The sequence below is a fragment of the Chloracidobacterium sp. genome, assembly GCA_016720705.1.
Lineage (GTDB): Bacteria > Acidobacteriota > Blastocatellia > Pyrinomonadales > Pyrinomonadaceae > OLB17.
Window position 1 is genome coordinate 576,716 of sequence record JADKKB010000007.1, and the last position, 115,343, is coordinate 692,058.

A 115,343-nucleotide genomic window follows, 5' to 3' on the forward strand; every position below is an offset into this window, starting at 1 on the left:
GCTCCGGCCGAGATGATCTTTCGTCCATCGATCTCGCGAACGAGTTCGGGCAGAAAAGGATCGATCATCTGATGTTCGTCGGCCATCCGGCGTAGCCAAATATCTGATTTGATGGTCATAATTTCAAATTGTAAAGGGTGCTGAACCTCCACAGTTTAGCACCCTTTACCCTCTAAATTCGAATACCGGCGATCTAATGGTCCATCAATTTCATCGTTCCGTCCCCAACGGTAAACTTGATCGGTATTCCGCCGTTCCCCGCCTTCGCAACAATCGACTTTTCGGTAAATTCGCCCTTTCGCACGCGTGGCTTGAGACCCGGAAAGAGATTCTCGATCTTGCCGGTCCTAAGGATCACAGCATCGATCTCGGCACTTATCGAGCTCGGCAAATGAACGGTCAGGTCGCCCTTTACCATCTGAAAATCAACCGAGCGACCGCGCCAACCGTTTGACGGAATCGTCAGATCGGCGGTTCCGGTGCCGATGGTCACAGTCGTGGTGCCGCCTTTGAGTTCGATCTTGGCGTTAGAATCGAGAAAATTTATTCTTAATGCTCCGTCGATCCCTGAGATGTTGAGATCGCCCTTGCCGCCGTCGATCTCGAGGTCGGAATAGCGAGGTACCGAGAGCGTATAATTGACTTGATAGGGCAAGTCCAATAGATTTTTGGGGAATTTTTTCCAAAGCTTTTTGTCTCCGACACGGTTCTGCGTTCCCACAGTGATCACGCCAAAGCGGCCCGTGCTTTCCTGCGTGATAAAATCCGTGACCGAGGCGAGCCTTGCCATATCCGCTTCGTTCATTGCCTGTACTTCGATCTCAGCCGTGATCTCGATCTCATTCTTTGACGAACCGACGATCGTTATCGATCCGTTTGGAGCACCGGCGATCGCGATCGTTCCGCCGGCACCGAAATCAAGCTTATCGGTCTTTGTCGTCGTCTTTTTGAGCAACTGCGGAGTCTGTGCGTGGACCGCTACGGCTAATGCGGACACGACTAGCAACAATGCAGCAAGCGTTTTTGATTTTGGCATTATATCTCCAGTGGAATATGGACAGAAGCTTGTCAGATAGTACCTGCAACACGGCTCGCGGGTCAATATCTATCGACGGATGAACCGGATCCCGCCCTGCTGATTGGTTACGGAAAGTGTGGCCGCACCCGAGCCGAAACGGCCTGCGACACGCCGGCCATCGCTCAGAAAGCTGATATTGCCGCCTGAAAAATCGCCCATCGAGATATTTCGCGTCGAGGGAGCCGTTGCAACAAATCTGAAATTCGAATTGGCCGGAATGCGAAGATTGATACTGCCCCGCATTGATGAAAAGCGATAATTACCGCCATCCTGGATCTCACCGTCAAAAAAGATATCGCCTGTGAGGTTTTCGGCCGAGACTGTATTGGCCCCGATATTGGTCAGTGTAATATCGCCCTCGCTCGAGATCTTGGCACGCACAAAACCGCTGCTGACGCTGCTGACATTTAAGTTACCGATACGGGTTTCGATATCGACCTGGGCGTAATACGGGACGCGGATCGTGAAATTGACGTTGCCCACCTCGGGCCGGCCCTGATTGTCTTTAACCAGGTTGACGACGATCGTTCCGCTCAGATTTTGCGGGACGATGTTTGCGGCCGGAGCCTCTAGTGTCGCCGAAATATTGATGTCGGAGCGATTCCACCCTTCGACCGTGACAGTCCCCGAGCGATTCATTAGCTGGAGCCTGACATTTTGTCCGGCCGGATATGTTTTGGAAAATTTCTTTTGCGCCGATGCCTGCCCCGTAAGCACAAAGAAAAAAACTACGCTCATCGAGAGAAGAATCGTAGTTTTTACCGCCTCGGCGGCTCTGATCGATATTTTTGATCCAGAGAACATCACCTAAAACTAAAGATCTGCAAAATCCCTTAGCAGACTCATCTTATCCGACATTACTGCGTCCAGCATTTCGACCGAAAGTTCATCTTCCGGATCTTGCTTCAATATCTGCATATACTGTGCAACTGACTCGTCGATCACTTTGAGGTTACGGTCAAATGCATCACGTGTCACGCGGTCCCATTGGACTCGACGAGCCTGCACCCGATCATTCCAATACGAGATCGCCGCCTGTTGCTCCTGGATCCGCCGTTCGCGTGACCGCTGCGGAGTATCCATCAGGCCGACCTTCGCCAGGACCTTTTCAAATGTTGACATCGTAGCGGCCGAGCGGGTCGTAAAATCGTCGCCCGACGGCTGTAAGTAATTGCGAATGCCGACCACCGTCAAAAGCGAACTTATGATCGCGATCCCAAGCACGGCTGACGCTAGTTGCGGCAGCGAGAGACGCCAAAATCGCCCCTTTGGCGGCTCGGGTTGTGTAGCCGTCGGAGGTTTGATCTCGCTCTCGATCGTGTTGCTGATCCGACACCACATCGCCTTGGCGTTTGAAGGCATTATGTCGTCTGACGTTTCCGCGGTGCAGGTAAAAAGGATGGCCGAGAGGTCTTCACAAACGACTGCGCAGTCGTTGCAAACGGCCAAATGCTCACGAACAAGTCCCGCCTGACTCTCGTCAAGCTCGTTGTCCAGAAAGGCACTCAGCAACTCTTTACAAACTTCGCAATTCACGTGTTATTGTTCGACTGCGGTTCAACCGCTCTTGTTTCGCCGCACAGGCAACAGAAATCCAAATCCCGCAAGTCCTGTTTAATAGATTATCCAACCACCCGATAAGTTGCCTTTTGCAACGAATATTTTCGCTCTAAACACCTTATTTTCCAGCCTATTGACACAAAAAACACGAACAAAAGATCATCTTGTTCGTGTTCCCATTGAATAGTGATTATTTAATCCTTCTGCTTGATCAGCAAACCCCGAAGTTTGAGTCTTGCCTTATGCAGTTGCGACTTGGATGTGCCGACCGAAATTCCCATGATCCGGCCAACCTCTTCGTGTTCAAATCCCTCGATATCGTGCAGAATAAAAACGCGTCGGTAACCGTTCGGAAGTTCGGCGATCGCGTTTTTTAGAGCGATCCGGTCCACTACCTGCATCTTGTTCGGGTTGGCGGATCCGGTGACTGTCTGTTCCGGCATCTCGCCGTCATCCGAGGTCCTTTCGTTCTTTACGCTGCGACGGCGAAAGTGCATCAGCACCTGATTGACTGTAAGACGATGGAGCCAAGTCGAAAACGCCGAATCACCGCGAAAACTGCCGATCTTGCGGAAAAGCTGGATAAAAACATCCTGCGTCAGATCCTCGGCCTCGGTCTGGTTGCTCGTCATCCGCAAGCAAAGGCTGTACGTACGCCGATGGTATTTTTGATAGAGCAACTCGAATGCGGCAATGTTGCCCGCCGTCGCCAAGCGGCAAAGTTCGATATCCGGCGTGTCCGCATCAAAATACGCGGTCTCGCTCACGGCCAATGCCGGAGCAATGGCTTGAGGATGTAGCGCCCCCTCAAACCCAAAGGCGAGTTCTTGTTCGATCGCCGCCGAGGCTATTTCCATAGTCGCACCTAAAAGATCGCTGCCAGATTGTAAAACTTCTTCTTGGGCTATGATGACCGACCTCCAACCACAGGTTGCTTACACTGCCAAAAAGTTTATAGATAAAATTGCAAAAGGTAAAGCAAAATTCTGCAGACATCGCATCGCCGATGCCCTGCCTAGTCGTCGTATTTTTGTGAAAGTGCCTCGAGAAACCGTTTGATCACAAGTGCTTCATTGTGTTCTTGGTCTCGCGCCGCATAGATCAATGTGAGCGGCCCTTCGCTGGCTCGCTTCAGAAGTATGTCTATCAGATCGCCCTTCTCTTCTAATTCCGTAAGATAGCTCTTTCGAAAGGCATCCCATTTTTCGGGTTCGTGACCGAACCATTTACGGAGTTCCGTGCTTGGGCCGATCTCCTTTAACCACAGATCGACGTGAGCTTTCTCCTTTGTAAGTCCGCGCGGCCACAAGCGATCGACGAGGATGCGGCTACCGTCATCGTCTGCCGGCGTTTCGTAAACCCTTTTGATCTTGATCTGCATATCCCCCAATTGCGGCTATCAAGCTGTGATCACGCTGAGAGACCTTAATTTATAAACACAATGATCGAGGCAGTGCGGCGGCAACACTCCCAATCTTGTACCTATCGGTAGCTCGTGTCAATAAAATCGATCGGTGATGTATATAAGGATCAGGACGGTCGCAAGCTGTTCTGTCCCGGGGGAATGGCCACAAAAAAAGAGCCGCACAAATAAGGCAGCTCTCGATATATGTTGTGGTCAACCTTTTAGCAGGTCGGACAACTTTTGAAAATGGCGGAGCCGACGGGACTCGAACCCGCGACCTCCAACGTGACAGGGCAGTGATCGACTTGTTAAAAGGGGGTTAACTATGCCTGTTTTCAGGCACTTAGCAAAACCAAGCAACTAGGTTTCGACTTAGTTGCTTTATTTATGCGGAGTGTTTTAGGTACGTTTTGAGGTACATTTTTCGCCTCCCTAAGGTGCACCAGCCGCCTCCTTCCGAAAGTCACATATGAGTATTTCGATCTGCCGAACGTCATTCCCAGCGAAGAACTTACGGCCGAGTTGCTGCGTAAAGGCTAACCCGTCTTCGACGCAGTCGCATCGAACGGCACCGGGGTATTTGACACACTGGAGGCGGTGGCGAAACAGGTATTGACCACGCTGCGAAAAGGATAACCGCCATATGATTCGGACCCATACAGGGAGCCCGGTGGCTCCCTTTTTTGAAGCTGCCCGTCTTGACTTCCTACTGGTCCACCCCTACAATACCCGTGATCCACCATAGGTTAATTCAAGCAACGGAGTTATCTGACTCATGAGGATTAGACATTTCGCACTATCTTTGGCGTTTTTGGCCGTTTTCTCGGCCAGCGTCATTTCACAGAACTTTGCGTACCTGAAGATCGAGGACAGTCAAAAGACCCCAGTCGCACTTATTGCCGGGGATCGCGACGACGGTCGCCTCTATCATCTGGAACTTAAGGACCGCGACAACGGCAAGTGGATGTTCGAACCTGCGGGCGATGGATACTACTACATAATCGACGTTCGTCACGGCAAAGCCATCTCAGCGGGTGACGCGGACGACGGGAAAATTTACCATCTCGTCCCTGAGGGGCGGGATAATGCTAAGTGGAAGCTCGTAGAAAAGGGTGACAATAAGTTCCAGCTCATTGATAAGAAATGGGGCAAGGCTTTGATCGCCGGGGATGATCCGTCCGACATCAACATCTACCATCAAGTGCCGGGCCTTCGTAGCAACGCGATATGGAATCTCACGATCATTGATGGCCTCGGCACCCGACCCGCCCCCAAAGAGTTGGTTATCAAGGAGAAATTTCTCAGTATCAAATACGACGTTAACGAGAAGGTAAAGGACAATAACTCCCGCGGAACAACGAGTACCCTCTCCGCGAAATATACCAACAATACGAGTGTCGCCCAGTCCCAGACCCTTTCCGAGCAGGCGCAGTACACTGAGTCGGAAGCGTGGGAGAGCACTGAGGAAATTGCAACCGAGGTATGGGCCAAAGTTGAGGCAGAGGTCGGTTGGAAAGGTAGCGGTGTTAACGCCTCGGTTTCAGTTGAAACCGGTTTTAAAACTACGATCACCAATCAGAAGAAAAAGTCGAATTCAGCGACTTACCAGTCCACTGTCGGCTTTACCACCAACACTACTATTCCCCCGGGGAAGACTACGGTCTGCAGTCAGCTCGTCACACGGGAAAAGGCCAGTATCCCGTACGAGGTCACTGTGCTTCGCACCTTTGGTGACGGATCGACGCTGACCAAAACGGTGCTGGGGACGTGGAATGGCACGACCTTCTCTCGAAGCGAGGTCACCTGTACCGAAAGTGGGGCCGGCGGGAAGGATAAAGACGATTAACCAAAGCGCGCCGACCGTCGTCAAGGCCGAACAAACAAAAAGAGCTGAGGAAACTCAGCTCTTTTTGTTTATCTATGTTAAGTAAGTGGCGGAGCCGACGGGACTCGAACCCGCGACCTCCAACGTGACAGGCTGGCGTTCTAACCAACTGAACTACGACTCCGCATGTTGAATGATTGGTGGGCACGAAGGGACTCGAACCCCTAACTTCCTCCTTGTAAGGGAGGCTGTCTACCAATTGACGTACATGCCCGCGAAACTTATCAAAACTTGTTAATGCACGTGTGCCCAACTATTTTGTCAAAAGATCAAAGCTCAATTTCAGCAATTGAGCGAACCGTTATATTACGAAAGCACGTTGATAGTGTCAAGTTAGCTTCTTGCATCGAAAGCGCCGAGCATCTATGCAGCGTAGTAACCCGTCGTTGATCGATATTTGAATTGGCAAATCCAACGGTTTGGATATATCTTTTTGTTGGAACTTTTGCGATTTCGCACTCGTAACCATTCATTGACAGAGCTGAGTTTCGTGCTTTGTGGCGGATGGTGAATGCGATCGTTCTCGGGAGATCAAAGCGTTGGAAGCATTAAAGGCTGCGGCCGAAATTAATGGTGCGGAACTCGTAAGGCGTGCACGCTCCGGTGACGGAACGGCCTGGGAGGAGGTTGTCACCGCGTATACGCGGCGGATATTTAATCTCGCGTACCGGTTTACTTCGAGCCCTGACGCTGCCGAGGATCTGACGCAAGAGGTCTTTATACGCATCTATCGGACCCTGGATCAATACGATGCGAAGCAGGGCGACCTCTCTAATTGGCTGATGCGGCTTGCTCGCAATTTGATAATCGACGATTACCGCCACCGGCAGCGTAATCCTCAAAACTCGATGGCGGACGCGGTGGACGACCACACATACCACCTTCGAGCGGTAGGAACCTCGGCTCAGAAAGAGATCGAGCGTAAGGAACTGGCCGGACAGGTGCAGGAGGGCATCGACAAACTCCCCGAGGATCTTCGGACGTGCGTCATACTCCGCGACATCGAAGAACTCAGTTATCAGGAGATAGTCGATGTTTTGAAAATACCGGAAGGAACGGTCAAGTCCAGAATTAACCGCGGACGGATCGAACTGGCCAAGATATTGAGACGGATGAGGGTTGTTACAATTTAGGTATTTAGATTATGAGCAAAAGGCAGGCCGAACAACGTCATATGAACAAGGAATAGAGATCACCGAGGGGTTTTAGTTTATGAATATCGAGAAGCAAAATACGGTCAATTGCTCGCAGTTTGAGGAGTTTTTGACAGATTACCTGGACAAGGCGCTTGACGCTACGCTCCAGCGATCGGTCGCCGAACACGCTCTCGCGTGCCCGCTTTGCCATTCGCTACTCAATGACGTCCGCGAATCGCTCGACGTGTGTCACGCCATCACTGCCCCCAAAATGTCTATGACCCGGCTTGAGGCTCGCGTACTTTCGATGACGATGCCGGAAACGGCTATGGCGTGCGACGACTTTGAAGGATATCTAACCGACTATCTCGACGGATTTTTACCTGCGGCCGTTTTCCACCGATGGGAAAGGCACGCGACCCTCTGTAATTCGTGTGAGGATCTGCCCGGAATGGTGGTGCGATCTATTGCCGCACTCTATACATACAAATCAGACGAATTAGCAGTTCCGGCGGGCCTCCACGCACGCATTTTGCGATCGACTATCGGTACGGCACAAGCGGCAGAGGTCAAAGCGGCTTGGGGATCACAACTGGTCGAGTGGGTACGCGGCTTTAGCTTTCCGCTCCCGATCCCGCAATTTGCATCGGTCGCGATGATCCTGCTTTTTGCATTTGTGTTCTTTAGCCAGTCCGTGTCGGCCGACGGTACGTTCACGAGCGTCTACCAGAAGAGCGTCGAACTCGCCGAGGAAACGTACAAGCAAAGCTCCGACGCCTGGAAAGGCGGCAAAGACGCGGGCATTATGACAAAACCGGAACCGGTGACCGGCACAACGTATGTCGACAATGAGGAAAAGAAATAATGAATTGTGCCTATCACACACAAAACGGAGCGGTCGTTAATTGCAACGGGTGCGGCAAACCGCTTTGCTCCGCGTGTGATCATCGCATAAAGGGGTTTCCCTTTTGCCAGGACTGCATCGTAATGGGTGTCGACCTGCTCAGGCAGCACAATCAGTCAAACCACGCTCCATTTGTCAAAAAGCGGACTTCGCCGGTCGCGGCAACGCTTTTGTCAGCTATTTGCCCGGGCCTTGGGGCGGCGTACAATGGCCAATCGACCAAGGCTTTGGTTTATTTTGCGGTATTTGTCGGATTATTCCAGATGGCTATTCTGACCAGTGCCCCGCTCTTCGTTTTCGGCTTTATGGGAATGTGGCTGTTTGCCGCACTAGACTCGTGGCGGACGGCGCAAATGATCAGATCGGGTGTGACGCCCGATAATGCCGAAGATATTTTGGTGCGTCGATTTTCCGGCAATCCAAAGCTCTGGGGCATCGTCCTGACCATCTTGGGTGTGGCATTCGTATTTCAGCGATTTTTTAACCTAGGCTTTTTGATGCGCGGCATCTTGCCTCTGCTCTTGATAGGCCTCGGGTTTTATATCCTACGGGATGTTATATTTAAGCCTAAGGCGGATGACATCAGGTTCACGGGCCCGCAGACGTCAGGAGGGACAACGAGCTTTGCCCTGAGTCCGCCGGATTTCAGCCCTCAGGCAGAGTATGACCGTGATTCCGACTTTGGCACACGTTCGCGTTTTGGCAGCTGGCAGGATCGCTAGTACTTTAATTTTCGGTCGTAAGGAGTAGTAAATAATATGCCGGTTTGGATGAAAGCAGCTTCGGTCGGTGGGAGTATATTGGTCGTGATCGCCCTTGTGATCGCCTTGCTCAAGGCACTGATCGGATTCGTCGGATTTATCTCTTTGGCGATCAAGATCGTGATCGTTCTCGTCTTTATTGCCGTCATCGGCGGCGTCGGATTCCTGGCGTTCAAGGCCTGGAGCGACAAGCGGCAGTAGCCGTAAGTCGCGAGATTATAATCCTTTCACGACATTTGGCTCCGTCCGGAGCACGCCGCCAAGCTTGCTATTGGCGGCGTTTTATGTTCTCATAGCAATTCCAATTATAATTGTTGGAAACGTTATTGTTCTCATTCCCACAATAGCGAGAGTTTACTTCCCTGATTTTTTAACTCTTGTTTTTAGGTTTCGCGTTAGTCGCTCGCGGCTGAACCTGCGTGATTCCGCGTATCGAAATACTAGGTTTTCGGTGCGAGATCATCATAAGGAGCTTTAAGGCACGATGCAGAAAAACGACAAGTACTATACTTTTCTTTTATCACAAAATAAGAAAGACCGCATTTATATTCGTAAAGTTGAGATTTCAAAGCAGTTATTACATTTTGGATCAGTTGGAATATTTCTTTTTATCGGACTATCGGTTCTCGGATTAGGCGTCACAGGCATTGTTCGCAACTCGGTGTTGGCAAAGTCACTTGACAAGGTGCCCGTCGCAGCACAAATGACGGACATCAAACAGACCACCCCCGACGACAAAAACATCGACTATTCCCGCCCTTCACAATACGACAATTTAGCTTTGAACAGTGGCGGCCCCGAGCAGGCTGAAAACGGTGATCCCGAAGATGCCGCGATCGAAACCCAACTCCGCGACATCACATCAAAGATCAATGCCGCTTATTTGCCGACAATGTGGGCACATCTGGGCAAGATCAACAATGAGTTCGGGTTTAGGCGGAATCCCTTCGGTGGACGCTCATATGAGTTTCACGCCGGAATGGATATCGATGGCGAACGCGGCGATCTAGTCGTAGCACCGGCAAACGGCACGGTGATCAAGGCGTCCTGGTCCGGCGGTTATGGCAATATGATCGAGATCGAACACGCTCCCGGTCTTTCGACCCGCTACGGCCATTTGTCAAAGCTTGAGGTCAATGAGGGTGACACGGTCACACGCGGCCAACTTATTGCTCTAGTCGGGTCGACCGGTCGCTCGACCGGTCCGCATCTGCACTACGAACTGCGGCTTAACGACAAACCGATCAACCCGAGGCACTTTTTGCCTCAGGAACCGACCGAGATAAAATAGCTCGGTGCATAGTCAGAGCATTTTTGTATTATTGAAGCGGATCGTTTGAAGCGTTCCGCTTTTTTATTGGTTGGCGTTCGATTTCAAAAGCCGATATAATCGTTCGATCAGTTCATATTTATCACAAATCTCAAGGATCGGTATTTAACAAAATGAAAAGAAACAGATTGATTACATCGTTACTAGCAATAGCGATCGTGTTTTCGACGATGTCGACGGCATTTGCATTTGATGAGGGTATGTTTATGCCGGATCAGATCGCAACACTGCCGCTCAAAAAGCTTGGTCTTAAGATCAAGCCGACGGATATTTACAATCCTGCCGGCGGCGGGCTTACAGACGCGGTGATCCGACTGAGCATCGGCTGTAGTGCTGAGTTCGTTTCCCCTCAAGGCCTTATTCTCACTAATCATCATTGCGGATTTGATGCCTTAGTATCGGCTTCGACACCGGAAAAAGATCTCGTTGAGACGGGATTTAGGACCGATGGACGGTCCGGTGAGATCCCGGCCAAGGGCTATTCGATATTCGTCACGCAGCGCAGCGAGGATGTGACCGCAAAGGTAAAGGCAGGTACCGACGGACTTAGCGGCGATGCACTCGCCACAGCCACCAAGAAGAACCTCGATGCTCTTCAAGTGGCTGAACAGGCTAAGGCACCGGCCGGCTCGATCGTTCGCATCCAGATGTTGAACAGCGGCTATTTTTACTATCTGATCCAGACCCAGCAGGTCAAGGATGTTCGTGTCGTATACGCTCCGCCCCGCAATATCGGTATTTTTGGCGGCGATCCGGACAACTTTGAATGGACCCGACATACCGGTGACTTCACATTTCTTCGAGCCTATACGGCACCGGACGGTTCGTCGGCCGAATATTCGGCTAACAACGTGCCGATGAAAACGAAGAAGTTTCTTGCACTGAGCATTGGCGGACTAAAGGACAACGACTTTGTTTTCGTGCTCGGCTACCCGGGATCAACTACACGTTACCGCGAGAGCCAGTCGATCGAGTATGCTCGTGATGCTAACTTCCCTTTTCTCGAAAAATGGCTCAACGCACTTAGCACATCGCTACGCCAGATCGGAGCCACTGACGAAGAGAAGCGGATCGCTTTTCAATCCGACATCGCTAGCTTTGATAACTCGCGAAAGGCTTTCGGTGGCGGCTACTTGCGATTGCGTAAATCTGGTGTCGTTCAGGCACGTCAGGCAGAAGAGGCTCGGCTCGCGACTTGGATCGCGGCAAATCCGGATCGGCAGAAAAAATACGGCTCGGTCTTAGCTGACATCAAGGCCCTTTCAGCCGACTCAAATGCCGCGATGATGCGTGATGCAATTATGAGGCGCTTCCCCGATCCAAATTCAATGAACGTCTTCGTTCAGATCGTGTCGGCTGCCGCGACCGTAAAGGCGGGCCGCAAGCTCACCGCCGAGCAGAAGACCGTAAAATTGGCTGAGATCAATGAAGCACTGAAGGATCGCGAACCGGCACACGAACGCGAGATGCTCAAGTTCTTTTTCAAGTCGTTCGACGGACTGCCAACCGGTCAGAGATTTGCCGCCGCAGATACGCAGTTTGGCAATAAGACCGGAAAAGCCCGACGCGAGGCCGAAGCTGCATTTGCCGCCGAAATCGCCGACAGCAGTTATGATGCCAATATGATCCTCGGCCTTTACTCATTGACGTGGAGCGAGTTGCAGGCTCAGCATCCTTTCGCTACTGGAGTTGTGGACGAGCGAACGGCACTTGCCGCCCGTTCTGCCAAATTCGCCGCTAGTATTGATCCGCTTCGCTTGGAATATATGCAAGCGATGATCGAGATGAAAGGAATGACGGCCTATCCGGATGCTAATTCGACGCTTCGCTTCTCGTATGGCAACGTCAAGGGTTATGCCTCACGCGAGGCAGAATATCGTTCGCCGTTTACTACGATGAAGGGAATGTTTGAGAAGGAGACCGGCGAAAACCCGTTCGACGTTCCGCAGAAACTGAAGGACCTCAACGCAGCCAAGGATTTCGGCCGTTGGGGCAGCGGCGATACGGTTGCCGTGAATTTCATTTCGACCACTGATATCATCGGCGGAAACAGCGGCAGCCCGATCCTCAATGGTAACGGCGAACAAGTCGGCATTTGCTTCGACGGAAACTTCGAAGGCCTTGGCAATGATTTCTACTACGATCCGGCGGTCAACCGCACGATCTCGGTGGACATCCGCTACGTCCTGTTCGTTGTCGAAAAATTTGGCGGAGCCGGATGGATGCTGGATGAAATGAACATCGTCGGAGGCAAGAAATAAGCAAGTCTTAGTTCAGACCCTGCTTACTCTACATCGGTGTAATTCTCAACAAATGAGAATTGCACCGATTTTTTGTGCTTGACGATAAATCTAGGTTGGTAAGTCATTATCCGTATGTGAAGTTAGACAGCACTTGTTAGCCTTCACCGACGTTTTGTGATATTTCGTGAATTAGAAGTTTCGACCGGGTTCGAAAGTGTAAAGGATCGTTCCGAGTTCGTCACGGACGCCTACGTCGTCCACGCTTCGCACGTCGTCGGCATATGACGTCGCCAACATCGTGATCTCAAAGCCCGACCTCACACCCGGACGCGCGGCAGGGACAAAGATCCGACGACCCCAAACCAGCAGTCTCTCGCCCTTTTCGCCGGTTCCACTGCCTTGAAATCGCACTTCATATGCGTTCCATCCACCATTCACCAGCGTGTTGCCTTCCGACACCATCTGGTAATTTGGGATCAATTTCGTGAGAGTCTCGTTGGTCTCTTTAACTAGTCTTGGGAATTTGTCCGCATCTTCCTTGATCGTCCCATTACTCGCATAATAACTGATCAGCATCTGCTCCTTGAGCTTCCCATCAGGAGTATTATTCGAGATGTCCAAAAACTTGCCTCGCGTCTTGCCGTCGATACTTGCCTGCGGTCCTGCAGCCTTCCAACTCTTTGGATAAAACAGCGAAAATCCGACAAAATTACGTGCGAGATCCCCCTTGAGGCTCTGTTTAGAATTTTGGAAAAATTCGGTATTCGGCGGTTGTGCGACTGAGCGAACAGGTGGCGGCACTTCGATATCCTCAGCTTGCTGTTCCGGAGTCTGCGGCGTTATCACAGGCGCGTTCGCCGGATTTGCCGCTTCTTGATCGGTGGGGACCCGATATTCGGGTTCGACTTGGCGAACAAGTACGTAATACCAGATGCCGGCGGCGATAAGTAATATAGTTAACGCCCCTGCGACCGCGACCCAAGTCCAGTTCGGGTCGGGACGAGCCGGAGGCTCAGGCGACCTTCGGGTCCACGCCAGACTATCCACATCTTGAACTTTTTCCGTTGAAGCGGTTGCCGGTATTGATATCCGGTTCGAACCGGGAACGATCGCACCTTCTTTTGTTCTATCCGGTTGCTCGTCCAAGACGGTAATATGCTCGTCGGCTATCAGCGTTGGTGGAGTCGCCGCCAAAGCCGCAGAAAGGGCATCGCCGAAATCACGAGCAGTCGAGTATCGTCCAAGCGGATCTTTCGAGAGAGCTTTCTCGATCACATCGTCAACATCTGTCGAGATATCGTATCTGATATCTGTGGGAAGGATCTCGAGATCGGCTTTCAGTGAACGTAAGAACTCGCGTTCCGTATTTCCGTTAAACGGCAATTTGCCGGTTAAAAGTTGATATGCGACTACTCCGAGCGCGTAGATATCACTGGCGACGGTTGGAATTCGCCCGTCGAGCGTTTCCGGTGATTTGTAATAGATATTATCGGAATTACAGTCACCTGAAGACACGCCAAAATCAGCGATCTTAACCAATTCGGTTTCGTTTTCTGCCAGCGTTACTAAAATGTTGTCGGGCCGTATGTCACGATGCAAGATGCCTTCACGATGAACCTCACCCAGGGCTTCGCCGGCCTGCCGAATGATCTTAGCAACGCGAACTGCCGAAAGCGGTCCGTGAATTTCCAAAATATCGAGTGCGGTCAATGCATCACTATGCTCGCTGATCAGAAAGTTCGTGCCGTTTGAGAACTGGCCCGAGTCGATCAGCCGCAATACATTCGGATGGTTGATATGTGATAGCGAAACGCGTTCCTCGGCAAAGATGCTCTCCGTCATCTCATCGATCTCTTCGTCCGCAAGTATCCGTACGACCACTTGTCGGCCGTTGACGAGACCATCGTCAGCCAAATAGGCAAAGCCGGTATCGTCCTCGCGCAACAATTCCGTCACTCGATATCTGCCCTTTACTATCCGACCGACAAAATCGATAGGCTCGTCCGGATCAAAGTCAGAAGACTTGATCGAGGGATGCTCGCGGTCGCCGTCATCATCTACCTCGATATGGCCTGCCGGAATGTCTGCCGGATCGACCTTGCGTGGCAGAGGTGATGGGATCGGTGCGGGTTCGTCATCGGCGGCCGCGGTAAATTGTGGAATAACCTCAACTTCGACCTGCGGGTCACTCGCCGATTCGTCTGTATTCCACAGCAAAACGTCCTCCTCTTCTGTTTCAAAAAACAGTTCGGACATCAATTCGTCATTGATCTTTTCATCCTCTTCGCTGATGGCGATCTCGATCGGCAACGGCGCCGCCGTCCCGCTTTCAGAATTGGACAAAACTCCTGAAAAAACCATCTTTCGAGCGCCCCTTGCAACCTCACTACCGGCGGCACTCAAGCGCTCACCGTCGATGTCGCAAAATCGCTGCGAACCGTCAGGGTATTTAATTCCACATTTTGGACAGTGCATTTATAATTTCAGTTCAGCTCAGCCGCATACCGCGATATTTACTTCGCAAATGACACTCGGATATTTGGCTAACTTCCAAATACAGTCAATCGGCGACAGTTTTCAATAAAAGCCGAATCGAGCAACCGCGATCTTCACGGCCGTTTGATCAATTAATTAGTTCTTACTCTTGGCTCGCTCGATCTTGGCTGAAATAGTGGTCAGGTCCGGATTGAGCTCCTTTGCTTTTTGATATACCCGCACTGCCGGCACGCGACTGCCGTTCTTCAGATACTCGTCGCCGAGTGCCTCAAAAAGCCTTGCGAGGCCGAATCTATCGAAACCTTCGGCATATCGGCCCGCATTCAACAAAGACGCTTCGGCCTTTTCCAACTTGTGGACTCGAATATAAAGTTCGCTAAGCTCGCTCAGTCCGCTTACGCCGCCAACAGTTACTTCAGTGGCCTTTTTCAAAATGACCTCCGCATCGGCAAATGCTCCTGTGGTCATTAGAGCCCGCCCGAGAAAAAGCAATGCCGCAGGATTCTTTGGCTCTAGAGCCAGAGCCTTCTTCAGCAAAGCGATCGAATCCGAAAAACGCTGGACGGACTGCAGCGTCTGTGCAACTGACACCATCGACGCCGGATCACCGGCCTTCCTCACAGCCGTATCAAAAGCAGACGCTGAATCATTTACCCTACCCTGACGGCGGAGCAGACGGCCAAGATCTGCATAGGCCGGTGCGAATTCGGGGGATGTCTCGATCGCTTGACGGAAAGATCGTTCAGTCTCCAAATCCACCAATCCGCGAAGTTCACGAGCGACCCCCAACATATTGAGGGCGACCGCATTACGCGGTTGGATCACCAAAGCCGCTCGTGCAAATTTCTCAGCTTCTTCGTAACGACTCAAAATATCCGGAGCAGACACGGGTTGGGTCAGCACATAGCTTAGAGCAATGTTGGTGATCGCGATTTTAGGGTCGATCTGGAGAGCCGTTCGAAATGCCGTTTCGGCTGCACCCCATCTCAATTGATCTGCGTAAATAGTGCCTAGCCCGTAATGGCCGCGATAGTCGCCCGGTCGTGTCGCTATAGCTCGCCGAAAGGCCGCCTCCGCCCGGGCATAGTCCCGATCATTGTGTGCCCGATCGCCATCCGCGATCAGAGCGGTAAAAACATTTTCGTTAGATGGGTCGATCGTGGTTTTCGGCGATACCCCGACCGTCGAAGACTTGGTCTGAGGCACGTCCTTTCCCGTACGAACTGCGGGAACTGCCGTTCGATTCACGGCGTTGGCTGACTTAGAGGCTTTCTTGGAAGCTTTCTTTGAACTAACTTTTGGTTTGACCGATGATTTCTTAGTAGTTACAGGCTTTTCTGAAGCCTTGCCGCCAAAGAGTTTGTTACTGCTGCCCAAGTCCTGAGCCGTGGAATTATATCCGTAAGCGGAGATCGTGACGATTAAAATTGTTAGCTGAAATACCTTTCCCATAAAAACCTCAGGAACGCGGCATTTCACTCAACTCGTACGAGGCGAAATCCAAGTTCCTTATCGCGTTTGCTCACATCAACGTCTGCACGGAATGTCGACGTGATGCCAAATTCACCGGACGATTTATTAAGTCCCGCTCCGCCGCGAATCATATTTCGCGGTTCTGCCGTTTCCTTTATCTCGCCCTTGCTGCCGGGATACAAACTGACCGGCGTCCCGGTCCATTCAAATACGTTTCCGATCAGATCCACCACGCCCCAATCGTTTGGGCAGGATCGTGAGCCCACCGGTTTTGGTTCGGTATTGGGCTGATCGAGAACGGCACATTCCGGCTTGAAAACCTCTCCCCACGGATAGATATCGTCCTTCGGACCATTTCGTGCCGCAAATTCCCACTCAGCCTCAGTCGGCAATCTGTAGGTATTCCCGTCGTTCTTTGATCGCCAAGCGGCAAATGCCTTAACATCAGCGATATTTACAAACCGCACCGGCCACGTCTCTTGACCCGCGATCGGTTTGTCATTGACCCAATCTGCCGGTGTCGGCCGATAACCGGTTGTCGAAACAAACGCAAAATACTCATTATTGCTGACTTCCGTCTTATCCATCCAGAAGTCTTTCACCGTCACCGGATGCTCAGGCCTTTCCTCGTTACGGCCATCGTTTCGGCCCATCTTAAAGGTTCCGCCCGGAATCAGCGCCATCTCAACTTTTGGCACCGCGACCGGCGAGTTTCCCGGAACCGGAGACGGAGTATTGGTCTTCGTATTGGAAACAACCCTACCCGAGCCGCTGAAAACGCCTAGATAATATGCAACGCCCAATCCTGCAAGTCCGATTACAATCAGACTTAATATTCCCGCAATTCCCAAAATAATCGGCGAGAAGAGTGATTTTTTGGGGGCAATAGCTTTAGATCCCTCGATGATCGGCGCTGTGTTGTGATGTTCTTGCACCATCGTCGATTGCATCACCGAAACGGCTGGAGTCGAGGGCCGGTAATGGATCGTATCTGCCTCAGTGTTGGCCGTTGACACAGGCAGCACCGTATCCGTCGGTCGAGGTATCGCAAACGGGTCGGGCATATTGCCTCGCAGTTCCGCAACGATCTCCACCGGCTTACCGTCGCACACGACATCGCCCACCCAATCCTGAAAACCGTCCTTGCTGACTCGGAGTAGGTGATTACCGCTCTGGATGCCATCAAGCAGCAGCAATCCGCTATCAGTGGTCTGACCAACGGAAATGTTGTCGACAAAAACTTTTGAGATCGCCGGTTTTGTTCGGATCCGCAATGAGGAAACCGGCAGAGTCTGCGAGGCGGTGGAATGGATCGACGCCTGGTCGGGATACACGGCACCACGCAACTCCTCGACCAGAGCTTCGACTGACTCCGTTCGTTTCGCCGGATCTTTTTCAAGAGTATGAAAAACGACTCGCTCGAGCTCGGGCGAAACGGAAATTCCAAGATCGGCAAAATGAGGTGGTGGGTCACTTATGTGCTTTTTCATTATCGCAGGGATCGACGAGCCCTTAAACGGCACATCACCTGCGAGCATCTGATAGAGCATTACTCCGAGGCTGTAAATATCGGCCCGTGAGTCCGGGTCTTCATCTGCCCATTGTTCCGGGGCCATATAATATGGCGAACCCATCAGACCTGTCGTCTGCGCTTGGATAAATGAACCTAACAATTCGCCTGATTTTATTTTTGCCAAGCCAAAATCAAGTATCTTGACCGCCTGCGAGAGACTCGGCTTGTCGCTGCAGATCATCACGTTGAGAGGCTTGAGATCACGATGGACGATTCCCTGATGATGGGCCGCACCGACGCCCGCACAGATCGGCATCATCAGATCGAGAGCTCGTTCCGGTTCCAGTATCTTTTCTCGGGCGAGGAGGTCGTGCAGCGATTCACCCTCGACGTACTCCATTACCAGAAACGGCAACGATCCATTGACCACGCCGTAATCGGTAACCGCCACGACGTTTGTGTGTCGGATCGCCGCTGCCGCAAGCGCCTCTTGTCGAAAGCGTGTGACGAGTTCCGGGTCGTTACCGACGAGGTCCGGCAAAATGATCTTGATCGCGAGAAGCGTCTTCAGGTATGCGTGCCGGGCCTTATAAACAACGCCCATTCCTCCCTGGCCTAGCCGGAGTTCAAGGTGATACTTGCCCTCGAGCACAGGTTCGCCCGCGATCGTATGCACAGTCGGCATACCGTCCTTAGGACAGGTGACCACTTCGTCGGAAAAGCAATGTTTACAGAGTTGACACTCTTTCATCGTTAAATTTAGATGCGAAAACCGGTCTGGCGGTTTTCGTCGTTTCTACATAGGAAATACGCGAAAAGTGACATTTTCGTTCGGTATGGAAAGATTCTAGATACTTTACCCACCGCAAGCAAGGAAAAATGGTGATTACGGCCTATCCTTTTACGACAATATTTACCAGACGGTTAGGGACAACGATCACTTTTACGACGTCCTTGCCGTCCGTAAACTCGCGAACTTTCTCATCAGCTAACGCCATCCGCTCGAGTTCTTCGTTCGCCGTCGCCGGCGAAGCCATCACTCGTGAACGTAATTTACCATTGACCTGAACGGGTATTTCGATCTCATCCGCCTTTGCCAATTCGGGCTGATAATCAGGAAAACGAGCCCCGTTGTTCAAAATTCCGTCTTCATTGCCGACAATTACTGAATAAAGCTCTTCTGATGTGTGCGGAGCAAATGGCGTCAGCATCAGCACCAGTGCCGATAGAGCCTCGCGTACCGCAAACCGTTCATCTTTGGATGCGGCCGCCGGTTCAACACCGATATCTCCGATCGCGTTCGAGAGTTCCATTAACGCAGCGACAGGCGTATTGAATTGAAGACTCTCAAAACTATCAGAAACTCGTTTTACCGTCTGATGAGTCTTCTGCCGTAGTTTTTTGGCGGCAGTGGATGATCCGTTCGGATCGGCCGTTTCGCCGATCGCGTCTCGCCACCTGTAAACCGAGCGCCATACTCGTTGTATAAACCTGACGGCACCTTCGATGCCCGATTCATTCCAGACGAGTTCATTGTCGATCGGAGCGGCAAACATTACAAACAGCCTCGAGGCGTCCGCACCGTATATTTCGACCATTTCGTCGGGATCGACACCGTTGCCCTTCGATTTGGACATCCGCTCGATAGCGTATTTCAGCGGCTCGCCATCTGCCGATACTGCTCCGGTAATTTTCCCTTTCACATCGCGACTGACGGCTACTTTCGTCGGCGGATGATATATCCGTTTACCTGTTTGGTCGTCAAAGAATGTTTCGCCTACGACCATCCCTTGCGTCAAAAGCCGCTTGAAGGGTTCGTTGAACTTCACGAGGCCCAGATCACGCATCACTTTTGACCAAAATCTTGCATAGATCAAATGCATAACTGCGTGGTCATCTCCGCCGATATATTGATCGACCGGTGTCCAATACGCCGCCGCCCCAGGGTCAAATGGCATTGAGTCGTTCGTCGGGTCCGTGTATCTGAAAAAATACCAGGACGAATCTACAAACGTATCCATCGTGTCCGTTTCGCGTACTGCCGGACCATTGCACTTTGGACAATTCGTTTCATAAAACTCCGGCACCTTTGCCAACGGCGATTCACCCGTACCGGTGATCGGCGCACTCTCCGGCAATCGAACCGGCAGATTTTCATATTTTTCAGCCACCACGCCGCAAGCATCGCAGTATATTATCGGGATCGGCGAGCCCCAGAAGCGTTGCCGTGAGATTCCCCAATCACGCAAACGATATGTCGTCGCCGGCTCACCAAACCCCTGTTTGACAGCCCACGCAGTCATACCCTTCATCGCCTCCTCGCTTGATTTGCCGTTCCAATAATCGGAATGAACCAATACGCCGTATTCCGTGAGCGGACGCTCGAGTGCCAGAGCCTGCATTGTATGGTGCTCGTGAGCCATATTTGGCTCGGAGATCACCTGGCGTATCGGTAGCCCGAATTTTTTGGCAAAATCAAAATCGCGCTCATCGTGGGCCGGCACGCTCATCACAGCACCCGTGCCGTACTCCATCATCACGTAATTCCCTACCCAGACCGGCAAGGCCTCGCCGCTGAAAGGATTGAGAACCTTTAGGCCCGTATCGATTCCATCTTTTTCAATCTCGACCTCGCGATCTTTTGGTTTGAGATTTGCGGCGACGATCCGATCGATCTCGGTGCGCACGCTTGTCACAAATGTGGCCCGGTGAGCCTCGATTATCGGATGCTCGGCGGCCACCACCACGGCATTTACTCCGTAGATCGTGTCGATACGCGTAGTAAACACGCGGATCGATCCCGGCGCACCAATTGGAACACGATTTAAGGCTCCCGTCGCGACCCGCACCTTAAACTCGACAAACGCTCCCTCTGATCGACCGATCCAGTCCCGCTGACGCTTGAGAACGTGCTGGGGCCATCCCGCTTCGATCTCAGCCATATCATCCAGAAGTTGGTCAGTATATGCCGTGGTCTTAAGGAACCACTGTTCGAGATCCTTTTTGGTGACCTGGTTGCCGCATCGCCAACACAATCCGCCGCTCGCCTGCTCATTAGAGAGTGTCGCCTGATCGGTCTCGCACCAATTCACCTGCGTAAGACGTTTGTAAGCCAGGCCTTTTTCGTACATTTTGAGAAAGAACCACTGGTCAAACTTGTAGTATTCAGGCCGGTGGGCGTACATCTGCCGTTCCCAATCGTAACTAAGGCCAAGGCGCTCAAGTTGGCCCCGCATTACTTCAATGTTGTCTTCGGTCCAGTCCCTCGGGTTAACACCACGCTTAACTGCTGCATCCTCCGCCGGTTGGCCAAATGAATCCCATCCGATCGGGTGCATCACGTTAAACCCGCGAAGTCGCTTGTACCACGCAAGTGCATCGCCCGCCGAGTAATTGCGGACGTGGCCCATATGCAGGTTTCCTGACGGATAAGGAAGCATTTCGAGAGCGTAGAATTTGGGTCGATCGCTGTTAAGTTCGGCTCGAAACGTATGGTCGCCGGCCCATTTACGCTGCCATTTTTGCTCGATCTTTTTCGCGAAATATTTTTCGTCCATAAAAGTGATTTGTTCGATGGTGTCGTCGCCGCCCCGACGATGAATCCACTATTTTAGCGAATAAATCAAGGTCTATCCACCAATCGGGACTGCAATCTGAGCTCTCTGCTGTGAAATGTTAAACCGTTGCGTCATAAACAGATCTGACGAGCGGCTATCCAATGGCGAGACGGAAAGCGAAAAACGACATACGCTCAATTGTAGTCCAGACCGCGTTTCGATGTCGACTTTTTTTCTTGGAATAGGCCAAAAGGCGTGATATTCTCGTTACTGCATTGAGACTCTCGGAGCTCTGATCGACGAAAGATTTGATGATATATAAAACCGTTCCGCAGACAGTCAGGATTTGACACACTTTGTGCTCGGCTGGACCGTCTGCTCCAAAAGTTGGGAGACAGAAAGATGGCTAGCCGAAGCAATACGAGCACTCCACGCCGCAAATTGACAGTAAGGTCGGATAACTCACCTAAGGAGGCCGCTAGGTCAACGCGTTCCACTGATCTGGTTGCCGGTGTGCACGAAGATATCCTGGTTTCGCTTACGAATGCCTACGAGAACAAACGTGCTCGGCAGGTGACCGAATGGGAATTGATCGGGCAACGATCAATGCGGCAAGTAGTGTGATCACCATAAGCCGATCAACAAAGTCGATCAGACCGGCGTCCTGCGCCGTTCGCTTTCGCCTGTTTATCATCTTTTTATTCATAATAATTCCTTACCCGATATACTCCCAGAGCATTGAACAACTGTCGGACCAGATCGCTACAGGCAGTTCCGAGCAGAAACGGAACGGCTTGGCTCAGTTGCGGAATATACAGTCGGCACCGGCATCGCGGGTCGCTGCTCAGGCATTGAAGGATCCCGACGAATTAGTTAGATCAACCGCGATCGGTGCGGTTATTTATCTTCCGATCTCAGAAGCGACCACGATGATCGTCCCGCTTTTATCGGACAAAGCGGAGTTTGTACGCCGCGAGGCCGCCTATGCTCTGGGCGAGTTAAGCTCAGTTGATGCCGTCGATCCGCTGAGTTTGCTTGTCCGAAAAGATAGAGCACCGATCGTCCGCGCCGCTGCGGCCGCGGCACTGGGCAGGATCGGCAGCGAATCAGGTTTAGAAACATTGATGGCGGTAATGCAACGCCGGCCTAGCCCAAAGGACGCATTTCTTCGACGCGCCGCCGCTCGCTCGCTCGGGCAAATTGCAGAAAGATCGCGCTTCGGAATTGTTTTGGACAATCTTACGACAAATACCCCCGCCGACTTTCTTCCGGAGAAATACAAGCAAATTGTGGCAACGCCGGACACGCCCAAAGCGTCTCCTATATACCGCGGAGTTCTTGATATTCTGCTGAAAGCTTCGGCGAACGGTAAGGAAACAGACGACACGCGACGTGAAATTGCATTTGCGTTGGGCTCGATCGGAGATGCGGCAGCGATCCCGTTTCTTAGGTCAAATATAGGCAGCACTGACATCTACCTAGGCGAGATATGCCGCGAAGCCTTGCTCAAGATCGCTCCGCAAAAGTAGCTTCTTTTCACATACAGTAATTTTTGCTCTAATTATATATATGCAAGCGAGCGTCAGTAACAGGGTTGTTAACAGCGATCTACGGGCTAGGTACATCGAGGTTCGAACCCGAACCGAAGAACTATGTGAGCCGCTCGAGACCGAAGATTACATTCCGCAACCGATCGTCGACGTGTCACCGGCCAAGTGGAATATTGCCCATACTACTTGGTTTTTTGAGGAAATGATCCTCCGGAAATTTGTTGATAATTATCGGCCTTTTGATAATCACTTCGGATTTCTGTTTAACAGTTATTACAACACGGTCGGCGAACGCACCGCTCGCGACCATCGCGGAGCACTTAGCCGTCCGACTGTTGCTCGAGTATTCGCATATCGTCGCGATGTAGACGAGGCAATGGCAAAGTTGCTATCGGGTGATGTTAGCAACGAACTGCAACAACTGGTCACACTCGGCCTGAATCACGAGCAGCAGCATCAAGAACTGCTCCTGACTGATCTGAAATACACCTTCAGCGTCAATCCAATTATGCCGGCCTACCGCGACGGAATGGCTATTGAGGACGAAATTGAATCCGGTTCAGATACTTTCATCGAACTTAATAGTGGTATCTACGAGATCGGCTACGCCGGAGACGGATTCGCTTTTGACAACGAATTATCGCGGCACAAGGTGTTTCTAAATGATTACTCGATATCCGATCGGCTTGTAACAAATGCGGAGTTTGTTGAGTTTATAGAAGCCGGTGCGTACGGTGACCATCGATTATGGCACGCGGAGGGTTGGGATTGGGTCGTCAAGAACTCCATCACAGCTCCGCTATATTGGTATCAGCGGGCGGACGGTTGGCATCATTTCACCTTGGGAGGCTCAAGGCCAATAGCACTTGACGCTCCCGTTTGCCACATTTCGTTCTACGAAGCATCGGCATTTGCCGAATGGAAGGGCTGCCGTTTGCCGACCGAGTTTGAGTGGGAGGCCGCAAGCGACAGATTCGTGTGGGGAAAGCGTTGGGAATGGACAAACTCCGCCTACTTGCCCTATCCCGGTTATTCGAAAGCAACGGGAGCAGTGGGTGAGTACAATGGTAAATTTATGATCAACCAAATGGTTTTGCGTGGTGCGTCGATCGTCACCCCCGAAGGTCATAGCCGAAATAGCTACCGCAACTTTTTCCATCCGCATCTGCGATGGCAGTTTAGCGGTATTCGTCTGGCAAAATAATATTTTGGCCGGCAGCAGGGACCTAATTTATTAAACAGTTCACTCAAAGTATTACAGACAACGCTATTTTTGCTTAGGTTTTATTTCAACGTCCAACATTGATGCGATCCTCACCAACACCTGAATTATCGAACTTCGCCGCCGACGTGCTCGCCGGCCTTTCTTCGTCACCAAAATCGCTTACGTCAAAATACTTTTACGACGACCGGGGCTCATTGCTTTTTCAGGAGATAATGAAGCTGCCTGAGTATTATCTGACAAATTGTGAGATCGAGATCTTTACCGACCAGTCGAACGGCATTTACGATGAGTTTGTGGATGGCGGCTACCCGATTGATCTGATCGAGCTTGGTGCCGGTGATGGAACAAAAACCGAGATATTGATCGAGAGCTTCCTTCAAAAAAAGCAAGATATCACATACTCACCGATCGACATTTCGCGAGAAGCGATCGGGGCGATAACGACTAGGTTCCGTTCGCGGTTCCCGCAACTGGCAATGCATCCCCGCGTCGGTGATTACTTTTCGATCCTTGAGTCACTTCGCGACAGTGGCGGGCGGCGAAAAGTCGTGCTTTTTCTGGGATCTAACATCGGCAACTTCAGCCGTGACGAGTCGATCAGATTTTTCCGCGATCTTAATCGTGTATTGAATCGCAACGACCTTTTATTCATCGGATTTGACCTTCAGAAAGATCCGAATGTTATCGTGAGTGCCTACGATGACTCCGCGGGCATTACAGCGGAGTTCAACTTAAATCTGCTTGACCGCATCAATCGTGAGTTGGGCGGCAAATTTGATACTGATAAATTTGCTCACTACGCCAATTATCACCCGATAGAGGGTTCTGCTCGTTCGTACCTGATCAGCCTTGAAAAACAAACGGTCGAGATCGCAGCACTCGGCCGAGCTTTCGAGTTTGAACAGTGGGAAGCGGTCTTTATGGAGATCTCTCAGAAATACAATCTCCGAATGATAGACGATCTCGCAACCGAGAGCGGGTTTGCGGTCAAACGTAATTTCTTTGACAGCCGCAATTACTATTGCGACTCGCTTTGGCAAATGCGATGAACTTCACCATCCTCCGATATGAATCGATCGGGTCGACCAATTCCGAAGCCGCCGAGCAAGCCCATCGCGGGGCAGACGAGGGCTTGTGCATCATCGCCGAACGCCAGACGGCGGGCCGCGGGCGTCACGGCCGAACGTGGGTCTCCGAGGCCGGTTCCGGGCTATACTTCAGCGTCGTCCTGAGGCCGAAATTACCGCCCGCATCGATCCCGCTCATTACACTAATGACCGGCGTTGCGGTGTTCGACACATTGCTCGAATTCGGCATTAAGCCCGACATCAAATGGGTTAACGACCTACTCGTTAATGACTTAAAGATCAGCGGGATCTTAGCGGAAACCGTTGAAACGGCCATAGGCCTTGCGGTCGTGGTCGGGATCGGCATAAACCTCACTTCACGAAATTTCCCCGATGAGATCGCCGGATCAGCAACTTCAGTCGAGGAGATCGCCGGCAAGCGCATCCTGCCCGATGAGATGGCGGAGGCCCTAACCCGATATTTACGATATTTTTATGACATTTTAGCCTCACAAAGTGGTCCCGGCGAGATCATCTCTCAGTGGCGGCGGCGCTCGACATATTACTCCGGAAAACCCGTTCGCGTTATTTGCTCAAACGAAACTGTTGAGGGCGAGACTGCGGGACTCGAAGAAAACGGAGCACTCCGTGTGAAAACATCTGACGGCTCGGTTAGAATCATTCAGAGCGGTGACGTGACGCGGCTTCGGGCCGCTGATCAACGGCCCTGACTTTTCCGGCAGAGTACCAGATGAAACGCAGACTAGCAGAGATACATCCGATCGTTTACAAGACTCGTATAAGGCAAAAGCGTCTTTTCCGGCGTTTGGCCGACCTGCCGTTATCCGGGCGATTTGCATCGGAGATCATTACGGAGGAGTTAAAGTTTAGCTGTAAAAAGCATCAGTCGCTTCTACGACGCCGTTTGGGCAACTCCGACCCGGAATTACAAGAGAATAAGGTTGAAAATCTGAAGATCGCGTGTCCGACGATCGACGGCATCTTGATCAAACCGGGGCAAACATTTTCGTTTTGGCGGCGATTAGGCGAGGCCACGGCCGAAAAAGGCTATCACGAGGGAATGCAACTTTCCCGCGGCGAAGTGATACGAGGTGTCGGCGGTGGCCTTTGCCAGTTGGCAAATCTGCTGTATTGGATGGCTCTGCATACACCGCTTGAGGTAGTCGAGCGGCACCACCACAGCTTTGACCCATTTCCGGATGAAAATCGGGTGCTACCTTTCGGAAGTGGTGCTGGCGTTTTTTTTAACTACATCGACCTGCGTTTTTTCAATCCGACCGATCTTACTTTTCAGATCCGCGTTTGGCTCACCGACGACCATTTGAAAGGTGCGATATTTGCCGACCGCGAGCCACAATACTCATATCACGTTTTTGAAAAGAGTCACCGTTTTTCCAAAGAAGATGGAAAAAACTATCGTGAGAATGAGATATGGCGCGAGCTGATCGATCGCCGTACCGGAAACCGAGTGGCCGAGGAGATGATCGTCAAAAACCACGCCGAAGTTAAATACGAATTGAACTTTGATGCCGGAGAGTGTAGTTTGTAGTAACAGTCTTATGAGCGACGAATTTGAACTACAAGGCGATTTTGATTTTGATGACGACTTCGACGAAGAACTCGCAGAGTTTGACGATTTCGAAGACGATTTCGAAGAAGTGTCGGTCCGCACCGCGGTAATGCAAAAGAACGATATGATCGCCCTGCTTTGCATCAAAACGGCTCAAGCCGGTGCCGCGATCTGTCGGGTCGACCCTCGCGAAGACCGTCCGGCGGTTCAGATCTACGACGATGCAAGTGCGGCCGTCGAGTGGTTTACACGTAGCCTCCGCACGAGCCGAAAAAATGGCTGGAACGTCATTTATGACGGCCTGCCGCTACAAGGTTAGGTCGTTTAACCGTTGATGCCGTGCTCGTCGCTCCTCTGGGTTCGGCCCGTAAAGCTCACACGGCAATTTCCGTCAAGGGCAATTCAACTCTCTGAATTTCCATATGCTGCTCGCGGTCGACATCGGTAATACTTTCACAAAATTTGGCATTTTCGACGATGGTCGACTAACGTCCAAATTGTCTATCCCGACCATTCGTACCGCCACCTCCGAAGCTCTATTTACAGTCTTAAGCCCGCGATTACCCCGAAATATCAGTGCGGCGATCATATGTTCGGTCGTGCCGGATGCCGACGCTGCGATGATCGGTTTTTTGGGTAGTGAATATTCCGTAACCCCGATCTCGGTCAAAAACGATCTGGACTTTGGTTTGACGATAAACTACACCCCTCTGGAGGCGGCAGGCTCCGACCGCTTGGTGAATGCGTTTTCAGCGGTTGAAAACTACACAGAGCCTTGCATCATCTGTAGTTTCGGCACTGCTCTGACCATTGACGCTGTTGACGGCAATCGTAATTTGCTTGGCGGGATCATCGCACCCGGGATGAAAACTATGGCAAACGCCCTACACTTGGGGACCGCTCGTTTGCCCGAGATCGACGTCAAACAAACGGAACGCGTGATCCAAACCACAACGGAAGGAGCTATCAGCTCGGGGATTTTTTACGGCTACCTCGCTCTCGCGGAAGGCTTGATCGGTCGAATAAAGACAGAGGTCGGCGACAACGCAAAGGTCATCGCCACCGGCGGAAATGCAGATATCATTGCGTCACAACTCGACGTGATCGATGTCGTCGATGGCGACTTGTTGCTCGATGGCTTGCAGTTGCTCTACACCCGATGGGTCAAGACCGCGTAAAACCGCCGATCACCTCGTCGAACCGGAACACTTTCGAGTTACTTCACATTACTTTCCGAGGTTATTTATAGGTAACCAGGAATTTTGGCTTTCTGCGAGCCTTAGTCGCTTGCTCAAAGGCATATGCTAATTTGATCAACGTCCCCTCGGAGAATGGACGGCCGAATAACGAAATTCCGACCGGTAATTCCTTCACAAATCCCGCGGGCACAGTTATATTTGGGTATCCCGCCACAGCAGGCAGAGTCGAACTACTTACGTCCTCGCCAAAACAATCTCCGTTTACTGTATCGATCATCCAGGACGGTGAGTTTGCCGGTGCAAATATCGCGTCCAATCGGTTCGCATCCATTACCTTATCAATGCCCTCAATGCGAGCATATTTGCGGCAGGTCTCAAGAGCGTCCAGATAAGCTTTGTCTGTAAGTGCACCTACTTTCGCCGCCTTTTCCATTATATTTTGATCAAAATAGGGCATTTCCCGCGCTCGATTCTCGTTGTTAAATCGGATCAGATCTTCCATCGTTTTGTGCCGGGAACCCCGTTCGCGAAGGTACTTTTGAAGGCCGTCCTTAAACTCATACAGCAGGACTGTAAACTCAGCCTCACCGATCTTCCCCGCGTCCGAAAATTTAACGTCGATGAGCGTCGCCCCCGCCTTTTTTATAGTTTCGAGTGCGGCGTCGGCGATCGCGTCGACATCTGACCGTTTGCCCCATAGATCGCGAACGACCCCGATACGGGCACCGCGTAGTCCGTCGGCTTTCAGAAACACCGTATAGTCGACCATTTCACGCTTTCCCTGCATCGCCGGGTCGGACGGGTCGATCGCACTGATCACCGTCAGCACCGCCGCCGCGTCGGCGACGCTTCTTGTCATCGGTCCGGCGGTATCTTGCGAAATGGCGATGGGAATGATCCCGCTGCGAGAAACCAGGCCGATCGTTGGCTTGAGGCCGACGATCCCGCAGATCGCCGACGGACAAACTATCGAACCGTCCGTCTCAGTGCCGATCGCGACGGCCGCCAAATTACCCGCGACCGCCGCCGCCGAACCGGACGATGATCCGCACGGATTGCGATCCAGAACATACGGGTTGCGAGTCTGTCCGCCACGTCCTGACCAACCGCTGATCGACGGATTGGAGCGAAAGTTTGCCCATTCGCTGAGGTTTGTCTTGCCTAGGATGATCGCTCCGGCGGCACGAAGTTGGGCCACGATCGACGCATCTTTGACAGGTGTTGGAGCATCCGTTAGCGCGAGGCTTCCGGCCGTGGTTTTCATCTTGTCGGCAGTGTCAATATTATCCTTGAGTAATACCGGGATGCCGTGAAGCGGACCTAGAACGCTCTTTTTCAGTCTTGCCCTATCGCTCTTTCTGGCATTGGCGATCGCATCGGGGTCCAGTTCGATGATCGAATTGATCTTAGAGTCGATCGCCTTGATCCTGGCCAAGTACCATTTCGTTATCGATTCAGACGTAATCTTGCCGCTTTGCATCGCCGATTGCAGTTCAGCGACCGTTGCTTCTTCGATCGGAATCTCGACCGGCAAGGCTTCAGCGTTCAGATTATTAACGTTAGCCGCAAATATGCTGATGCCGCCAATTGCGGAAATACCTAAGAATTCACGTCGTTTCATTTTCACCTTCTCCATTGTTCATTATTCAGACACTTTCCTTAGATTTGCCTGCGCCTGTGCAAAATTGGGATTTATTGATAGTGCTTTTTGAAAAAGGGCCGCAGCTTCCTGTTTCTGCCCTCGATCGGCCAAAATTAGTCCAAGTGTGTTGTAAGACTCAGCGGAATTTGGGTACTTGCGAATTGTGTCCTCAAGTTCGCGTACACCCTCGGCCGTCCGCCCTTGCATGTGCATTGAAAGTCCGAGATTTCGGTGAGCATCAACGTTGTCCGGAACCGCATCGATCACTTTCCGAAAGAATTCCGCGGAACGATCATAGCGTTTTTGTTTCATCGCGGCCGCACCAAGACTAAAATACGCTTCTTGAAGCCGGGCATTGTCAAAGAATCCACCGCTGTCTGCCTCGACAGCTTTTTTTAACGCTACAGCTGCAGCGTCTAGGTCGCCAAGACTGGCCGAGACGGAAGCTAGATTGGTCAATGCGAATACATAATCGGGCTTGATCTCAACCGCCTGTTGAAACGCAGTCCGAGCTTCATCCAGTTTGTTCTGCTTCATCCGCACAGTCCCAAGATTGTTATACGCGTCCGGTATCGAGTTGTCATCGGCAATCGCCGCCTGACATTGGATCACTGCTTCATCAAGTCGATTCTTCTTTTCAAGATAATTGCAGTAATTGTTCTTGATCAGGTAATTCTTTGGTGTCACGGACAAAGTTCGCAAGTAGATCGTCTCGCTATTACGCCAATATGAGACCTGAATGAATGCCATGACCGAAAGTACGGTTAAGATAATGCCGACAACAAACGCCGCGACTCGTCTATCGATCCGAACCTTTTCAAAAAGCTCGTTTCCAAGCCAAACCAAAATGATCAAGAGTCCAATGTGAGGAATGTAAGTGTACCTATCGGCAAATGCTTGGCGGCCGACCTGTAAAATACCAATTACCGGAACGAGTGTGCCGATAAACCAGAACCAACCGACAAATAAGTATGTTCGGGATCGAAACTGATGAATAGTAACTGCTGTGATCGCAATTAACAGGATCGCACAACTCACGACAGTTAATACACCCAAATTACTTTCAAACGGATACCACACCGCAAGTCCGGTCGGATTGAACATCATTCCTATATACCGAACGTATGACACGATCGCATTTTCGAATCGATCCGACATCGGAATGATAGTAGTCGACTGGATTGCGCCTGAACTTCTCTGGGCAATTATCGTAATAATTGCCGAAGCACTTGATAATGCAAAGAACGGCAATTTCTCTCGGACCAACGGCCAAAGGGTCGCGGGTGCGATTCTCTTAAGCCGGCCCAACGGCCAAAGATCGAGCAACATAAAGACAAACGGAAGCGTCACGACCATCGGCTTGGCTGCAAGTCCCGCAACGAATAGAGCGAGCGAGACCATATACGTTCGACGGTCTTTGGTGTTGCTGACCCAACGAATGTAAAAGAAAGTTGAAAGCAGCCAGAAAAGTGTTGAGAGAACATCCTTTCTTTCGGAAATCCAGGCAACCGACTCAACGTGAACCGGATGAACCGCAAATATCGCGGCAACCAAAGCACTTCGCCAAAAGGCCCCTGTCAATCGCTTCAGAAGTGCAAATATGAGCAGGCTGTTAGCAGTGTGAAGCAGGACGTTCGCGATGTGGTGACCGCCCGCATTCGAGCCGAATATCGTCGCGTCAAGCTGATGTGAGATCCATGTCAGTGGATGCCAGTTCGACGAATGGAATGCGGTGAGAGCCCAACCCAGACCCTTCAGGCCGATTCCGTTCAGCACAAACGGGTTTTCGTAAACATACGCGTCATCGTCAAGATTGATGAAATCCGCAAAGATCGTTCGAAAGTAGATAACGAGGCAGGCTAATGCGATAACGCCCGCGACAAAGAGGAACCGCTTGTTCGATGTCATCCCCGTCACAGCTGAATCGACCTTAGTTTCCGTAATAGTATCGATGTTCTGACGACTGATTTTCGAGTTTTTCTTTGCCATCCGACTCGTTCAAATATTACTTTTTGTTACCGACTTTTATAAGATTTTCTTGAGCGTCCACAAAGTCCGGGCGTAGATTCAAAGCTGTTTGAAAAGCGACAAGCTCTTCATCCTACTTCCCGGATCCGCGATAGCTTGTCCCGAGCATACTCCATGCGGCCGCATTACTTTGATTTTGCTGAAGTATTTTCTGTAATTCGATTACAGCATTCTGAAACTGCGCGGACGTAATCAATTCCTCCGCAAATTTCAAACGCAGTTTTATATTACCGGGCTGCAGATAAATTAGACGCTTCATGTTTTCAATCGCTTTCAATTGATTTCCCGCCTTCAGGTAAGCATCGACCAGACTGCTCAACACAGAACTAAACAACGCTGGGTCAGTGTTTCCGCCGCTCATCAATACCGCCTTTTCCAGATTAGATTCGCCCTCTTCCGGCAGGCCCTGCAGGATCTGTGATTGTCCCAAATTCGCGTAGACGAGAGCGTAACCGGCAAAGGTCAGAACGAAAAGTTCCTTATTTTTGGAAACAAAATTACGCATTGCGTTGTTCATTTTGATAGGCGTTCCTTACCATTAGAGATTTGCTCTGGCTCCACTTCGGAGTAATACTCGGAGCGACCAAAACACTGCATTTCGGCAAACATCCGCGACTTCGTCAAGCCCATTTTATGAAAACGAAACTTGAACGAGGTTGCCAAGACGCCAAGCCCATACCTCACGCTTCGTGAAAAATTAATCGAAGAAGCCTCAGAAAAATATCGGGTCGGGCACGACATCTCGCCAACTCTAAAGCCGCAATAGATAACCTGTGCGAGCATTTGATTATCAAACACAAAATCATCTGAATTAGTCTCTATTGGCAGAGATTCGATCACCTCGCGGCGAAACGCGCGAAAACCGGTGTGGTATTCCGAAAGCTTGTAGCTCATCAGAATATTCTGCACGGAGGTCAGGAGACGATTGGCTATGAACTTATAAAGCGGCATCCCGCCCTCGAGGGCCCCCTTTCCGAGAATTCTGGAGCCTATTACTACATCGTATTCGCCGTATGCGATCATCGATGCCATTGGCACTATCAGTTGGGGCGAATATTGATAATCCGGGTGCAGCATCACAACAATGTCCGCGTTATGCATTAACGCTTCGGCGTAGCAGGTCTTCTGATTGCGGCCATAACCGAAATTGGCGTCATGCTGAAAAACCGTAAGCCCTAGTTTGCTGGCGATCTTTACGGTGTCATCCGAACTGGCGTCATCTACGAGCAAGATCTCGTCGACGACGCCGCGAGGTATTTCGGACACGGTCTTCGCCAGCGTTTTCGCGGCGTTGTACGCGGGCATCACGACGATGATCTTCCTACCGTTTAGCATTGATTATCTGAATAGATCGAATGCCGCAAATTATATCAAATGAGGTGGTTTTTTGGTCACCACGAAACGCGCTCAGACCTAAACTCCGTTATAATTGCTAGAATGGACGTTGCCCGGCAAAACATTTCCCCACCAAAATTGATCGCGTCGCTTCGCCGATACGACCTTTTGCCGGCGATCGTCTTTATACCGACCCGCAGAGGTTGCGATGAGGCGGCATCAGAAATATCGCTCGACAGATCACAGCCGCAAGAGCCGGAAAAGCAGGCTGAGCGGCAATTGATGTTTGACCGTTATGCCGAGGCAAGTCCGGAGATCCGCGGCCACAAGCACCGAAAGATCCTCGTCCATTCCGGCGTCGCCGCCCATCACGCGGGACACATTCCGGCTTGGAAACTCCTGGTCGAAAAGATGATGTCAGCCGGACTGTTGAATGCGATCTTTGCAACGTCAACGGTTGCGGCCGGGGTTGATTTCCCGGCTCGGGCGGTCGTGATGAGTAACGCCGATGCTCGCGGTAATAACGGTTGGCGACCGCTAACAGCCAGCGAACTCCAGCAAATGACGGGTCGTGCCGGACGTCGCGGCCGTGACAACGTCGGCTTTGTCGTCCTTGCTCCCGGCCAGTTTCAGAATTTGCGAAAGATCGCCGAATTGCTTAAGGCAAAACCGGACCCGCTCGAGAGCCAGTTTCGCGCCACCTACACCAGTCTGCTGAACCTGCTCGATGCATTTGGAAATTTCGCACAGGTCAAGGACATTGCTTCCAAGAGCTTTGCTTTTCGCGGAACGGGCACCTCGCCCGATCTGGCTGAAAGGATCTGGCGGCCATTTGAACGCCGGGCGCAGGTACTTGATCATTACGGATACCTTGATTTTGAGGGTGAAAAAGTGACACCGAGTGGCAAATGGCTCGCAGATCTCCGCGTGGATCGGCCGCTCCTTATCGGTGAGGCGTTTCGTAGAGGAATGCTTGACGAACTCAAGCCGTCGGAAATTGCCGGACTCGTCGCATCGATCGCGGCCGACGCGGATCGGGACTTTGGAGCCGGTCGGGTCTCGGGCAGTCTGGCGTACGCATTGGGCAATTTTGAGGATGTGGTCTACGACATTTCAGGGGTCGAATGGAAGCATCACATCGAACCCGTCGAAGAGCTAAACTACTCAGCCGCAGCCGCAGCCGAACGATGGGCCAAAGAAATGTCCTGGGATGAACTAACATCGCGGACCAAAGCCGAAGAAGGAGATCTGGTCCGACTGCTCTCGCGTACCGGCGAAGCTCTACGACAGATCGCCGGACTCTCCGCAGCCAACTCCGTAGCCGCCGCCACCGCCCGCGAAGCCGCTGAGATCGTTCTCCGCGAACCGATTCGCTGACCCGCGAAGTTGCTGTTATCAGGATCATAGTTTCACAATAAATGTTGATTTGCTAAAATTTAGGGTATTAGGAGTTTGGCTGGAGCAAGATCACGCTCGAGATCGTCTTATATGGAAGTTTTATTGGCAAATGAATACGGATTCTGTTTCGGTGTCGAACGTGCTGTCGAGATGGTCGAGGAGGCTATACACGACGGAGAGACCGTGCGTGCACTCGGCCCGCTGATCCACAATGAACAGGAGATGCAGCGACTCGCTCACGAGGGCGTGCTCACCATCAGTGAACCGATCCAGATCCAGAGAAATGAGACCGCAGTCATACGAGCTCACGGCGTAACCCCCGAGGTGCAGCGGGCTCTTGAGGAAAAAGCGGCTAAGGTCGTGGACGCGACCTGCCCCTTTGTAACCCGTGTCCAGAAACTCGCAGCACGCGCCGCCGCCGAAGATCGCCACGTTGTCATCATCGGCAGTCCCGACCATCCCGAGATGATCGGCGTTAGGGGTTATGCACCCGATCACGCATTTATTATTCGTGATGAGACCGAGATCGACCAACTGCCCCAATTACGGCGTCCGTTGGTAGTTTCGCAAACAACTATTAAGTCCAAAACGTTTTTTGAGGCCGCCGAAGCCATAAGGACTAAGACGGTCGATGAAGTTCAGATCATTAACACCATCTGTTCGGCGACGCGTGATCGCCAGGATGCGGCCCGTGCTCTCGCCGGTATGGTCGATGCCTTTTACATTATCGGCGGACGCCACTCTTCGAATAGCGTAAAGCTGCTCGCGGTTTGCAAAGAGCAGTGTGACCGGAGCTTTCTAATTGAAACCGAGGCCGAGATCGATCCGGATGACCTGCTTGGCGTCGAGCGCGTCGGCGTTACGGCCGGAGCGTCAACCCCAAAATGGCTGATCGACAAGATCGTAGAGCACCTCAAAAGCATTGGGAAGAATCTTGATGCGACTCTCGCCCCATAGCCGAAGTAGAAGCTATTTTGATGGCTGTTATGTAAAGGCTTTCTGAAACCGTCAAACGTTTGTCAGAAGGCCTTTGAATCTCACGTAACTTTCTTACCGCGTATGTTTTGTCTGCCTTGACGCGGTTCATTTGCTTGACTAATATTGTCTTGATTTTGAAAAGCGAGGTGAGCCTTGCCGGCACCGACGATGAGTCAGCAGGACGAGGTCTTCCACGAATAAAACTTCGACGGACCTGAATTCAATTGACGACACCATGTCAGTGGCTTCATATCGCTGTTGCTTTTCTTCCTTATGCCGAACGATAGTGCGATAACCCCTCAGAATTTCAAGCTTCTTCTGGAATGGCTGGATCCGGATGAGGAAGTTGCCGTCCATCGCTACGAGCAGATCCGCCTTCGCCTTATCAATATCTTGCAGTTCCGAGGGTGCACAGATGCAGAGTCACTGGCTAACGAAAGTATCGACCGCGTCACGGCAAAAATGCCGAAGATCGTGGGAAATTATATCGGTGACCCCACACTCTACTTTTACGGCGTTGCGAAATTGGTATTGTTGGAGTGGCGTCGCAAACAATCAAGACAAACGCTACCGATGCCGCCGCCCGCCCGTGTTGATGCTGAGAGCTTGGAAACAGATCACGATTGCTTGAACAGTTGTCTTGCCAATATCCCGAAGCAGAATCGAGAACTGCTCATCGCGTATTACAGTTATGAAAGCAGTTCGGCAAAGGCAAAGCATCGGGTAGAGCTTGCTCAGAAGATCGGCATTTCACAAAGTGCACTTCATATTCGGGCATTTCGGATCAGACGGGTTGTCGGAGAATGTATTAAGAATTGTCTAGGTCGCTAAGCCGCGTTTGAAAGGAATATCGATTAAACAACATATAGAATATAGAGAACAGTTTTATGGCCATTGACCTCGAAATTAGAGACTACCTGCTCGGTGACGTATCGGATCCGGAGCAGTTAGGCACGATCGAAGAACGGTATCTGACCGATGACGATTTTGCTGAGTCCGTTTCGTTGGCCGAGGATCAGATAATCGAACAATATCTCGACGACGAGTTAACTGACCAACAGCGCCATTCATTTGAGACACATTTCCTAACGACGGATCACCGCCGACATCAACTTCGTACTATCACCGGATTGCTCTCCGCAGCACGCGCCAGGGCCACGCCGGATGCGGTATCCGAGAATCAGGTCACGAAGGCTCGATTCCCATTTCAAACACTATTTTCAAATCCGTTGATCGGTTACGGTTTTGCGATCATTCTTATAGCGTCGAGTGTATACGGTTTTTGGCGGCTTGTGATCTATCGTTCAAACGTCGATGTCGGCTTAGCCCAACTCCGGGAGGCTTATGCCGGCGAGCGCCCGATCGAGGCTCGTATCAGTGGATTTCAATATTCGCCGTGGCGCACGACGCGAGGCAATGGCGGTGACGTAGATCCCGCCGCTCGTGACCGTGCCGAAAAATTATTGACGCTTGCCGCAGGCGAAACTGACGACACCGCATCACAGGCGGCACTCGGCAAATTCCTATTGACCCAACGAAAGTTTGAACAGGCTAATGAGCTATTTGCTCGGGCAGCAAAGTCCGCACCGAAAGACGCGCGGATCCACTCCGACTGGGGTGCGTCACTGCTTGAACTTGCCCGAATTGACCGCTCATCAGGCGACCGCTCAAAAAGCGCCGAAAATTTTGACGCCGCCCTATCCCACCTCGAGACCGCGATCGCAATAATGCCCTCGATGCTCGAAGCGAGATTCAACCGCGCTCTCTGCTTGCAGGAAATGTTACTCAACGAACAAGCCAAGGCCGCATGGCTTGAATACTTGTCATTCGATGATTCATCACGTTGGGCCGAAGAGGCGAGGCAACACCTTGAGAAGCTGAACACATTAAGTGCTACCGAGACACCGGCCGACGACATTCTGGCCGGTTTTCTGCGTTCGGCGGCCGACGGTGACGACGAAAAGGCATTTACAATATTGGCCGGCAATCGTGAGCTGATCTCCAGGAAATACATCCCACAGCTTTTGGCGATGACGTTTATTACGTCGCCTGAGGACAAGCGTCCGGCGATCTTAAATGCACTCGACCTTGCCGGACGCCTCGAATCAGAGCGGATCGGTGATAAGTTTGCCGCGGAGATCGCGGCCTTTTATCGCAAGCTCGACCCGCGGTCATTTAATGACCTCCGCGATGCTCAGGCCTCGGTTCTGAAAGGCTATGCCCTGTGTATCGCCGGAGACTACAAGCTCGCCCTTGCCGAATTTGCGAATGCTCGCCGGATCTTCGAAAAAAACGGCGACATCTGGGAAGGCAATCTAAGTAAGTATTTCGAAGGCTACTGTCAGATCAATTTGGGCGAAGTACAAACAGGCCTTGATACCGTGGACAAGGTCGTTGAATTTGCCCGAACGGCCAACTACCGATGGCTCGAAATGACAGCGTTGTATTGGCTGGCCGGTGCTCAACGAAATCTGCGGCAACACTCAATATCCAAACTTATCTACCGACGGGCATTTTCATTGGCCGAGCAGATCGGTGACCGATACGGAATGCAGCGTAATCTGCTGGAGTCGGCCGGCGACAGCTCATTCTTGGGACAACATAATTTAGCAATTGATGGGCTCGTCAGGGCGTTTGAGATCTCGAATTCGGGCTATTCCAGTTCCCGTCAGCGTTGCCGCCTGAGTCTGGGTGGCTCTGATGTATATCTCGCGGCCGGACTCACGACATCTGCCCGAAACGCGGCCGAAGACGCTCTAATACTCGCCAAAAGCGTCAATGATCCAATGTTGACGGTAATTTCACGAAATAAAGCTGGAACTGCGTACCTCAACGGCGGCGACCCAGCCACGGCAAAACAATATTTCGATACAGCACTTTCTGAGTCCCGAGCGTTCGCTGACGAAGTGTCGCGAAATAAAATGACGGCACTCTCATACCTCCAAATGGCCCGACTCGAGCGCTCTGGCGGCGATTTGCAAGGCTCGACCGATCTATATCGACAAGCAGATACCCTATATGACGACTTGGCGATGCCGTATTACCAATACGTGGCCGAAAAGGGTGTCCTGAGCGGCCTCAAAGAACTCGGCGACAACGCCGAACTCGACCGTTTACTGCCGCTGACGATCAAACTGACCGAGGACTACCAGGACAAGATCTCCGAAGAGTCCGAGCGAGCGTCGTTTCTCGACGACGGTATTACTATCTACGACCTCGCACTCGAGCGTGAATTTGAAAAAGGCGAACTCGGTAAGGCTTTTACCTTCAGTGAGTCATCGGCATCCCGAACCTTGTATCGACGGCTTGCTGCAAAAAACGATGTCGCCCCGCGGCCTCTTACGATCGACGAGATCCGTGACAAAATGCCCGCCGATACTCAAATTCTAAAATTTTCGGTACTGATGGATCGTACCCTTGTCTGGTTGATCTCAAAGCGTGACGTATCCGTGACGCCGATCAATATCGCGTCGTCCTCACTTCGCGACAAGGTGGGGCGATACTATGCCGCACTTAAGAGTCCTGATGCCGACCTCACGCTCGTAAATTCACTCTCGCGTGAGCTATTTGACCTTTTGATCCGGCCCGTAAGCGACAAACTGGACCGCGCACTCGACATCGCGGTCGTGCCAAACAAATTCTTGTTCTATCTGCCGTTTGCTTCCCTGTTAAACGAACGAAACGAACCTTTGATCGCATCGCATACGCTCGTGTATTCGCCGAGTGCGTCGGTATTTATCCTGTGTTCGCTCAGCGCGACTGGGTCGCCGAAGACGAGCGAGACGATCCTCGCCATCGGAGATCCGGCGTTTGATCGCTCGACGTTTCCCGAACTCACGGTGCTGCCCGCGGCGGCGGACGAAGCACTGAATATCCGCGGACAATACGGGTCCGGAGATGTTCTGACAGGTTCGAGTGCCGTCAAACCGGATGTATTAAAATTGATCGGCCAGGCAGATGTACTGCATTTTGCCGGCCATTACGTAGTCGTCGACCGCGAGCCCGAGTCATCATTCTTACTGCTTGCCAAACAAGACAACTCGTCCGCCGCTAATATTCTCACCAATGCCGAACTGGCCGGCCAGGATCTCGGCGGGCTTCGCCTCGTGGTGCTGTCGGCGTGCCGGACCGGTCTCGATAAATATTTTGACGGCGAAGGAATGGTCGGCATTTCGCGCACATTTCTCGCCGCCGGCGTTCCGGTAGTGATCGCAAGCCAGTGGACGGTCGATTCGGATGCGACGTCGATATTGATGAAGAGCTTTCATAAAGATCGGCGTTCCGGCGGGATGAAGTCCGCTGACGCACTTCGTCAAGCCCAACTTAGTCTTGCCGCGTCAAATGGCGGCAAGTATTCGTCACCTTATTATTGGGCTGCATTTTCAGTAATTGGCGGCGATTCCAAATACTAGTCGCTACCGTGCCCGAGCACATTGACACCTCTTCGTAAGGCTTCCTATTATTAAGTACATCACCGTGACTCGCGTAAAGATTCCTTTAACATTCGCCTCGATCCGCACCGCTCACGCCGAGCGTAGCAATGAGATCACCGCCAAATTGGCGGAGTTTTCGGCCATTGGTGAGTTCGGCAGCGACGAAGATCTGTGGGCCGAGATGGTCTTCTGTTTTTTTACGGGAGGTTGCTCTGCTCGAATGGGAATTCGGTCGCTCGCGGCGGTCCGCCATCTGCTGATGACCGGCGAACAGCCCGAACTCGCTGACGCCCTGGTCGGATCGCACCGCTATCCGAATGCTCGCTCGAAATACATCGTCGCATCGCGATCGTTTCTGCAAGAGCATTGCCAAATGCGTCTGCGGTCTAAGCTACAGAGTTTCGACCAGCCGCTCGAAAGACGCGATTGGCTCGTTCGCGAAAAGGGCATCAAGGGCCTCGGGTACAAGGAGGCGAGCCATTTCTTACGAAATATAGGCTATCGCGGCTATGCCATTCTCGATAAGCACGTTCTCAACAGCCTTTTCGAACTGAAAATAATTGATGACCCTAAGCCACCAAATACGCGTTCGAAGTATCTAATGGTCGAAGAAAAGCTAAAACAGATCACGCTCGAACTGGGCATCGATTTTGATGAACTCGACCTTGTACTCTGGTCAATGAAAACCGGCGTCATCTTAAAATGATACGTTCGAGCATCGACGGCCGAAGTAACGCCCCGATTAACGCCCTATGAATTGCGACGCCAGACGACCTAAACGATCCCGCACAGCGGTTCGATTGACTCGCGCTTTCGGGCTGCTGATGCTGGTACTGACCGTTTCCGGCATTTCGATCCGTGCGGCGGCCCAATCGACCGATACCGGGCCGAATGAGGTCCGCAAGCTGATACGAAAGGCCGTAAAACTCACCCGCGGTGAGTCGCTGGTCGCCGCCGAATCCATCTTGCGGCAAGTCCTCGTCCTCAATCCTGCCAATTCAGCGGCTAAGGTCGAACTCGCGTTTCTACTCACTAAACGCAGACGCTTGACCGAGGCATATAATCTAGCGTTTCCGGTTGCCGAGGCGGAACCGGCCAATGCCAGAGCATTTGCCGTGCTCGGCAATATTTTGCTGATCGGCGGCCGATTTAGGGAAGCTCGAGCTCTCTTTTTTAACGCCATTCGTCTCGATCGGAGGCAACATTTGGCTTGGGCGGGATACGGTATGATCGACTTTTACGAAAATCGTATTAGCGAGAGTCTTGCCAACCTTAACGAGGCGACATACCAGGCACCCGACGAACCTGACCATCTGTTTGCCCTTGCTCAGGTATCGTCTCGAGCCGAACGATATACCGAGGCCGCCGATGCTTTTCGACATTTCCTAAATGTTTCGTCGATCAACGATAAGGATAGACGGGCGCGGATAGTCAGCCTGATCGAATTTCTACGTTTTCTCTCAGAGCGATCCAGTCTGTACCGCAGCGTCGGCAGCGACTCCACAGATGTCGGGTTTGAACTCGATGGCAATCGCCCGGTACTCGAGGTTCGGGTCAATGATCTGGCCCGGCCACTCAGATTCGTGCTCGACACCGGTTCGGGTATTACCGTGATCTCCGACAAAACTGCGGCTCTACTCAAGATAAAGCCCATCACCCGCGGCGGCCACGCCAAAGGCATCGGCGGCGACGGTAAGTTTGAGGTCGTCTACGGCTTTTTGCAAAAACTGGATATCGGCGACATCGCGATGCGGAACGTCCCAGTCTATATCCGGCCGTTTCATAACGCAAATCAAACCGTCGATGGCTATCTCGGCCTGTCACTGGTCTCTAAATTCCTGACGACCGTCGATTACGGCACCAAGCGATTTATCTTGTCAAAGCGGGATGACGACCGGCGTGACTTCCTCGATGGCAACGAGCTCTCGCTGCCGCTTCGTCTGACCTCAAGCGGTTTCCTTAGTGGCGAGGTTATGGTCGAGGGCATTGAATCACCGCTCAATTTTATAATCGATACGGGTGCCAGCGTATCCGTGATCTCTGACCAGGTCGCCAACAATCAAAGCATCGTTCCATTTGCTAACGACGAAAAACTTCGCGTGATCGGAGCCGCCGGTGTGACCGAAGACGTTCAAAGCTTTATGCTGCCCAAGGTCACATTCGGACCTCATTCGCGAAAACAGATTGCCGCTATCGCCCTCGACCTTGATATCATTAATGAGGCTTCGGGATTTGAACAAGCCGGCATACTTGGCGGTAATTTTCTCAAAAACTACCGTATGACCTTTGATTTTCGTAATTCAAAGGTAATCTTAAGATCGATCATCCCCGACAATTAGCCGCTCTTTCTGCAATGAAGATCAGCCTCTATCTCGAAACCTCGGTGCCTGGAGCGTATCTCGACAACGGTGATCCGTTTCGCCGCGATCTGACCATTCGTTGGTGGGAGCACGAGCTCTCCGAATATCAGGTTTACAGTTCCCTTCTGGTCCAACGGGAGTTCGAACGCATTGCCGAACCGCATCGCTCCGGTTATCTCAGCCTGATCCGCCCACTCGAGCAACTCGAGATCGCTGAGGAGGTCGCGATATTGGCCGAGGGCTATATCGAACGAGGGATTTTTCATCGAAAGTTCATCGCCGATGCCCTCCACGTCGCCCTCGCATCCTTTCACAAGGTGGACTATCTGGTGACCTGGAATTTCGGCCACATCGCCAACGTCCGCAAACAAGCCCGCCTTCGTCTATTCAACACCTCTGCCGGATTCTTCTCACCGGTCATCGTCACCCCGGAATTTCTCGTCCACACACTATGATCGACCTCGTATGTTGATAACTTGAACCTGGAATTGTATTGACTATATTGACTAGAACGACCGCAGTCTCTGAGTGTCTGATGGTACGACCAGCCATTTTCGAGTAGTCGGAAATGAGCCGATCAGGTTTCATGTAGCCAGCCGCTCCACGGAAGCTGTGCACGAATAGATGATGGCATTCGCTAATTACAGCGGTGCGAGATTGAAAAGAATCTAACTAAAAACGGAGGCGCCGGTTGTTCTCTTTTGTCACCCGATCAAACGCACCAACCGCATCCCAAAGATGCCATAATACCCGTGCGCTTGACTTCAAGGGTTACTTCATAGATGACCCCTTTCTCTTTTTTCGATCTTGACTAGTATTTTTTCCCTTCACCCCTTCACACCATCGCGGACGTAGAAAGTGTTACCGCATCGCAAACATATCCAACTGTGTTGCCATTTCATTAGAGCGACTTTATACGCGGCCGCCACCTTGGTTTTCTGGCTATCATTATATTTCCGCGCCAAAACCACGAAAGTAACGGCAGCCACAAGTCCGATGAACATACCCACCAGCCACGAAGTTAGGTCCCAATTCTCCCGACCTAAAACCCAAGCCAAAAGCAAAGACAGTGGACTGCCAACGAAGTTAAAAATAAAGATCGCTATAAATATAAACGCGATCCCGGAACCGACATCGCTATCTTCGTTTGGCGGTTCCGTTTGTTTTGCAAGGCCGGATTTTGTCTTTTGGTATCCGCCGCCAACGCCCAGATTGCCGTGGGTTGTGCCAACGCCTATAACGAGTCCCGAACTAGAGCCCGATTTGTGAGCCATGTCGAAGGACTGCGTGTCGTCTGAGGAGCATTTGGGGCAATTAGTAGATTGCATAAAATCTTATTTTTTTGGAAAGATGTTTGTTTTTGCCTTGCTGTTATGAAACAGAATGGAAATTGAGAATTAGGCTAAAGTCTGGTAGGTTGGTCTTAGTTTAACTGATGCTCAACTGTGGAATAGGCACGACTTAATGTTGTTCGCTGTGGAGATTCGATTTACTCCACTTGAGAAGCATTAAACTACTCCTAGTATAAGATTAAATAGTCTTAGTTGCAAGCATTTTCTACTAACGGCCTATGGCCATCGGAGGATCACTCTGATGGGTCGGGCTTCGCTCGAAAAACCAGCCAAACTCGCTGAAAAGCTCACAGAGATTCGGCATCGCAGGGAAATTGGGGTCACAATTGCGATATTGCGATTCTCTGTTCGGATTCATACTTCTCGATCGTGTGAGCGAAGCTGATTGCCGTGTCGATGCAGTGATACGGTGCAGGATTTCGATACTAGGATCTTTCATTAAACTTCTCCGGACATTGACCTTCTACTTCGATGCGATTGAGCGAAAGCGTGATGTCTTTTGGCCCGTACGCCGTCCGTGGGATTTGGCGAGGCGGCGACAGCGTCATTTTGTACCTGTTGCCGGTCGGTGTCAATCGATTTGTTCGCGGTGGGAAATGTCACTCATTTTTCTTAGATTCAAGTGATAAGTGCAACAAAATGGTTGTTAGGGACCTCGTTGGGTGTTCGGAAGCCGAGGCACTTACGAGGACGGTTATTAAGACGTTGGTTGACGAGAGTGATGTGGTCGTCTGAGAGTAAAGAGAAATCGGTTTTTTGGGGATGTACTGCCTGACAAGGCCATTTGTGTTTTCATTAGTGCCTCTTTGCCAGGAGGAGTACGGATCGGCGAAGAAGAAGTCGGCATCCAGACGCCGGGCGATGGATTCGTGGCGGCGAAACTCGAAACCGTTATCGGAAGTGATCGTCAAGACCTTGTCCTTTAGCGGCATGAGCATCTGACACGCGGCCTCGGCCAAGGTGTCGGGCGATCTGTCGGCAAGCTTCTGCAGTAGGCAGAAACGGGATCGTCTCTCGACGAGCGAGATGATCGACCCGCTTTGCCGCCGGCCGATGATGGTATCGGCTTCCCAGTCGCCGAACCGCGACCGTGTCTCGACGATCTCGGGTCGCGTCGCGATCGGCCGCCGTGTGTCCCAACCCCCGCGTTTGTAATACTTATGGTTCCGCTTGCGGTATTTGTGGTACCGCCTCAGGCAAGTGTAGAGATCTCCGCCTTCCCGTTTGTTTTGATAGACATAAAGATAGATAGTTTCGTGGCTCACCGACGGCAATCCTTCCAGCTTGAGCCGCCTCTGTATCTGCTCCGGCGCCCACTCGGTCCTCAGCAGCTTCTCGACCCTCGCCCACGTCGCCTCGTCGATCCGGTGCTTCCTCTTCCGCTGATGTCTCTCTCTCGTCATCATTATCGACGACGGTGCCCGATAACCTCGATGTGTGCTGTTTCGCCTGATCTCGCGCGTGATCGTTGACTTGTCAACCTTCAACTCTCTCGCGATATCGCTCTTCTTCATTCCGGTTCCTAGAGCAGCCCATATCTGGTATCTTTGCTCCTGGGTAAGTTGTCGATAGCTCATCTGATGCTCCTTTTGATTGCAGTTAAAAGATGCGTCAAATCTACTTCAACTTACCCTTCTCCCGCTAATTTCAAAAGTTGCACTTATTATATGAATTCAAGTCGATGAGTGTTGCATCTATGCGACGTTACTGTATCGTTGCAATTTCTGATATAATATAATTTAACCAGTCAACGGATCTTTGAAAACTAAAGACTGATGAAACAAACACAGTAGTTACGGCATTCCTGAGCACATTTTGTAAAAAAGCCTGAGGGGAAGAAAATTAATTAGGGACACTTTGCGAGGTTAACTTATTTATTCAGAGCATTTAGCCTGTCCCAAATTCGGCAAAACGTAAAATTAATTAGGGACACTTTTCGCCCGTAACGCACAGCAAACGCACAGCTTAGCGTCACAGAACGCGTAACCCGACTGTTTCAAATTAAATTGAACTAATTTGGGACACTCAGTAGCGGAAATTTGATGTCGAAAAAAGGAAGTGCGGTTTGAGTTCGGGAAACTCAAACCGCTAATTATCAGATAGGCTTTGCTGTAGGCCACGCGGAGATGTAGGCAAAAGGCAGTTTATTTATAGGCTGGCAATTGTGCTGACGAACAAACTTCTCCGCAGAGTTCAATTCGTCGGCACCGAACTTTTTGCCTTCGGGACTAGCCCGAGGCGGCGGGCCTCGCGTTCGATCACGCGGGCGTCGCTCTTAAGACTGTGTATCTCCTCTTGGAGCTGTAAATTTTCATCTGTGATGCTCTGTATCTTGGTAGAAAGCTGATCAAACTCGGTCCTCTCGCTCGTCATAGCCGAAAAAGCCCTGTAATTGACCGTCAAACACAGCATCACCGAGATCGAGATAACGATCGCAAACTGTAGCCAAATCCGATCCTTCGGAGTTTGTCGCAATTCGGTAGTTCTGTTTGGCTTTCTCATTTTCGATTTCGTCTCACTTACAGTTTTTGCGATCAATTCATCAAATAGTCACGACCAAGTTTGAGCAATTGCTCGAGGTCATCGGCCGATTCGCTTTCGGCATAGATCCTGACCATCGGTTCGGTCCCGGAGGGGCGCATCAACATCCAGGCGTTGTTTTCGAATAGAAATTTGACACCGTCTATCCTGTTTATCCTTTCAATTCGCCTGCCGGCGATCTCGACGGGTTCTTGAGCTAACTTTTCTTTCAGCTTTTCAGCGATGTCGGGCGTCAATTTGACCCCGATGCGGCCCGATTCGAGCCGACCGACCCGGCGATAAATATCCTCAAGCTGCTCGCCGAGACTTGCACCGCGTGCGGCGACCGCCTCGGCGGCCAAAAGACAGGCTAAGATGCCGTCTTTTTCCGGATAATGTCCCCGGATCGACAGTCCGGCCGACTCCTCGCCGCCGAGGATGATCTCGTCTTTATTTATCAATTCGCCGATGTACTTAAATCCGACCGGCGTTTCGTAGAGTTCTATTCCACGCTCTTTGGCAATACGATCGACCAGATGCGATGTCGCTACGCTGCGTGCTACGCCTTGTTTCCAGCCGCGACTCTCCGCCAGATAGTCTGCCAAAAGAGCGACAAGCTGGTTGGGCTCAATGAATGTGCCGTCCGCATCGATCACGCCAAATCTGTCGCCGTCACCGTCGGTCGCAAGACCTAAAGTCGCCCCCCTTCGAAGTAACTGCGTGACGGAGTTCGTCAAGGTGTTCGCTGCCGGGCTCCGGTGCCTGGCCACCAAAGGTCACGTCACGCCAATCGTGTATGGTCTCGACGTCGAGCCCGCAATTTTTAAGTGCCGTATTTAAGTATCCACGGCCGGTGCCCCATAGCGGGTCATACACGAATCGCCCTTTGGCCGCAGCAATGACGTCAAATCTTATTTTGGTCGCCAGATCATCTAAATATGCCTGCCGCGGGTCAAACGTCTCGATCGAACCGCCGGCGGCATCAGGCGTGGAAACCTTGGCATCGATTCCGGCTTCGATCTGCCCGGTGACCTCCGGCAATGCCGGAGCACCGTCACTGGTCGAAAACTTGATTCCCTGATATTCCGGCGGATTATGCGATGCCGTAAAGTTGATTCCGCCGGCCGCCCTTTGCGACCTGATCGCGTGCGATATCGTCGGCGTCGGCGTCGGCCCGGTGCATAAATGCACCTTAAATCCTTTGGCAACCGCGATCTCCGCGGCGACGTTGGAAAATGCCTCGCCCATAAATCGCGAATCGTGGCCGATGATAAGAGTCCGGTCGAGATCGGGCCTTGTTGTCAAATAACTGCAGATCGCTTCGGAAACGAGCCTCACATTGTCGAATGTGAACTCCTTAGCGATCACTGCTCGCCAACCCGATGTACCGAAACGAATGGACATAACCAAAGATCGAATGAATTACAGAACTACATTTCTCGGCATCGCCGATTCGGCCTCGACCGCGACGTGCGGTCTAATATATAAATGCGTAAATGGCTTGAACCCAATATCCCTTGAAGTGTTTGAAAATTTAACACAGTACGTTAAGCGTGTAAAGCGCTTAGTTTCCCGATATATTATGAATCATTACAATAAGTTACGGATATATACTTAATGTGTGACATCACCAATGCGCTTAAATACGAACATTATATGAACATTTACTTTAATGCAAGTCTAACGTGCCTTATTAAGGTTGTTTTGATCTAAACCGCTTGGATCGAGGCCCACACAAAGTCGCCCGTAAAGCGCCGGATTAAACGAAGGCTTTTACCGGCAGGACGTATAATGCTTATGTTTCGAGGGCGAAGTATGACCATTACCTATTATGTGTCATTTCGCATCGCCTTGATCGTATCACTCACCGATGTATCGAACTGACACAGTATCGTGATTTAGGTCAGCTCGTTCTTGTATATGTAAGTGCTTGTAAACACTGATGTTATACCCCGTGCCGCTAAAACGATAGTTTGGCACGTATTTTGCAATCACACACGCGATACAAGTTGTTGCTCGTCGAATCGTGTCTTGCTTGATTCAGACAGAGCACAGTTTAGATAAGAGCATTCTTAGTGGAGAAATATATACATGAGACCTGTAAAGCATTTTGAAAAGGGCTTGACCTACGTAGCAAAGGGCGTTTTTAACGCCGTTAAGTCTGTAAACCAGTTTAAGCCGAATCCGTCTTTTACACCGAAGTGGTCAGACAAGCCGTTGCTTAAGTCCTGGCAGAAGACAAAGCCGACGCTCGGTTTTCCTCGCCAGACGGACAGTCTGTGTCCGAACTGTGTCATTGAGGCGCGCGAGGACATTCTTGCCGGAAAGCAGGATGTATCGCTTTTGGTCAATGAAAAGGTCGGTGAGATCAAGGCTCAGATCATTGAACGCGATGGGCAGGTCTGGATGATCAAGGATTGTCCGACCCACGGCCATTTCGAAGATATGATGGCCATCGACTCCAAGTTTCTGCAGCACATCGAATCGCTCTTCCCGGGCCGCGACATCGACGCCCACAATGACGAGAATCTGCACAATCACGGCACATCGTCGGTCAAGTACGGCCGCGGAGCCGTTTTGACGGTCGATCTGACCAATCGTTGCAATATGATGTGCGATCCGTGCTTTATGGACGCTAACCAGGTCGGTTTCGTCCACGAGCTCTCGATGGAAGACATCACCGAGATCCTCGACAATGCGATCCAGATCAAGCCGCGGCGTCAGATGTCGGTTCAGTATTCGGGCGGTGAGCCGACGTTGTCGCCTTACTTTTTGGATGCGATCCGATATGCACGTAAGGTCGGTTATAACTCGGTTCAGGCCGCGACAAACGGCATCGAGTTTGCTAAATCTAAAGATTTCTGCCGCGAAGCAGCCGATGCGGGACTTCGCTTTGTCTATCTGCAGTTCGACGGTATCGGCAACGACGCCAACTCACATCGCCAGATCGGCAACCTGTTTGACGTCAAACTTCGTGCGATCAACAACCTGCACGAAGCGGGCGTCGACATCATCCTCGTCACAACGCTGGTGAATGGCATTAATAATGACCAGGTCGGCACGATCATCCGTTTTGCACTCGAGAATCCTAAGAAGATCTCATTCATCGCGTTTCAGCCGGTGTCATTCACGGGCCGCGACGAGCTGATCACGGAAAGCCGCCGTTTGCAGCAGCGTTACACGCTGGCTCACCTCGCACACGACGTGCAGGGATCAGGTCGGGATCACGGAACCGACGCGTGACTGGTTCCCCTTGAGCCTTATGGGAGCGTTTGCTGATTTTGCGGACGCCGTCCACGGGCCTGAGAGCGATTGGGGCCAGGTCAGTTGCGGTTGTCACCCGAATTGCGGCGTCGGCACTGCCGTGATGGTCAATAAGGAAACGAAAGAGATGGCACCGGTGCCGCAGTTCTTGAATATTCAAGGACTCGTCTCGGATATGCAGCACATCAGTGATACAAACCGCGGCAAGTGGTTTTCGAACATAATGATGGGCCTCGCACTCTTGAAAAACTACAATCCGTATGGTGCACCGCACAGCCTGACGCTTGGTGGCATCTTCAGGAAATTCGACAAATCGTTCGGACTTTCGGGCAAGGATTACGGCAAGGTCGGCCCGGACCGCACAATGGAAGACATCGAAAAGCGTCGTCAAGACCCTTGGAACTTCCTGTTTATCGCCGGTATGTGGTTTCAGGATCTGTTCAACTACGATTTCCGCCGCACCGAAATGTGCATCATCCCGTACGGCACGCAAGAGGGCGAAATTTCGTTCTGTGCTTATAACACGGGTATCGGCTGGAGAAATATCATCGAGCATATGCACCAGAATGCGACCGTCGCTCAGTGGTACAAGGATCAGGGACGTCACGAAGTTTTTGCCCGCGGTAAGGAAGTCGATCTCGGCGACAAGTCGCACAACCTCGTGCTTAACGAAGTCGATCTCGCCCGTCCGAACAAGCCCGAAATGGAAGGCCCCAAGACCGCTGCCGAGGAAATGCAGATGATGCGTAAACTCTACAACGAAATGGTCATGGAGAAAGCCGGCATCAAGGGCGAAAGCCTCGTCCAGATCGGCGGCATCAAACGCGAAAAGAAGACGAAAGACAAAGAAATGGCAGTCGCTGAATAACAGTAAGCTGTTAACAGTTGTCAGTAGTCAGAAAGGCCGTCGGAATTTCCGGCGGCCTTTTTCTATTCACTATTCACTATTCACGATTTACTAAATGGCGATCGGCGGGGCTTTTTGTTTGAAAAGGGTGATTGATTCGACATTTCTTTTCTTATGGCACCTAGGCCGATCATGCAATGGATAAACAATCTCAACAGAAGATAACCTTGACAATAGGAGCGAAGGCTCTCGACCGCCCCCATATGAACTCATGGCGGACGGACCTAGAAAAACTGGCACGAACAAATTGGCACGACTTAGTGGTCCTCAAATCCGTGATGGGGGAGCTCGATCATCGCGACAGTAATAAAGCCATTCGCTTACGCGAAACAATCGAGGAACGGATCGAGGAACTAACAATCGACCAACCGTTTCGATGGCCAACGACCGACGGAGAACCCGGAAATAATCCGATCAGTCCTTTCGACGCCCCTGAAATTGGAATGCTTAAATTGCTGGGCTACACCGTTGGCAGAAATGGACTTTCGCGTTCAGGTCGAAGGAAGATACTAGACGATATTTATAGGATGAGATTGCCCATTCGTGTAAGCAACGAATATATGGACGAGTGGTCAGTGCCGAATGGTGGACGTCGACTGCAGAAAATCGCCGAATCCATCGCCGCGTTCACACGAAACGCAAAACGCGACCGTCGCCAAGACAAGTTGTTGGCAATCGAGCACTGGGAAGCCGATCTCGCTTATATGAAGAAGAGCTTCTATGATGGCAGTCGATGGTCTTTCGAATGGCCGACGACCTAGATGCGATCAGTCTTGCTCAATGACGATAACCTCGGTGAGTCTGTCCCAAGCCCGTAGTCGGTGGTGAGACCGGGTGCAAAAAATCAGAAAGCCTCGTCGAGCGATCGGCGAGGCTTTTTGTTTGCTTGATGACAAATATCTTTGATTTGATGCGGATATGACTTAAAATCAGATCATCAACGATCCTGTCGTATCTATTTCGAAAGACGTGATGGGCGGCACGCCGGTATTCACGGGAACTCGTGTGCCTATTCAGACGCTCATCGATTTTCTGACCGCAGGCGACACGATCAATGATTTTCTCGAAAGCATTCCGACGGTCAGCCGCGAACAGGTGATCACCTATCTCCGGCAATCAGAACTTCAGATGGAGAAGCTCGCTGCGTGAAGATCCTACTCGACGAATGCGTTGACCGTCGTTTTGGACGGGAATTGTCCGGCCACGACCTAAAAACGGTTCCACAAAACGGTTGGGCCGGGTTCTGTCGCCAACGGTGACAAACAATCGCCGCGTCATTTGTGCGTCCCCTACAGGGACGGGTCCGTTCAACCAACCTAACCTAGGGTTCCCCCAAGCCTCAACCCTAGGCTTTATAATGTACGTCGCCGTTGGCGACAAGCCAGTACGCCCCAACGATCCGCCTTGAAATTATTAAGTCTTGATCATGCCTTGGAAACTAATCTCCGACTAGCCGATCGTGAATCCTCTTAAGAAAATCCACTTCATCTCGATTGAGCCTCTTCTCCTTCGTTCCCTCGTGAGCCCACAGGTTCCGATGTGAGTTGAAGATCGACATCCATTTAAGCTTCTCGGCCTTGCTATTGAACCCCAAACCAACATCAATCGAAAATTCTTCCTCAAATGTAATGAACTCCGGGTCGTCGGGTTTTGGCCGCTTAGTCCAGTGCTTATCGATTATCGTCTTATAATCGTAAATGTTGAACATCTCCGTCCAATGAATATCCTTTCTCCCTAGACCTTCGCTATAGTGTCTCTGAATTTCCTCATTCGCACGAGCTTCGCAACTCGTCTTGATATTTCCAATTTCAAGGTCCCAATTATCACCAAACAGGACTTTGAGTTTACCCAACGTTCGCTGCTTGATGTTGCGCTCAATTTCGACCCCGAGCTGTCTACCTTGGCTCTGAAGTTCGTCATCCTGCCTCTCCATCCAATCCACAAGTTCAGCGGGGTAATATTCGGGAAACCCATCATTAACTCTTGATTGAAAATCTCGAAGCCATTTCGTTTCCGCAGTACTACCTAACATAGAAAGTAGACGCTCAACCTCATCATCGGGCGTATCTCTAATCTTGTCGAAAAGAACCCGCAGGTATTTTTCGACCGCTTCGAATCTCTCCGTCGGCGTACTCTTGACGGTCAAGATTCCTTTTGAAGTTTCGTGAGCGTTTAAGCTGCCAATCAGGGAAATAAACGCAAAGGTGCCACGATTGGAAATCAATAGATACTTCTCTCTTTCGAAGATATCTTTGTAGTTGTCCTCAGCAAACCGATAACATAAATTTAGGAAAGCGGCGATATTCTTCCTCGCCCTTACCATCTCGTTGCTGTGATTGTGATTATTGGTGTCGTACAGTGAGCCGGGAACACTTTCTGAGATATAGGTGTTACCTTTCGCTCTTGGAAGCAAACCACTCTTGCTCAAGGCATCAGCAAAGGGTTTCGAAGATAGAAGAGCGGAGTCCTCTCCGATTTGAATTTTTCCGTAAAGAGGCCCGTTGAGGGTATTGGTTAATACCCGAATAATCGAAGCCCGAAGAGCCTTGAGACGAGAATCTGTGCGGTCAGAATTCCAGAATAGGTCCTCTTCAAGGGTTAAGCGCAAGGTTGCACTGACCGCCTTCTGATTCTCGTTGATATCGACGAAGATTTTCAGTTGCTCAGCGGGATCGAGATTTACAAACGCCACAACAGGAATGGTGTTTGTTTCTTTGTAACCGGAGTTCGCATAGCCGTAAAGGCGGTGCTGCCCATCAATTATGTAGGCAATAGCGTAGGCATTTTGGATCTTTAGCGTCCCGAACCTTGATTGCGTGTCAGCTCCCCTTACCGAGCCTTCAAACTGTAGGTTTTTGTCTTTGGCATTAAAATTCACGATAACGGAGTTGGGAAAATACCCACCTCCGTCAATAAAGGCGGTTATCCCCTTTAGCCGACTAGGAATGAGCAAACGTTGATAGTTGGGAAGCTCCGATTCGTTTGCTTCCGTTCGATGAAGTATGAACCCCATTTTTAGAAGTAAGTGAGGCTCAATAGAGAACATGTAATAGGTCGTCTTCCCCTTACCCATCTTCCCCTCGATGGCTGGCAGTTCAATTCGTTCACTACTTATATCCTCCCCCTTGAAAAGAGTTCCCAAAAACTGGTACGAGGCCGCTCCCTTGTATTTGGCGATAAGATTATTGACGTACCTATAAGTGTTGTCATTGTAAAAGAAGGACTTCGTGGCTATGAGTCGCTGAATGTCCGCTCCTTCACTGTCGATCCTTAAGTTCCTCGTCGCGAACACGTATTTGACCTTAACGCCTTTCCCAAATAGTTCAGCTATTGATTGTTTGAAGCCGCTAAGTCGTTGGGGCAAACCCTCGAACTCAGTCTTCAGGGACGGCGGTTCGGAACGTTTCTTACTGGACTTGCATTCCACGAGCAGTACAACGCCGGCAGTTTGATTAATTGCCACGACGTCGATCTGCTTCGTTTGAGAAGGGTCCTTGCCGAAGGGTAGACAAAACTCCCGGTCATAGTTGAGATGGCGGAAACCAAGCTCGTAAAGCTGACACCAGATATCATCCTCAAATTTTTGATCGTGATCCTTAACTTTCCGGAGCTTTGTTTTTGTCTTCAGCGGTGAGCCGTATTCCTCCCAGCCCTCGTTCGCCACCATGTCATTAACGAGTGAATGATCTACATTCTTGAGAAAATACTCGCTCTTTTTCGCCTTATACAACTTTCCTAAGGTAGAAGGATCGTCAACGAGCTTTCCCTTTAGTTCTGCGATTTTATAATCGGACAAGAATCCCATCTTTACACCATGCTGTCGCCGGAGCGATCCATCTCGCTTCGCGGTCAAATATCCCAGCCGAGCCGCATTAAGACCTCAGTCGTTTGTTTTCGGTATTCACTCTGGCCTGCTATCACGCTTGACCGTTCAATCCGGGCAGGATCACCAATGTCCCTGTACAGGTTGTGAATAGAGTCGTGGTCTGCATTGGATACGGTAACCATCGCCCCTCGTCTAACTGCCCGCACGATCGCATTCTTCAGCCTGATTTGATCTTCCCAAGAGAAGATATTGTTGTTGTACTTTAAGAAACCGTTTTGGTTATGATTCACCGTGTACGGCGGATCCACGTACACGAAATCGCCCTTTCTGGCTCTTGAAAGAGTGATTTCGAAGTCCTGAGATAACACCTGACTGTTTTGGAGAAGATCAGATGTTTTTTTGAAGTCATCCGTGTCGAGAACCACGTTGTTCTTAGACCCCCGCGGGACGTTAAATTTCCCGTTCAGATTCACTCGGTAGAGACCATTCCAACACGTTCTATTCAAATAGATAAAACGGGCGGCCCGAGTAACATTCGTCCGCGGTCTCGAGTCTCGTAGCTTATAGTAGTAGCTATCGTCGTGGTTCCTTTCGTGTCGGCGTAATTGACTCTCCACCTCTTTCCAGTTTGTCTTGATGGCATTATAGGTATCTACAAGTTCCGTGTTTACATCTGCAAGAATACTGCGGCTTGGGTTGAGTGAAAAAAATACTGCCCCGCTGCCCAGAAATGGCTCGATGTAGGTGTTGAACCGAACGGGGGCTAATTGAGCTCCATTTCGGATCAGCCATCGCTTACCTCCGGCCCATTTCAGGAAAGGTACGTTTGCTTCTTCCATTGATATCTGATTAGCTCGTTCCAGAGTAAAGTACCCATTCTTTGGACTCTTTATCCCGTTAACCGTCAATTTTACTGTTTAGCGGCTCGCTCGGGAAGAAAGCGATTTTCATTTGAATGGAAGCATAGTACTCGAAAACGGCCGGAGAAGCAAAGGTACTCGATCCGTTATCTATAGTCGCGTCGCTGAAGATCATTGATCAGTTTTTCTAGTGCGGGGTGAGCTTCGCGTCTTTGGGTCAGCAGTTGTTCGAGCAGCCATTGGACGCAGTGTAGTTGGGACCAGTAACCGAACAGTTTGTGTTGGCGACCACATTCTGGGTGGCAGACGATGCAGTTGGCTTAATTGCCGGCCTGGGGAGTGAGGAAGTCGATCGTCTTGGAGATGTCTGTCGCTTCCCCGCAGAAATCGCTAAGGGCTTCGAAGACGGTTTCGCGTCGGTTTTGGGAAATTCGGATGTTCATGGCCTTAGTTATTAGTTAAATGTGAAACGTGAATAGTTTAGATCAATCGCCGTTGAGATACCTTCCGCAACTTCCATCCTTTTAAGTGAACGGTGAATGGTGAACAGTTAAAAGCGGATCATTCGCCGCGTAGTTTCGTCCGTATGATCCGTCGAGGATGCCATCGACCATGGCGGCGCGGGATGAGCGGGTGCGGAGGCGTTTTAGTTCGCGTTCGTGGGAGCCTCCCACCACCTCGTCACCGGAAACCGGTGCCACTCCTCCTCGGGCAGGAGGAGAGCCCGCACGAAGTAAGGGCGTTCATGGTTCCGAATGCGGAAGCCCGCACGGAGTAAGGGCGTTCATGGTTCCGAATGCGGAAGCCTGCACGGAGTAAGGGCGTTCATGCCACTCAATCGAGCAGCTCAAACGGAATATCACTCTGGCAGTAGAGGACGTAATCTATCGCTCCGCTGACATGCTTCGGTTTCCACAAATATTTCCGGCTACGGCCTCGCGACCATACTTTTGTATCCGAAGAGATCAGCAACTCCTCGCGGAGCATTTTCGTCGCGTTCGCTTTCAGAGCGTCCGCTATTCGTTCGGGCTTCATCTGAGCAGAAACGACCGCGTGAGCATGGTTGGTTCTTACATTAACTGCAGACAAACCGTACCCGCGACGTTGGCAGAGTTCTTTGATCGCCGATTCTACAATTCGACGCATTGGTTTTGTGAGGATAAAAGGAGGTTGCTTCATTTCCCCCTTCATCGCTGTTTCGAATTCGGGTTTCGGATGAATTCGCGGCTTTCCATAATGGTTTCTTCCGTCTCTTCCTACGGACAGACGTTCATCACCATGAAGCCACGTTCCGAAGGTGCGAAATGTCAAAAGGTATGCGAGTAGAAAATCGTTTTCTTCGTAGATCTCTATTCCATGAGCGTCCTGCATATGTGTTTTTCACCAAGTATGCAATAAATCGCTTTAGCGTCAAAGTTTTGATCGGCCTTAGACCTCTCGAAGGCTAAGAACGCCCTTACTTCGTGCGGGTTTCCGCATCTTGGATCCAAAGAACGCCCTTACTTCGTGCGGGCTTCCGCATCTTGGATCCAAAGAACACCCTTACTTCGTGCGGGCTTCTGCATCTTGGATCCAAAGAACGCCGTTAGTTCGTGCGGGCTTCTGCATCTTGGATCCAAAGAACGCCGTTAGTTCGTGCGGGCTTCTGCATCTTGGATCCAAAAGAACGCCGTTACTTCGTGCGGGCTTCCGCAACTAGGATCCAAAGAACGCCGTTAGTTCGTGCGGGCTTCTGCATCTTGGATCCAATAAACGCCGTTAGTTCGTGCGGGCTTCTGCATCTTGGATCCAAAAGAACGCCGTTAGTTCGTGCGGGCTTCCGCATTGTAGATGGCGAATTTTGGCGTGGGTTTAATTGGGAGAGCGATGCCGCCGGCGGCGCGTTTCGCGGCCTCCGCCCATATACGCGAGGATCGCCACTATCAGATGGGCGGCAAACCATATATTGTCATAGCCCATTGTCTGATAGATGTAGATCAATATCAGAATACGCGGAAAAACACGCCGAGAAGCACGTCGGCCCATTGTGGAACCGTATTTACAGGAAACAGATGCGGGTACATCAGCAGATAGACCAACATCACGATCCGCGGCACAAAAAGCGAAAACAGCAGAAAGTAGAAGTCCATATGGGAACAGCATACAGCAGTCAGCAGATGGAACTCAAAATCCGGTTGTCTTGATTAATCATTTCGCTTCTCTTACGCTATCATTCGAAACACTGAAATGAGCATTCACGAACTCGGCTACGAAAACACACCGCTCGGCGAACTCACGCTTCGCCGTCGAACCGAACCGCTTTTGCAGAACGTAGAGGTTTTTGAGGTCAAGCTCGGTGACGAATATCTGATGTCGAGCCTTTTCACAGAGAGCGAACGCCGGCTTGCAACGCTCGGATTAGCTCCGCTCAAGGGTAAATTGGATGTCGTGATCGGCGGGCTCGGCCTCGGTTATACCGCCGTCGAAGCGTTGAAAAATGAGAATTTGCAGAACCTTTTGGTCATAGACCTTTTTCAAACAGTGATCGAATGGCATAAGGCCGCTCTCGTGCCGTCGGGCTCGGTCCTGATGGCAGATCCAAGATGCGAACTTCGCCAGGGCGACTTTTTCGAACTCGCGCGGACGGGCTTCGACGCCAACGCTCCCGGCCGACAGTTCGACGCTATCCTCCTCGACATCGATCACACTCCCGATCATTTCCTCGGGCCCACAAGCCAAACCTTTTACACCGCCGACGGCCTCGCCAACGTGCGGGACCAACTGACCACAGGCGGCACCTTTGCACTATGGTCCGACGACCCCGCAAGCGAGGATTTCACCGAGCACCTTCGCCAAATATTCGGAGCCTCCGCCGCCCACAATGTCGAGTTTCCAAACCCATACAGCGGTTTAACCTCCGTCAACTCCGTTTACGTCGCACAGAAGATCGGAGGTTAGTAGTCAGACGAACGCGATTCGCCGCTCACGTCGATTCTAAGATTGCTCCCCGACGCTCGAGGCTCACGGGTATGACTTGAACGCGCGGTAGCGGGGCGGTTTTAACGCTAAGTTCGCGAAGGCAGGACGCAAAGGGCACGGAGAGAACGGAGGATCGGGATCGAGGCCGCGATCGCTAGCGGGATTTTTGCTTTACTAATTGCGAGCATTCTCATATATTATAGCTAGGCTAGCCAAGCCAGTTGGAGGTGTGGGATGAAACAAGTGTCAGTATTCGAAGGGAAAAATAAATTTAGCGAACTCGTCGCCAACGCGGCCAAGGGTGAACCGCAGGTCATAACCAAAAACGGCACGGCAACCGCCGTCGTGATCTCATTTACGGAGTATAAGCCTGACGGCAAAGAAGCAGACGTTAAGCGAATTGTTGCTCGATAATCCGGCGCGCAAATACGGTATCGATCTTGATCTGGAACGTGATAAAGATATGGGACGGCCAACGATCGATTTTAACAGTGCGGAATTTACCGGAGAGTCTGACAAATGAATTATCTGCTCGATACCTGTTTGCTGTCGGAATTTATGAAGCCGCAAGGAAATCGCGGGGTCATAAACTGGTTTAAGGCACAGGATGATGAGACGCTCTACATTAGCGTATTAGCAATCGGCGAGATTCGGAAAGGAATCAAAAAACTCGGTGCGACGAAACGCTCCGACGAATTGAGAACATGGCTCGACTCTGTAGTCTTTCGATTCGATTCTCGCATTCTCGCGTTCGATATCTCAATGGCAAATCGTTGGGGCGATCTGATCGCCAATCTCGAATCAAAGGGCCGTCCAATGCCCGTCATCGATTCCCTAATGGCCGCTACCGCACTCGAACACAACCTCACCATCGTCACCCGAAACGAAGACGATTTCGAACCAACCGGAGCCAAGGTTCTCAATCTCTGGCAGTAACCCTCAGAGAAGCCTCGTCGAGCGATCGGCGAGGCTTTGCCCTTTTTCAAATTGCAAAAATCCGGGAAAATTAACCTGCGTTCAAGCCGATGACTTCTCGAGGACGTGGAGATATTCGACCGTGGCGGTCGCTTTATGATTTCTACTCGCGGTCTTGTCAGCTTTGAATCGTTGATAGTCAGTTTGAATTAGTTCATACCGACCATATTTCGACATTATCTCTCTGACCTGTTCGATACTCATTAGTCCTTCGTTGTTGTAAGACAAGAACACATACTTAAAATCTGCATTCTTTATCAAGTCATCGAAAGCTAAAGAAACCTGATTCTTTATGCACCAACGCGACCTCTCATACTTTCGCAATCCCGTCTTACCAGCAGGCTCAAACGAATCATACTTAGCGATGGTATTGAGCATATGGTAATTCGCTCCATACTGCCGATGATTATATGGCGGATCAAGATATAAAATGTCGCCGTCGATTTTCTTAATCAACTCGTTTGCGTCCTCGTTATAGACCTCGTGATCTGCATCATTAACTACGTAGTCCGCAGGACGCAATACCATATCTTTCTGCGCCGTTTTCTTCAGCTGCTTCAAATATGCGCCGTAAACGCTTGCCGTGTTTGCAACGGCATCCGCCGCTTCTAATAAACTTGTAAGCAAAAAGAAATATAGTCGGTCATCAATTCGTTTTGAGTTTTGCCAATCCTCAATCGTCTGTCTTATTGCATCTATCCGCTTCCCGTTCTCGTCGCTGAAATATTGTCGTCCCGTTCCACCACCTGAACAGTAATTGCGAAAGATAAAGCCTTCTTGACCTCGTAAGTAATTCAGCTCTTGCAACTCCGTCAAATAATCCATATTGGTATGATTGCCAATATAGTTTTTGTTCAGAACATAACTGTAATATTCAACATCGTTAGCGATGATCTTTTTGGAATCGCGCTTGAATGATCGTCCTATTGCACCAGTTCCAGCGAAAATATCGCAAATAACTTTGTTGTTCGAATCTCCGCAAACGGCAGAAATTGACGAACGAATGAAATTCGTTAATTTATATTTAGATCCGATGTAGTTCATTGTTCTGTTTGGATTTTCGATTTGTGCTCTGAGTCGTTTTGTATCAACTCGAGGGGGCTGACCTCAAGAAAGTTAGCCAATTCCATAATATTACTCTTGACTGGTTCAAACTTGTCGGAAAGGATATTCGAAAGTTGGGTGGTCGAGATGTCAAGGGCTTTAGCCAACTCCTTAAACGTCATTATCTCTTTTTTTGCCATCAATTCGATAACCTTTGCTTTATTTACTTTTGGCATCTTATCCTAATTTGACTATAAAGACAAGTATTTTATGAACTATCTTCAAGTTATTTATGACTATTGGACTAGTTTGTTTAATTCTTCCCGCCACTTATATGGATCATACCAAAAGCATCCAACGCAACCATTCTCATCGTGGGCTTCGGCTTGCCAGTGTTTATCGCCTTCATACCAGAAATATATTCCGGGGAAATTGCCCCGTACATTTGTATCTGTACATCGTTCGCAATTCCGCGATTTCAATAGATTATTTGACCTCGTGAATAGCAAAAACTTTGCAATCAGTTCATCGTCAGAAGCATTTTCGCTGCTCTCTTCATCAGTGTTCCATCGAATCTGGGGAAACTTGTGATCAACCTCCAACAAATTCCCTGGCAGTTCCCGAAGCCAAAATGCTTCTTCATTCCTGAACAACTTCTTGATTCTTGCTGATAGCTTCGTAGATACACCCGATCTTGCACTCGTAATCAAATTAAGTTCAAGCGTCGCGAGTTGTCTATGGACTGTCGTTCTGCCACACGTCTCACAGAGTTTTCTAATCGCATAGTTACTACTTCCTGTAACCGTTTCTTTGAACTGAAGTCCGTAGGCATCTCGCCAAGTTTGCCACGTCTTCGCCTGACTCGCTTTTAATTCATGAATCGTGCAATGAGGCTGAAGATCCCTCATAATCTCGTAATCGTCGTAGCTGTTTGTTCCCAGATTAAATGGATTCATATTAATTTGCCTCAACCGTCTCTCCCGCTATCATCTCCGACGGCGACTCAGGCGGGTCAGGACTATAAAGTAGAATCACGAAGCAAGTAACCTTATATGTCATTTTTTCGTCCTGATTTTCGTGAGAGTAAACAAAGGTTACTTCTAACGGGTCCTGTAAGTCTGTTTTTTCGATTATTGAGGTTATCTCGTCGATGGAAACGTCCGGGTCTAAGTAAACTACCAAAAGACGGCTGTCAGCTCCGAATCGGCCTTCATCCTGAAAGCTGTATAGATACTCAGCGACGACCTCGGGATGTTCTATAGCATGACTCTTCCATTTGACACCGAATTCCTTCTTAAATTCATTGGTCGGACCACGAGATACTTTTTGATCAAACGACTTCCCGCTGATGAAGAAGTCGACTAGTCGTCCGTGCCTCAGCGTCGGAAGAACGTTCTTATTTTTTTCAAAAATAAGGGTTTCAATATAGTCATTTCGGACGGCATTAATTTCCTTTATCCGCCGGTATTGAACAGCAGCCTTCCTAACCCGTTCATCTTTCGTAGGGCCATCGGTTTTCTGAGCGTTCACTCCCTGAACGAAATCATCAAATGCTCCTTGGGAGAATGGCCAATCTACAGTCCCGAGTTTTAGGTACTCCCATTCATCTAGGAGCAATTTCATCATCTTATGTGAGTTCTTGCCGGACTCGTATTTTTCTGTTTCTGTGAACATTTCGCGAATAATCGGCAGTGCACAATCGTAGTCCCAATTCTCTACTACCTTGGTCCAAATGTCGCTATTGGCGAGATCGAGTCTTGTTTGACCGCTATTCTTACCTCGGAGCATCGTCCGCATTGGAAGGCTGAAACCTCTGGCTTTCTGTAGATGAAGTAAAAATTCCGTTGCCCGATCCGAGTTGCCGAAAATCTTTTTCGCACAAGCCGATGAGAAATTTGATTTAAGGTCCATTTGAATCTGTAAACTAATATTCTTTCTTGAACACAAATATATATTCGTGCTTGAAAATGAAATAGTCGCTTCGTAAAGCCCGAACTTTCCAAATGCTGTTCTGGCCTATTTTGCCGCGATTACCTTCGATATTCTTAACTATGATGCCTTTCAATTTTACCTTGAAATGTTTCTTAATCATATTCATCGAATAAAAAGCTAATGGCAAAACCTCACTATTCTTGTAAACATCGCCGATTACAATTGCAAAGTATCTATCTTTCGCTAAATATCGCAACGAGTTTTCACAAACCACTTGAAACTTTTCGATGAACTTAGTTAAGTCTCCGATTTGCGATAAGTCATCTGCCTTATCCGTAAAATTAATGATGTCCATATAAGGCGGATGCATCAGAACAAACTGGGTATTTTGTGCGTTGAGTTGTTCAAATGCGGATTCGACTACATCATCTACATCAGTCGAGTTAGCCGCATTGCACGCGCTTACATTGAATCTAGAAGCATTGTTAATTAGATCAACTTGGGAATTTACATATTCGATCATCTCGGGATTTATATCGAGGCCGATATATTTTCTACCCAATTCCTCGCATTCAAATAATGTCGTCCCGCTTCCCATAAACGGTTCGAATACAACATCGTCGATTTTGGTATATCTCTTTAATAATTGGTTAGGAATCTGCGGTATGAAATTGCCGTGATAAATATTCTTATGTTTGCCAGTTTTCAATCTCTCCTGAATTAGCCAAAGCGAATCCGTATTAACGTCACACTCGCGCCAATTCTCAAGATCAAGATCATTAAATCTTCCCATAGAATTACATATGTCGCTGACGCGACGCCCGAATTATACACCAGGCCACCGTCGGTTAAAACCGCACCGCTACATTCAATAAATCGCTTCGCGATGGTCGGAGGTGTAGCCTCGGGATTTTGGGTGGCTCCACGGAAAGGCGGAGCCGTTTCCGCACATCGGGTGGCGGAGCCTAAGGAAAAGAACCCGGTCGGTATCGCGGTTTGAGAGATTTCGGCGAGTTCAATCGAGACGCCTCGCCGAAGGGCTCACGGGTATGACTTGAACGCGCGGTAGCGGGGCGGTTTTAAAGCAAAGTTCGCGAAGGCAGGACGCAAAGGGCGCGGAGAGAACGGAGGGTCGGGAACGAGGCCGCGATCGCTGGAGGCGGGTATTGATGGGGTTATTTTTGGTCGGGTGTAATGTCGATGAAGTTTAGTTGTTTTTCGGCGGGTGGGGCGGAGCGGAGGTAGCGGGCGGCGGCGAGGGGCGTGTCGGCGAGGACGAGAGCGATCAGACGCGGTGAGAGGCCGGTTGCGGCTAGGTGGCGAGATTGGCGGAGGGCGTCGGTGACACCGGTGGGTTCGGGATAGAGCTCAAACTCTTCGGATGAGCGGCCGATGTGGTGAAATGCCGGAAAGCCGGCGGCGGGAGCGGTCGGCTCCAGCGAAATCCGGACTGACGACGACGGAGTTTGCTCAGCCTGGGCAGCGTTGTCGGGCGTTTCGGCGGTTTCATCGACCGCGGTTGGATCTGTGCGTTCAACGGGTCCGGCGGCCGCGAGTTCCAGTGTCGGGGCGGCGGTATTCCAGGGATCGATCCGCTTGCGTATCTCGAACAGTTCGACGGTCGGCGATTCGGCAGCGGCCGAATTTGAGGATTTTACGTGTTTCAGATAGCGTACGGCGGGCCTTCGGCGGCTCGGAGCAAGTGCGAAGATGCTATCGGCGACACTCTCAAGGATGCGCGGGCCGGCGACATCGTACCGGGCCGTGCCAAACGCGTTTCCCTTTGGCGAGGTGTCGGCGATCAGCAGTATCGAGACACCCGATGCGTCCCGCAGTCCCCGCAGTCGTTCGATAAAGTCAACCGCGTTTCGCGCCGTGCCGTGGGCGGCGATATGCGGCAGGCTGTCGATGATCAGCGTACGGCATTCGTTGTCGCCGAGCGTTTCCACGATCGAATCAAATATCAAAGACTCCATAGAGTTATATCCCGGCGGCAGTGGCAGATCCCATTCGACCACCGACCGCAAAAAGCCTTCGGCAAAATCGTATGAGACGACAGCTCCGTCGGCGACACGCGTGTAACGGCGAGCAAACTGCTCGGAACCCGAATCGAGATCGACGTACATTACAGGTTGCGGGGCGGCCGCCGGATATGGCCCGAGTGAGCAGCCACGCGCCAACGCCTCGGCCAGATGAACCGCGAAAATGCTTTTGCCAACGCTGTTGCGGCCGCAGAGCACCGCGATCTCGCCTTCGGTCCAAAGTTCGCCGAGCAATTGCCTTGGCGGTGACGAAGATGACACAGCCGTTTCGATCCAGAATCCTGCCGGCTGCGTCATTAGTGCATTGTAGGTGTCGCGGCCGTACCGAGCCTGTTCAAGGCGCAATTTCCTTAGACGCTCGCGCCGCTCGACGACCGTGACGCCCTGATCGCGTAAAAGCGAGTCAAGACGGCGGCGTTCCTGCTCTTTGTGTCTTTCGAGATCCATAGGAAATCCGGACGAACGGAGGGAATCGTCCGTTCATTGTCAATAGTAGCACATTTGTCGCGTAGTTTGCAAGCTGTTTCGTATGCAATACAAGAGAGGATTTTTACCGCAAAGGTCGCAAAGGGAGGACGCGAAGTCCGCGGAGGGGAATGAACATCAAAAAAGCCCGTGAGTGGTCGCTCACGGGCTTTGAGGTTCTTGTCACGATCCACGACCCAGTTACTTCAAATTTTTCTTAAAGAACGCGAGCGTTCGTTCCCAGGCTAGTTTGGCGGAGTCTGCATCGTAGCGTGGGGTCGTGTCATTGTGAAAGCCGTGCTGTTTGTCCGCATAGGTAAAGGTCTCGAATGTTTTCTTATTTTCTTTTAGAGCGGTCTCGTAGGCGGCGATCCCGGAGTTGACGCCCTGATCGTTGCCGGCGTAGTGGAACATTAAAGGGGCAAATATCTTGGGCACGTCGGTGACGCCCGCCTGGCGTCCGTAGAAGCGACGCCGGCGTTGAGGTCTTTGCCAAGCCGCACCGCAAGTTGGTTGACCATCCCACCGCCGAAGCAAAAGCCGACCGCACCGAGTTTGCCCTTGCTGTCCTTGCGCGCCTTGAGCCATTTCGCGGCGGCGACAAAATCCTCGGTCATTTTCTTGCCGTCAACCTTGCGAAAAGCTGCGGCGCCGAGTTCGTCCGTACCGGAAACCCGCCGACCGATGTCAGCCCATCGGGTGCAAACGCCATATAACCGGCCTTTGCCAAACGGCGGGCGACGCCTCGATGTATGGATTGAGCCCTCGATTTTCGTGAATGACGAGCACGACGGGAAACTTTTGCCCTTGGCGGGACGAGCGAGGTAGCCCTTGATGGTGCCGTTGCCGTCGGGCGAATCGACTGTTTCATAACCGACTTTAGATCCTTGTCCTCCGGCAAAACGGTCTGAGCCCAAGCGTAGTTGGGCGCCAGGCTGTCAAAGATCGCCGCGACCGTGAGCCCGCCGACGGCAAATCGGGCCGCATCGCGTAAGAACGACCGGCGGTCGATATCACCGTGTTGGTATTCGTGAAAAAGATCCAATAACTCCTGCGGGTATTCTTCGGCGGTCTTGCGTTCCATTGTTTACTCCTTTGCTTAGTGTTTTGAAAAGGATAACTGACGCGGCGATCTGTTTCAAGACGAGGAGATAAATGTCCTGGACTTTGCCGTTTACGAGACCAACGTCTGGTAACCGCAGAGGTCGGAGGCCGACGTATTGCCGCCACAAAAAATAAGCACGACCTTGCTCGTTGGACCAAAATTACCGCTCAGCTCTTCGGCGGCGGCAAGGGTGCAGGCGGCGGCGGGCTCAGTGATGACCTTGAGGCGTTCGAGGATGAAATTCATCGCCCGCACTGTGTCCGCATCAGTGACGACCGTGACGCTTTCGAAATGCTCTTGAACCAGAGCGAGCGTTGTCTCGGACACCGCCGGAGCACCGAGCGTCTTGGCGATCGAGGTGATGGCATCAAGTTGGACGGGATGGCCGGCGGCGAGTGCCTGCGCCATTGCGTCGGCACCGACGGTCTCGACGCCCCATATGCGGATAGACGGATCGCTGCCTTTTAGTGCAGATGCGACTCCGCCCGCAAGGCCTCCGCCGCCGATACTTACGATGACGTCCGTGACATCGGGTAAGTCTTCGACGATCTCAAGCCCGACAGTTCCCTGCCCCGCCATTACCAGCGGATCGTCGAAGGGATGCACAAATACACGCCCATCGGCGGTAATGCTCGACCTTTGCAAAAGCCTCGGCGATCGACGGTTGGAGGTCGACGGTGGCTCCATAGCCACGCGTCGCATCGACGTATATCTGCGGCGTATTTTCGGGCATTACGATGACGGCGTCGACGCCGAGCGTGCGCGATGCGAGTGCGACGGCCTGTGCGTGATTACCGCCGCTGACGGCGACAACCCCGAGTCGTCGTTCTTCGTCCGGCATCGACAGAAGCTTGTTGAATGCCCCGCGGATCTTAAAGGCACCGGTCAACTGAAAGAGCTCAAATTTGACGTAAACCGAGAACCCGAGTTCTTGGCTTAGCGATTTGCTGTATTCGAGCGGCGTGCGTTTGACGTACGGGGCGATGCGTTGCGCGGCCTGGGTGATGAGTTCGAGCATATAATTAACTATCTACAATATCGCAAAAATCAGGGTTGAGCGGCGTTCTACAGATATCAGTCGAGAATAACGCTGACCGGCGAAAGTCTCAAGCGAACTGTGCTACTGCAACTGATAAAAGAAAGTTTGACGGACGCCGATATAGTTGATAATAACGTGCAGTAAAGGGTTATAATCGCAACATCAAAGGCGGCAGGAGAATTCCCCAAAATGAAACGGCTATATACGGCGATCGCTTTATGTTCGGCACTTTTGCTCATCGAAGCAGCCATTTTCTTACCGCACACAGCGGCCAAAGAGGACCCGATCGCGGCATTGTTGCGGCTACCGGCTCCACCGCCACCAAATCCATATAACCGATCATTTAACTCGAACGCCAGCGATGCCTTTGACAAGGGCAACCCGCCAAAGGACGACGCACCGACCTCCGAACTGCTCGACTATTGGGCCAAAATTAACTCGTCTTACCAGAATCTGCGTTATAACCCCGATCCCTCAGACAAGGTTCTCGACCGCCTGATCGGCGAGATCGAACGCAACCCTAAATTGCTACCCGATTACATCAACGCACTTGGCAAAAGCGAGCGGACAGTCGAGTTTATAAAACGCATCTCTGACGCCGAGGGAACCACCGGTGCGTTAGACAAGGAACAGCGATCGACCGTCAAACAGTGGCTGACCTACAATAGTTCGTACTTTTCGAACGACCTATACCGCCTCGCTTCGGGCGTCGGCAATACTGATACATACGTCACCGGTCACGACGAACTGCTCGCCCTCGTCCGCGCTGATTGGGAAAAAGCCAAGCCGCTCGTCGATCGTCTGCGCTCGAGCGGTTCGGGCAAGGCGGGACGAGCACTTGCGGCGTGGGCCGAGTACCGGCATGCATTGGACACAGATTCGATGGGCGATACCGAGCACTTTCGTGACGAACTCAAATCTATCGTCGAAGACAAGACGCTTGGTGCACCGATGCGCGATCTGGCGATGGACGCCCTGGTGAGTGAAAAGGAATGGGCCAGCCGCGATGAATGGTATATGTCTCTGCTCGGTGACGAAACGCTCGCCGATATGGGCGGCTATACCGGCCTGACGACTCTGATCCTCATTTCGCCGCCGGATCGGTATATCGAAAAGATGATCGAGTTGCTAAAGAGCGATAATCCGATCGTCCGGGCGGCGGCGGTCAAGAATCTGTTGTCCAGCATCGACAAAGCTCACCCTGAGATCCTAAAAGCGATGCTACCGTGGCTTGAAGATAAGAATTGGGCGAAGGAGTCGGGCGATGAACGGCAGGCGATCGTCTTGGCATTGCGTCAGGTCAAATTGCCTGAAAGCGTAACCGGTCTGCTCAAGGTGCTTGACGAACGCGGCAAACGGCCTGACTATTCCGTAAACTCCATGGAAAACACGGCTGCGAATGCCGCCAATACCGCTGCAAACGCGACTCGAACTTCGACTAACACCGCTCCGGCCGCAAATCGTCCGGCCGTGAACGCCAAAAAGCCGGTCACTGAAGAAGCGTATTTTCCCTATCGAATATCCGCGATCGGTTCGCTCGGCACGCAAGCCGATTCAAGGGCGGTGCCGGCACTTCGGCGTGTGATGTCGGACGTTGAGGCTTACGAACGGCCGGCGGTCGTCGAGGCTATTCTCGCGTGTAAGGGTTACACCGTTGCCGAACAGATCGACGCGCTCGAGTACTCCGTCAAGCGCTTTAGCTCGCTAGCGGCGGAGTCAAACTCCAACACGGACACGAGCGAACTCTACATTTACAGTTACAGCGACAATCGGCCGCAGGCGGCGGTCGGCCAACCGATGTCGGCGGACGAACTCAAGACGCGGATCGGCGGGCAACTGATGATGTCGGGCATCGTCAGCGACGAACTGGCCGCGGCGGTCGTCGAGCGCATCGCATTTTTGGAAAGCCGAGACCCGAAGATGGCCGAATCGCTCCGCTCGATCGTGCTGAGGTGGCAAAATGCCGCGATCAATATGATGCTGTTGAGCGACGTCAAACGCGACCGCGCACCGGCAAACGGGATGCTGCGGTTGCTGGCCGGTCGGGCCACACTGCGTGAAAAACAGCCCTCCGACGTCTTTGACCTGAGAACGGGTTCGCCGGCATCAGTTGGCTTTGCGGCGTGTATGATCGAGGACTCGGCAGAGTATCAGGCGATCTTCGAGGGCGAGAATGCGGATACTAAGACAGCTCTGCTGGCTTGTGGTCGATTGATCCGAGCACCTCTGCCGCTTGTAAAAGTGATCGAACTCACTCACAGCGGTGATAAACGGATCTCAATAGCGGCGGAACGATACCTCGAATCGGAAGATTCGCCGCAGGCCCGAGCAGCGGTACTCGCCCTGCACCCCAATGAGGCAAAGATCCTCGGAGCGACAACTGCGTTCTTTGTCGATCAGCAAGCCGAGAGTGAGTTAGTTTCGACGTATCTCGACGCCCTTTTTGCGAGCGTCGATAGCACCTTTGCCGCCGGCCGAGGATTTTTCACCTCCGATGACTCTACTCGGAAAGACGCCGAAGACGCCCTGGTCAAAGAGGTCAAGACCGACGCGGATCTACTTGGCGTCTATGCATACGACGGTAACTTCGTACGGATCTATAAGGACAAGGTGACGTTTAGTTGGGACTACGACAAATCCAGGTATCGCGAACGACCGCTGAATGCGACTGAATTTGACGAGCTAAAGGCTCTATTGATCGAAAATCGAGTCGATGAATTGACGCCGTTCCTGTCGTGTCCGACCAACGAGTATTGCCCGGGCAAGGAACTTGTAATGCTGGGACGCAACGGCGGCCGGCGCGTATTTGTCGTAGCAACCCCATTGCCTCCGTTCTTTGCGGCTCTCGAAAAGCTTTTTACTCAGTTAAAGGAGACGCCGGGAGCTATAAAATATTCTTTAAGTAAAGACGTAGCCGGACTGGAGATCGTACTTGCGGACGAGAATCTGCACGTCGAAACTGTCTGGAAACAAGGCGACGACCTGAGGGTGGCAGTAACGGATCGGGTCACGCGAAAACGCGTAAAGGCCGAGATCGACAAAACCTTCGATGAATTACCGGACGCAGATATCGCCCCGCCAACCGACATTACCGAGGGCAAGGATGAGAGCGAGTCTATATATGAAAAGCGGCTAAAGCTGGAAGCAAAGCGCGCGTTAGAGGGTGTCTCGTGGCGCAAGATCGTGGGTGGTGCCGATGCCGGGTCGGTCGATCAGCCTGCCGGCATCGAGTTTGTGCCGGTACGCGATGGTTCGGCGGTCGAGGCGACCACTTCGCAATGGAAAGCTCGTGTGGGCGACACCGAGATCCGCACCGACCCGGAAGGCCTGTTTAAGGTGTCACGCGGAAAACATACTCGTATCCGCCAAGGCTGGTACTCCGACGCGATAGTGACGCCGAATGGCCAATGGGCCGTCGCATATTCGTACAGTGAAGAAAAAGGGCAAATGATCGTCCGTGTAAATTTGATCAGCGGACGCGAATTCCCGATCGAAGGTCAGGAATACTTTGCATATACGCCAATGGCCTACGTCACCACGCTAAATAGGGTTTTGTTGGTTCAACAGAATGAACACGAGGACGAAGGCTATGACGACGAAGCCGAGTTAGATGACGCCGTGGGCGAGGATCCCGGCTCGGATCAACTACTTTGGTCGATCCGCTGACCGGTTCGACTCAACCCGTCAGCGGCGAATTTCGGCCGTTGGCGCAGCAAACCTATCGTCCGCTGCAAAAGACGCTCAAGCCGAACGAGTTTTGGGCGGCGATACCCGACATTGATAAGAATGAAACGATCGTGGGGATTTACGAGACCAAGACCTTTGGCTTTAGGGCGATTTTGCGGGTGCCCAAAATGACATTCAACAGTATGAATATGTGGGTGGACGAGCCGGAGAAAACTATCTATTTTGTATATCGCGGTCACCTATTGCGAATGCCGCTAGGTAAATGACGGCAGTCAAAGCCCGTATTTTGATTGCAAAATGCCATATGATGCCATCATAAACAGCACCGGATCCATCGATGCACGGCTCGCGGCATCCATCGCCGGCAGGCCATCAAGCAGTTTGATGACAGCCTTTTGATCAAAGAACGGCACGGCCGCAAAACTCGCTTCGCAGGTGGTCTTGGAGAAGTTCGAACATTGGGTTGCCGGCGACCAGATCGGTCGGCGGAGCAATGAAGGGTTGCTTGAGGCCGTCATAGACCTCAGGCCTGACATATGGTTTGACCGCCTCGCGGAGCAAGTGTTTCAGACGGCCGTTCTCAGCAAGCATCGGCACCGGAATGCTCTTTGCAAACTCAAAAAGCTTGTGGTCAAGAAAGGGCAAACGCACCTCGACCGCGTGTGCCATATCGAGCCTTTCGGCAGCCAAAACGTAATTCACAAACACCGATTTCATCCACAGATACAGTATTTGCTTAGCCGGTTCGCTACCGTAGAGCGTCGAGCGATAATCGAACTGCCTGAAAAATTCGCGGTACGGGTCGCGACCTTGAAACCGGCGAGCGATGTCCGGAGCAATAATGTCGCCGAGAAGGCCAAATTTTGACGCAACGTATTCGAGCAGATGCGGCGGAAATGCGAGGCCCTGACTAAGCCTTGCGAGCCAAGGCGACGTTTTGGCGATCTCGCGTTGAAGGCCGCCTTTCGGCCGTAACATCCGCATCGCGATCCGCAACCATTTGGAAAATCCGGACGACGTCCCAGCCGACAAAACGGCCTGGCTCGAAAAATCATATCCGGCAAAAGCTCATCAGCCCCTCACCGGCCAGCACGACCTTATATCCCGCATCGCGGACATTGCGGCTGAGGCGAAATCGGGCGGGGCCGTGTGCGTTGTAATGGATCATCTCACCGCGCCTGACAGCTTCCTCGAAATCCTCCGCAAAATCGGCCGCATTGACCGGGACCGGATGATAGTTGGCTCCGACAAATTCAGCGGTCAAGCGAGAACTTTCATTCTCATTAAAATCATCGTGATCGAATGCGATCGTGAACGCGGTCATAGGCGATTCGGCAAATGTCGCTGCCAAGCCGAGCACCGATGACGAATCGACTCCGCCGCTCAAATAGCAACCCACCGGCACATCGGCACGCATTCTAAGGCGAACAGCCTCACTGAGCAATTCGCGGACTCGTTCAACACAGTCCTCCGACGAAAGGGCAAATGTTTTCGCATTGTCACGCGGATATTCGACGTCCCAGTAGCGTTTTAGGGTGACAACTCCGTCCCTGATCCTTAAAAAATGGCCGGGCGGGATTTGGCGCACGCCGCCGAAAAGGCTTCGGTCCTGATCGACCGAAAAATACAGATGTTGGTAAACCGACTCGTAATCCCACGATGGCCGTAACCCGGCCGCAAAGATCGCCTTTACCTCCGACGCGAGATAGATATTGTCTCCATCAACGGCGTAAAAGAGCGGCTTGATCCCGAAGCGGTCACGGGCGGCAAAAAGCTCACTGCGGCCGGCGTCCCAGATCGCAAAAGCAAACTCGCCTCGGAGATGCTCGAGGCAACCGACGCCATATTGTTCGTAAAGATGAAGGGCGATCTCACTGTCGGAGAGCGTCGAAAAGCGATGTCCGTGCTGCTCCAGTTCTGCCCTAATGCGTTCAAAATCGTAGAATTCGCCGTTGACGATCAGGCGGAGCGAATCGTCCTCGTTGGCCATCGGCTGGCTACCGGTCGCGGCGTCGATGAGGCTCAGGCGAGCGTGCCCTAGCCCGACGCGGCCATCAGAGTCGATCCACGAACCTACACCGTCAGGGCCTCGCGGACGGAGTTGTTCAATTGCACTATCGAGGCGTCCGGCGTTTACGGGTTCGCTTTGTGAATATATAGCAATAATTCCGCACATAATTTTTAATATTTACAGGCAGATTCCTATCGGTTAGGGTTGAGCCTCCCGATATTCGAACGTTGCTTCGCCGTTTGCGCAGCTAAAGCTCATCAATAAATGCTCGCTAAGCTCCGGCGGACGCCCCGAGGGATCGATCCGCTCGAGTGAATAGAATGCGTCGATCGTGCCCAAGGGCCTTGCGTGGCGGCAATATCGCTCGGCGATCCGCGTCTGCAAGACTGCACGGACCTCCGCCCGCCTGTCCGGCGGCACACGCATCCACGTGACACCGTGCAGATAAGACTGTAGCAAGATGCCGCGAAACGATTGCGGGATCAATTCGGAAGCCGGCGTTTCAGTCGATGATCCATCAGCGTTTCGTTCGAGCACTCGGTAATGCAATCGGAAATTACGTTCGTCGATCCAGTTAAGCAACTGATATTGCTGAGCGATCCCGACCAGCCAGAGAGCACCGAAAAACGTCATCTGTACCGGTCCGAGGCCTTCATACCGATCATCGTCAAACTCGCTGCTTCGGGCGGTTTCGGCAGTAGCGGCGATGGTATGCCATTCGGCTGATACCCGCGTCGGCTTGCGCCAGTTTGGCAACGAAACCGAACTGAGCATCGCAAGTGTGAGCGTCGCCGCGACAAAGACGGCCGCACCCTCCGATATCCCAAACCGTGGTCGGGTCGGCGGAGGCACTCGCTCGGCCGTTTGTGGGCCGATCAGGGCCATTATCTCTTCGCCAAAAATAAGGACGGCGGCGGCCAGACAGGCAATGTTTGCAAACGGTATGTTAAGCGTCACGACCGTGCCGGCGTGCAGGCCGAAGAGTCCGCATAGCAAAACGTATTTTAAGATATGGCGCGCCGCAACAGAAGGATCAGCGGGAATAGAGGTTCGAAGACCAATGCACAGTAATCGAGTACTTTCAGGTAAGGTATGTGCGACGCATTCCAAAAATCCGCTCCGTACGAGATCGGCAGTTTGTAAATGACGTACATCGCCGTACCGTCCAGCCACATCGGGCTGGTCCATTTCCAGAGCCCTGCAACGAGATAGATGAGAGCTAAATTCCAAAAAAAGCACCGCAAGCCGAGCCCCTGGACCGTCACCGAGGCCCACTCTGCCATTTTTTTGCGGCCACCGCGAATCCAATCGCTTAGAACAAGCGTCCGGCCGACCGGCAGGACCAATAGCCAGAAGATGATGAGATGCATTATGGCGTCATCGACGTACATCACCATAAAATTCCAACGATAGGTGCTGACCGCAATGACAAAGAGCAAAAATGCGAAAAGCTTTGGGCGATAGCCGGCGGCGATCAAGAGCGAACAAACACAGGCGAAGGCAAAAATCACCTGAAACGCCTCGGCACTGATCCCAGGGCGGAAAAGACCGATCTGAGTGAACCAAAACACCGAGAGCGATAATTGATGGTCGATCAAGCCGTCCGGCGAGCTAATATCGCGAACTTCGAGCATCGTCCGCAGAAAATAGACGAAAACCAACAGACCACATAGGATGCGAAAGATGTCGAGCGGAATTGCCGCGACCGGACGAAATAAGGTCGTCCGAACGTTCGTCAAAAGCATTGAGCCCGAAAGCGGCACGGTCCGTCTTGAGGAATCGTCCATTTATTGGCGATGATGAAATTAACCGCATTGATAATCGCATGCGCCTTTGTCGGCGTCAACGCCAGGATCGTGATGAATCGTGACCGTTGCACCACGATCCCGCTAGCACAAAGTATCGCCACGGCATCGGCGTTTCGCCTTGCGTTTGTTGATGAAAAGTAGTTAAATAATGGTTTGCTCTTGGGAGCGTATCTTTAGCCGAAAGGGGGTGAGACGATAAATGGCTTTTATTACAGTAAATTCGAACGAATCGATCGAATCTGCACTTCGACGCTTTAAGCGGAAAGTGATCAGCGAAGAGATCATCAAAGATCTTAAGAAACACGCTCACTTCATCCCGCCGTCACAGAAGGCAAAACTGAAATCGGCAAATGCGCGTAAGCGTAACCGCCGTCGTTTCCGCCAACAACGGCCGATGAATAACACGTCAGCCCGCCCGGCAGCACCGCAAAACCGGTAGGCCGATCGGCGATGAAAAAATAAGAGGTGAAAAAGTGGAAAAGTAGTTTCGCTTTTTCGCCTCTTTTAGCTTTTACTCCAGATGAATAACGAACGAACCCGAATACTGATCACGAACGACGACGGCATACACTCCGAGGGGATCGCCGCACTCGAAGAAGCATTGCGCGAGATCGGCGATGTCTATGTGGTCGCCCCCGAATCGGAGATGAGCGGAGCAGCACATAGCCTGACGCTCGCACGCCCCTTACGAATACGCCAGATCGACGAACGTCATTGGACCGTCGATGGCACGCCGACCGATTGTGTAACTCTGGCTCTGAACCAGATATTGTCCGCGGCCGATGCCCCGCACATCTGCTGTTCGGGGATCAATCACGGTGCCAATCTGGGCGATGATGCCACATACTCCGGGACGGTCGCCGGAGCGCTCGAGGCAACGATCCTTGGTGTTCCGGCCCTTGCATTCAGCCTGACATCGACGCGCACCCACGACTTTACCGAGTCGGTGCGGGTCGCCCGCGAGGTTACGGCGAAGGCGGTCGCTGAGGGCATTCCGCAGGGTACACTGCTAAACGTAAATATTCCGAAGGGCGTCCCTGCAGGTTTGCGTGTAACGATGCAAGGTTTTAAGACTGCACGTCCAGTGATCAGCGAACATATTGATCCAAGGGGCAAGCCATACTATTGGATCGGTGAGGTTCGCGAGGGATTTCGTGCCGAGGGCGGCACCGATTTTGAGGCGATCGACGAGGGATACGTTTCGATCACGCCGATGCGGAGCGACCTGACCAATCATCTCGTGCTCGAACAACTGAAATGCTGGAACACGTAAGACAACGATGAGCTTTCCAACCGGAAAAAAAGGTAACGCCGATGGATACGAAATGGTCCGTACTGCGATGACCGAACGCCTGCGAGATCATTATCATATCGCCGACAAGGCTCTGCTCGAGGTAATGAATCGCCTGCCTAGGCACGCTTTTGTCCCCGAGGCCCTGAAGGCACAGGCATATAAGGATAATGCTCTGCCCATTGCGGGCGGACAGACGATCTCACAGCCGTTTATCGTCGCTCGAATGACCGAACTGCTCGAACTTAAAGGCACCGAAAAGATCCTGGAGATCGGCGCCGGCACGGGTTACCAGACTGCGATCCTGGCAAGCCTCGCCCGCAAGGTATTTGCCATCGAACGCCTCGCGAACCTGGCGACGGAGGCGGAACGACGTTTACGGGAACTCGGGTTCCGCAATGTCACGATCAAGGCCGCTGACGGCACTGCCGGCTGGGATCTTTATCATCCGTACGACGCAATGCTTGTCGCCGCCGGTGGCCCGGCGATACCGGACCCGCTAGTCCGGCAGTTGAAAGTCGGCGGACGACTGATAATACCTATCGGCGACAGCCAGCGTGCGCAAAACCTGATCCGCGTAACGCGCACCGCCACAGGATATACGCAGGAGAATTTCGGGCCGTGTGCATTTGTACCGCTGATCGGTGAGCACGGTTGGTCTGAGGTGGCAAAGTAGGCGGCGAACGCAATTTTGTAAAAGGCCAAGCACTAAAGACTTGGGCATAAGTAAGATGGAATCATTAACCGATTTTTTTCACCAAATAAAGGATTTTCTTAATCCTAAATTGCTGATCGACTGGTTGCTCGGCCTGCTTGGCGGGTACGTCTATTTCGGTCTCTTCTTCATTGTTTTTGCCGAAACCGGGTTGGCGGTCGGATTTTTCCTTCCGGGCGATTCGCTTTTGGTCGTGACGGGTTTGATGGCCCGCACGCTACCTGACAAGCTTAATATCGTACTGGTGCTGATCGCATTTTTCGCGGGTTCGGTGATCGGTGACAGCACCGGCTATTGGACCGGTCGATGGATGGGTAAGACGCTCTTTAACCGCGAAAGCTCCCTGATATTTAAGCCAAGCCGCGTAGCTAAGGCACACGCGTTTTTTGAAAAATACGGTGTCAAGACGGTCATCCTCGCGAGGTTCGTGCCCATCGTGCGAACCTTTGCTCCGCTCGTCGTCGGTGCCGCCGAAATGCCGTATGCCAAGTTTCTGCTCTTTAGCGTGATCGGCGGGATCTTGTGGATATTCAGTATGGTTTTGGCCGGCTATTACCTCGGCACGGCGATAGAGGGTGCGTTTAATATCAAACTCGAAGATCATATCGAAAAGGTTGTCATCCTGGTCGTTTTGCTCTCGCTGCTACCGCCGATGATCGAGGTGCTCCGGCACAAATTCGGCAGCAAACCCAAACAAGATGACGAAGGAGTTTGACACTTTGTCGGTCGTGACATAGACTCGTAGATTGACTTATCGGGGCGTAGCGCAGTCTGGTAGCGCGCACGGTTCGGGACCGTGAGGTCGGAGGTTCGAATCCTCTCGCCCCGACCATTTCCTAAATAGAAAAGCAGCTGACTTACGGGTCATCTGCTTTTTTGTTTTTGAGACGAACAATAACGAACTGCAAAAGGCTCACGATGCGATATCGTGAGCCTTTTGCGATGAAATCGATCGGTGGCGGACTAGACGCCTTCCGGATATTCAAACGGCATAAACTTTGAACCGTTCCATTTGAAGATTTTCGCGACCACGCCGCCGTCATTGCCCGCTTTACCGCCCGCAATGTAGTTGATCAGACCTTCAGGGGCGAAAAAACCGACGGTCAGTGGTATCTCGCTGTCGTCCTCGATCGGATTTTCCCACGCCGGTGCGTTCTTGAGAATCTCGATGATCTCGTCGTTATTGATCTCAGGAGCGATCTTTTCCGACACGTTGGTCCACGTTCCGGCCTTGTAATCCAGGAATAGCGGTTGGCCCATACATTCGCCCTCCGCACAGCGATTGATGACCATCGCAACAATGGTATTTTTCGCATTCCCCTTAAAAACTACGACTTCGCCCCAGACCTCGGCATCGCCCCACATTTCGCGTTCAGCATTCGGCAACACTTTCAGATCAAGCACGAAACGCACCTGTTCCGGGTTGCTGGCATCACGGTCGATCATTTGGGTCCGCTGGGCCTTGGTAAGATTGATATACTCGCTCGGAATCGCGAGAAAGTAGTCTTTGGCAGTCATTTTGCTCTGTGCCGCTGCTACAAATGCAAACGTCAAAAGCATCACCGCTGCCAAAATGTATTTGTTATTGAGTTTCATAATTCAGTCTACATCGAGAAATATCTCGCTTGATTTCATTTAAGTTCGAGACGTGTCGCACCTCTTCCGGCTCACTTTTAAGAGAGCTAAAATTCGGTGACTATCGGGTCACTTATTCATTCACCACCGTAAATTTCGGCTTAACGGCACTAGTCTTTCTATATTTTCCGGCGGTGGAGATCATGTCGTTGATAAAGCCACATTCGCCGACCTGAGTTACGCTCAGAATACCCGGACTCGCAAATTTCACCGTTATAGTGCAGTCTTCGGATTCCATCCCGGACGGCGTAAAAGTCGCGGTATCGCCGTCGATCTGGGCAAATCCGGAAAGTGTACCGGTGTTGCCCCGCGGTTCGCCTTTAGGGCCAAGCAAGAGTGAAGCGTAAAATTCGACCTGCAAATTATAGCCGGGATTGTCGAGCCCACCGCGGCCTACGGAGTAAACCTTGATGATATTGGCACCGTCTGTCGTCTTAAATGTGCCATTGACCTCCTTGGCGCTGACGGGTCGGCTCTGTGCCGATGCGGCCACGGCCGCGAGTGTTATCAAAAGTGTTGTTAGTATGATCTTGCGTGTCATTATTGTTCCTCCGAATCGGCCGCAGGGTTCTCGATAGTCACCTTCACCGACGCTTTTATGGCTTTTTTGGTCGAATTGCGAACCTCGAAAACGTAATCGCCATTAGATATGAGTTCGGCTCGCAGATACCCGAAATCTTCGGTAGTTTCGGCCTTGCCCTTAATGAGATTGACGGACGTTTCTTTTGATGAGACCTCAACATCCATTGTCTGCCCGCTTTTTGCCGACACGACAAATCTTTTGGCCGAATTGGGTGCAAGCGATAGATTCGCCGTGCCCCAGTTCGCGCCTTTTGCAAAGACTATTCGCTGTGGACCGGCATCCTGCACGGTGTTCGCGTTAGTGTTGACGTTGGCCGTACTTTCGGCCGATGACGGCGATGGTGATGCCGCTTGGACAGAGTTTGTATTATTGACGGTGCCGACGGCCGCGTCCGATCCGCTACTTGAGCAGGAAACGGCCATAGCTATTGTTAATAGAACGATCGATATTTTCATAAATCCTCCGCATTTTTGCCGGGTACAAACTATTAAGCGAGAAAATCGCCGGGTCGGTATCATTGGCTAAATAAAAACTTGTGTGACGTCTGCCCGCCTAAATGGGTTCGGACGTCCGTATGCGCTAAACTGTTGTTTGCCGCTCAACGCTCTCCTATTTTTTCAGCGAGCATAATTTACGATGACGTCACCGGATCAAGAACAGATCACGCAATATCTGCGCCGTTGGAGCGGCGGCAGCGACGGCGCGCTCGAGGAAATGCTGCCGCACGTTTACGCCGAACTGAGGATGATCGCTAGCCGCTATCGCCGACGCGAACGCGGCGGAACACTCCAGACGACTGAGATAATAAACGAAGCATATCTGCGGCTATCGTCGCAAAACGACGTCGAGTGGCAGGACCGCTCACACTTTTTCGGTGTGGCGGCACGGATCATGCGACATATGCTGGTCGACCGAGCCCGGGCGAAACTCTTTGGCAAACGAGGCGGCGGCAGCGAACATTTAAGCTTGGACGAGATAGCAGCATTCACACCAGAACCCGATGTTAGTGTGATCGACCTCAACGATGCTCTCGAACGCCTCGCTGATTTTGACGAGCGCAAGGCACGGATCGTTGAGCTTAGATATTTTGGCGGACTTTCGGCCGCTGAAACTGCGGCAGTGCTCGGTGTTTCCGAGATCACTATCAAACGCGAATGGCTAAAAGCTAAGGCTTGGCTCTATCGCGACCTCACGGGCGAAGATTAGATGGGCAACACGGCAAATAGATCGAGCAGTGATGCCGAGCGTAAGCGTTGGCAATTGATCGACCGTCTTTTTGACGAGGCGATCGACATCGTCCCGGCGGATCGAGCCGACTTTATAGCAAGGCGGTGCGCCGGGGACGAAGCGTTAATGCGTGAGATCACTTCACTTTTGGACGCTGCGATTCGGTCAGAAGGACTTTTTGAATCACCGCAATTTACCGAAGCCGAGCCGGCCGACGATCAGTTTAAGGGCAAGAGATTTGGTTTATACCGGCTCCTAAGCCTGATCGGACGGGGCGGGATGGGTTCGGTCTATCTCGCGGTTCGAGAAGAAGATTTCTCAAAAAAGGTCGCGGTCAAGGTGATCCCGCCGCTGTCCGACTCGCCGACAACTGCAGCTAACTTTCGCCGCGAACGGCAGATACTTGCCCGACTCGACCACCCGAACATCGCCCGCCTTCTCGACGGCGGAACATCGCCGAATGGCACTCCATTCCTCGTAATGGAATACATCGAGGGCAAGCCGATCGACCAATATTGTGATGATGCCGGCCTCACGACCATCGAAAAATTACATATCTTTGAAAAGGTATGCCACGCCGTGAGCTTTGCCCATCAGAATCTGGTCGTGCACCGCGACCTCAAGCCTCAAAATATACTTGTCCGCAGTGACGCTTCGCCGATCCTACTTGATTTTGGTATTGCCAAGCTACTCGAATCGGACGACGGCAATACGGTCAGCGGTTTTGCTCTCACGCCCGATTATGCCGCACCCGAGCAGATCCGCGGCGAGAATATTACTACCGCGACCGACGTATATTCATTGGGCGTTATCCTTTTTGAGATGGTCGTGGGCAAACGGCCATTCGCCCTTTCAGGCAAGAGCCTGCCGGAAATGAGTACAGCGATCGGCCGAGGGCGACCTATCGGGCGCGATGAGATCGAGGACGAAGACTTGCGGGCGATCATAACGCACTCGCTGGCCGCCTCCGCGTCCGAGCGCTATCAGACCGTCGATGAACTCGGCGCCGATATCGCACGCCTACTCCAAAATGAGCCGATCAAGGCAAAGCCGGCGTCGCCGGCCTATCGATTTCGCAAATACGCTCGGCGGCATCGTCTGGCGATCGCGGCGGCAGCGATCGCCGTATTGCTGATCGCGGGCTGGGCCGGGACCTTCGCCTGGCAATTCGCGAATGCACGTTTACAGGCCTCAGCGAACCGCCGGGCGGCATACGCGGCCGAAATGACTCTGGCTGCCAAGGAATTTGAGGGGGCGAACGTGACCCGTGCTGCGGAACTCGTCGATAAGTACGATCCCGAAAAAAACCCCGCCGGCGATGACCTTCGCGGATTCGAGTGGTATCTATTGCACAAAATGATCGAACCAAAGGGCCGCATACGCAGCTTGCCGCACCCCGACGAGGTCTGGTCCACATCGTTTTCCGCAGACGGTAAACTGCTCGGTACCGCGTGTGACGATGGCATCGTTAGGATCTACGGAGTTGCGGACGGACAACTTGTGTCGCAGACCGCACCCGACAGCAGTGCCTGGATAATGCGCTTTTTACCGGACGGAAAGCGGTTTGCGGTCGCCTCCGGCACATCACGTTCGCCGTCGGTCAAGATCTATGATTCGGCAACGGGTGCATTCAGCAACGAACTGAAAGGCCACACGGCACGCGTTCGGGCCCTTGCGATCTCGCCGGACGGTAAACTGGCGGCGACTGGCTCGGCCGACGGAACACTAAGATTCTGGGACTTGGGCAGCGGCAAACAGATCCGTATCTTTAATTATGAAAGGGATGGTCGACCAATAGAGGTCAACACGGCCGAGTTTTCGCTCGACGGACGATTCCTGGCGTTTGCAGTTGCCGGAACAGTTTCGACTATTAATACTAGCGACTGGACGCGGAAGGAGTCAGATCCTGACGATCTGGCGGAACACGAAATCGAAACTTTCGCGTGGTCGCTCGCGTATTCTCCGCTCGGAAAAACGATCGCCGCCGGGATGTTTTCGGGTGAGGTCGGGCTATTTGATGCTGCGACATTGAAGCTGATCAAGGTACTTCGGCCTCATCGCGCAAATGTAAAGGGCATCGCGTTTACGCCGGACGGCAGCACACTGATCACCTCTAGTTGGGACAGAACGCTAATGTTGATCCGGCCGGAAAGCGGCGAGGTCCTCGCTGATCTTAAACCGCATCTGGGGGCTATACACGATGTCCAAATATCACCTGACGGCCGCACGATCGCGACGGCCGGAGCTGATCTGCGGGTAAATATCTCGAGTGTCGCCGACATCAATGACGGCCGTATTCCGTCAAGCGAGACGGCCTTTGCCACAGTCAGCGATGATCTGCAGATCATAAGTCATAACTCTCTCGAAAGCCGATTTGGGGCGTGGAACACTACCGACGGAACTCCTCAATGGTCATTAAAGAGTCGGTCGGCTTCGAGTACTGCGATATCGTCGGCCATCGGCGGTATCTTTCTGCAGGGTGACTCGATAGGACGAATTGCCGTTCGAAGCTCGTCGAACGGGAGTTTGGTCAATGACTTCAAGATCTTTGAACGCCCGGTGACCGCGGTCCAACTATCGCCTGACCACGAGCGAGCCGTCGCAACCGATACTCGGGGCGGCGTCACCGTCTTTGATCCGTCGGACGGCCGTACCATTTTCGAATTAAATAGCCATACATCGATCGCAAAGGTCGCCATTTTTTCGCCGGACGCGAAAATGCTTGTCACGGGCGGCAACGACAAGGCAGTTAAGGTTTGGGATATGTCGACCGGTGAATTGATCAACGATCTTCGCGGCCATACCGAAGCGGTGACGGCAGCGGCATTTTCGGCGGACGGCAAACTGCTTGCGACAGGCTCAGCCGATGATACGATAAAGATTTGGCGTTGCTCCGACTGGAAACTCGAGCGCGAGCTCGGCGGCTTTAGTAACGGAGTCGCGTCGATCGTATTTACGCCGGACGGCACCCGGCTCGCAGCGGCCACCGATGTCGGCCTGATTCGATTTTGGGATCCGTTGGACGGTTTGCAGGTATTTGCTCTGTCGGCGTCTGAGAAAGGCGTAAACAAGATCGCTTTCTCCGACGGCGGTAAAATACTCGTCAGCATCGATGCTGGTGCCAAGATCAGATTATGGCGTACGGTTTAGCTGACGCCGCTAACACAAATATGGATATTTCGATCAGAAACGCCGGTATCGACGACGCCGTACTGGTCGCGGTGCTCGCATCTACCACATTTTACGAATCGTATTCGCGGCAGGACGAATCCGACAATCTTGCACAATATATCAGCGAATCCTTTGCGGTTGCGGCAATCGTTGACGAGATCCAGGATCCGACATCAACTTTCTTGATCGCATACGTCGATGGCAAGGCGGTCGGGTATGCTCGACTCATCGACTATTCGACAACCGACGGAGTAAGCAGTGATCGTGTTATCGAATTAAGGCGAATCTATATTCTCGAACGTCTGTGGGGTACCGGTATCGGTGAGCAATTGCTGACACAATGCGTCAAAACCGCGTCGGAGCGAGGGTTTGACACAATATGGCTCGGCGTTTGGGAAGAAAACCTGCGGGCTCGGCGGTTCTATGACAAGTTCGGTTTCAAACAGGTCGGCACTCTCACGTTTCCATATGGCGACGTGGTCGGCATCAATCTTGTGCTCCAAAAAAACCTAACCTAAATGTATATCACCGTTGGGCGGCCAGTTCAGCACCCCATTCGCTGATAGGTTGTGGGGTCGCGGTGGCGGCTTCATTATAAAACTTTGCCTTTGTCGTTAGGCGATAGATGCCGACGTGGATGGTCTTTGTCGCCATATCGACCGCGATCGCTGATTCGCTCATCGTGCACGAGTGAGCCTCGCATCCGGTCGTAAACAAAAAGCCGCTGACATTCTTAAACGGCATTTCGACCGCAAATGATGCCATAAATGCTGTATATCGAGCGCCCAGCAGTTTTCTTAGGCGGGTTTTTACTGCCGGCAGTTTCAGAAATGCTCCCGGATATTTGTCCACGTATTTCCCGAGGTTCGCCGGCAATGCCGGACTATTCGATTGGGCGTTCGAGATGCTCGAAGCGGCCATCGTGATGGAAACTAATAACAAAAACAACACTACATTTCGTTTCATTTCCTTAAGTTCCTTGCCGACGCACGCCGGCACACGGCTAAAATCGATAACGCAACTGTGCCGTAAAGCTGCGTCCGGCACCGTCGACACCCCAGCTTGGGTTACGGTACTGTTGGTCAAACATATTCTCAAACGCCCAGAATATCGTCACCTTTTCGGCCGCGTTGATGCCTCCGCGAATGTTCGCAAGGCCGTAGCCCGGCAGCGATGTAAACATCGGAGCGGCTACGAATCCCGGGCCGAGAACCCGCGTTAGAACCTGTGTAATATTCTCGCCGGTCGGTAGCAGCGTGTATGTATTAACATTGCCGTTGCAGGTTCCGGCGGCGTTCGAGGTCAGACCCTGAACGCAGGCTCCGCGGCGGAAGTAATTTTCGATCTGCGAACGCGATCGAGGCGACCCCGTGCGGCGATCAGAAAGGTCGAGGCTTGACAGTCGGTCCTGCTTGGCGGCGATCGTTGAGTAAAATTCCACCCAGAATTTCGAACGATTATATTTAAGGCTCAAGAATGCGTTGGGCGGCGGTGTTCCGCCCTCGATATTAGGCGGCACTCCGTTCGCTTTGTCGGCAGAGTGAATATAGGTGATGTTGCCACGGGCGGACCAATTATCATTGATGCGGCCTTCGGCCTCGTACTCAAAACCGTAAAGGCGAGCGTCGGTATAGTTCGCCCGCACCAGCACGGGTGCGGTCGAGAGGCCGACGAAAACGACGCCGCTCGGCAACTGCGAAATGATCGGCTCACTGCCCAGAAACTGTCCGACTGATCCGGCGGGCAAGATCAGAGACTGTTTGGTGATCGCACTGTTGATGTCGAGTACAAACGCCGTAAACTCGGTGTCAAAACGGCGATTTTCGTATCTAACCGAAAAATCGAAATTTTGGCTCGTTTCCGAACGCTGTTTTGAGACCGGAATGCCGGTTGAGACCGCATCGCTGCCGGCGGTCGTGCCGATCGTCCCGGAGAGTCTTTGCGAAGCAAGATAATCGACCTCAAAACCGTCTCCCGTCAGCCCGAGCGTGCCCAGATCGGTCATACTCGGATAACGAAATCCGCGGCCGTAGTTGAACGCGAGGCGAAACTGCTGAGCCAACCGAGCCACCATTCCGACGCGGCCTGACCAATCAGCAACGCGAAGGCTGTCACTCGCCCAGAGGGCTCGTCCGCCGACGATTGGCGAATCCGAACCCTTTGCACTGTAATGCACTCCGCCGTAACGCAAGGCTCCCGTGATCCTCAATCGATCCGGTATCGCTTGCCAGGCGTTCTGTATAAACAACCCGGCCGAATTGAATCTCGCTTCATCCGGAACGCGGGGCCGCGAGATCGTCGTAACGTTTGTTACGGGGTTGACGATGAAAGCAGGTGAGTTGATCTGTTCACCGTAAAAATCGCCGCCGAAAAGAAACGTATTGCGTTTCGGCAACTGTTTGTCCAGGAAAAAGCTAAAGCCGGTCGTCGATGTGCGTTCGTACTGATGTGTGATGTCGGCAAAGGGATTGCCCTGGCCGCCCTGATTTACGCGCTCCTCGCGTTGGCTGTTGTACGAGACGGTAAATGATGCCGAATCAAACCATCCGAAACGCTGCTTGACGAAACGGGCGTAGCCGAAATCCAGCATCAGATTTCGAAGGTCGGCGATCAGATTGCCGTCGCCGCCCAGAAGCTGGTCGAAACGCTTGCCGCCATCCTGTTGTCCGCGTTGATAGTAAAAGATGAATTGGCTATCGGAACGCGGTGCATAATTGATACGTGTCGCTCCGCCGTATTGCGTAAAGCCCGTATCGGGACTGCGGTCATAGAGCACATTGGACGGCAGGCCTAGATAGCGTGTGATCGCTGAGTGTGTGTCGAGTCCCTTGGCCGTCCGCAAAGGGTTGGCGCGGCGGGCACTCAGACTGACATAGCCGCCGAGTTTGTTAGTGCCGTAGCTAAGAAACGCAGAGCTGCCAAAACCATTATTGGCTGATGTGAAGCTCGGGTTAAATTCGCCGTGAAACTCGGCCTTGTTATCGCCAAAGCGGGCAAATTTGGTAACCATATTGACAGTGCCGCCAAGCGAGTCGCTGCCGTACTGGGCTCCGTTCGGCCCACGCAGAACCTCGATCGCGGAGAGGTTTGCCCCGTCATTTAGGTTAAAGAACGTGTTAATGCCGCCGCGTTGGGCACCATTGGTATAGCGGACGCCGTCGATATAGTTGACGACATTCTTACCGGTCAGGCCGCGAACGACGATCGCCCCGATCGTAGGGCTTGTCATCTGGACATTGAGTCCCGCCTCCTCTTTACCGACCTGAGCCAAAACCGATGTGGACCGCTCGAGAATGCGCTCGGCCGAGATGATGTTGACCGCCTGAGGAATATTCTGCCTTTCCTGCCGGCCACCGATCTCGGCACTAACAACGAGGTGTGTCTCGCCGACCGATAAACGGAGTTCCAGGCCCGAGATCGCCGACGATGCTACCAGCAACGGCTTGATCAATCTGCCAAAGCCATTGGCATCGACCGTGATCTCATACCGCCCGGGCGCCAGATCCTTGAACGTAAATCCGCCCGACGAATCGGTGAGGTATATGTTCTTAGTCGAAGTCCGGATCTCGCGGAGCTCGACCCTTGCGCCCGTCACGACATCGCCGTTCTGATCGACGACGGTTCCGCGGACCGAACCCGCGGGAGCAGACTGAGCTAAAGCCGCGACGCTGAGTATAGCGGTAAGCAAAACAGCAGTAAAAATGTGCTTCATAAATCTTAAATCAATAGTCGAAATTATAGCCTAATCGAGCTGATACGTGGCAACACTAGTCGGTGTCTCGTAACAGCGGACCTTATAGACGCTGACGCGATCGTCGCCGACCCGACCGTTAACGTACTCCAGAAAGTAGCGTGCTAGATTTTCGGCAGACGGATTGAGTTCCTCATCAAAAGGCGGCAACTCGTTTAGGTTACGGTGATCGAGGTACTTCACGATCTCATCGGCAGCCTTTTTGAGGTCGCCGAAATCTATCAGCAGTCCGATATTATTGAGCTCGCGGCCGCGGGCAAATATCTCGATCTTGTAATTATGCCCGTGCAGATTCTCGCATTTCCCCTTGTATCCACGCAATTGATGTGCGGATGAGAAATTGCGTTCGATCATTACTTCAAAAAAAGCTGACATCCCGCCATTATATCCCAACGCCCGCGCGATCTCGAATTAGCTCGCCCGCATTGGCCTCATCGCTCATAATTCGAGCTTGTCCCACAAATACTTAAAGTGGGACAAAAGGTGGGACAAGTTAACTGTTGTGCCCATTGACACAACCGTATCTTGTCCCACTGTCCCAAGATTTTCAGAATTTTTGTGCCGTCTGTGTGTCGTCCTGAAAAAAGTTTACAGTTTTATGCTCTTAGTCCTGAAATGGGTTTATAGGTCGGTCTTGCGTTTTCAAATATCCAGCGTCTAATACAATTTTATCACACGTGTCAAGTATTAGTGAATGTTGCGTAGATGGGATATCGCCGAATGGTTCCCGCGTTTGCGGTCGAGGTGTTTATGAGAACCGGGAGCGTTAGCAAGTGGGCTCGTACCAATCGTTAAAGCTCACTTCCTGGATAACTATCAAACTAAAACACGTCCCCAAATCATTGACCGCATTCGCTATTCGCGAATTGCGAATGTAAAATATGGTTATGAACTTGAAGCCTCAGGACATAGTCATATTACTCAAGCTTTGCGGGTATGAAGAGTCAAGACCCGCTTACAGTATAATCGCGGCCGATCTGGGAATGAGTCCGTCGGAAGTCAATGGCGCATTAAAGCGCCTACAAGCGGCGGGATTGATCCACGGCCCTGAAATGGGCCAGACCCCGATTCTGGCTGCAACCGAAGAATTTTTGATCCACGGCGTCAAGTATGCGTTTCCCGCAAAACGCGGACATTTTACAAGGGGAATGCCAACGTCCTACGCCGCCGAACCGTTGAACAGTTTGATCGCTGCCGGCGATGACCCGATACCGGTCTGGCCCGACCCGACCGGCAAGAAACGCGGAATAAGCCTCGCTCCGCTTTATAGATCCGTGCCGGAAGCAGCCAAGCGTGATCCCCTGCTATATCAACGTCTGGCAATACTCGATGCGATCAGGAGCGGAGGCGCTCGACAGCGCAAATTGGCTGAAAAGGAACTAGTCAAGAATCTGAGAAAACGTGATGGCAAACTCTAATCTGGAAATGCTGCGGATCGCGGCTATGAGGCTAGGGGATCTTGTCGAGGAACTGGTGTTTGTCGGCGGTTGTACAACAGATCTCTTTATAACGGATGAGGGCTCGGCCGAAATTCGCCCGACAAAAGATGTCGACGCCATAGTCGAAGCCACAACCTACGCACAATACATCAAGTTCTCACGACGATTGGAAAAAGCCGGCTTTCGGCCTGATACAAGCAATAACGCCCCACTTTGCAGATGGGTTAATCAGGACACGACTCTTGACGTAATGCCGCTCGACGAAAATACTCTCGGCTTTACCAATATCTGGTACAAGGCGGCATTTGAAACGGCACAATCGATCAAGATCTCAGAAGCCTTGACGATAAAGGTGGTAACTCCCGTGTACTTTTGTGCCACCAAGATCGACGCCTTTAGAGGGCGTGGAAAAGGTGACTATCTTGGCAGTCCCGATCTTGAAGATCTGATCGCCGTCATCGACGGTCGTGAGGAATTGGTAAATGAAATTAGCTCGTCACCGATAGACGTCAAAAATTACATCACCGAACAAATCAGAACCTTGCTCAAGAAAAGAGGGTTTACTGATGCTCTTGCCGGACATCTACTCCCCGACGAAGCGGGTCAGGCGAGAATTCATATTCTGCTCGATCGCTTAAATAGGATCTCCAAACTATAGACGACCAATCGAACGGTATTGCCGATTCGGAAAGCCGCGGCCGTATCCGCTCGGCAAGGCCGGTCGCTGGTCAACCGTCCTTTTTGGGGGTGATGGCCGCGATGGTTTCGGCGTCTACGGTGCGAAGGTGTAGGTCACGTTGGGGAAAGGGTATCTCGATATTTGCCGCCGAGAGTGCGGAGTAAACGGATGATACAAGTGCGCTTCGGATCGGCACCCAATCATCTGAATTTTCGGTCCAGGCACGCAGTTCGAAGTTGAGGGCACTTTCGCCCATCCGCATAAATAGGGCACGAGGTGCCGGTTCTTCAAGAATGTCGGTATTATCGGTCGCCACCTTTTTCAAAATGCCCAGCACCAATTCCGGATCTGTGCCGTAGGCGACACCGACCTCGATGTCCAGACGGCGTTTATCATCGGACATCGTCCAATTTATCACTTCCTCGGATATCAGATGACTATTTGGCAGGATCACGTCCGACCCGTCGACCTTGCGCAGCACGCTTGCCCGCAGGCCGATCTGTTTCAGTGCCCCGACGTGTTGCCCGATCTGGACCGTGTCGCCAACCTTGACGGGACGCTCGAACAGCAGTATCAGGCCCGAAACAAAGTTGTTGATTATATTTTGGAGTCCCAAACCCACACCGATACCGATCGCACCGAGGACGATGGCAAACTGTGACAGTTCAAATCCAAGAGCGGCGATGGCAAACAGAAAACCGGCGATCAGGATCACGTAATGTAATGTCGTCGATATCGCGTACGAAACGCCCGACCCGAGATCGATTCGCGGGTAGACATCCTCCTTGAGAACAAACCGTATGAACCTCGAGACCAGAATTGCGACCCAAAATGAGGCGATCACCGTCAGGATATGCCCGACGGACAGATTGACCGAACCGATGGCGATCGATGCCGAAAGTACATCACCGATGAAGGTAAATACAACGTCTCGGATCGAAAAGACGTAAAGAGCTGATATTACCCAAACTATAACCGCCAGCCATTTAACGATCCGCAAGATTCCGAGGCGCACCGTCTGGCGATGATCGATGACCATATTCAATTGCGAGAGTGGGCGGACCCGCAATGCAAAGATAACCAGACCATTAATGATCCGATACGCGGTGAAGAGCACAAGAGCAAGATACGATGACCGAAGTACTCCGTTAGCCAGGATCGATGAAAGGTTTACAAATCCGAATAGATTGGCGAAAAAGGCGACCGCAAATATTGCCATCGCAAATGGCGCGACTCCGCGAACGATGGAATAAGACCGATGATTTCCCGCTTCGACGCGGGCGGCCAATCGCTTGGAGCGTCGTACCCACGCAAAAAACGCAAAGGACGCGAGCATTTCTGACATCGAAAAGATCCTCGCCAGGAGGTCAATGCCGGATACAAGATCGCGGATCCGATCAAAAAAATAAAAAGCGACGAGAGCGTATAAAAGCGGATAGAAAGTGCGCGGGATCAGCCTCGGCAGTAGGAAAAGTATCGGCACCAAAAGGGCCAAACCCATCAGCGTCGTCAGGAGTCTTGGAGCCTGCTCGTAAAGGAAACCGGAGAGAAAGATCGAAAAGAGCACGGCCGCGGCCGCCGGATGCTGGAAGATCGTGGTCGAACGCTCAAGGTTCGGCTCGTTTTCGACGATGGGCACGATCCTTTTGCCCGCCCAATAAAACCCTAAATATAGGAGCAGAATGGCCAATCCGTGCAGAACAAATCGTTCGACGTGCCCGGCCGCATATTGGCCAAGCGAGCTAAATCCCGAGTTGACAGTTCGACGCATTTCGGCAAACACGCCGTCTGACGTCGGTGTCCGGTCAACGATGGCCCAGACGGGCGGGCTGTCCCTGACAAACAGCCTTGACAGCTCAAAACGCCGGCGTTCCTTGATCGAAATTGTAATATTCTCGGTTCGGCTTTCCAGCTCGCTCAGCTTGGATTGGAGTGCCAGCAACTCAGCACGATCCCGCTCTGCGGCCGTTCGCACCCCGCGGATCGACACAATGGTATCTGCAATTCGGCGTTTGACCTCATCCGGAACCGGTGTCTCGGATAAGGTTGTTCTATTGGAGTCAGGCGTTCCCGATGCGATGGCCTGCGGGGTTAGGGCGACCTCGGTTTGCCGCCAAAGTTCGCCCAACTCGCCCAATTCTCCGATCCGCTGATCCAACTCGCCTAGCTGATCACGGAGTGTTTGATCCCACGTCTGCAATTTATCGTTGAACGTCTGCCAGAAGCCCTGGAGACGGTTCAATTCGTCCAGCGACGGACGTTGCTGCAGTGTTACTGCCGTTTCGGGCTCTTGGCTGTTTATCTGACGTTCAAGATCCGGGAATCCGGCAACGATCTCAAAATTATCAGGCCTATTATTTAGAAAGGTCGAGATATCACGCAGTCTGGCCGCAGTAGCGTCCGCCTGAGTTATGACATTGGATTGCGGAAACGGCGTTGGCGCCGGTGTCGGCGAAGGGCTCGCGGCCTTGTTCGAGTTTGTATTCTGCCCGATGACGGTGGTCGCAAATATCGCCGCCAACATCAGTCCGGCAAAGATCCGTTTGAGTATTGTGAGCTCCGATCCGGCTGATTTCGCCCAACTGTGTAATTGCATCGTTCCGTCTAATTATAGAAAATAATGCCTCATAAGCGAAATTCGTGAATTCTGCCGTACGCATTTTGGACATCATACCTGGGCGTCAAACATAGACCTTACGTCTTCGATATCACTCGTGATACGCATTCGCGGAAGACTGGCCAGAAAGTCGCGGCCGTACGGTTTGGTGCGGAGTCGTGGGTCGAGAATGGCGATAACACCGCGGTCGGTACTGCTCCGGATGAGGCGGCCGATTCCCTGTTTGAGCGAGATCACGGCCTGCGGGACGCTGTAATCGAAAAAGGATCTGCCGCCATTGTCGTCGATAAACTTTGAACGCGCGGCGACCAATGGGTCGGTCGGCACGGCGAACGGAAGCTTGTCGATGATCACGCACGAGAGTTGATCGCCCTGGACGTCGACACCCTGCCAGAAACTCGATGTGGCAAAAAGGACGGCGTTCGAAGTGCCCCGAAAACGCTCAAGCAGGCCGGTCTTGGACATCGTCCCCTGCAGAAAGCACGGATAACCGACCCTTGACGAGACGATCTCGTAGAGAGCCTTCATAGACGAATTGCTGGTACAGAGCACAAAGGCACGGCCCTGCGTCGAGTGCAGGATATTGACGATCTCAGCCGCGGCCATCTGTGTGAACTCAGGCGAACGCGGGTCGGGCATCGCCTTTGGCAAATAGACGATCGCCTGGCTCTGATAGTCGAATGAAGATGGAGCAACGAGCGTATTTGTCGTGCCCGCCGACAGGCCGAGGCGGTTGCGGATAAAGCTGAATCCGCCGTTCGTCGAGAGCGTCGCCGATGTCAGAACGCACGTCTCGACCTTGTCGAATAATTTGTCCTGAAGCAGCGACGAAACGTCAACCGGTGATGCCTGCAGAAAAACTCCCCGGCCGCGGCGTTCGAGCCAATAGACATAGTTGGCGTCCGCTTGCTTGATGATAAACTCGAGGTCAAATCGTCCCTGACGAATGCGGCGCACCAGGCTGTCAGCTTCGGGTAATTTCTCGGAAAATACATCTACATCGTTTTCGAGCCGTGAAAGGGCGTCATCGAGAGCGTGATACGCTTCGCCGTGCGATGACGGCACCGGTTTGCCATCGCGTCCGCGAATGGCAAAAGTGTCCGGCAATAGCGGAAATCGGCCGTCGCCGCCGCGTCCCTGCGTGAAGCGAGCCCAAAACTGTTCGGCAAGCCCCACGACCTTACCTGCTGCCTTAGTGATTCCCGCGATAGCGATCGCATCGGCTATCGGGAGATTTGTAGCGTCACGAGCAACCTCGTCAAACTGATAATTTGAGGTCTGAAAACCGAAATAGTCGGCGGCGATATCCTCGATCAGATGTGCCTCGTCAAATATGACCGCGCCATAGTCGGGCAAGACCTTGCCAAACTGATTGCCGCGAACATTGAGATCCGCGAAAAACAGATGATGATTGACGATCACGATATCGGCGGACTCGGCCCGACTGCGCATTCGCGTAATAAAACACGGCTCAAAATCGGGGCACTTTTGACCGATGCAAGTCTCGCTCTTGGCATTTACGCGGCTCCAAAACGACAAATTTTCGGGTAGATATGTCAGTTCGGCACGGTCGCCCGTCTGTGTCTCACGGGACCATTCGCGAACCTGCGCGAAATGATCGACCTCATCGATGCCGTCGAGGATCGGTTGATCGTCGGACTTGTTAATGCGATATAAACAGGCGTAATTCGAGCGGCCCTTCATATAGGCTGCGGTGAATTTTGTCGGTAGTATCTTTTGCAGAAAAGGGATGTCCTTTTCCATCAACTGCTCTTGTAGGTTTTTGGTGCCGGTCGAGATGATGATCCGGCGATTATGCTTGATCGACGCCGCAATTGCAGGAATCAGGTAGGCCAGGGTCTTGCCGGTCCCGGTGCCGGCCTCGACGATGAGATGCTTTTTGTCCTCGAATGCCGTCGCGATCGCTGCGGCCATACGCACCTGACCCTCGCGGTATTCATATTTATCGTGAAACTGCGAGATCAGGCCATCGGCCCCAAAGATCTTGTCGTCCGGTGTTTGCGTCATAGAACAGTTTGGCGACAGGATCAATTTGTTGACTTAAAGCCGTTTAACTGCTAAAAAAGGAGTTTGCTCCGAAAATTGTCCCTGTTGAATAGATATTAGTGGTTTCCGGCGCGTTTTTCGATCTGCGGAGTCATTTTGATCCACCTGCCGAGCGTATTTTTACCAGATGATCCAACATAATCGTACTGAATCGTTCCGAAAAGGAATTGCGCCGCTGTTTGCCATAGCAGCACTTACTTTTGCACTCTCGACGCCATTTTTATTTGGCACAAGTGCGTCAAAGGGCTTAATCGCCCGCACCGAGAGCCACGACGCCGAACTGCCTAATTACGACATCCGGACCGACAAAGGTGCGGTGGAGAAGCTTTTGGCTTTTCGCTTGAACTCGGGGCGTTCGGCGGCGGACACCGCAGACGTCCGCGACGATTTTGCAACCGGCGAAAAACGTCTCCGACGCTCGATACCGACGCTGAAGGTGGAGTACAACGACGATATACGGATCCCGGAAGTGATCGGCACCGACACGGCATCAGTACGCGCATTCTTGACACCGGCCTCGGCCGAAAAGCGTCCGGACGCATTAAAGCGGTTTCTGTCGGCAAACTCCTCGCTGACCGGCGTAGCTGAGAGTGAGATCGCGAGCCTCAAGACAACGGCCGACTACGTCAATCCCAATGGTGATCTCGCCTTTGCTCAACTCGAACAGCGGATCGGCGGCATTCCGGTCTTTAGAGGCGAGGTCAAGGCCGGATTTACCCGCCGCGGTGAGATCGTGCGGGTCATCAACAACCTTGCTCCGGGCATCAACCAAAGCACGGTTTCATCAGATTTTGCTTTGCCGCTCGATGCGGTGCGTTCGGCGGCGGCACATATTTCGATCGACGCAGCCCGTCTCGACCTATCGCCGAATACGGCTGAGTCAAACGATCTCAAGGCCACGTACGGCATCGGCGATTCAGCCACAACGGCGGAAAAAATGTACTTTCCGACCGAACCGGGAGTCGTAACTCCCGCGTGGCGAGTGTTGATATGGCAGCCGGTCAATGCGTTTTACGTGATCGTGGACGCGGCGACGGGCACGATGCTCTGGCGAAAAAACATCACCGAGGACCAGTCGCAATCGGCGACCTACAGCGTTTACACCAATCCGAACGCGATGATCAACGTCGCGGAAAACCCGTTTCCCCTGACGCCCGGCCCGATCTCGCCGAATGGCGTTCAGGGCTCCGCGATCGGGCGGTCAACCATCACGAGGATCGGCAACGAGGCTCCGTACGGCTTTAATACTCTCGGTTGGCTCACCGACGGCGTGAATATCACAGACGGCAATGCTGTACAGGCGGGACTCGATCGCGACGGCGTTGACGGCGTGGATGCATCGAGCGAGGCGGTCGGTACCGGACGGACATTTTCGTTTGCCTACGCTCCGCTCAATCCGAATACGAACAGCGGCGACGCTCCGATACCGGCAACGCAAACGTATCCGGGCAGCACATTTCAGCAAGGCACGACCACACAACTTTTCTACATCTGTAACTGGTATCACGACGAGCTTTACCGGCTTGGATTCACGGAACAGGCTCTAAATTTTCAAAACAGCAACTTTGGCAGGGGCGGCAGCGAAAACGACCGCGTACGCGGCGAAGGCCAGGACTCGTCCGGCACCAATAACGCTAATTTTTCGACACCGGCCGATGGCTCCCGACCGCGTATGCAGATGTATATCTGGACCGGCCCGAATCCGGACATTGACGGCAACGTCGATGCCGATGTCGTGATCCACGAACACACGCACGGGCTCTCGAACCGCCTGCACGGCAACGGCAGCGGGCTGTCTATTAATATGTCGCGCGGAATGGGCGAGGGCTGGTCTGATTTCTACGGCCACGCACTTTTGTCTGAGCCCGGCGACCCGATCAACGGGATCTATACGACAGGTAGCTATGACACGTATTTAGGTGGCGGCACGACCACAAACTATTACTACGGCATCCGCCGCTTTCCCAAGGCGGTCAAGGCGTTCACCGGCGGGCCGGGCAATCTGCCGCACAATCCGCTGACCTTTGCCGATGCCGACGCTTCGCAGATGAACCTCAGTGACGGAGCATATCCGCGCGGGCCGTATGGCTCGTCGACCGCCGACGCCGTTCACAATCTCGGCGAGATCTGGAGCAGTGCGCTTTGGGAAATTCGCGGCCGGATGGTCACCCGTTTGGGCTGGGAGATCGGCAACCGCAAGGTACTCCAAATTGTCACCGACGGAATGAAGCTTGCCCCATTGTCACCGACATTCTTGACCGAGCGTGACGCGATTCTTGCGGCGGCACAGGCCAGCTCACTGGCGCCGGAGGCGGCCGCCGATGTCGCTGACGTCTGGGCAGGATTTGCGATCCGCGGAATGGGTAGTGGAGCGAAGATACAGAATTCGGGCAGCGGCGCAGGTGATACGCGTGTGACCGAATCATTCGAACTGCCGAACCTGACACAGTCGCCGGGCTTAACGGTCGCGGACCCTTCGGGCAATGCGAACGGCTATCCCGATCCGGGCGAAACAGTCAGTTTGAATATTCCGATCACGAACGCTACGGGCGCAACCGCTAACGGAGTTTCGGTCCAACTGGTCGGTGGCGGCTCGGCGGATTACGGAACGATCGCCAGCGGCTCGACCGTCACCCAGGCCGTCAGTTACACCGTCCCTGCGGGCACGCCGTGCGGCTCGGCACTGTCGTTGACATTAAACGTCAGCAGCAGCATCGGCCCCTTCAGCGTTATTAGGCAGATCATCGTCGGGCAGCCGATCGCGACATTTACCGAAAACTTTGACGGCGTAGTCGTACCGAGTGTTCCGGCGGGATGGGCTTCGACGGTACTGCAGAGCGGCATCGCTTTTGCCACGACGACAGTCTCACCTGACTCAGGTACGACGGCAGCATTTGCACTCGACCCGGAAACAGTCGGCGGCGGCACAGATCTGACGTCGCTACCGGTCGCGATCACATCGCCGGCGGCAACCGTGTCGTTCCGACATCGGTTTGATACTGAGGGTGGATGGGATGGCGGTTCGCTCGAGATCAGTATCGGCGGTGCAGGTTTTCAAGAGTTTATTGGTGCAGGCGGATCATTTATCCAAAACGGATATAACGGCACACTCGGCAATGGCACCAACAATCCGCTCGCGAACCGCGCGGCGTGGAGCGGTTCGTCGAACGGATACATCACGACGACCGCACTGCTGCCGCCAGTGGCGGCCGGCCAGAATGTCCAATTTCGCTGGCGATTCGGAGCGGATAACAATACCGGTGGGCTCGGCTGGTGGATCGACACGGTTCAGGTCAGCGGCAACTACGGTTGCAGCGTTATCGACAATTTCGCACGGCCGAGAGCCGATTTTGATGGTGATGGACGATCGGACGTGTCGGTTTTCAGGCCGGCGGACGGAAATTGGTACTTGAATCGGTCTCAGCAAGGATTTACGGCGGTGAATTTCGGGCTGGCGTCCGACATTCCGACACCGGGCGATTTTGACGGTGACGGCAAGGCAGACATCGCGGTCTGGCGCCCTTCGACCGGGGTTTGGTATCGTCTCAACAGCAGCAACGGACAGTTTTTTGCATACACTTACGGCAGCAGCGGCGACATTCCGCAAGCGGGCGACTTTGACGGCGACGGCAAGGACGACCTTGCACTTTGGCGGCCGTCCACTGGAGTCTGGTACTGGATCGCGAGTTCGAACGGAACATCGAACGCCTATCAATTCGGGCTCCCGGACGATAAACCGGTTGCCGGCGACTATGACGGCGATCACAAGGACGATATAGCGGTTTGGCGGCCTTCGACCGGTGTGTGGTATCGGCTGAATAGCGGAAACGGACAGTTTTTCATAATGGCATTCGGACTATCGGATGACTTAGCAACGCCCGCCGATTACGACGGCGACGGGAAACAAGACATCGCGGTTTTCAGGCCGTCGAGCGGCGTCTGGTATCGGCTCAATAGTTCCAATGGCCAGTTTGCCGCATTGGCGTTCGGGCTCAGTGGCGACGTTCCTGCTCCCGGCGATTTTGACGGTGACGGCAAGGATGATCAGGCTGTATATCGATCCGGCACGTGGTATATGAATCAATCTTCGAGCGGAGTCACCGCCATCGCGTTCGGCCTGGCCCAAGACACGCCGGTCCTGAGAGCATATCTGCCGTGAGCGAAAAATCGACGATCCTCGGTCATATTGACTTCTATCGTTAATAGGCATCCGAAACCTTCGGAGTTGGGCCGATACGCTGGAAAGTGTTCCAATGCGTATCGGCTCAACGGACATTCGTATAGGAATTTACGGAACGGACATTTTTCTCTTGTATTTTTGACCTTTTCTGGTATATCATTACGACAATTTCGTGAGACCCTAATTCAAATCGTTTTAAGCTCTTGGGCGTCGAACCGTGTCGACACCCATATCTGGTTCATTTTGTGCCTTGCACGTTTGATCGAAATGAGAGCTTTGTAGCTTTCTATTTACCACGACTCAGGAGGATTCGAATATGTTTGGACGATCAAAGGCTGATACTCGATTGAGTGTACTTGCCTGCTTGTTCGTATTGGGACTGATCACAGCGGTGATCGTTGTTCCCTTTAAGTTTGGTACGGAGGCGGCGGGCCAGAAAGGCCTGTTTTTACGCACTTCGACCGCCGATGACGGACTGCCCAAAATGTGGGATATCCGTGAAAATAAGACCATTGAAACGGAAGACGCTCTGCTCAAATTCCGTCAAACGATCGGCAAGGATTCAAGTTCCGTCGCCAACGTTCGCGATGCTTTTGCTCGCGGCGAAGAGGCGTTCAAACAGAATCATCCGGACGCTAAGGTCGAGTACAATACCGACATCCGCACACCGGAAGTAATGGCACCTGATGTTGCAAAGCAGCCGGTCGAATGGCTTTCAGGCCCGTCAGGATTAAAGCGCTCCGAGATCCTTCGTGGATTTATTCGCGAAAATCAGAACCTGATCGGTGTAAATGATCAACAGATCAACGGCCTCAAGGTAACGGCGGACTACACCAACCCCGATGGCAACATCTCGTATGCTCACCTTGAGCAGGAGATCAATGGCATCCCGGTTTTCCGTGGCGAAGTCAAAGCAGGATTTACCAAGAGCGGCCAGATCATCCGTGTGATCAACAATCTGGCTCCGGGCCTCGAGTATGAGTCGCTTTCGAACTCATTCGGCGACCCCGTTCAGGCAGTTCGCAAGGCTGCCGGTCACATTAATCACGCGATCGTCCCGGCGGACGTTGCCCGCAACGAAGCCGTTTCGAACGACCTCAAGGTCACCTTCGGCGAAGGCGACTGGGCAACAACTGCTGAAAAAATGTACTTCCCGACGGAGCCCGGCGTTGCCGTGCCGTCGTGGAGAGTCCTGATCTGGGAACCGGTTCGTGCTTACTACGTCATCGTTGACGCCAACACGAATGTCGTCCTCTGGCACAAGAACATCTCGGATGATCAGACCCAGTCGGCAACCTATCAAATCTATGGCAACACTAGTGCTCACAACGACATCGCTGATGACCCGGCACCGCTTAGCCCCGGTCCGACCGATCCCGGACTCGGCACACAGGGAGCATTGATCACGCGCTCTAACCGCACGCTCGTCGGAAACGAAGGCTTGCTTTCGTTCAACAACAACGGCTGGATCACCGACGGTGCCAATATCACTGACGGCAACGCTACCGAAGCAGGCCTTGACCGTGACGGCACGAATGGCGTCGATGCACCAATGGCAGGCGACACGGCTTGCCCGGGTGCGGGATGCCGCATCTTTAGCTCGACTTGGAATCCTCCTCCCGGAAGCCCGGCACCGGGTGACGATCCGCTGACGCCTCAGGCACAGCGTGGTGCAGTGATTCAGATGTTCTACATTATGAACCGCTACCACGATGAACTATATCGTCGTGGCTTTACCGAAGCTGCCCGCAACTTCCAGACTGACAACTTCGGTCGCGGCGGCACAGGCAACGACCGCGTTTCGTCAGAAGGCCAGGATTCGTCGGGTACGAACAATGCTAACTTTGCAACACCTGCGGACGGTGGACGCGGACGTATGCAGATGTTTTTGTGGACCGGCCCGACCCCGGATAGAGATGGTACGCCCGATGCGGGCATCGTGATCCACGAAGTTACGCACGGAACGTCGAACCGCTTGCACGGAAACGGCAGCGGACTCGGCAACCAGGGCGGAATGATGGGCGAAGGCTGGGGCGACTGGTATGCCAGCACTATGATGGCCGAACCGACCGACCCGATCAATGGCATCTATTCGATGGGCGGTTACGCGACATATCTCTTATCGCCTACATTTACGTCGAATTACTACTTTGGAATTCGTCGGTTCCCGACCGCAGTGATCGCATTCACCGGCGGCCCACAGAATAAGCCGCATAACCCGTTGACCTTTGGTCACATTAATTCAAACTGCGACACGACTCTCGGAACCACCACAACTGCAGTTTCAAGTGCATATCCGCGTAATCCGGCAATCGCAACCTCGGGCAGCTGCTCACAGGTTCACAACGCCGGCGAGATCTGGAAGAGTGCATTGTGGGAAGTTCGTTCGTTGATGGTCACACGTCTAGGCTTCACGCCCGGTACGGAACGTGCCCTTCAAGTCGTAACGGACGGAATGAAACTTTCTCCGCTTAACCCAATGATGCTTCAGGAACGTGATGCTATCCTCGCCGCTGCTGCCGCTCTGCCGGTTGCTCCGGAAGCAGGTGCAGACGTTTCGGACGTATGGGAAGGCTTCCGCCGACGCGGATTTGGTTTCTCGGCCAGCACGCAGTCATCGACAGCTGTCACCGAGGCATTTGACCTGCCGAACGCGGTACTCACTGATCCGTTTACGGTAAGTGATTCCACTGGTAACAACAACGGCGTTCCCGAGCCGGGCGAAAACGTCCTGCTTAACATCGCCGTTACCAACAACACCGGTATTACGGTAAACAATGTTACGGTCAGCGTAGATGGCGGAACCCCGGTCAATTACGGCAATGTCGCTCAAGCGGCAGTCGTTACCAATGCCCATCCGTTCGCAATTCCGGGCGTGGCGGCTTGCGGTAGCACACAGAGCGTTTCGATCGTTGTCGCCAGTTCGATCGGTTCCCAGCCTGCGGCGATCCGCAGCTTTGTACTCGGAACTCCGAATGGAACTGTCGAAAACTTTGACGCTGTGGTCGCTCCGGCTCTACCTGCCGGATGGACAACAACTCAGGATTCAGGAACCCTCATCAATTGGGTCACGACGGCAAGCGGACCGAGCTCAGCTCCTAACTCGGCTTTTGCCAACGATCCTTCAGGGGTTAATATGTCGTCGCTGGTAAGCCCGGTTGTACCTATTACATCCGCGGCTGCTCAGGTCAAATTCAAGAACAAATACGTCACCGAATCAACGTTTGACGGAGCCGTTCTTGAGATCAAGATCGGTGCCGGTGCGTTCGCCGATATCGTGACCGCAGGCGGATCATTCGTTAGCGGCGGTTACAATGCGACGATCTCCACCAGCTTCTCAAATCCGCTCGGCGGCCGACAGGCTTGGTCGGGCACTTCGACTGGTGGCTATATCGACACGGTGGCCAATCTACCGGCGGCGGCAAACGGCCAGAGCATCCAGCTCAGATGGCGTATGGCGTCGGATTCGTCGGTTGCTTCAACCGGTATAAACGTTGATGACGTCCAGATCGTCAGCAGCTTCACCTGTGCTGCCGCGGTGCCGAGATCACGTGCTGACTTTGACGGCGACGGCAAAACAGATGTTTCCGTATATCGTCCGAGCGAAGGCAACTGGTACATCAATGGATCGACGGCTGGTTTCAGCGTCATCAATTGGGGTAACAGCACGGATGTCACGATCCCCGGCGATTACGACGGTGACGGCAAGGCTGACGAAGCCGTGTTCCGTGCGAATGCTGATCCGGCTCAAAGCGACTACTTGATCCTTAAGAGCAACGGATTTGTATTCCAGGGCACCGCATGGGGCGTCCCGGGCGACATTCCGATCTCGGGTGACTATGATGGCGACGGTAAGGCCGATATGTCGATATTCCGTCCATCGACCGGCACTTGGTATGTCCTGAACAGTGGTAACGGTTCAAACACCGTCGAACCCTTCGGCTCGACCGGTGACGTTCCGATGGCGTTCGACCTCGAGGCTGACGGCAAGACCAATTTGGCCGTCTATCGCCCGACAGACAATACCTGGTACATCGCACGCAATACCGGCACACCGGCAACAAACTTTGATGCCTATCCGTTCGGCCAGACCGGCGACCTTTTGGTTCCGGCTGACTATGACGGTGACAACAAGGATGATGTCGCGGTATTCCGTCCGTCTAACGGCACCTGGTACATTCGTAAGAGTTCGGATGGTTCGTCCACCTTCACGGCATTCGGCCAGGCTGGTGACGTCCCCGTTCCCGGCGACTACGATGGCGACTCTAAGGACGATGTAGCTGTTTACCGTGCGGGTACGTGGTATGTCAATCAATCGACGGCTGGATATTTCCAGACGGCGTTCGGATTGGCAAGCGACGTTCCGCTTCCGACCCGTTACATTCCGGGCGGCACTGCCGCACCGCCTGCGTCGACGACCGTGAGCTATACGGGACCGGTGGTTCCAATTCCTGACTCCAATGCGGCGGGTGTCGATATAGTTGTTCCGGTTTCCGGTGTAGGTAATATCAGCGATCTCAACTTCTCGTTCGACGGGACAGTTGCAGACCCGACGCCGGGATCAACTACGGTTGGCCTCGACCACTCGTGGGTCGGTGACGTGATCGTCAAGTTGACGTCGCCGGGCGGCACTACCGTGGCGATCTTTGATCGACCGGGTGTTCCGGCATCGACGTTTGGTTGCAGCAACAACAATCTGTTCCAGTTGACGCTTAATGACGACGGCGGATTGCCGTCTATCGAGACAGCGGCCAATCCGGGACCGACGTGCACCACGGGATTGGGATTCCCGACCGGAAACTTCTCACCGAATAATCCGATGGGTGCGTTTGACGGTCAGAATGCCAACGGCAACTGGACGATCAATGTCAGCGATAACGGCGGTGGAGACACCGGAAGTGTCCGTGCGTTTTCGATGATATTCAACTCGGGCAACTAGAAAACTCATACGGGCCGATCATAGGCTCGTACGAAATAGGACTAAGGGCTTGGTTAAACGAAAGTTTGGCCAAGCCCTTTTTAATTTGCGGCGAGCAGCACAATTTCGTTGACTTTCACGCGGTCGGTATCTATCGTTAAAGATATCCCTTTCGTTCGACTATCCGACCGCCGGATGCGTCAAAATGTAGTTGCATTTCGCTAGTAGTACACTGAGTTCGAATAGAATGAAAAAGCCGGCCATAGATTTTCGATATAAGCTGATCGCGGTGTTCGCGGCAGTCGTTTTAGGAGTTTTCGGGATCGGCCGCTTTGGGGCTGACGATTCGTTAGTTTCCGCATCGGCGTCGGGGCCGACGCCCTCAAATACCAATGCACCGTCCGAGAGCAACTGCACCGCCTGCCACACGTCGTTCCCGCTTAACAGCGGCGAAGGTACGGTGGCGATAACCGGTTTGCCGGCACGTTGGACGCCGGGCCAGCAAATATCGCTGACGATAACCACAAGTCAGGCCGACGGCGTTATTTACGGATACCAGATGACGGCACTGGACTCTCAAGGCAAGCGTGCCGGCACGCTGACGTTGCCGGCCTCAAGCCCGCAACAGTCTCAACTCGTCACCGGCATTGTCGGCGGCGAAAGCCGGCAATACGCCGAACATACGATCGACGGCATCCTGCCGACCGTATTTGGCTCGAAATCGTGGACGGTCAATTGGACCGCTCCGGCTCAACCGATCGGTCCGGTGACCTTTTATGCTGCCGGTAACGCATCAAACAGTGACGGCTCGACGGCGGGCGACTACATCTACACAAATAGTGCTACGAGTTCATCGGGCGGTTCGCCATTCGACTTTGACGGTGACGGCAAGACCGACATCTCGATCTTTCGTCCGAGCGTCGGTGAATGGTGGTATCTGCGATCGTCGAACGGCGGCAACGGAGCTCTCCAGTTCGGTACCGCTACCGACAAACTCGTCCCGGCGGATTTTACGGGCGACGGTAAGACTGACGTTGCATTCTGGCGGCCGTCGACCGGACAATGGTTCATTCTGCGGTCCGAAGATCTATCGTTTTTCGCCTTCCCGTTCGGATCCAGCGGCGATATCCCGGCACCCGCCGACTATGATGGTGACGGCAAGGCGGACGCGGCAGTATTTCGGCCTTCGACCCAGACGTGGTACATCAGCAAATCGACCGGCGGGACCGATATCGTTGCATTCGGCGCCGCCAATGACAAACCGGCGGTTGCCGATTTTGACGGTGACCGTAAGGCAGATATCGCAGTCTTTCGTGCAAGCGGTGCAAACGGAGCCGAATGGTGGATCAGACGCAGCTCAGACCTTGCGGTGTTTGCGACCCAATTCGGCAATTCGACGGACAAGGCAGTCCAGGGCGACTACACCGGCGACGGCAAAGCCGATGTCGCATTCTGGCGTCCGTCAAGCGGTATCTGGTATGTACTTCGGAGCGAAGACCTTTCGTTTTTTGCCTTCCCTTTCGGAGCTAACGGCGATGTACCCGTCACGGGTGACTATGACGGCGACGGCAAGATCGACTCGGCTGTTTTCCGGCCGGCAAATTCCACCTGGTATGCCAATCGATCGACGGCGGGCGTTTTGATCCAACAGTTTGGCCAGAGCGGCGACTTACCTTTGCCAAACGTGTTCGTGCCGTAACGGTCAGCATCGCGTGATCAGCAAAAAGCCCGCTTGGACCATTTAGGCCAAGCGGGCTTTTTTTGGAGGAAACGTTTGACCAAAGACCTTTTACGGCTTGATCGGCATTGCCGGATTAGATTCCGGTCGGGCCAGAGCCGGCGACTGGAAGACGATCGGCTGCGGGGTTTCGACTACCGGTGTCGAGTTCGACGGCGGATTGCCCATCGGAACCGGTTGCAGGATCGGGGACGGACGCGATGCACCACCGTTCTGAACGCCGGCCGCATAGTCCGGACGCGTGATCCGCGGGGTGATAAAGAAAAGGATCTCGTTCGTATTGCGTTGAACGCCCTTTCGCTTGAATAGATTGCCAAGCAGCGGGATGCGTGAAAGGCCCGGCGTGCGGTCCTGACTCTCGCGTTCATCGTCGAAGAGAACTCCGCCGACGACCGTCGTTCCGCCATCCGGCACGGTAACCTGAGTCTGCATACTCTGCGTATTGATCGCCGGATTGGCTCCGCCCACAACGGTTGCGGTCGAGCTGTTTTCCGCCGTCACATTAAGGATGACGGTACCGACATCGGTGATCTGCGGCGTGATCGCCAGTCTTAGCGGAACGTCAACATAGGTCGTCGTTGCGACAACTGCACCACCGGCACCCGTTCCGGGCTGGATGGTCGTTACCGGGATCTTCGTTCCGCTCTTGATCTCGGCGGGACGATTGTTAAGCGTTGTGACACGCGGCGTGGCAATGACCTTGGCCTGGCCTTTCTGTTCACCGGCCGAGATAAGGGCACTAAGCTGTGCGGTTCCAAAGATACCGGTGGTCAGGCCGATCGCGGTATTGGCGATCTTCGAGAACATATCGTTATTGACCGACGGGATTGGCAGGCTGCCCGGGATCGGAAGAGTCGTTGTGGCACCGGGCAACGTGCCGCCGGTCGCTCCACTGCCGCGTTGGCCAATGACCAAACCGGCAAGCTGGACGCCGATGTCTCGGCTGAAGTTACGCGAAGCGACGACGATGCGGGCTTCGATCTCGACCTGCGGTTCCGGCTGATCAAGATATGCAACCAACTGACGGATAGCATCGATATTCTGTTTGACGTCGGTGATGATCAGCGTGTTGCTGCGGCCATCCACCTCGACGGTGCCGCGACGCGACAAACGTTTTTTGATGATGCCCATAATTCCCTGATCGGATCCGCCGCCGGCCGCTGCTCCCGCACCGCTTCCGCCGCCGCTCGACGCTCCGCCGCCACCACCGCCACCCGACGACGTTCCCGTCGACAACTGGCCGGCACTGCCGGAATCGCCGCTCAGCGTGCCTGTGGCACGTGCATAGTTGAGCCGGAGAAATTCTGTATACAGAGGTGAACCGTCAAGCGCATTATTGTTGCGTGCCTGGATCAGATCGCCCTCGGTCGCGAGCGTCTTGGCATCTGCGACACGCAGGATGTTTCCATTTACCTGCACGCCCAGCGACTGCGATTGTAGGACCGAGTCGAGCGCGATGTTCCAGGGAACGTCGCTGACCTTGACCGTTACCGGTACCGCCGCAACCGATTTGTCGATGACAAAGTTAATGGCGTACTGGTCGGTGATATAGCTAAGGATGTCGCGAACGTCGGCGTTCACCACGTTAAGATTGATCGGTTCGCCGCGAAATCCTGGCTCGCCGTACATCTTGCCTTGTGACTGCGGCTCGACACGTTGTGCGAGAGCCGATATAGCCACGACGGCGACTAAGAGCATTGCAATGGCGGCCTGTTTTACCACCGTGCTGATGTTTGATCGAGAATTCATGTTTCCTCCGTTTGCAGTAGAGCGGTTTGATGATCAGACCACTCGTTCAAATAGAACTTGTTAGTGAGGCAGACCCGTTTCCCGGACGCTGCCGCGGGATAATCTATTTTTTGTTCTTAGCGACCTTTATCGGTCGTTTTGTGTCTTTTTTGGTCTTGCCCTTGTCGGTTTCGGCGGGCTGATTATTCATTTCGTCGAGCGGTGACATCACCGGCGCCGGGCCGACGGGTGTAACACCGTTTGCCGCAGGCGGATTTGCTGCCGTTTGGACCGGACGTTCCGAACTACCCTGAGCCGGCGCGGTGCCTTCGACCTGGGACTTCATCGAATACTGTTGAAGCGGCTTGTTTTCGACCGAGGCGACAAACTTGTTGGGTGCCGTTTTGGTCACTTTGCGAAATACGAGCCGATTTTCTTCGACCGCGACGAGTTGGCCATCAAAGAATTTCTCGCCGGGGTAGATCGTGTAAGAGAGCTTGATCGGTGTCGCCTCGACCATCGCCGCATAGCCGCGTGGGGTCTTAAAGATACCGGTTACAGCCATTTCGTTCAGCGTCAGGACGCTCGTCACTTTTGGTAGCGTGGCTCCGCTGGCTGCGGCAGCCTCGCGTTGACGCTTAAAGTACTCGATGCGTGCCTCGATCGACGGCGGGGCATAGGAGAAAGGCTGTGCTGCCGCCTTGCCGGTCTTGCCGGTGCTGCCCGCAGGGGCCTGCGTCTTCTGCTTCATATAACCGGGCTTGACGAAGGGATCGCGTTGAGCGTTCGCCTCGGAAAAGCTTCCGGCGATGAGCAAGGATCCGACGACGGCTGTGCCGAAGCTGAGCATTTTTAGCGTTTTAGATAGATTGATCATGGCTTTTGTCTCTCTGGGATACTATTTCCCTGTAAAATCGGTGGGTTATTTGGCTACTGGTGCCGGCGGAACTGCGACGGGTGCGGGTGCAGGTGCTCCGGGAGTTCCGGGGACGCCCGGTTTCGAATTGAGCGGCTTACCGTTCAGATCGGTCGGGGCAGCGTAAAATGCCGTCAGCAGGAACTGGGCATGAAGCGTCTTTTCGGAACTCTGCTTGTCGAGTTGGTTGAGTTTGAAATCAGAGATCGAAACGATTCGCGGTAGCTTGGCCATACTTTCAAAGAAGGACCGAAGATTGGTGAAATTGCTGTCCACCTCGATCTCGACCGGCTTGGCCATTATCGAATCCTGCTGCGTATCTTCACGCGGCGAGAATCGCATAACGATCATACGGCTTCCGTTGGCAGTGTCTTGCAGGCCCTGCAGCACGTTGGTGATCTCACGCTGTTCCGGTAGCAAAACTTTCAGCTCGTCGTACTCTTCGGCCTTACTGGCATAAAGAGCTCGAAACTCGTTGATCCGCTGGGTCGCGACGCGGGCCGTCTCGTTCTTGGCCTGCAATTCGGCGATCTGGTCATTGAGGGCTGCGATCTCGACACGGGTCTCGCTGGTGACAAAGTACCAGACGCCCGAGTAGACCATCGCGGCCACGCCAACCAACAGCATCAGCTGGAAGTACCATTGTAGGTTTTTAATTTTGTCTAACATCGTGTTTTCCTTCTTTCTCGTAAGATCGATCGGTGATCGTCGATTCTATGCTGAAACTAATTCTTGGCGACCTGAACAGGTGCCGTAGCCGCTCCCGGTTGCTGGGCAGAGGCAGTCGTCGGGGCAGTTCCCGGTGCTCCGGGAGCCTTCGACGGCGTGTAAGCGCACTTGATCGTAAAATTCACGATCTGTACTTTGGGAGTTTCGCCCTGAGCGTTGGCAGTCTGAGGTGCGTTATTATTGGCGATCTCGGCTCGGGTCGTTTCGATATTGAGGTTCGAAAAGAGTCCGTTCGAAAATTCGAGGCTGCGGCCAAACTGCGTGACCTGCGACTCATCAGGCGAATTGCCCTTAAATGTCAGCTGGTCGCCGGTTTGCTCGACGCTCTCCAGATATAGGCCCGGAACCATCGCGACGCGTTCACGCATTGCGTCCAGCACGGCACTCGGGCCGGCCTGTGACGAACGCAGTCTCTTGATCGCTTCGATCCTGGTGTCGATATTCTGGATCTTGGCCTCAAGCTCTTTCTGCTCATTCATCACTACTTCGAGTTCGGCAGCGATCTGCTTTTGCTCTTCGAGTTTATGCTGAGCCTCGGTGCGGGCCATTTGCGTACTGATCACGTCCCATCCGATGAGTGCCGTTAGCAAAACACCGACGACAAGCGCCATCAGGAGAATACGAGACGAGGCACTGGCGATCTTGCGGTCGACCGCGACGACAGCACCGCCCTGTCTCTCTGTGACTGAATTTAGTAGATTGATCTTGATCATTTCTATTACACTCCCCTGATCGCGAGTCCGACTGCGACGGCCATTTCGGGAACGATCTCGTTCAGATATTCGGGATCAAATTTCTTTGGGTCGACCTTGATATTACGGAATGGGTCGAGAACCTCGACCGGAAGTTCGAGTCGCTGTGACAGTTCCTGTGCAAGACCGGCAAGCTTCGAACCGCCGCCCGAGATCAGAATTTTCTGCACAATCGTGTCGTTGTCTTCGGTGGTCGCTCTATAAAAATCAAATGTCTTTTGGATCTCCATCGCGACGATCTCAGTGACGTTGTTCATCAGCGGTTCGATCGATTTTTCTTCGATACCGTCGGCAACATTATGGACGCCGCGTTTTACCGCTTCGGCCTGTTGAAAGTTGAGTCCAAGGCTCCGCTGCAGGACATCTGTAAACTGGCTGCCGCCGACCGTAATGTCACGCGTAAAGAGCGATCGCGTGCCCTTGACGATATTTACGTTCATCGTCGATGCACCGATATTAAGAAGCGTAACTACATCACTTTCGGTCGGGTTGTAGTTCGCTTCGTAGCAATTTTGCAGAGCAAAGGTGTCGACGTCGATGATCACGGGCTGTTTGCCGGCGAGTTGGATCGCCTGTTTAATATTGTCGATACGCTCGCGTTTGCAAGCGGCGATCAAAACGTGGGTCGAGTCTGCATCATTAGCCGTTACCTGGTAGTCGAGACTAACGTCGGCGAGATCGTAAGGAATATGTTCCTCAGCGTGCCAGTCGATCGACTCTTCGAGTTCCTCGCGGCTCATCGGCGGCAGAACGATATTCTTTATGATCACGGAATGTCCGCTGACACCGGTCACCACCTGGGTGGCGGTGATCTGGTGATTTGCACACACGCTCTGGATCACGTCTGAAACGGTGTTCAACTCCATTATCTGACCATCGATGATCGTGTCGCTTGGCAGATTTTCAAAGCCGAGGCCAACCAAACTTAGATTGTTTGCTTTGCCCTCAAGCTCGACCATCTTTATCGAACTCGATCCGATATCTAATCCAGCAACGCTTTTCTTTTTACCGAACAGCATTATTTTTCTTGCTCCTTTTTAGCTTTACGCCAAAATCATTTTTGTCTTAAGTTTTCAGTTGAATATCCGGATCCGGGTTTTTGGCATTTTTTGAAGATTGTTGTGCCACCTTCTGAATCAACGCGTGGTCAGGAAAATCATTTGACGGGACGTTTGTGATTGCGGTGCCAAATTCCCTCGTTTTACCGGATCTAGGCCTGTGATGTTAGCCGTGGCAGTTAGTCATTCTTAGAAAACTTTTTGCATCTGGTGGCGAAGGGTGAGCGGCATATGTCGCCGCTACAGATTTGAATTTACAGGAAAGTACCAACCGTGTCAATAGTTTTTTTACAATGTTTAACGCAAAATGATCAATTAGTGTGCAGAATGACTTTGTACGCAGGTCAGTTTGACCGATTATGCGTTATTAAATGGGGGTTAGAGTGCAGCCAGAGACCGGCAAGTTTCAATTGTAAAGATGAATATCTATGGCTCGATCAACAGTTGCCAATAGCCAACGTCGAAGCAACGATCGAATTTGCGTGCGACATTTCGAAGGTGAGCGGCCTTTTCAAATCCGCATTTTTCGTGCAGGTGGACGCACGCGTCATTTGGCAGCGAGATCGCCGCGACGGCCGACTCGAATTTGCGTTGCCGCACCTCGGATAGGAGGTGTCCGTACAGTGCAGTGCCGATCCCCATACCATCCTTGCCCGGGCGGACGTAAACTGCCGTGTTGATCGAGCCGCCAAATGCCTCGCCGCTCAGGAAGCTTTCTCCAAATGCATAACCGCCAAGGTATCCCGCAGCGTCGAATACCAGAAAGGGATAATCATCCGCCCACGCAGCCTTGAGTCTGCCCAGCATTTCGACAGCGTCGATCGGCTCAAGTTCAAACGTTGCGTGCGAGGTCGCTATATAATGGTTATAAATATAGGCGATCTGCACGGCGTCGTCCGCGGTCGCTGGTCGAACGATCATTTTTTAAGCTCCATTTTTGCGATGGATTCGAGGTGGACCTCGTCGGGTCCATCCGCGATGCGCAGCATTCGGGCGTAGATCCAAAATTGTGCAAGCGGGAAATCAGGCGATACCCCGCCGCCGCCGTGAACCTGTATCGCACGGTCGATCACCTTTAAGGCCATCTGCGGAACTGCTGCCTTGATCATTGCGATCTCACGCCTCGCGGCTTTATTGCCGACCGTATCCATCAGCCAGGCCGTTCGCAATACGAGTAGCCGAGCCTGATCGATCTCCAAACGAGCTTCGGCGATCCATTGCCGGACGACACCTTGTTCCGCAATGGACTTGCCAAACGCAATGCGTGACTTTGCACGCGCGCACATCAACTCAAGCGAACGCTCTGCAATTCCGATCAGACGCATACAGTGATGGACGCGTCCGGGGCCCAGACGGCCCTGGGCGATCTCGAAACCGCGGCCCTCGCCCAACAGAATATTCTCTTTCGGCACCCGCACATTATTAAATGTGATCTCGCTATGCCCGTTCGGCGCGTCGTCGTAACCGAACACATCGACCTGCCGCTCGACTTTCACGCCGTCCGCGTCCATCGGCACGAGGATCATCGACTGCTGCAAGTGCTTGGCCGCCGACGGGTCGGTCTTGCCCATAAAGATCGACAACTTGCATCGGGCATCGCCCGCACCGGTCGACCACCATTTGCGGCCGTTAAGAATGTATTGATCACCGTCACGGACGATGGAGGATTCGATATTGGTCGCGTCGGATGATGCGACCTCAGGCTCGGTCATCGAAAAACAAGAGCGCATCTCGCCATCGAGCAATGGCTTGAGCCAACGCTCTTTTTGCTCCGGCGTGCCGTAAAGGTGCAGAACCTCCATATTGCCGGTGTCTGGAGCGGAGCAGTTAAATACCTCCGACGCCCAAACGACGCGTCCCATTATCTCGGCCAGTGGTGCGTATTCGAGATTGGTTAAACCGGATTCCGACGGTAGAAATAGATTCCAAAGGCCAGCGTCTCTCGCCTTTAGTTTTAACTGTCCGACCAAGGCGATCGGGCTCCACCGATCACCGCTGTTTAGCTCAGTTGTATAAGCCGCCTCGTTCGGGTAAATATGGTCGTCCATAAACGCAGCAAGCCGTTCGACGAATTCGTTGGTTTTACTTGTTGAACTAAAATCCATATTTGTTTATCCCGCCACCAACGTCTTTTTCCATTGCTTGCCGACCTCGCGGCCGGTGCGGACATCGGCATAATCATTGTGCGGTTCGATGAATGAAAACCGAAATTCTTCGCCCGCGAGCGTCATCTTAAAACCGCCGCTGAAGTAGTGCCAGGGAAAGTTGATGTCCTTAACCTCGGTCAACTCCACATCAAACCCGACGCCGCTGGCAGGTGAATATTTCAGACGGCCATTCGATATCTGCAATTCGCCATACTGGCTGCCGGTCAGGCCGATCAGTCTCCAGATCGGTGTTCGCATAGACATACGCTCATTCTAGCGCCGCTTCCGCAACTTATCCTATATTAGCCCGCGATCCGAACCTAATTAGTACTGCGTCCGCATCGTATCCTATAATCGAGCGAATGGATAACCAAGAGGATGAAACGATCGCACCCCGCGACGGCCTCGACTCCGCGAAGCTGTCTGCGTACCTTCGACCTCATCTTGCACTTTCCGGCGGGCCACTGGTTGTGCGGCAGTTTCCCGGCGGAAGTTCGAATTTGACCTATCTGCTCACCGCCGGCGACGATGATTACATCTTACGACGTCCGCCTTTCGGAAATACGGTCAAAACGGCTCACGATATGCGGCGTGAGTTCGACGTTCTTTCGAAGCTTGCCGTAGTTTACGCACCGGCACCAAAGCCATTGCACTTTTGCGATGATATCGACATCATAGGTTCGGAGTTTTACCTGATGGAGCGGCGACGGGGTTTGGTTATCAGAGGAGAAATTCCCGGGACACAGCCCTTAATACACGGCGAAGACGCATTTCCGACCGGACGTGTTACTTCCACAGCGATCTGCCGCAGCTTTATCCAGAACCTTGCCGAACTCCACTCGCTCGAATATCGTGCTGCCGGCCTAGCGGATCTAGGAAAGCCTGACGGTTACAATCGCCGTCAGGTCGAAGGCTGGACAAAACGCTACTACGCCGCCAAGACGCACAAATGGCCCGATCTCGAAAAGGCGATCGTCTGGCTTAATAATAATGTCCCGCCTGAGTCGGGAGCGTCGCTCATCCATAACGATTACAAATTCGACAATGTGATGCTCGACCCAGTCGATCTGACGCGGATCACGGCCGTACTCGATTGGGAAATGGTGACGATCGGCGACCCTTTGATGGACCTCGGCACGACGCTTGGATATTGGATGTCGGCAGACACAGGTGTTGAATTGCTCAATATGCCGTTCAATCCGCTCGTGCTGATGGAAAATATTTCACGCCAAGAACTCGTCGAAATGTACGCCGAGGCGTCGGGCCGCGACGTTACGAATATTTTATTTTATTACGTCTTCGGCACATTTAAGATCGCGGTCATCGCCCAGCAGATCTACGCGAGATATGTGAAGGGCTTTGCAAAAGACGAGAGGTTTGCGGCGTTTGATAAATTTGTCGCCACCCTTGGAAGCATTGCGAATGCGTCGGTGATAAGGTCTTCGATCTGATCGGGGAAAATTATGAAAATATTGGTGACGGCCCTTGTTTTTCTATTTACTGCGACTGCTGCGGACGCCGCAACCTCGTTCATCCGCATTAATCAAGCTGGGTATCGGAGCGATGATAATAAGGTCGCCGTCGCATTTTCGAATGATCGGTTGGAAGGCCGTTTCACGGTTTGGAACGCCCGCGGTGTGACGGCAATGAGCGGCAAGATCGTTGCTGTTGAACTGCCCGATCTAGCTAGCCCATTCCGCAATTACTATCAGTTGGACTTTTCGCGGATCAAGACGCCCGGGCGGTACACGATCGAACTTCCGGACGGGTCACGTTCGGCGGCATTCACGATCGGACCGTATCCGCATTTTCAGGAAGACCTGCTGTTCTTTATGCGTCAGCAGAGGTGCGGGTACAATCCATATCTTGACAGTACTTGCCACCTCAGCGATGGGCGTTCCGTGTACGCTCCATTCCCTGACGGAACATTCGTTGACGCAGTCGGCGGATGGCACGATGCCGGCGATCAACTCAAATACCTCATCACGGCAAGCAACGCCACAGCCCGGATGATGCTCGCTTATGAACTCGAAAGGTCGAAGTTCGGCGACTCGGTCGATGCACTGGGACACGACCGGCCCAATGGGATCCCGGATATTCTCGACGAAGCGTATTGGGGACTGGTGTGGATACATAAGCTCCACGCGGCAGCAGACCTACTAATACATCAGGTCGCCGACGACCGCGATCATCGCGGATTTAAGCTTCCGGCCGAGGACAACGCCGATTACGGTTGGGGTGCAAATAGTTTTAGGCCGGCGTACTTCGCCGACGGCAAACCGCAGGGCCTCGGAAAATGGAAAAGCCGTTCGACCGGCGTCGCCAACATCGCCGGACGCTCTGCGGCGGCGATGGCGATGGCATATCGGATCTGGAAAGTTGATATAAAGAGTCCTGCGTTTGCGACAAAGTGCCTCAAGGCCGCCCGCGAGCTTTACGAAATGGGTAGACGGCAAGAGGGCTTTCAACAGGGTAATTCATTTGGAGCACCGTACCGTTATAACGAGATCACGTGGGCGGACGATATGGAGTACGCCGCGGCCGAGCTTTACAAGGCGACACGAGAACCCGGCTTTCTTGCGGATGCCAAACGCTATGCCGCTCTCGCCGGGAGCACTTCGTGGATGGAATACGAGTCATCCGATATGGGCGAGCAGATGTCGCGGCACTACGAGATGTATCCGTTTACAAACGTCGGCCATTTTGCGCTATATTCGCTCGTTGATCCTAAGACGAAACGCGAGCTCGCCGGCTATTATCGTAGCGGCATCGAACGTATCGCCGCCCGCGGGCGGCTGAACCCGTACGGTGTCGGTGTACCTTTTATCTGGTGCTCAAACAATCTTGTTGTCGCCTACGTCACTCAGGTCCATCTCTATGAACTTATGACGGGCGACCGACGTTTTCACGCGTCGATGCTGGCCCACCGCGACTGGCTGCTGGGCAACAATCCGTGGGGAACATCTATGTTCGAGGGACTGCCGGCGGGCGGTGAGTACCCCGAAGACACGCATCTGCCGACTGTCCAGATCCTGAAGAAGCAGGTCCGGGGCGGCCTGGTCGACGGGCCGATCGCTACTTCGACCTATAAAGGCCTGATCGGCCTTAAACTGACCCAGCCGGACGAATTTGCTGATTTGCAGCCGCGCGATGTCGTCTATCACGACGATGTCGGCGACTATTCGACCAATGAACCGACTATGGACGGAACCGCCGACGCGATATTGATGATGGCGATGTTCAGCGGACCGCGGACGCATAACCTCCTTCGCCAAACAGTAGTTGATCCGCGACTAAAATACGACCGCGGCGGCATTATCCGCGGCGACGCGGCGTCAAAACGAATGGCATTGGTCTTTACGGGCGACGAGTTTGCCGAAGGCGGCACAGTGGTCGCCGACGCTCTGCGTAAGCATAACGTAAAGGCTTCGTTTTTTTTGACCGGACGCTTTTACCGAACCGCGGCGAACCGCTCGATCATCAAGCGGCTTAAAATGGACGGCCACTATCTAGGGCCGCATTCTGACCGGCATCTGCTTTATGCCGATTGGAATGACCGCTCACGCACGCTTGTCACGCGCGAGCAGTTCGAGAGTGACCTGGACGACAACCTTACCGCAATGCAGAAATTCGGTATCGAGCGAAGCGCGGCTCCGTACTTTCTACCGCCTTACGAATGGTATAACCGAGAGATCGTGGAATGGGCTTCGGCAATGGGCCGCAGCATTGTAAACTTCACGCCCGGCACGCGTTCGAACGCCGACTACACGACCGACGACGATAAAAATTATATTTCGAGCGAAGCGATAATGACGCGGATAAAGGAATATGAAGCAAAGGACCCGAACGGTCTGAATGGTTTTATTCTGCTCACACACATCGGCTCAGGGCCGAAGCGTACGGACAAATTCTCGGATCATATCTACGAGTTAATAACGTGGCTGCGATCGAACGGCTACAAACCTGTTCGGATCGACCAACTTCTCGAAACGGGCAAATGATGTAAGTCGAAACACGGCAGATTTACGATCGCATCGACAGCAGGTTCAGCAGATCCACT

At 52.6% G+C, this 115,343-nt stretch carries 98 protein-coding genes, 3 tRNA genes and 2 pseudogenes (1 of these 103 cut by a window edge); 46 read left to right on the forward strand and 57 right to left on the reverse strand.

Annotated features, from left to right (window positions below; all coding sequences use genetic code 11):
* The 6 genes from IPQ00_09750 to IPQ00_09775 all read right to left on the reverse strand — a co-directional run.
* Positions 1-119: the 5' end (the start) of a dCTP deaminase gene (locus tag IPQ00_09750; protein ID MBL0240843.1), read on the reverse strand. It extends 475 nt beyond the left edge of the window; only the first 119 of its 594 coding nucleotides appear in the window; its start codon is at positions 117-119; its stop codon lies off the left edge, out of view.
* A gap of 74 nt (positions 120-193) precedes the next feature.
* On the reverse strand, positions 194-1,036 hold the full coding sequence (locus tag IPQ00_09755; protein MBL0240844.1) for a hypothetical protein: 843 nt from the start codon (positions 1,034-1,036) through the stop codon (positions 194-196).
* A gap of 69 nt (positions 1,037-1,105) precedes the next feature.
* Complete coding sequence (locus IPQ00_09760) at positions 1,106-1,816, reverse strand: DUF4097 family beta strand repeat protein (protein ID MBL0240845.1); 711 nt, start codon at positions 1,814-1,816, stop codon at positions 1,106-1,108.
* A 75-nt stretch (positions 1,817-1,891) separates the two neighbouring features.
* The gene (locus IPQ00_09765; GenBank protein ID MBL0240846.1) at positions 1,892-2,590 is read right to left on the reverse strand and encodes a zf-HC2 domain-containing protein; all 699 of its coding nucleotides are present in this window, start codon (positions 2,588-2,590) and stop codon (positions 1,892-1,894) included.
* Positions 2,591-2,832: 242 nt separating this feature from the next.
* Positions 2,833-3,495: an RNA polymerase sigma factor gene (locus tag IPQ00_09770; protein MBL0240847.1), complete on the reverse strand. Its 663-nt coding sequence runs from the start codon at positions 3,493-3,495 to the stop codon at positions 2,833-2,835.
* Between the two features lie 158 nt (positions 3,496-3,653).
* Complete coding sequence (locus IPQ00_09775; protein MBL0240848.1) at positions 3,654-4,019, reverse strand: DUF488 domain-containing protein; 366 nt, start codon at positions 4,017-4,019, stop codon at positions 3,654-3,656.
* 799 nt (positions 4,020-4,818) lie between these two features.
* Between IPQ00_09775 and IPQ00_09780 the strand changes: the two genes are divergently transcribed.
* Positions 4,819-5,889, forward strand: a complete 1,071-nt coding sequence (locus tag IPQ00_09780) for an RICIN domain-containing protein (GenBank protein MBL0240849.1) — start codon at positions 4,819-4,821, stop codon at positions 5,887-5,889.
* A gap of 86 nt (positions 5,890-5,975) precedes the next feature.
* On the opposite strand, the gene IPQ00_09785 is transcribed toward IPQ00_09780, so the two are convergent.
* Positions 5,976-6,052 (reverse strand) — tRNA-Asp (locus IPQ00_09785).
* Positions 6,053-6,066: 14 nt separating this feature from the next.
* Positions 6,067-6,142, reverse strand: a tRNA-Val gene (locus IPQ00_09790).
* 325 nt (positions 6,143-6,467) lie between these two features.
* Here IPQ00_09790 and IPQ00_09795 point away from each other — a divergent pair.
* The 6 genes from IPQ00_09795 (at position 6,468) to IPQ00_09820 (ending at position 12,320) form a co-directional block, all read left to right on the forward strand.
* Positions 6,468-7,061, forward strand: coding sequence for a sigma-70 family RNA polymerase sigma factor (locus tag IPQ00_09795; GenBank protein ID MBL0240850.1), 594 nt, complete (start codon positions 6,468-6,470; stop codon positions 7,059-7,061).
* A gap of 79 nt (positions 7,062-7,140) precedes the next feature.
* A complete protein-coding gene (locus IPQ00_09800; protein MBL0240851.1) occupies positions 7,141-7,929 on the forward strand; it encodes a zf-HC2 domain-containing protein in 789 nt (262 codons plus the stop codon).
* Positions 7,929-8,690 carry a B-box zinc finger protein gene (locus IPQ00_09805; protein MBL0240852.1) on the forward strand — a complete coding sequence of 254 codons (762 nt, stop codon included), beginning with the start codon at positions 7,929-7,931 and terminating at the stop codon, positions 8,688-8,690. The genes IPQ00_09800 and IPQ00_09805 overlap by 1 nt, the downstream gene beginning before the upstream one ends.
* A 36-nt stretch (positions 8,691-8,726) precedes the next feature.
* Positions 8,727-8,930 carry a hypothetical protein gene (locus IPQ00_09810; GenBank protein MBL0240853.1) on the forward strand — a complete coding sequence of 68 codons (204 nt, stop codon included), beginning with the start codon at positions 8,727-8,729 and terminating at the stop codon, positions 8,928-8,930.
* Between the two features lie 283 nt (positions 8,931-9,213).
* Positions 9,214-10,020, forward strand: coding sequence for a M23 family metallopeptidase (locus tag IPQ00_09815; GenBank protein ID MBL0240854.1), 807 nt, complete (start codon positions 9,214-9,216; stop codon positions 10,018-10,020).
* A gap of 152 nt (positions 10,021-10,172) precedes the next feature.
* A complete protein-coding gene (locus IPQ00_09820; protein ID MBL0240855.1) occupies positions 10,173-12,320 on the forward strand; it encodes a S46 family peptidase in 2,148 nt (715 codons plus the stop codon).
* Positions 12,321-12,491: 171 nt separating this feature from the next.
* On the opposite strand, the gene IPQ00_09825 is transcribed toward IPQ00_09820, so the two are convergent.
* The 4 genes from IPQ00_09825 to IPQ00_09840 all read right to left on the reverse strand — a co-directional run bounded on the left by IPQ00_09825 (position 12,492) and on the right by IPQ00_09840 (position 21,341).
* A complete protein-coding gene (locus IPQ00_09825) occupies positions 12,492-14,777 on the reverse strand; it encodes a protein kinase (GenBank protein MBL0240856.1) in 2,286 nt (761 codons plus the stop codon).
* 156 nt (positions 14,778-14,933) lie between these two features.
* Complete coding sequence (locus IPQ00_09830) at positions 14,934-16,250, reverse strand: tetratricopeptide repeat protein (GenBank protein ID MBL0240857.1); 1,317 nt, start codon at positions 16,248-16,250, stop codon at positions 14,934-14,936.
* 23 nt (positions 16,251-16,273) lie between these two features.
* Positions 16,274-18,535, reverse strand: a complete 2,262-nt coding sequence (locus IPQ00_09835; GenBank protein ID MBL0240858.1) for an SUMF1/EgtB/PvdO family nonheme iron enzyme — start codon at positions 18,533-18,535, stop codon at positions 16,274-16,276.
* Positions 18,536-18,677: 142 nt separating this feature from the next.
* Positions 18,678-21,341: a leucine--tRNA ligase gene (locus IPQ00_09840; protein ID MBL0240859.1), complete on the reverse strand. Its 2,664-nt coding sequence runs from the start codon at positions 21,339-21,341 to the stop codon at positions 18,678-18,680.
* Between the two features lie 402 nt (positions 21,342-21,743).
* Between IPQ00_09840 and IPQ00_09845 the strand changes: the two genes are divergently transcribed.
* The 8 genes from IPQ00_09845 to IPQ00_09880 all read left to right on the forward strand — a co-directional run bounded on the left by IPQ00_09845 (position 21,744) and on the right by IPQ00_09880 (position 27,952).
* Positions 21,744-21,965 (forward strand): hypothetical protein, encoded by a 222-nt coding sequence (locus IPQ00_09845; GenBank protein MBL0240860.1) that lies wholly within the window; start codon positions 21,744-21,746, stop codon positions 21,963-21,965.
* Positions 21,923-22,870: a HEAT repeat domain-containing protein gene (locus tag IPQ00_09850; GenBank protein ID MBL0240861.1), complete on the forward strand. Its 948-nt coding sequence runs from the start codon at positions 21,923-21,925 to the stop codon at positions 22,868-22,870. The genes IPQ00_09845 and IPQ00_09850 overlap by 43 nt, the downstream gene beginning before the upstream one ends.
* A 40-nt stretch (positions 22,871-22,910) precedes the next feature.
* Positions 22,911-24,095, forward strand: coding sequence for an ergothioneine biosynthesis protein EgtB (locus IPQ00_09855; protein MBL0240862.1), 1,185 nt, complete (start codon positions 22,911-22,913; stop codon positions 24,093-24,095).
* 101 nt (positions 24,096-24,196) lie between these two features.
* A complete protein-coding gene (gene egtD, locus IPQ00_09860) occupies positions 24,197-25,165 on the forward strand; it encodes an L-histidine N(alpha)-methyltransferase (protein ID MBL0240863.1) in 969 nt (322 codons plus the stop codon).
* Positions 25,162-25,914 carry a biotin--[acetyl-CoA-carboxylase] ligase gene (locus IPQ00_09865; GenBank protein MBL0240864.1) on the forward strand — a complete coding sequence of 251 codons (753 nt, stop codon included), beginning with the start codon at positions 25,162-25,164 and terminating at the stop codon, positions 25,912-25,914. Before egtD ends, IPQ00_09865 begins: the two co-directional genes overlap by 4 nt.
* A 20-nt stretch (positions 25,915-25,934) precedes the next feature.
* The gene (locus IPQ00_09870; protein MBL0240865.1) at positions 25,935-26,753 is read left to right on the forward strand and encodes a VanW family protein; all 819 of its coding nucleotides are present in this window, start codon (positions 25,935-25,937) and stop codon (positions 26,751-26,753) included.
* Between the two features lie 10 nt (positions 26,754-26,763).
* On the forward strand, positions 26,764-27,093 hold the full coding sequence (locus IPQ00_09875) for a hypothetical protein (GenBank protein MBL0240866.1): 330 nt from the start codon (positions 26,764-26,766) through the stop codon (positions 27,091-27,093).
* 103 nt (positions 27,094-27,196) lie between these two features.
* On the forward strand, positions 27,197-27,952 hold the full coding sequence (locus IPQ00_09880) for a type III pantothenate kinase (protein MBL0240867.1): 756 nt from the start codon (positions 27,197-27,199) through the stop codon (positions 27,950-27,952).
* A 61-nt stretch (positions 27,953-28,013) separates the two neighbouring features.
* On the opposite strand, the gene IPQ00_09885 is transcribed toward IPQ00_09880, so the two are convergent.
* The 4 genes from IPQ00_09885 to IPQ00_09900 form a co-directional block, all read right to left on the reverse strand.
* On the reverse strand, positions 28,014-29,594 hold the full coding sequence (locus IPQ00_09885; GenBank protein ID MBL0240868.1) for an amidase: 1,581 nt from the start codon (positions 29,592-29,594) through the stop codon (positions 28,014-28,016).
* Positions 29,595-29,615: 21 nt separating this feature from the next.
* Entirely contained in the window at positions 29,616-31,604 is a 1,989-nt protein-coding gene (locus IPQ00_09890) for a tetratricopeptide repeat protein (protein MBL0240869.1), read from the reverse strand.
* A 112-nt stretch (positions 31,605-31,716) separates the two neighbouring features.
* The gene (locus tag IPQ00_09895; protein ID MBL0240870.1) at positions 31,717-32,160 is read right to left on the reverse strand and encodes a hypothetical protein; all 444 of its coding nucleotides are present in this window, start codon (positions 32,158-32,160) and stop codon (positions 31,717-31,719) included.
* Positions 32,157-32,978, reverse strand: a complete 822-nt coding sequence (locus IPQ00_09900) for a glycosyltransferase family 2 protein (protein ID MBL0240871.1) — start codon at positions 32,976-32,978, stop codon at positions 32,157-32,159. The genes IPQ00_09895 and IPQ00_09900 overlap by 4 nt, the downstream gene beginning before the upstream one ends.
* Positions 32,979-33,017: 39 nt before the next feature.
* Between IPQ00_09900 and IPQ00_09905 the strand changes: the two genes are divergently transcribed.
* From IPQ00_09905 to IPQ00_09935, 7 genes are all read left to right on the forward strand, one after another.
* Positions 33,018-34,355, forward strand: coding sequence for a hypothetical protein (locus tag IPQ00_09905; GenBank protein MBL0240872.1), 1,338 nt, complete (start codon positions 33,018-33,020; stop codon positions 34,353-34,355).
* 111 nt (positions 34,356-34,466) lie between these two features.
* Entirely contained in the window at positions 34,467-35,333 is an 867-nt protein-coding gene (ispH, locus tag IPQ00_09910) for a 4-hydroxy-3-methylbut-2-enyl diphosphate reductase (protein ID MBL0240873.1), read from the forward strand.
* A 294-nt stretch (positions 35,334-35,627) separates the two neighbouring features.
* The gene (locus tag IPQ00_09915) at positions 35,628-36,185 is read left to right on the forward strand and encodes a hypothetical protein (protein ID MBL0240874.1); all 558 of its coding nucleotides are present in this window, start codon (positions 35,628-35,630) and stop codon (positions 36,183-36,185) included.
* A gap of 56 nt (positions 36,186-36,241) precedes the next feature.
* A complete protein-coding gene (locus IPQ00_09920) occupies positions 36,242-39,766 on the forward strand; it encodes a CHAT domain-containing protein (GenBank protein MBL0240875.1) in 3,525 nt (1,174 codons plus the stop codon).
* A gap of 64 nt (positions 39,767-39,830) precedes the next feature.
* Entirely contained in the window at positions 39,831-40,493 is a 663-nt protein-coding gene (locus IPQ00_09925) for an N-glycosylase (GenBank protein ID MBL0240876.1), read from the forward strand.
* A 94-nt stretch (positions 40,494-40,587) separates the two neighbouring features.
* Positions 40,588-42,126, forward strand: a complete 1,539-nt coding sequence (locus IPQ00_09930) for an aspartyl protease family protein (GenBank protein ID MBL0240877.1) — start codon at positions 40,588-40,590, stop codon at positions 42,124-42,126.
* Between the two features lie 14 nt (positions 42,127-42,140).
* On the forward strand, positions 42,141-42,602 hold the full coding sequence (locus IPQ00_09935; protein ID MBL0240878.1) for a hypothetical protein: 462 nt from the start codon (positions 42,141-42,143) through the stop codon (positions 42,600-42,602).
* Between the two features lie 372 nt (positions 42,603-42,974).
* Here the strand turns inward: IPQ00_09935 and IPQ00_09940 are convergent, their stop codons facing one another.
* The 6 genes from IPQ00_09940 to IPQ00_09965 all read right to left on the reverse strand — a co-directional run bounded on the left by IPQ00_09940 (position 42,975) and on the right by IPQ00_09965 (position 47,423).
* Positions 42,975-43,475, reverse strand: coding sequence for a hypothetical protein (locus IPQ00_09940; protein MBL0240879.1), 501 nt, complete (start codon positions 43,473-43,475; stop codon positions 42,975-42,977).
* Between the two features lie 232 nt (positions 43,476-43,707).
* A complete protein-coding gene (locus IPQ00_09945; GenBank protein MBL0240880.1) occupies positions 43,708-43,938 on the reverse strand; it encodes a hypothetical protein in 231 nt (76 codons plus the stop codon).
* Between the two features lie 160 nt (positions 43,939-44,098).
* Positions 44,099-45,076 (reverse strand): IS30 family transposase, encoded by a 978-nt coding sequence (locus tag IPQ00_09950; protein MBL0240881.1) that lies wholly within the window; start codon positions 45,074-45,076, stop codon positions 44,099-44,101.
* 616 nt (positions 45,077-45,692) lie between these two features.
* Positions 45,693-46,001, reverse strand: a complete 309-nt coding sequence (locus IPQ00_09955; protein ID MBL0240882.1) for a septum formation initiator family protein — start codon at positions 45,999-46,001, stop codon at positions 45,693-45,695.
* 32 nt (positions 46,002-46,033) lie between these two features.
* Positions 46,034-46,675 carry a hypothetical protein gene (locus IPQ00_09960; protein MBL0240883.1) on the reverse strand — a complete coding sequence of 214 codons (642 nt, stop codon included), beginning with the start codon at positions 46,673-46,675 and terminating at the stop codon, positions 46,034-46,036.
* A 16-nt stretch (positions 46,676-46,691) separates the two neighbouring features.
* Complete coding sequence (locus tag IPQ00_09965) at positions 46,692-47,423, reverse strand: hypothetical protein (GenBank protein ID MBL0240884.1); 732 nt, start codon at positions 47,421-47,423, stop codon at positions 46,692-46,694.
* 687 nt (positions 47,424-48,110) lie between these two features.
* On the opposite strand from IPQ00_09965, the pseudogene IPQ00_09970 reads away from it, so the two are divergent.
* The 3 genes and pseudogenes from IPQ00_09970 to IPQ00_09980 all read left to right on the forward strand — a co-directional run bounded on the left by IPQ00_09970 (position 48,111) and on the right by IPQ00_09980 (position 51,339).
* Positions 48,111-50,151, forward strand: a pseudogene (locus tag IPQ00_09970) (radical SAM protein).
* Between the two features lie 176 nt (positions 50,152-50,327).
* Positions 50,328-50,951 carry a hypothetical protein gene (locus IPQ00_09975; protein ID MBL0240885.1) on the forward strand — a complete coding sequence of 208 codons (624 nt, stop codon included), beginning with the start codon at positions 50,328-50,330 and terminating at the stop codon, positions 50,949-50,951.
* 172 nt (positions 50,952-51,123) lie between these two features.
* Positions 51,124-51,339, forward strand: coding sequence for a DUF433 domain-containing protein (locus IPQ00_09980; protein MBL0240886.1), 216 nt, complete (start codon positions 51,124-51,126; stop codon positions 51,337-51,339).
* Between the two features lie 289 nt (positions 51,340-51,628).
* On the opposite strand, the gene IPQ00_09985 is transcribed toward IPQ00_09980, so the two are convergent.
* The 5 genes from IPQ00_09985 to IPQ00_10005 form a co-directional block, all read right to left on the reverse strand.
* Positions 51,629-53,995 (reverse strand): DGQHR domain-containing protein, encoded by a 2,367-nt coding sequence (locus IPQ00_09985; protein ID MBL0240887.1) that lies wholly within the window; start codon positions 53,993-53,995, stop codon positions 51,629-51,631.
* Positions 53,996-54,039: 44 nt separating this feature from the next.
* Positions 54,040-54,855: a Dam family site-specific DNA-(adenine-N6)-methyltransferase gene (locus tag IPQ00_09990; GenBank protein ID MBL0240888.1), complete on the reverse strand. Its 816-nt coding sequence runs from the start codon at positions 54,853-54,855 to the stop codon at positions 54,040-54,042.
* Between the two features lie 545 nt (positions 54,856-55,400).
* Positions 55,401-55,577 (reverse strand): hypothetical protein, encoded by a 177-nt coding sequence (locus IPQ00_09995; protein ID MBL0240889.1) that lies wholly within the window; start codon positions 55,575-55,577, stop codon positions 55,401-55,403.
* A 133-nt stretch (positions 55,578-55,710) separates the two neighbouring features.
* On the reverse strand, positions 55,711-56,247 hold the full coding sequence (locus IPQ00_10000; protein MBL0240890.1) for a transposase: 537 nt from the start codon (positions 56,245-56,247) through the stop codon (positions 55,711-55,713).
* A 611-nt stretch (positions 56,248-56,858) separates the two neighbouring features.
* Complete coding sequence (locus IPQ00_10005) at positions 56,859-57,005, reverse strand: hypothetical protein (GenBank protein MBL0240891.1); 147 nt, start codon at positions 57,003-57,005, stop codon at positions 56,859-56,861.
* Positions 57,006-57,102: 97 nt separating this feature from the next.
* Here IPQ00_10005 and IPQ00_10010 point away from each other — a divergent pair, with 97 nt between their 5' ends.
* From IPQ00_10010 to IPQ00_10020, 3 genes are all read left to right on the forward strand, one after another.
* Positions 57,103-57,813 carry a spermidine synthase gene (locus IPQ00_10010; protein ID MBL0240892.1) on the forward strand — a complete coding sequence of 237 codons (711 nt, stop codon included), beginning with the start codon at positions 57,103-57,105 and terminating at the stop codon, positions 57,811-57,813.
* Between the two features lie 255 nt (positions 57,814-58,068).
* Entirely contained in the window at positions 58,069-58,248 is a 180-nt protein-coding gene (locus IPQ00_10015; GenBank protein ID MBL0240893.1) for a type II toxin-antitoxin system Phd/YefM family antitoxin, read from the forward strand.
* A 105-nt stretch (positions 58,249-58,353) separates the two neighbouring features.
* Complete coding sequence (locus IPQ00_10020; GenBank protein ID MBL0240894.1) at positions 58,354-58,770, forward strand: type II toxin-antitoxin system VapC family toxin; 417 nt, start codon at positions 58,354-58,356, stop codon at positions 58,768-58,770.
* An 81-nt stretch (positions 58,771-58,851) separates the two neighbouring features.
* Here the strand turns inward: IPQ00_10020 and IPQ00_10025 are convergent, their stop codons facing one another.
* The 9 genes and pseudogenes from IPQ00_10025 to IPQ00_10065 all read right to left on the reverse strand — a co-directional run bounded on the left by IPQ00_10025 (position 58,852) and on the right by IPQ00_10065 (position 66,415).
* Positions 58,852-59,853, reverse strand: a complete 1,002-nt coding sequence (locus IPQ00_10025; GenBank protein ID MBL0240895.1) for a DNA adenine methylase — start codon at positions 59,851-59,853, stop codon at positions 58,852-58,854.
* A complete protein-coding gene (locus IPQ00_10030) occupies positions 59,850-60,089 on the reverse strand; it encodes a helix-turn-helix transcriptional regulator (protein MBL0240896.1) in 240 nt (79 codons plus the stop codon). The genes IPQ00_10025 and IPQ00_10030 overlap by 4 nt, the downstream gene beginning before the upstream one ends.
* 60 nt (positions 60,090-60,149) lie before the next feature.
* Positions 60,150-60,809, reverse strand: a complete 660-nt coding sequence (locus IPQ00_10035; protein MBL0240897.1) for a hypothetical protein — start codon at positions 60,807-60,809, stop codon at positions 60,150-60,152.
* 1 nt (position 60,810) lies between these two features.
* On the reverse strand, positions 60,811-61,764 hold the full coding sequence (locus IPQ00_10040; GenBank protein MBL0240898.1) for a hypothetical protein: 954 nt from the start codon (positions 61,762-61,764) through the stop codon (positions 60,811-60,813).
* Positions 61,765-61,777: 13 nt separating this feature from the next.
* Positions 61,778-62,578, reverse strand: coding sequence for a site-specific DNA-methyltransferase (locus IPQ00_10045; protein MBL0240899.1), 801 nt, complete (start codon positions 62,576-62,578; stop codon positions 61,778-61,780).
* Positions 62,579-62,960: 382 nt separating this feature from the next.
* The gene (locus IPQ00_10050) at positions 62,961-64,274 is read right to left on the reverse strand and encodes an AAA family ATPase (GenBank protein ID MBL0240900.1); all 1,314 of its coding nucleotides are present in this window, start codon (positions 64,272-64,274) and stop codon (positions 62,961-62,963) included.
* 219 nt (positions 64,275-64,493) lie between these two features.
* A pseudogene (locus IPQ00_10055) lies at positions 64,494-65,376 on the reverse strand (dienelactone hydrolase family protein).
* Positions 65,377-65,466: 90 nt separating this feature from the next.
* Positions 65,467-66,003 carry a pyridoxal-phosphate dependent enzyme gene (locus IPQ00_10060; protein MBL0240901.1) on the reverse strand — a complete coding sequence of 179 codons (537 nt, stop codon included), beginning with the start codon at positions 66,001-66,003 and terminating at the stop codon, positions 65,467-65,469.
* Positions 65,948-66,415 carry a pyridoxal-phosphate dependent enzyme gene (locus IPQ00_10065; protein MBL0240902.1) on the reverse strand — a complete coding sequence of 156 codons (468 nt, stop codon included), beginning with the start codon at positions 66,413-66,415 and terminating at the stop codon, positions 65,948-65,950. The genes IPQ00_10060 and IPQ00_10065 overlap by 56 nt, the downstream gene beginning before the upstream one ends.
* A gap of 210 nt (positions 66,416-66,625) precedes the next feature.
* Here IPQ00_10065 and IPQ00_10070 point away from each other — a divergent pair, with 210 nt between their 5' ends.
* Together IPQ00_10070 and IPQ00_10075 are read left to right on the forward strand one after the other, a co-directional pair.
* Positions 66,626-70,102: a HEAT repeat domain-containing protein gene (locus IPQ00_10070; protein ID MBL0240903.1), complete on the forward strand. Its 3,477-nt coding sequence runs from the start codon at positions 66,626-66,628 to the stop codon at positions 70,100-70,102.
* Positions 70,087-70,389 carry a hypothetical protein gene (locus tag IPQ00_10075; GenBank protein ID MBL0240904.1) on the forward strand — a complete coding sequence of 101 codons (303 nt, stop codon included), beginning with the start codon at positions 70,087-70,089 and terminating at the stop codon, positions 70,387-70,389. The genes IPQ00_10070 and IPQ00_10075 overlap by 16 nt, the downstream gene beginning before the upstream one ends.
* A gap of 6 nt (positions 70,390-70,395) precedes the next feature.
* Here IPQ00_10075 and IPQ00_10080 read toward each other — a convergent pair whose 3' ends face one another.
* The 5 genes from IPQ00_10080 to IPQ00_10100 form a co-directional block, all read right to left on the reverse strand.
* Positions 70,396-70,536: a hypothetical protein gene (locus tag IPQ00_10080; GenBank protein ID MBL0240905.1), complete on the reverse strand. Its 141-nt coding sequence runs from the start codon at positions 70,534-70,536 to the stop codon at positions 70,396-70,398.
* On the reverse strand, positions 70,523-71,101 hold the full coding sequence (locus tag IPQ00_10085) for a hypothetical protein (GenBank protein MBL0240906.1): 579 nt from the start codon (positions 71,099-71,101) through the stop codon (positions 70,523-70,525). Before IPQ00_10085 ends, IPQ00_10080 begins: the two co-directional genes overlap by 14 nt.
* Before the next feature lie 73 nt (positions 71,102-71,174).
* The gene (gene asnB, locus IPQ00_10090) at positions 71,175-72,299 is read right to left on the reverse strand and encodes an asparagine synthase (glutamine-hydrolyzing) (GenBank protein ID MBL0240907.1); all 1,125 of its coding nucleotides are present in this window, start codon (positions 72,297-72,299) and stop codon (positions 71,175-71,177) included.
* A 33-nt stretch (positions 72,300-72,332) separates the two neighbouring features.
* Positions 72,333-73,130, reverse strand: a complete 798-nt coding sequence (locus IPQ00_10095) for a hypothetical protein (GenBank protein ID MBL0240908.1) — start codon at positions 73,128-73,130, stop codon at positions 72,333-72,335.
* 8 nt (positions 73,131-73,138) lie between these two features.
* Positions 73,139-73,921 carry a hypothetical protein gene (locus tag IPQ00_10100; GenBank protein ID MBL0240909.1) on the reverse strand — a complete coding sequence of 261 codons (783 nt, stop codon included), beginning with the start codon at positions 73,919-73,921 and terminating at the stop codon, positions 73,139-73,141.
* 9 nt (positions 73,922-73,930) lie between these two features.
* On the opposite strand from IPQ00_10100, the gene IPQ00_10105 reads away from it, so the two are divergent.
* The 6 genes from IPQ00_10105 to IPQ00_10130 all read left to right on the forward strand — a co-directional run bounded on the left by IPQ00_10105 (position 73,931) and on the right by IPQ00_10130 (position 76,780).
* Positions 73,931-74,083, forward strand: coding sequence for a hypothetical protein (locus tag IPQ00_10105; protein ID MBL0240910.1), 153 nt, complete (start codon positions 73,931-73,933; stop codon positions 74,081-74,083).
* 58 nt (positions 74,084-74,141) lie between these two features.
* Positions 74,142-74,381, forward strand: a complete 240-nt coding sequence (locus IPQ00_10110; GenBank protein MBL0240911.1) for a 30S ribosomal protein S21 — start codon at positions 74,142-74,144, stop codon at positions 74,379-74,381.
* An 81-nt stretch (positions 74,382-74,462) separates the two neighbouring features.
* Complete coding sequence (surE, locus tag IPQ00_10115; GenBank protein ID MBL0240912.1) at positions 74,463-75,215, forward strand: 5'/3'-nucleotidase SurE; 753 nt, start codon at positions 74,463-74,465, stop codon at positions 75,213-75,215.
* A gap of 52 nt (positions 75,216-75,267) precedes the next feature.
* A complete protein-coding gene (locus IPQ00_10120) occupies positions 75,268-75,909 on the forward strand; it encodes a protein-L-isoaspartate(D-aspartate) O-methyltransferase (GenBank protein MBL0240913.1) in 642 nt (213 codons plus the stop codon).
* Positions 75,910-75,964: 55 nt separating this feature from the next.
* Positions 75,965-76,663, forward strand: a complete 699-nt coding sequence (locus IPQ00_10125; protein MBL0240914.1) for a DedA family protein — start codon at positions 75,965-75,967, stop codon at positions 76,661-76,663.
* Between the two features lie 40 nt (positions 76,664-76,703).
* Positions 76,704-76,780: transfer RNA gene (locus tag IPQ00_10130), tRNA-Pro, on the forward strand.
* A gap of 131 nt (positions 76,781-76,911) precedes the next feature.
* Here the strand turns inward: IPQ00_10130 and IPQ00_10135 are convergent.
* From IPQ00_10135 to IPQ00_10145, 3 genes are all read right to left on the reverse strand, one after another.
* On the reverse strand, positions 76,912-77,544 hold the full coding sequence (locus tag IPQ00_10135; GenBank protein ID MBL0240915.1) for a hypothetical protein: 633 nt from the start codon (positions 77,542-77,544) through the stop codon (positions 76,912-76,914).
* Between the two features lie 112 nt (positions 77,545-77,656).
* Complete coding sequence (locus IPQ00_10140) at positions 77,657-78,124, reverse strand: hypothetical protein (protein MBL0240916.1); 468 nt, start codon at positions 78,122-78,124, stop codon at positions 77,657-77,659.
* Positions 78,124-78,621 (reverse strand): hypothetical protein, encoded by a 498-nt coding sequence (locus IPQ00_10145; protein ID MBL0240917.1) that lies wholly within the window; start codon positions 78,619-78,621, stop codon positions 78,124-78,126. The genes IPQ00_10140 and IPQ00_10145 overlap by 1 nt, the downstream gene beginning before the upstream one ends.
* Before the next feature lie 181 nt (positions 78,622-78,802).
* Between IPQ00_10145 and IPQ00_10150 the strand changes: the two genes are divergently transcribed.
* The 3 genes from IPQ00_10150 to IPQ00_10160 are packed head-to-tail and all read left to right on the forward strand — an operon-like array spanning position 78,803 to position 83,082.
* A complete protein-coding gene (locus IPQ00_10150; GenBank protein MBL0240918.1) occupies positions 78,803-79,372 on the forward strand; it encodes a sigma-70 family RNA polymerase sigma factor in 570 nt (189 codons plus the stop codon).
* The gene (locus tag IPQ00_10155) at positions 79,373-82,543 is read left to right on the forward strand and encodes a serine/threonine protein kinase (protein MBL0240919.1); all 3,171 of its coding nucleotides are present in this window, start codon (positions 79,373-79,375) and stop codon (positions 82,541-82,543) included. It begins immediately after the preceding gene.
* Positions 82,528-83,082 (forward strand): GNAT family N-acetyltransferase, encoded by a 555-nt coding sequence (locus IPQ00_10160; protein MBL0240920.1) that lies wholly within the window; start codon positions 82,528-82,530, stop codon positions 83,080-83,082. Before IPQ00_10155 ends, IPQ00_10160 begins: the two co-directional genes overlap by 16 nt.
* Before the next feature lie 7 nt (positions 83,083-83,089).
* Here IPQ00_10160 and IPQ00_10165 read toward each other — a convergent pair whose 3' ends face one another.
* Genes IPQ00_10165 through queD form a run of 3 tightly spaced genes read right to left on the reverse strand, consistent with a single transcriptional unit; the run spans position 83,090 to position 86,690 of the window.
* Positions 83,090-83,530: a hypothetical protein gene (locus IPQ00_10165; protein ID MBL0240921.1), complete on the reverse strand. Its 441-nt coding sequence runs from the start codon at positions 83,528-83,530 to the stop codon at positions 83,090-83,092.
* 37 nt (positions 83,531-83,567) lie between these two features.
* Positions 83,568-86,276, reverse strand: coding sequence for a TonB-dependent receptor (locus IPQ00_10170; GenBank protein MBL0240922.1), 2,709 nt, complete (start codon positions 86,274-86,276; stop codon positions 83,568-83,570).
* Positions 86,277-86,306: 30 nt separating this feature from the next.
* On the reverse strand, positions 86,307-86,690 hold the full coding sequence (gene queD / locus IPQ00_10175; GenBank protein ID MBL0240923.1) for a 6-carboxytetrahydropterin synthase QueD: 384 nt from the start codon (positions 86,688-86,690) through the stop codon (positions 86,307-86,309).
* A gap of 512 nt (positions 86,691-87,202) precedes the next feature.
* Between queD and IPQ00_10180 the strand changes: the two genes are divergently transcribed.
* Positions 87,203-87,733: a hypothetical protein gene (locus IPQ00_10180; GenBank protein ID MBL0240924.1), complete on the forward strand. Its 531-nt coding sequence runs from the start codon at positions 87,203-87,205 to the stop codon at positions 87,731-87,733.
* Positions 87,720-88,412 (forward strand): hypothetical protein, encoded by a 693-nt coding sequence (locus IPQ00_10185; GenBank protein MBL0240925.1) that lies wholly within the window; start codon positions 87,720-87,722, stop codon positions 88,410-88,412. Before IPQ00_10180 ends, IPQ00_10185 begins: the two co-directional genes overlap by 14 nt.
* Positions 88,413-88,482: 70 nt before the next feature.
* Here IPQ00_10185 and IPQ00_10190 read toward each other — a convergent pair whose 3' ends face one another.
* Positions 88,483-91,029, reverse strand: a complete 2,547-nt coding sequence (locus IPQ00_10190; GenBank protein MBL0240926.1) for a mechanosensitive ion channel — start codon at positions 91,027-91,029, stop codon at positions 88,483-88,485.
* Between the two features lie 72 nt (positions 91,030-91,101).
* A complete protein-coding gene (locus IPQ00_10195) occupies positions 91,102-93,078 on the reverse strand; it encodes a DEAD/DEAH box helicase (protein ID MBL0240927.1) in 1,977 nt (658 codons plus the stop codon).
* Between the two features lie 166 nt (positions 93,079-93,244).
* Between IPQ00_10195 and IPQ00_10200 the strand changes: the two genes are divergently transcribed.
* The 3 genes from IPQ00_10200 to IPQ00_10210 all read left to right on the forward strand — a co-directional run bounded on the left by IPQ00_10200 (position 93,245) and on the right by IPQ00_10210 (position 103,914).
* Entirely contained in the window at positions 93,245-97,276 is a 4,032-nt protein-coding gene (locus IPQ00_10200) for a M36 family metallopeptidase (protein ID MBL0240928.1), read from the forward strand.
* Positions 97,277-97,613: 337 nt separating this feature from the next.
* Positions 97,614-102,236 (forward strand): M36 family metallopeptidase, encoded by a 4,623-nt coding sequence (locus tag IPQ00_10205; GenBank protein MBL0240929.1) that lies wholly within the window; start codon positions 97,614-97,616, stop codon positions 102,234-102,236.
* A gap of 226 nt (positions 102,237-102,462) precedes the next feature.
* Complete coding sequence (locus tag IPQ00_10210) at positions 102,463-103,914, forward strand: VCBS repeat-containing protein (GenBank protein ID MBL0240930.1); 1,452 nt, start codon at positions 102,463-102,465, stop codon at positions 103,912-103,914.
* A 90-nt stretch (positions 103,915-104,004) separates the two neighbouring features.
* Here IPQ00_10210 and pilQ read toward each other — a convergent pair whose 3' ends face one another.
* From pilQ to IPQ00_10250, 8 genes are all read right to left on the reverse strand, one after another.
* On the reverse strand, positions 104,005-105,702 hold the full coding sequence (gene pilQ, locus IPQ00_10215; protein ID MBL0240931.1) for a type IV pilus secretin PilQ: 1,698 nt from the start codon (positions 105,700-105,702) through the stop codon (positions 104,005-104,007).
* 103 nt (positions 105,703-105,805) lie between these two features.
* Complete coding sequence (locus IPQ00_10220; GenBank protein ID MBL0240932.1) at positions 105,806-106,558, reverse strand: hypothetical protein; 753 nt, start codon at positions 106,556-106,558, stop codon at positions 105,806-105,808.
* A gap of 45 nt (positions 106,559-106,603) precedes the next feature.
* Complete coding sequence (pilO, locus tag IPQ00_10225) at positions 106,604-107,266, reverse strand: type 4a pilus biogenesis protein PilO (GenBank protein ID MBL0240933.1); 663 nt, start codon at positions 107,264-107,266, stop codon at positions 106,604-106,606.
* Positions 107,267-107,322: 56 nt separating this feature from the next.
* Positions 107,323-108,039, reverse strand: a complete 717-nt coding sequence (locus IPQ00_10230) for a PilN domain-containing protein (GenBank protein ID MBL0240934.1) — start codon at positions 108,037-108,039, stop codon at positions 107,323-107,325.
* 5 nt (positions 108,040-108,044) lie between these two features.
* The gene (gene pilM / locus IPQ00_10235) at positions 108,045-109,097 is read right to left on the reverse strand and encodes a type IV pilus assembly protein PilM (protein MBL0240935.1); all 1,053 of its coding nucleotides are present in this window, start codon (positions 109,095-109,097) and stop codon (positions 108,045-108,047) included.
* A 465-nt stretch (positions 109,098-109,562) separates the two neighbouring features.
* Positions 109,563-110,057: an N-acetyltransferase gene (locus IPQ00_10240; protein ID MBL0240936.1), complete on the reverse strand. Its 495-nt coding sequence runs from the start codon at positions 110,055-110,057 to the stop codon at positions 109,563-109,565.
* Positions 110,054-111,241 carry an acyl-CoA dehydrogenase family protein gene (locus tag IPQ00_10245; protein ID MBL0240937.1) on the reverse strand — a complete coding sequence of 396 codons (1,188 nt, stop codon included), beginning with the start codon at positions 111,239-111,241 and terminating at the stop codon, positions 110,054-110,056. The genes IPQ00_10240 and IPQ00_10245 overlap by 4 nt, the downstream gene beginning before the upstream one ends.
* Before the next feature lie 6 nt (positions 111,242-111,247).
* A complete protein-coding gene (locus IPQ00_10250) occupies positions 111,248-111,547 on the reverse strand; it encodes a hypothetical protein (protein ID MBL0240938.1) in 300 nt (99 codons plus the stop codon).
* Positions 111,548-111,645: 98 nt separating this feature from the next.
* Between IPQ00_10250 and IPQ00_10255 the strand changes: the two genes are divergently transcribed.
* Both IPQ00_10255 and IPQ00_10260 read left to right on the forward strand, forming a co-directional pair.
* On the forward strand, positions 111,646-112,734 hold the full coding sequence (locus IPQ00_10255; protein MBL0240939.1) for a phosphotransferase family protein: 1,089 nt from the start codon (positions 111,646-111,648) through the stop codon (positions 112,732-112,734).
* Between the two features lie 12 nt (positions 112,735-112,746).
* A complete protein-coding gene (locus tag IPQ00_10260) occupies positions 112,747-115,284 on the forward strand; it encodes a glycoside hydrolase family 9 protein (GenBank protein ID MBL0240940.1) in 2,538 nt (845 codons plus the stop codon).
* Positions 115,285-115,343: the final 59 nt, after the last annotated feature.

Coding starts and splice junctions, on each gene's coding strand:
- IPQ00_09770 (MBL0240847.1), bottom strand. CDS start 3,495: ATGGAAATAGCCTCGGCGGCGATCGAACAAGAACTCGCCTTTGGGTTT.
- IPQ00_10195 (MBL0240927.1), bottom strand. CDS start 93,078: ATGACGCAAACACCGGACGACAAGATCTTTGGGGCCGATGGCCTGATC.
- pilM (MBL0240935.1), bottom strand. CDS start 109,097: ATGCTGTTCGGTAAAAAGAAAAGCGTTGCTGGATTAGATATCGGATCG.
- IPQ00_09805 (MBL0240852.1), top strand. CDS start 7,929: ATGAATTGTGCCTATCACACACAAAACGGAGCGGTCGTTAATTGCAAC.
- IPQ00_10000 (MBL0240890.1), bottom strand. CDS start 56,247: ATGCAGGACGCTCATGGAATAGAGATCTACGAAGAAAACGATTTTCTA.
- IPQ00_10165 (MBL0240921.1), bottom strand. CDS start 83,530: ATGAAACGAAATGTAGTGTTGTTTTTGTTATTAGTTTCCATCACGATG.
- IPQ00_09920 (MBL0240875.1), top strand. CDS start 36,242: ATGGCCATTGACCTCGAAATTAGAGACTACCTGCTCGGTGACGTATCG.
- IPQ00_10015 (MBL0240893.1), top strand. CDS start 58,069: ATGAAACAAGTGTCAGTATTCGAAGGGAAAAATAAATTTAGCGAACTC.
- IPQ00_09875 (MBL0240866.1), top strand. CDS start 26,764: ATGAGCGACGAATTTGAACTACAAGGCGATTTTGATTTTGATGACGAC.
- IPQ00_10140 (MBL0240916.1), bottom strand. CDS start 78,124: ATGACACGCAAGATCATACTAACAACACTTTTGATAACACTCGCGGCC.
- IPQ00_09800 (MBL0240851.1), top strand. CDS start 7,141: ATGAATATCGAGAAGCAAAATACGGTCAATTGCTCGCAGTTTGAGGAG.
- IPQ00_09870 (MBL0240865.1), top strand. CDS start 25,935: ATGAAACGCAGACTAGCAGAGATACATCCGATCGTTTACAAGACTCGT.
- IPQ00_10025 (MBL0240895.1), bottom strand. CDS start 59,853: ATGAACTACATCGGATCTAAATATAAATTAACGAATTTCATTCGTTCG.
- IPQ00_10005 (MBL0240891.1), bottom strand. CDS start 57,005: ATGGACTTCTACTTTCTGCTGTTTTCGCTTTTTGTGCCGCGGATCGTG.
- IPQ00_10220 (MBL0240932.1), bottom strand. CDS start 106,558: ATGATCAATCTATCTAAAACGCTAAAAATGCTCAGCTTCGGCACAGCC.
- IPQ00_09835 (MBL0240858.1), bottom strand. CDS start 18,535: ATGAAAGAGTGTCAACTCTGTAAACATTGCTTTTCCGACGAAGTGGTC.
- IPQ00_09845 (MBL0240860.1), top strand. CDS start 21,744: ATGGCTAGCCGAAGCAATACGAGCACTCCACGCCGCAAATTGACAGTA.
- IPQ00_10020 (MBL0240894.1), top strand. CDS start 58,354: ATGAATTATCTGCTCGATACCTGTTTGCTGTCGGAATTTATGAAGCCG.
- IPQ00_10035 (MBL0240897.1), bottom strand. CDS start 60,809: ATGAATCCATTTAATCTGGGAACAAACAGCTACGACGATTACGAGATT.
- IPQ00_09905 (MBL0240872.1), top strand. CDS start 33,018: ATGAGGTGGTTTTTTGGTCACCACGAAACGCGCTCAGACCTAAACTCC.
- IPQ00_10240 (MBL0240936.1), bottom strand. CDS start 110,057: ATGATCGTTCGACCAGCGACCGCGGACGACGCCGTGCAGATCGCCTAT.
- IPQ00_09900 (MBL0240871.1), bottom strand. CDS start 32,978: ATGCTAAACGGTAGGAAGATCATCGTCGTGATGCCCGCGTACAACGCC.
- IPQ00_09830 (MBL0240857.1), bottom strand. CDS start 16,250: ATGGGAAAGGTATTTCAGCTAACAATTTTAATCGTCACGATCTCCGCT.
- IPQ00_10105 (MBL0240910.1), top strand. CDS start 73,931: ATGATGAAATTAACCGCATTGATAATCGCATGCGCCTTTGTCGGCGTC.
- IPQ00_10210 (MBL0240930.1), top strand. CDS start 102,463: ATGAAAAAGCCGGCCATAGATTTTCGATATAAGCTGATCGCGGTGTTC.
- IPQ00_10155 (MBL0240919.1), top strand. CDS start 79,373: ATGGGCAACACGGCAAATAGATCGAGCAGTGATGCCGAGCGTAAGCGT.
- ispH (MBL0240873.1), top strand. CDS start 34,467: ATGGAAGTTTTATTGGCAAATGAATACGGATTCTGTTTCGGTGTCGAA.
- asnB (MBL0240907.1), bottom strand. CDS start 72,299: ATGTGCGGAATTATTGCTATATATTCACAAAGCGAACCCGTAAACGCC.
- IPQ00_09815 (MBL0240854.1), top strand. CDS start 9,214: ATGCAGAAAAACGACAAGTACTATACTTTTCTTTTATCACAAAATAAG.
- IPQ00_09775 (MBL0240848.1), bottom strand. CDS start 4,019: ATGCAGATCAAGATCAAAAGGGTTTACGAAACGCCGGCAGACGATGAC.
- IPQ00_10260 (MBL0240940.1), top strand. CDS start 112,747: ATGAAAATATTGGTGACGGCCCTTGTTTTTCTATTTACTGCGACTGCT.
- IPQ00_09955 (MBL0240882.1), bottom strand. CDS start 46,001: ATGAGAAAGCCAAACAGAACTACCGAATTGCGACAAACTCCGAAGGAT.
- IPQ00_10100 (MBL0240909.1), bottom strand. CDS start 73,921: ATGGACGATTCCTCAAGACGGACCGTGCCGCTTTCGGGCTCAATGCTT.
- IPQ00_09855 (MBL0240862.1), top strand. CDS start 22,911: ATGCAAGCGAGCGTCAGTAACAGGGTTGTTAACAGCGATCTACGGGCT.
- IPQ00_10040 (MBL0240898.1), bottom strand. CDS start 61,764: ATGGACCTTAAATCAAATTTCTCATCGGCTTGTGCGAAAAAGATTTTC.
- IPQ00_10230 (MBL0240934.1), bottom strand. CDS start 108,039: ATGATCAAGATCAATCTACTAAATTCAGTCACAGAGAGACAGGGCGGT.
- IPQ00_10070 (MBL0240903.1), top strand. CDS start 66,626: ATGAAACGGCTATATACGGCGATCGCTTTATGTTCGGCACTTTTGCTC.
- IPQ00_10255 (MBL0240939.1), top strand. CDS start 111,646: ATGGATAACCAAGAGGATGAAACGATCGCACCCCGCGACGGCCTCGAC.
- IPQ00_10250 (MBL0240938.1), bottom strand. CDS start 111,547: ATGTCTATGCGAACACCGATCTGGAGACTGATCGGCCTGACCGGCAGC.
- IPQ00_10245 (MBL0240937.1), bottom strand. CDS start 111,241: ATGGATTTTAGTTCAACAAGTAAAACCAACGAATTCGTCGAACGGCTT.
- IPQ00_09880 (MBL0240867.1), top strand. CDS start 27,197: ATGCTGCTCGCGGTCGACATCGGTAATACTTTCACAAAATTTGGCATT.
- IPQ00_10145 (MBL0240917.1), bottom strand. CDS start 78,621: ATGAAAATATCGATCGTTCTATTAACAATAGCTATGGCCGTTTCCTGC.
- IPQ00_10190 (MBL0240926.1), bottom strand. CDS start 91,029: ATGCAATTACACAGTTGGGCGAAATCAGCCGGATCGGAGCTCACAATA.
- IPQ00_10120 (MBL0240913.1), top strand. CDS start 75,268: ATGGTCCGTACTGCGATGACCGAACGCCTGCGAGATCATTATCATATC.
- IPQ00_10205 (MBL0240929.1), top strand. CDS start 97,614: ATGTTTGGACGATCAAAGGCTGATACTCGATTGAGTGTACTTGCCTGC.
- IPQ00_09865 (MBL0240864.1), top strand. CDS start 25,162: ATGAACTTCACCATCCTCCGATATGAATCGATCGGGTCGACCAATTCC.
- IPQ00_09755 (MBL0240844.1), bottom strand. CDS start 1,036: ATGCCAAAATCAAAAACGCTTGCTGCATTGTTGCTAGTCGTGTCCGCA.
- IPQ00_09825 (MBL0240856.1), bottom strand. CDS start 14,777: ATGCACTGTCCAAAATGTGGAATTAAATACCCTGACGGTTCGCAGCGA.
- IPQ00_10185 (MBL0240925.1), top strand. CDS start 87,720: ATGGCAAACTCTAATCTGGAAATGCTGCGGATCGCGGCTATGAGGCTA.
- IPQ00_09940 (MBL0240879.1), bottom strand. CDS start 43,475: ATGCAATCTACTAATTGCCCCAAATGCTCCTCAGACGACACGCAGTCC.
- IPQ00_09945 (MBL0240880.1), bottom strand. CDS start 43,938: ATGAAAGATCCTAGTATCGAAATCCTGCACCGTATCACTGCATCGACA.
- IPQ00_10050 (MBL0240900.1), bottom strand. CDS start 64,274: ATGGATCTCGAAAGACACAAAGAGCAGGAACGCCGCCGTCTTGACTCG.
- IPQ00_09950 (MBL0240881.1), bottom strand. CDS start 45,076: ATGAGCTATCGACAACTTACCCAGGAGCAAAGATACCAGATATGGGCT.
- IPQ00_10180 (MBL0240924.1), top strand. CDS start 87,203: ATGAACTTGAAGCCTCAGGACATAGTCATATTACTCAAGCTTTGCGGG.
- IPQ00_09985 (MBL0240887.1), bottom strand. CDS start 53,995: ATGGGATTCTTGTCCGATTATAAAATCGCAGAACTAAAGGGAAAGCTC.
- IPQ00_09885 (MBL0240868.1), bottom strand. CDS start 29,594: ATGAAACGACGTGAATTCTTAGGTATTTCCGCAATTGGCGGCATCAGC.
- IPQ00_10135 (MBL0240915.1), bottom strand. CDS start 77,544: ATGAAACTCAATAACAAATACATTTTGGCAGCGGTGATGCTTTTGACG.
- IPQ00_09895 (MBL0240870.1), bottom strand. CDS start 32,160: ATGAACAACGCAATGCGTAATTTTGTTTCCAAAAATAAGGAACTTTTC.
- IPQ00_09760 (MBL0240845.1), bottom strand. CDS start 1,816: ATGAGCGTAGTTTTTTTCTTTGTGCTTACGGGGCAGGCATCGGCGCAA.
- surE (MBL0240912.1), top strand. CDS start 74,463: ATGAATAACGAACGAACCCGAATACTGATCACGAACGACGACGGCATA.
- IPQ00_10160 (MBL0240920.1), top strand. CDS start 82,528: ATGGCGTACGGTTTAGCTGACGCCGCTAACACAAATATGGATATTTCG.
- IPQ00_09975 (MBL0240885.1), top strand. CDS start 50,328: ATGGATAAACAATCTCAACAGAAGATAACCTTGACAATAGGAGCGAAG.
- IPQ00_10045 (MBL0240899.1), bottom strand. CDS start 62,578: ATGGGAAGATTTAATGATCTTGATCTTGAGAATTGGCGCGAGTGTGAC.
- IPQ00_10065 (MBL0240902.1), bottom strand. CDS start 66,415: ATGCTCGAACTCATCACCCAGGCCGCGCAACGCATCGCCCCGTACGTC.
- IPQ00_09840 (MBL0240859.1), bottom strand. CDS start 21,341: ATGGACGAAAAATATTTCGCGAAAAAGATCGAGCAAAAATGGCAGCGT.
- IPQ00_09990 (MBL0240888.1), bottom strand. CDS start 54,855: ATGGAAGAAGCAAACGTACCTTTCCTGAAATGGGCCGGAGGTAAGCGA.
- IPQ00_09965 (MBL0240884.1), bottom strand. CDS start 47,423: ATGTCCATTCGTTTCGGTACATCGGGTTGGCGAGCAGTGATCGCTAAG.
- IPQ00_10200 (MBL0240928.1), top strand. CDS start 93,245: ATGATCCAACATAATCGTACTGAATCGTTCCGAAAAGGAATTGCGCCG.
- IPQ00_09780 (MBL0240849.1), top strand. CDS start 4,819: ATGAGGATTAGACATTTCGCACTATCTTTGGCGTTTTTGGCCGTTTTC.
- IPQ00_10170 (MBL0240922.1), bottom strand. CDS start 86,276: ATGAAGCACATTTTTACTGCTGTTTTGCTTACCGCTATACTCAGCGTC.
- IPQ00_09810 (MBL0240853.1), top strand. CDS start 8,727: ATGCCGGTTTGGATGAAAGCAGCTTCGGTCGGTGGGAGTATATTGGTC.
- IPQ00_09935 (MBL0240878.1), top strand. CDS start 42,141: ATGAAGATCAGCCTCTATCTCGAAACCTCGGTGCCTGGAGCGTATCTC.
- pilO (MBL0240933.1), bottom strand. CDS start 107,266: ATGTTAGACAAAATTAAAAACCTACAATGGTACTTCCAGCTGATGCTG.
- IPQ00_09850 (MBL0240861.1), top strand. CDS start 21,923: ATGGGAATTGATCGGGCAACGATCAATGCGGCAAGTAGTGTGATCACC.
- IPQ00_10150 (MBL0240918.1), top strand. CDS start 78,803: ATGACGTCACCGGATCAAGAACAGATCACGCAATATCTGCGCCGTTGG.
- IPQ00_09890 (MBL0240869.1), bottom strand. CDS start 31,604: ATGGCAAAGAAAAACTCGAAAATCAGTCGTCAGAACATCGATACTATT.
- IPQ00_09915 (MBL0240874.1), top strand. CDS start 35,628: ATGCCGAACGATAGTGCGATAACCCCTCAGAATTTCAAGCTTCTTCTG.
- IPQ00_09820 (MBL0240855.1), top strand. CDS start 10,173: ATGAAAAGAAACAGATTGATTACATCGTTACTAGCAATAGCGATCGTG.
- pilQ (MBL0240931.1), bottom strand. CDS start 105,702: ATGAATTCTCGATCAAACATCAGCACGGTGGTAAAACAGGCCGCCATT.
- egtD (MBL0240863.1), top strand. CDS start 24,197: ATGCGATCCTCACCAACACCTGAATTATCGAACTTCGCCGCCGACGTG.
- IPQ00_10030 (MBL0240896.1), bottom strand. CDS start 60,089: ATGCCAAAAGTAAATAAAGCAAAGGTTATCGAATTGATGGCAAAAAAA.
- IPQ00_10125 (MBL0240914.1), top strand. CDS start 75,965: ATGGAATCATTAACCGATTTTTTTCACCAAATAAAGGATTTTCTTAAT.
- IPQ00_10085 (MBL0240906.1), bottom strand. CDS start 71,101: ATGTTACGGCCGAAAGGCGGCCTTCAACGCGAGATCGCCAAAACGTCG.
- queD (MBL0240923.1), bottom strand. CDS start 86,690: ATGTCAGCTTTTTTTGAAGTAATGATCGAACGCAATTTCTCATCCGCA.
- IPQ00_10110 (MBL0240911.1), top strand. CDS start 74,142: ATGGCTTTTATTACAGTAAATTCGAACGAATCGATCGAATCTGCACTT.
- IPQ00_10010 (MBL0240892.1), top strand. CDS start 57,103: ATGAGCATTCACGAACTCGGCTACGAAAACACACCGCTCGGCGAACTC.